Origin of the sequence: Flavobacterium sp. N2038, assembly GCF_025947185.1 — a bacterium.
Lineage (GTDB): Bacteria > Bacteroidota > Bacteroidia > Flavobacteriales > Flavobacteriaceae > Flavobacterium.
On record NZ_CP110001.1, the window covers coordinates 57,672 to 173,014 of the forward strand.

At 33.3% G+C, this 115,343-nt stretch carries 92 protein-coding genes, 1 pseudogene and 2 riboswitches (2 of these 95 cut by a window edge); of the genes and pseudogenes, 38 read left to right on the top strand and 55 right to left on the bottom strand.

Annotation, left to right across the window (positions count from 1 at the left end; genetic code table 11):
• The 20 genes from OLM51_RS00205 to OLM51_RS00300 form a co-directional block, all read right to left on the bottom strand.
• Positions 1-559: the 5' end (the start) of a PepSY-associated TM helix domain-containing protein gene (locus OLM51_RS00205; protein WP_264552425.1), read on the bottom strand. 608 nt of this gene lie to the left of the window's left edge; only the first 559 of its 1,167 coding nucleotides appear in the window; the start codon lies at positions 557-559; the stop codon falls past the left edge of the window.
• 108 nt (positions 560-667) lie between these two features.
• Positions 668-1,912, bottom strand: a complete 1,245-nt coding sequence (locus OLM51_RS00210) for a DUF4374 domain-containing protein (RefSeq protein WP_264552426.1) — start codon at positions 1,910-1,912, stop codon at positions 668-670.
• 35 nt (positions 1,913-1,947) lie between these two features.
• Positions 1,948-4,293 carry a TonB-dependent receptor gene (locus OLM51_RS00215; protein WP_264552427.1) on the bottom strand — a complete coding sequence of 782 codons (2,346 nt, stop codon included), beginning with the start codon at positions 4,291-4,293 and terminating at the stop codon, positions 1,948-1,950.
• Between the two features lie 291 nt (positions 4,294-4,584).
• Positions 4,585-5,994, bottom strand: a complete 1,410-nt coding sequence (locus tag OLM51_RS00220; RefSeq protein ID WP_264552428.1) for a pyridoxal phosphate-dependent decarboxylase family protein — start codon at positions 5,992-5,994, stop codon at positions 4,585-4,587.
• Positions 5,995-6,078: 84 nt separating this feature from the next.
• Positions 6,079-7,302 carry a dicarboxylate/amino acid:cation symporter gene (locus OLM51_RS00225; protein ID WP_264552429.1) on the bottom strand — a complete coding sequence of 408 codons (1,224 nt, stop codon included), beginning with the start codon at positions 7,300-7,302 and terminating at the stop codon, positions 6,079-6,081.
• A 150-nt stretch (positions 7,303-7,452) separates the two neighbouring features.
• On the bottom strand, positions 7,453-8,106 hold the full coding sequence (locus OLM51_RS00230) for a class I SAM-dependent methyltransferase (RefSeq protein WP_264552430.1): 654 nt from the start codon (positions 8,104-8,106) through the stop codon (positions 7,453-7,455).
• A gap of 151 nt (positions 8,107-8,257) precedes the next feature.
• On the bottom strand, positions 8,258-9,214 hold the full coding sequence (gene metF, locus OLM51_RS00235; RefSeq protein ID WP_264552431.1) for a methylenetetrahydrofolate reductase [NAD(P)H]: 957 nt from the start codon (positions 9,212-9,214) through the stop codon (positions 8,258-8,260).
• Positions 9,215-9,363: 149 nt separating this feature from the next.
• Positions 9,364-9,720 (bottom strand): four helix bundle protein, encoded by a 357-nt coding sequence (locus OLM51_RS00240; protein ID WP_264552432.1) that lies wholly within the window; start codon positions 9,718-9,720, stop codon positions 9,364-9,366.
• Between the two features lie 82 nt (positions 9,721-9,802).
• Positions 9,803-12,478, bottom strand: a complete 2,676-nt coding sequence (gene metH / locus OLM51_RS00245; protein ID WP_264552433.1) for a methionine synthase — start codon at positions 12,476-12,478, stop codon at positions 9,803-9,805.
• A gap of 349 nt (positions 12,479-12,827) precedes the next feature.
• Positions 12,828-15,269 carry a choice-of-anchor tandem repeat GloVer-containing protein gene (locus tag OLM51_RS00250; RefSeq protein WP_264552434.1) on the bottom strand — a complete coding sequence of 814 codons (2,442 nt, stop codon included), beginning with the start codon at positions 15,267-15,269 and terminating at the stop codon, positions 12,828-12,830.
• 105 nt (positions 15,270-15,374) lie between these two features.
• The gene (locus tag OLM51_RS00255; RefSeq protein ID WP_264552435.1) at positions 15,375-16,379 is read right to left on the bottom strand and encodes a homocysteine S-methyltransferase family protein; all 1,005 of its coding nucleotides are present in this window, start codon (positions 16,377-16,379) and stop codon (positions 15,375-15,377) included.
• Between the two features lie 355 nt (positions 16,380-16,734).
• Positions 16,735-16,851: riboswitch (SAM riboswitch) on the bottom strand.
• Positions 16,852-17,243: 392 nt separating this feature from the next.
• Entirely contained in the window at positions 17,244-17,471 is a 228-nt protein-coding gene (locus tag OLM51_RS00260) for a hypothetical protein (protein WP_264552436.1), read from the bottom strand.
• Between the two features lie 150 nt (positions 17,472-17,621).
• Entirely contained in the window at positions 17,622-18,674 is a 1,053-nt protein-coding gene (locus OLM51_RS00265; RefSeq protein WP_264552437.1) for an NAD(P)/FAD-dependent oxidoreductase, read from the bottom strand.
• 95 nt (positions 18,675-18,769) lie between these two features.
• Positions 18,770-19,351, bottom strand: a complete 582-nt coding sequence (locus OLM51_RS00270) for a bifunctional precorrin-2 dehydrogenase/sirohydrochlorin ferrochelatase (protein ID WP_264552438.1) — start codon at positions 19,349-19,351, stop codon at positions 18,770-18,772.
• 129 nt (positions 19,352-19,480) lie between these two features.
• Positions 19,481-20,254, bottom strand: coding sequence for a uroporphyrinogen-III C-methyltransferase (gene cobA / locus OLM51_RS00275; RefSeq protein ID WP_264552439.1), 774 nt, complete (start codon positions 20,252-20,254; stop codon positions 19,481-19,483).
• A complete protein-coding gene (locus OLM51_RS00280) occupies positions 20,247-22,337 on the bottom strand; it encodes a HEPN domain-containing protein (RefSeq protein WP_264552440.1) in 2,091 nt (696 codons plus the stop codon). Before OLM51_RS00280 ends, cobA begins: the two co-directional genes overlap by 8 nt.
• 81 nt (positions 22,338-22,418) lie before the next feature.
• Positions 22,419-23,663 (bottom strand): sulfate adenylyltransferase subunit 1, encoded by a 1,245-nt coding sequence (locus tag OLM51_RS00285; RefSeq protein WP_264552441.1) that lies wholly within the window; start codon positions 23,661-23,663, stop codon positions 22,419-22,421.
• Between the two features lie 145 nt (positions 23,664-23,808).
• Positions 23,809-24,708 (bottom strand): sulfate adenylyltransferase subunit CysD, encoded by a 900-nt coding sequence (gene cysD, locus OLM51_RS00290; RefSeq protein ID WP_035645595.1) that lies wholly within the window; start codon positions 24,706-24,708, stop codon positions 23,809-23,811.
• A gap of 251 nt (positions 24,709-24,959) precedes the next feature.
• Entirely contained in the window at positions 24,960-25,670 is a 711-nt protein-coding gene (locus OLM51_RS00295; protein ID WP_264552442.1) for a phosphoadenylyl-sulfate reductase, read from the bottom strand.
• 27 nt (positions 25,671-25,697) lie between these two features.
• A complete protein-coding gene (locus OLM51_RS00300; RefSeq protein WP_264552443.1) occupies positions 25,698-26,630 on the bottom strand; it encodes a sulfite exporter TauE/SafE family protein in 933 nt (310 codons plus the stop codon).
• Between the two features lie 278 nt (positions 26,631-26,908).
• On the opposite strand from OLM51_RS00300, the gene OLM51_RS00305 reads away from it, so the two are divergent.
• Positions 26,909-27,691, top strand: coding sequence for a sulfite exporter TauE/SafE family protein (locus tag OLM51_RS00305; protein ID WP_264552444.1), 783 nt, complete (start codon positions 26,909-26,911; stop codon positions 27,689-27,691).
• 69 nt (positions 27,692-27,760) lie between these two features.
• Here OLM51_RS00305 and OLM51_RS00310 read toward each other — a convergent pair whose 3' ends face one another.
• From OLM51_RS00310 to OLM51_RS00370, 13 genes are all read right to left on the bottom strand, one after another.
• Complete coding sequence (locus OLM51_RS00310; RefSeq protein ID WP_008466594.1) at positions 27,761-28,171, bottom strand: RrF2 family transcriptional regulator; 411 nt, start codon at positions 28,169-28,171, stop codon at positions 27,761-27,763.
• A gap of 145 nt (positions 28,172-28,316) precedes the next feature.
• Positions 28,317-28,820, bottom strand: coding sequence for an RDD family protein (locus tag OLM51_RS00315; protein ID WP_264552445.1), 504 nt, complete (start codon positions 28,818-28,820; stop codon positions 28,317-28,319).
• A 130-nt stretch (positions 28,821-28,950) separates the two neighbouring features.
• Complete coding sequence (locus OLM51_RS00320; protein WP_264552446.1) at positions 28,951-29,478, bottom strand: alpha/beta hydrolase; 528 nt, start codon at positions 29,476-29,478, stop codon at positions 28,951-28,953.
• A gap of 96 nt (positions 29,479-29,574) precedes the next feature.
• Positions 29,575-30,747 (bottom strand): trans-sulfuration enzyme family protein, encoded by a 1,173-nt coding sequence (locus OLM51_RS00325; RefSeq protein ID WP_264552447.1) that lies wholly within the window; start codon positions 30,745-30,747, stop codon positions 29,575-29,577.
• Between the two features lie 142 nt (positions 30,748-30,889).
• Positions 30,890-31,315: an OsmC family protein gene (locus OLM51_RS00330; protein ID WP_264552448.1), complete on the bottom strand. Its 426-nt coding sequence runs from the start codon at positions 31,313-31,315 to the stop codon at positions 30,890-30,892.
• 223 nt (positions 31,316-31,538) lie between these two features.
• Complete coding sequence (thrA, locus tag OLM51_RS00335) at positions 31,539-33,953, bottom strand: bifunctional aspartate kinase/homoserine dehydrogenase I (protein WP_264552449.1); 2,415 nt, start codon at positions 33,951-33,953, stop codon at positions 31,539-31,541.
• A gap of 1 nt (position 33,954) precedes the next feature.
• A complete protein-coding gene (locus tag OLM51_RS00340) occupies positions 33,955-34,938 on the bottom strand; it encodes an alpha/beta fold hydrolase (RefSeq protein ID WP_264552450.1) in 984 nt (327 codons plus the stop codon).
• A 79-nt stretch (positions 34,939-35,017) separates the two neighbouring features.
• Positions 35,018-35,126: riboswitch (SAM riboswitch) on the bottom strand.
• A gap of 187 nt (positions 35,127-35,313) precedes the next feature.
• Entirely contained in the window at positions 35,314-35,517 is a 204-nt protein-coding gene (locus OLM51_RS00345; RefSeq protein WP_264552451.1) for a hypothetical protein, read from the bottom strand.
• Between the two features lie 555 nt (positions 35,518-36,072).
• Positions 36,073-37,161, bottom strand: a complete 1,089-nt coding sequence (locus OLM51_RS00350) for an aspartate kinase (protein ID WP_264552452.1) — start codon at positions 37,159-37,161, stop codon at positions 36,073-36,075.
• Positions 37,162-37,414: 253 nt separating this feature from the next.
• Positions 37,415-38,719 carry an O-acetylhomoserine aminocarboxypropyltransferase/cysteine synthase family protein gene (locus tag OLM51_RS00355; protein ID WP_264552453.1) on the bottom strand — a complete coding sequence of 435 codons (1,305 nt, stop codon included), beginning with the start codon at positions 38,717-38,719 and terminating at the stop codon, positions 37,415-37,417.
• Positions 38,720-38,821: 102 nt separating this feature from the next.
• Positions 38,822-38,989 (bottom strand): hypothetical protein, encoded by a 168-nt coding sequence (locus OLM51_RS00360; protein ID WP_264552454.1) that lies wholly within the window; start codon positions 38,987-38,989, stop codon positions 38,822-38,824.
• A gap of 534 nt (positions 38,990-39,523) precedes the next feature.
• Positions 39,524-41,566 carry a TonB-dependent receptor plug domain-containing protein gene (locus tag OLM51_RS00365; protein WP_264552455.1) on the bottom strand — a complete coding sequence of 681 codons (2,043 nt, stop codon included), beginning with the start codon at positions 41,564-41,566 and terminating at the stop codon, positions 39,524-39,526.
• A 125-nt stretch (positions 41,567-41,691) separates the two neighbouring features.
• The gene (locus tag OLM51_RS00370; RefSeq protein ID WP_264552456.1) at positions 41,692-42,369 is read right to left on the bottom strand and encodes a TonB-dependent receptor plug domain-containing protein; all 678 of its coding nucleotides are present in this window, start codon (positions 42,367-42,369) and stop codon (positions 41,692-41,694) included.
• Positions 42,370-42,899: 530 nt separating this feature from the next.
• Between OLM51_RS00370 and metK the strand changes: the two genes are divergently transcribed.
• A complete protein-coding gene (metK, locus tag OLM51_RS00375) occupies positions 42,900-44,150 on the top strand; it encodes a methionine adenosyltransferase (RefSeq protein WP_264552457.1) in 1,251 nt (416 codons plus the stop codon).
• Positions 44,151-44,266: 116 nt separating this feature from the next.
• Here the strand turns inward: metK and OLM51_RS00380 are convergent, their stop codons facing one another.
• The 3 genes from OLM51_RS00380 to OLM51_RS00390 form a co-directional block, all read right to left on the bottom strand.
• Positions 44,267-46,501, bottom strand: a complete 2,235-nt coding sequence (locus OLM51_RS00380) for a CDC27 family protein (RefSeq protein ID WP_264552458.1) — start codon at positions 46,499-46,501, stop codon at positions 44,267-44,269.
• Between the two features lie 92 nt (positions 46,502-46,593).
• The gene (locus OLM51_RS00385) at positions 46,594-49,281 is read right to left on the bottom strand and encodes a carboxypeptidase-like regulatory domain-containing protein (protein ID WP_264552459.1); all 2,688 of its coding nucleotides are present in this window, start codon (positions 49,279-49,281) and stop codon (positions 46,594-46,596) included.
• A 76-nt stretch (positions 49,282-49,357) separates the two neighbouring features.
• On the bottom strand, positions 49,358-50,245 hold the full coding sequence (locus OLM51_RS00390) for a GLPGLI family protein (RefSeq protein WP_264552460.1): 888 nt from the start codon (positions 50,243-50,245) through the stop codon (positions 49,358-49,360).
• Between the two features lie 232 nt (positions 50,246-50,477).
• On the opposite strand from OLM51_RS00390, the gene OLM51_RS00395 reads away from it, so the two are divergent.
• Positions 50,478-51,293: a hypothetical protein gene (locus tag OLM51_RS00395; protein WP_264552461.1), complete on the top strand. Its 816-nt coding sequence runs from the start codon at positions 50,478-50,480 to the stop codon at positions 51,291-51,293.
• Positions 51,293-51,907: a deoxynucleoside kinase gene (locus OLM51_RS00400; protein WP_089052568.1), complete on the top strand. Its 615-nt coding sequence runs from the start codon at positions 51,293-51,295 to the stop codon at positions 51,905-51,907. Before OLM51_RS00395 ends, OLM51_RS00400 begins: the two co-directional genes overlap by 1 nt.
• A 112-nt stretch (positions 51,908-52,019) precedes the next feature.
• Here OLM51_RS00400 and OLM51_RS00405 read toward each other — a convergent pair whose 3' ends face one another.
• From OLM51_RS00405 to OLM51_RS00425, 5 genes are all read right to left on the bottom strand, one after another.
• Positions 52,020-54,572 carry a sodium-translocating pyrophosphatase gene (locus tag OLM51_RS00405; RefSeq protein WP_264552462.1) on the bottom strand — a complete coding sequence of 851 codons (2,553 nt, stop codon included), beginning with the start codon at positions 54,570-54,572 and terminating at the stop codon, positions 52,020-52,022.
• A 112-nt stretch (positions 54,573-54,684) separates the two neighbouring features.
• Positions 54,685-55,215, bottom strand: a complete 531-nt coding sequence (locus tag OLM51_RS00410; RefSeq protein ID WP_155101359.1) for an inorganic diphosphatase — start codon at positions 55,213-55,215, stop codon at positions 54,685-54,687.
• A 111-nt stretch (positions 55,216-55,326) separates the two neighbouring features.
• The gene (locus OLM51_RS00415; RefSeq protein ID WP_264552463.1) at positions 55,327-55,926 is read right to left on the bottom strand and encodes a DNA-3-methyladenine glycosylase family protein; all 600 of its coding nucleotides are present in this window, start codon (positions 55,924-55,926) and stop codon (positions 55,327-55,329) included.
• A gap of 221 nt (positions 55,927-56,147) precedes the next feature.
• Positions 56,148-58,652 (bottom strand): DUF5686 family protein, encoded by a 2,505-nt coding sequence (locus tag OLM51_RS00420; RefSeq protein ID WP_413614528.1) that lies wholly within the window; start codon positions 58,650-58,652, stop codon positions 56,148-56,150.
• A gap of 65 nt (positions 58,653-58,717) precedes the next feature.
• Positions 58,718-59,695: a pyruvate dehydrogenase complex E1 component subunit beta gene (locus tag OLM51_RS00425; protein ID WP_264552464.1), complete on the bottom strand. Its 978-nt coding sequence runs from the start codon at positions 59,693-59,695 to the stop codon at positions 58,718-58,720.
• A gap of 491 nt (positions 59,696-60,186) precedes the next feature.
• Here OLM51_RS00425 and OLM51_RS00430 point away from each other — a divergent pair, with 491 nt between their 5' ends.
• The 4 genes from OLM51_RS00430 (at position 60,187) to OLM51_RS00445 (ending at position 63,686) form a co-directional block, all read left to right on the top strand.
• Complete coding sequence (locus OLM51_RS00430) at positions 60,187-60,933, top strand: electron transfer flavoprotein subunit beta/FixA family protein (RefSeq protein ID WP_264552465.1); 747 nt, start codon at positions 60,187-60,189, stop codon at positions 60,931-60,933.
• 74 nt (positions 60,934-61,007) lie between these two features.
• The gene (locus OLM51_RS00435) at positions 61,008-61,976 is read left to right on the top strand and encodes an electron transfer flavoprotein subunit alpha/FixB family protein (RefSeq protein WP_264552466.1); all 969 of its coding nucleotides are present in this window, start codon (positions 61,008-61,010) and stop codon (positions 61,974-61,976) included.
• Between the two features lie 162 nt (positions 61,977-62,138).
• On the top strand, positions 62,139-62,762 hold the full coding sequence (locus tag OLM51_RS00440; RefSeq protein WP_264552467.1) for a bifunctional nuclease family protein: 624 nt from the start codon (positions 62,139-62,141) through the stop codon (positions 62,760-62,762).
• Positions 62,763-62,834: 72 nt separating this feature from the next.
• On the top strand, positions 62,835-63,686 hold the full coding sequence (locus OLM51_RS00445; RefSeq protein WP_264552468.1) for a thymidylate synthase: 852 nt from the start codon (positions 62,835-62,837) through the stop codon (positions 63,684-63,686).
• Positions 63,687-63,726: 40 nt separating this feature from the next.
• Here OLM51_RS00445 and OLM51_RS00450 read toward each other — a convergent pair whose 3' ends face one another.
• On the bottom strand, positions 63,727-64,023 hold the full coding sequence (locus OLM51_RS00450) for an isoamylase early set domain-containing protein (RefSeq protein ID WP_264552469.1): 297 nt from the start codon (positions 64,021-64,023) through the stop codon (positions 63,727-63,729).
• Between the two features lie 243 nt (positions 64,024-64,266).
• Between OLM51_RS00450 and OLM51_RS00455 the strand changes: the two genes are divergently transcribed.
• The 4 genes from OLM51_RS00455 to OLM51_RS00470 all read left to right on the top strand — a co-directional run bounded on the left by OLM51_RS00455 (position 64,267) and on the right by OLM51_RS00470 (position 67,160).
• Positions 64,267-64,605 carry a 2TM domain-containing protein gene (locus OLM51_RS00455; protein WP_264552470.1) on the top strand — a complete coding sequence of 113 codons (339 nt, stop codon included), beginning with the start codon at positions 64,267-64,269 and terminating at the stop codon, positions 64,603-64,605.
• 19 nt (positions 64,606-64,624) lie between these two features.
• Positions 64,625-65,107: a dihydrofolate reductase gene (locus OLM51_RS00460; protein ID WP_264552471.1), complete on the top strand. Its 483-nt coding sequence runs from the start codon at positions 64,625-64,627 to the stop codon at positions 65,105-65,107.
• 597 nt (positions 65,108-65,704) lie between these two features.
• Positions 65,705-66,436 (top strand): bifunctional demethylmenaquinone methyltransferase/2-methoxy-6-polyprenyl-1,4-benzoquinol methylase UbiE, encoded by a 732-nt coding sequence (gene ubiE / locus OLM51_RS00465; protein ID WP_264552472.1) that lies wholly within the window; start codon positions 65,705-65,707, stop codon positions 66,434-66,436.
• A gap of 1 nt (position 66,437) precedes the next feature.
• Positions 66,438-67,160 carry a porin family protein gene (locus tag OLM51_RS00470; RefSeq protein WP_264552473.1) on the top strand — a complete coding sequence of 241 codons (723 nt, stop codon included), beginning with the start codon at positions 66,438-66,440 and terminating at the stop codon, positions 67,158-67,160.
• 9 nt (positions 67,161-67,169) lie between these two features.
• On the opposite strand, the gene OLM51_RS00475 is transcribed toward OLM51_RS00470, so the two are convergent.
• The gene (locus tag OLM51_RS00475) at positions 67,170-67,898 is read right to left on the bottom strand and encodes a TrmH family RNA methyltransferase (RefSeq protein ID WP_264552474.1); all 729 of its coding nucleotides are present in this window, start codon (positions 67,896-67,898) and stop codon (positions 67,170-67,172) included.
• Positions 67,899-67,935: 37 nt separating this feature from the next.
• On the opposite strand from OLM51_RS00475, the gene OLM51_RS00480 reads away from it, so the two are divergent.
• The 5 genes from OLM51_RS00480 to OLM51_RS00500 all read left to right on the top strand — a co-directional run bounded on the left by OLM51_RS00480 (position 67,936) and on the right by OLM51_RS00500 (position 73,978).
• A complete protein-coding gene (locus tag OLM51_RS00480) occupies positions 67,936-70,509 on the top strand; it encodes an outer membrane protein assembly factor (RefSeq protein ID WP_264552475.1) in 2,574 nt (857 codons plus the stop codon).
• A gap of 60 nt (positions 70,510-70,569) precedes the next feature.
• Complete coding sequence (fbaA, locus tag OLM51_RS00485) at positions 70,570-71,637, top strand: class II fructose-bisphosphate aldolase (protein WP_264552476.1); 1,068 nt, start codon at positions 70,570-70,572, stop codon at positions 71,635-71,637.
• An 81-nt stretch (positions 71,638-71,718) separates the two neighbouring features.
• Complete coding sequence (accD, locus tag OLM51_RS00490; RefSeq protein ID WP_017498373.1) at positions 71,719-72,573, top strand: acetyl-CoA carboxylase, carboxyltransferase subunit beta; 855 nt, start codon at positions 71,719-71,721, stop codon at positions 72,571-72,573.
• A gap of 304 nt (positions 72,574-72,877) precedes the next feature.
• Entirely contained in the window at positions 72,878-73,276 is a 399-nt protein-coding gene (locus OLM51_RS00495; protein WP_264552477.1) for a helix-turn-helix domain-containing protein, read from the top strand.
• Positions 73,277-73,363: 87 nt separating this feature from the next.
• Positions 73,364-73,978 carry a hypothetical protein gene (locus OLM51_RS00500; protein WP_264552478.1) on the top strand — a complete coding sequence of 205 codons (615 nt, stop codon included), beginning with the start codon at positions 73,364-73,366 and terminating at the stop codon, positions 73,976-73,978.
• A 128-nt stretch (positions 73,979-74,106) separates the two neighbouring features.
• Here OLM51_RS00500 and OLM51_RS00505 read toward each other — a convergent pair whose 3' ends face one another.
• Together OLM51_RS00505 and OLM51_RS00510 are read right to left on the bottom strand one after the other, a co-directional pair.
• Positions 74,107-74,994, bottom strand: a complete 888-nt coding sequence (locus OLM51_RS00505) for a cupin-like domain-containing protein (RefSeq protein ID WP_264552479.1) — start codon at positions 74,992-74,994, stop codon at positions 74,107-74,109.
• An 83-nt stretch (positions 74,995-75,077) separates the two neighbouring features.
• Entirely contained in the window at positions 75,078-76,325 is a 1,248-nt protein-coding gene (locus OLM51_RS00510) for an ABC transporter permease (protein ID WP_264552480.1), read from the bottom strand.
• 165 nt (positions 76,326-76,490) lie between these two features.
• On the opposite strand from OLM51_RS00510, the gene purH reads away from it, so the two are divergent.
• The 6 genes from purH to rodA all read left to right on the top strand — a co-directional run bounded on the left by purH (position 76,491) and on the right by rodA (position 83,745).
• Complete coding sequence (gene purH, locus OLM51_RS00515; protein ID WP_264552481.1) at positions 76,491-78,017, top strand: bifunctional phosphoribosylaminoimidazolecarboxamide formyltransferase/IMP cyclohydrolase; 1,527 nt, start codon at positions 76,491-76,493, stop codon at positions 78,015-78,017.
• A 57-nt stretch (positions 78,018-78,074) separates the two neighbouring features.
• A complete protein-coding gene (locus tag OLM51_RS00520) occupies positions 78,075-79,103 on the top strand; it encodes a rod shape-determining protein (RefSeq protein ID WP_115888157.1) in 1,029 nt (342 codons plus the stop codon).
• A gap of 109 nt (positions 79,104-79,212) precedes the next feature.
• On the top strand, positions 79,213-80,037 hold the full coding sequence (gene mreC / locus OLM51_RS00525) for a rod shape-determining protein MreC (RefSeq protein ID WP_264552482.1): 825 nt from the start codon (positions 79,213-79,215) through the stop codon (positions 80,035-80,037).
• The gene (locus OLM51_RS00530; RefSeq protein ID WP_264552483.1) at positions 80,030-80,536 is read left to right on the top strand and encodes a rod shape-determining protein MreD; all 507 of its coding nucleotides are present in this window, start codon (positions 80,030-80,032) and stop codon (positions 80,534-80,536) included. The genes mreC and OLM51_RS00530 overlap by 8 nt, the downstream gene beginning before the upstream one ends.
• Positions 80,533-82,497 (top strand): penicillin-binding protein 2, encoded by a 1,965-nt coding sequence (gene mrdA, locus OLM51_RS00535; protein ID WP_264552484.1) that lies wholly within the window; start codon positions 80,533-80,535, stop codon positions 82,495-82,497. Before OLM51_RS00530 ends, mrdA begins: the two co-directional genes overlap by 4 nt.
• 12 nt (positions 82,498-82,509) lie before the next feature.
• A complete protein-coding gene (gene rodA, locus OLM51_RS00540) occupies positions 82,510-83,745 on the top strand; it encodes a rod shape-determining protein RodA (RefSeq protein WP_264552485.1) in 1,236 nt (411 codons plus the stop codon).
• Positions 83,746-84,072: 327 nt separating this feature from the next.
• Here rodA and OLM51_RS00545 read toward each other — a convergent pair whose 3' ends face one another.
• The 6 genes from OLM51_RS00545 to xrtF form a co-directional block, all read right to left on the bottom strand.
• Positions 84,073-84,753, bottom strand: a complete 681-nt coding sequence (locus OLM51_RS00545; RefSeq protein ID WP_264552486.1) for a DedA family protein — start codon at positions 84,751-84,753, stop codon at positions 84,073-84,075.
• 129 nt (positions 84,754-84,882) lie between these two features.
• Positions 84,883-85,227, bottom strand: a complete 345-nt coding sequence (locus OLM51_RS00550) for a heavy-metal-associated domain-containing protein (RefSeq protein WP_264552487.1) — start codon at positions 85,225-85,227, stop codon at positions 84,883-84,885.
• A 29-nt stretch (positions 85,228-85,256) separates the two neighbouring features.
• The gene (locus tag OLM51_RS00555) at positions 85,257-87,263 is read right to left on the bottom strand and encodes a TonB-dependent receptor plug domain-containing protein (protein WP_264552488.1); all 2,007 of its coding nucleotides are present in this window, start codon (positions 87,261-87,263) and stop codon (positions 85,257-85,259) included.
• Positions 87,264-87,371: 108 nt separating this feature from the next.
• On the bottom strand, positions 87,372-87,770 hold the full coding sequence (locus OLM51_RS00560) for an HYC_CC_PP family protein (protein WP_264552489.1): 399 nt from the start codon (positions 87,768-87,770) through the stop codon (positions 87,372-87,374).
• 45 nt (positions 87,771-87,815) lie between these two features.
• Positions 87,816-88,262 carry an exosortase F system-associated membrane protein gene (locus tag OLM51_RS00565; protein WP_264552490.1) on the bottom strand — a complete coding sequence of 149 codons (447 nt, stop codon included), beginning with the start codon at positions 88,260-88,262 and terminating at the stop codon, positions 87,816-87,818.
• On the bottom strand, positions 88,252-88,788 hold the full coding sequence (gene xrtF / locus OLM51_RS00570; RefSeq protein ID WP_264552491.1) for an exosortase family protein XrtF: 537 nt from the start codon (positions 88,786-88,788) through the stop codon (positions 88,252-88,254). Before xrtF ends, OLM51_RS00565 begins: the two co-directional genes overlap by 11 nt.
• Before the next feature lie 71 nt (positions 88,789-88,859).
• On the opposite strand from xrtF, the gene OLM51_RS00575 reads away from it, so the two are divergent.
• The 14 genes from OLM51_RS00575 (at position 88,860) to OLM51_RS00640 (ending at position 108,660) form a co-directional block, all read left to right on the top strand.
• A complete protein-coding gene (locus OLM51_RS00575; RefSeq protein ID WP_264552492.1) occupies positions 88,860-89,315 on the top strand; it encodes a GAF domain-containing protein in 456 nt (151 codons plus the stop codon).
• 31 nt (positions 89,316-89,346) lie between these two features.
• Entirely contained in the window at positions 89,347-90,042 is a 696-nt protein-coding gene (locus OLM51_RS00580) for a hypothetical protein (RefSeq protein ID WP_264552493.1), read from the top strand.
• Positions 90,043-90,172: 130 nt separating this feature from the next.
• Complete coding sequence (gene rpsO, locus OLM51_RS00585; RefSeq protein ID WP_264552494.1) at positions 90,173-90,439, top strand: 30S ribosomal protein S15; 267 nt, start codon at positions 90,173-90,175, stop codon at positions 90,437-90,439.
• A 166-nt stretch (positions 90,440-90,605) separates the two neighbouring features.
• Positions 90,606-92,741: a polyribonucleotide nucleotidyltransferase gene (locus tag OLM51_RS00590; protein WP_264552495.1), complete on the top strand. Its 2,136-nt coding sequence runs from the start codon at positions 90,606-90,608 to the stop codon at positions 92,739-92,741.
• Positions 92,742-93,001: 260 nt separating this feature from the next.
• Positions 93,002-93,805: a hypothetical protein gene (locus OLM51_RS00595; protein WP_264552496.1), complete on the top strand. Its 804-nt coding sequence runs from the start codon at positions 93,002-93,004 to the stop codon at positions 93,803-93,805.
• A 19-nt stretch (positions 93,806-93,824) separates the two neighbouring features.
• Positions 93,825-96,587 carry a TonB-dependent receptor gene (locus OLM51_RS00600; protein ID WP_264552497.1) on the top strand — a complete coding sequence of 921 codons (2,763 nt, stop codon included), beginning with the start codon at positions 93,825-93,827 and terminating at the stop codon, positions 96,585-96,587.
• An 18-nt stretch (positions 96,588-96,605) separates the two neighbouring features.
• A complete protein-coding gene (locus OLM51_RS00605; RefSeq protein ID WP_264552498.1) occupies positions 96,606-97,778 on the top strand; it encodes a DUF4249 domain-containing protein in 1,173 nt (390 codons plus the stop codon).
• Positions 97,779-97,849: 71 nt separating this feature from the next.
• On the top strand, positions 97,850-99,454 hold the full coding sequence (locus tag OLM51_RS00610) for a hypothetical protein (RefSeq protein WP_264552499.1): 1,605 nt from the start codon (positions 97,850-97,852) through the stop codon (positions 99,452-99,454).
• Between the two features lie 315 nt (positions 99,455-99,769).
• Complete coding sequence (locus OLM51_RS00615; protein ID WP_264552500.1) at positions 99,770-100,513, top strand: hypothetical protein; 744 nt, start codon at positions 99,770-99,772, stop codon at positions 100,511-100,513.
• The gene (locus OLM51_RS00620) at positions 100,514-103,300 is read left to right on the top strand and encodes a TonB-dependent receptor (RefSeq protein WP_264552501.1); all 2,787 of its coding nucleotides are present in this window, start codon (positions 100,514-100,516) and stop codon (positions 103,298-103,300) included. It abuts the gene before it with no gap.
• A 5-nt stretch (positions 103,301-103,305) separates the two neighbouring features.
• Positions 103,306-104,529: a DUF4249 domain-containing protein gene (locus OLM51_RS00625; protein WP_264552502.1), complete on the top strand. Its 1,224-nt coding sequence runs from the start codon at positions 103,306-103,308 to the stop codon at positions 104,527-104,529.
• Between the two features lie 13 nt (positions 104,530-104,542).
• The gene (locus tag OLM51_RS00630) at positions 104,543-105,775 is read left to right on the top strand and encodes a DUF4249 domain-containing protein (RefSeq protein ID WP_264552503.1); all 1,233 of its coding nucleotides are present in this window, start codon (positions 104,543-104,545) and stop codon (positions 105,773-105,775) included.
• 13 nt (positions 105,776-105,788) lie between these two features.
• On the top strand, positions 105,789-107,576 hold the full coding sequence (locus OLM51_RS00635; RefSeq protein WP_264552504.1) for a hypothetical protein: 1,788 nt from the start codon (positions 105,789-105,791) through the stop codon (positions 107,574-107,576).
• A 220-nt stretch (positions 107,577-107,796) separates the two neighbouring features.
• Entirely contained in the window at positions 107,797-108,660 is an 864-nt protein-coding gene (locus OLM51_RS00640; protein ID WP_007804760.1) for an RNA polymerase sigma factor RpoD/SigA, read from the top strand.
• Positions 108,661-108,903: 243 nt separating this feature from the next.
• Here the strand turns inward: OLM51_RS00640 and OLM51_RS00645 are convergent, their stop codons facing one another.
• Together OLM51_RS00645 and OLM51_RS00650 are read right to left on the bottom strand one after the other, a co-directional pair.
• Positions 108,904-111,057, bottom strand: coding sequence for a hypothetical protein (locus OLM51_RS00645; protein ID WP_264552505.1), 2,154 nt, complete (start codon positions 111,055-111,057; stop codon positions 108,904-108,906).
• A 6-nt stretch (positions 111,058-111,063) separates the two neighbouring features.
• Positions 111,064-112,986, bottom strand: a complete 1,923-nt coding sequence (locus OLM51_RS00650; protein WP_264552506.1) for a transglutaminase domain-containing protein — start codon at positions 112,984-112,986, stop codon at positions 111,064-111,066.
• Between the two features lie 249 nt (positions 112,987-113,235).
• Here OLM51_RS00650 and rpe point away from each other — a divergent pair, with 249 nt between their 5' ends.
• Complete coding sequence (gene rpe / locus OLM51_RS00655; protein ID WP_264552507.1) at positions 113,236-113,904, top strand: ribulose-phosphate 3-epimerase; 669 nt, start codon at positions 113,236-113,238, stop codon at positions 113,902-113,904.
• A 57-nt stretch (positions 113,905-113,961) separates the two neighbouring features.
• Here rpe and glsA read toward each other — a convergent pair.
• Both glsA and OLM51_RS00665 read right to left on the bottom strand, forming a co-directional pair.
• Positions 113,962-114,992, bottom strand: a pseudogene (glsA, locus tag OLM51_RS00660) (glutaminase A).
• Between the two features lie 211 nt (positions 114,993-115,203).
• On the bottom strand, positions 115,204-115,343 hold the final stretch of the coding sequence (locus OLM51_RS00665) for a DNA/RNA non-specific endonuclease (RefSeq protein WP_264552509.1). It continues 640 nt past the right edge of the window; 140 of the gene's 780 nt are visible here — the last part of the coding sequence; the start codon falls outside the window, past its right edge; its stop codon occupies positions 115,204-115,206.

Below are 115,343 nucleotides of genomic sequence, written 5' to 3' on the forward strand. Positions count from 1 at the left end.
TTTTAAAACTATTTTTAATAGTGGTTTTATTCCATTTTTTCGGAAACCAGAGAATCAGTCCGCTTATAAGCAAAAAGAAGAAAATAAAGGTTGCCCAGGCTGTTATTTGTGATCCAATATCCCGATCCAGCCAAAGATTACGATGTCCTTCATCGACAATATGAAAAAAATCTTCATGATCTACCATTCCGGTAATCTGACCGTTATACGGATTTACATAAATCAAAGAGTCTGATTCGATATCTACTTTTATTGATTTATCTAAACCATTATACCAAACGCCATGAATTTCTTTGTTCGGCAATGCTTTCTGAACAGCGGCATAAATTTGAGATGGTGGTAATAATTTCTCAGGACTTTGAACTTCAACATTGAGCCAGGGAGACGTTAAGGATTTTATTTCCTGCTCAAAAACCAGAATACAACCTGTAATGGCCATTATAAATACAATTATTCCTGAGGCAAGTCCGAGCCACAAATGCAGCCAGGCATTGATTTTACTAAAACGTGATTTTCCTTTATTTGGAGGTTTATTTGAGCGGCTTTTAAAAATATTCATTGAAAATGTAGTTTGAGAAAAAGATATTACGAAAGACAAAAAACCTAATACATAAAATGGCCTGAGCATTACATTAATAATACCTCAAGCCATTTCTTAGTAATTTATTTAGTACGTTAGTTTACCAATTGTTGGCAAATAAAGACCTTCTTTTATAAGAGCTCCTGCCTTTGCAACACCGGTAGCAATATCAATTTGATAAACGCGGGCTTCATTGCCGGTAACAAAACTTTTATATGCTTTTCCGTTTTCAACAAACAAACTTCCAACTCCAAAAAATTCATCTCCACCATGATCCGGTAAACCCGTTACGGCAAGAATAGTTTTAGCCGATAAGTCTAAGATAGCCGATTTGAAAATTGTTTTTGTATTTAAGAAACTGTAAACTGAATTTGCAGCATCAACATCATTAGGAATATAAGAGATAAAAACTTTTTCTCCTCCTAACGGATATGCCGCCAGAACTTTTCCTTTTAAAGTACTCGTCTCAATATCAAAAAAGTATCCGGGATCAAACTTAGCATCTCCTTTTTTGATACGCAAAACTCCGGAAGCAGCTGTTGTAACAGGATAACCTCCTGCACGAGCATTTGAAGAAAATGTGTAAATATCTCCTGACTCTGTCTGAACAATTCCTGTATTGGTGTAATAAATTCCAATTGCAGTTGTTCTGGTGTCTTTTATTGTAGTTACATATTCTAAAGAAGGGTATTTATAAACTCTCATAGTAGCATCAGACGATAATACTTTATTTGTTCCGTCGGTTACATCTTTAGTATAAACAGGAACAAAAAGTTTATCTCCTGATACTGCAGCTCCGGTTGGCCAGTATAGAATCTTTTTATTCTCCTGACTTACAGCAAAATCGTTAAACTTACGTCCTTCTATAGAAATGGTAGTCGGGTTATAAATCATAAGCTCATAATCAGAAGAACTTCCGTCCCAGGTAGCTCCAATGTTGATTAGTTTTTTATCATCAGTATATCCCACTGCGTACGAAGATTCAAAAGCTAGTTTACCTCCTTGCACTAGTTTCCCTGCACTGTTAAGGCTAAACGAAGCTGCTCCTTCGTCGTCTGTACTTAATGCAAAAAAAGTATTAGCAATAGGAAAACAACTTCCGCCCTGCTCGATTCCCACGCCTTTTGCACTAATTTCGCCGTTCATTAACTGATCTGTAGAATTAAAATCAAGAATATACTGTGTGTAATCGTCCAGCCAGTAAGAGGCAACATATTTAGTACCGTTTATAGCTGGTTCAGTCGAAGGTGAATCACTATCACTACTGCATGAAAAAATAGATAGTGACAGACAGGCTAATGCAAAGCATTTTGCGAATTTGTTTACAAACATGATTAAATTTATTAAGGGTTATTATTATTGTTTAATTATTGAAGAAAATATCTGAACTTAATCGAAAAGGCTCTTCCTGGTTTTTGTACTTTAAAATAGTCGTAGACCTTTACATCAGTGATATTTCTACATTCAAAAGCCAGATTATATTTTCCGTTTAAGAAAGAATAAGCAATCATTGCATTTTGAGTAAACTGTTCCGGAATTGCTTTTTTAGTTTCCAGATTTCCTAAAACCGGCCAGGTCAGGTAAAAAGCATCGATATAATTTGCACTTGCATTTACAGAAAGTCGGTCACCCTGATATTTGATATTTTTAAAATTAAAAGTCAGATCTGCATTACCAAAAAAGATTGGAACGTTTGGCAATTGTGCATCATACAAGGCATCGGGACTGGTTGTTCCTGTTTTAAATTTATTCTTGTTCAGGCTTTTTTGATAGGTTCCGTTTATTTCGAAAGTAAGCAACTCATCATATCCATATCTAAAAACACCGTCAACTCCTGTAATTTGTACATTTTGAAGATTTTCAAAAACAGTTTTGTCTCCTTCTTGTTTCTCTCTGATAAAATCTTTTGCTTCTCTGTAGATTAAACTGGTTTCGGCACTGAAATGATTCTTGTTTTGCTGCGTTAGAAATGCCAGTCCTAAATTGGCATTGTCGCTGCTTTCCGGCTTCAGACCAATATTGCTGTTTATTGTTAAACCATCTCCCAGCATTTCGGTCGCTGAAGGCAATCGATATGCATGTTCATAGGATCCTTTTATTTGAAGTTTATCTGATAAATGATACGCCGAAGTAGCTCCATATCCATAATTTGTTGACGATGCTGACTGGGTAATCGAGTTGGCAATCATTTTAGTAGACAAATCATACATTTTACCAAAAGCAGAAATGGCTAATCGGTTTTCCAGTCCGCTAAAGTTGTAACCGAAACCTAAAATATTTTTATCAATACTGGGTTTTCCAAGTTCAACAACCTTTAAATATTCGTCGGTTTCTTTACGTGTATATCCTAAATACGTGTAATTGAAAGCTATCGAATGTTGCTTACTTAACTCGTATTTTAAATTTGATGTTACCTGCGAATTGGCCTCGTCATACACATATATTGTTTTGTTGCCCAACTCTCCTTTGTCATTGGCTCCCGCAAATTGCCTGTACACATAATTTCCTGTCCAGTCATACACTCTCGAAGAGGTATCTACAGAACGATTGTTTACTAAAGCATAAGTAGTATTAACATTAAGTGATAAACCTTTAGTAAAAAGATTGTCTTTCTTGTATTTTAGGGAAGTAATAAAGCTTTCACTGTCTGTAAATGCCTGTCCAACGACTTTTTGCATGGTTCTCCCCTGCTGAATTTCTTTTTTATTTCCGGCAACAGCAAAACCTACAAGCAAATAATCTGCAAAACTTTTATTCTTAAATCCTGCTTCGGCCATTATGGTTCCCGATTTATAAGCATCGTGAAAATGCTTGTATTGCTGTTCCGGCAAAAACTTTGAAGTATTTTTATCTACAACGCTTACATCAACTTTGTAATCGTTATCAGAATAATTGGCAAAAGCATTAACATTGGCAATAAAACCATCTCTGCCTGAAAATCTTGTATTTACTGCTGCTCTGTGTGTATTAAATGAACCATAACTATATGAAGCATCAACATAACGATTCACATTTTTATTGGTTACAATATTAACCGCTCCTCCCAATGCATCTGCACCTAATTCGATTGGAACAACCCCTTTGTAAACATCAATTCGTTCGGCCATATTAACCGGAATATTATTTAGGGTAAGCGCAGAACCATAACTATCCATAGGAACTCCGTCCAGAAAAAATTTGACCTGATTTCCGGAAAATCCATTCAGTGAAAAATTAAAAGCAGATCCTAATCCTCCATATTCCCGAATACGAACCCCGGTTGTTTTATTTAAAACCTGATTTAAATCTGCAGAGGTATTATACGTTTTTTTAAGATCTACTGCTGTGATATTATAAGCCTGTTCACGTACTCTTTGCACTCTAGATTTACCAATCACGGCAACCTCATTTAAAGCCGCCATATCTTCCTCTAGTGTAATATCCTGTTTCGACAGAATTCCTTGCTTTAAAAAAATAGCTGCCTCTGTTGTTTTATAACCAATATGAGTAACAAGTAAAGTGTAATTACCTGCTTCGGCATTAATCCTGTACTCGCCTTTGCTATTGGTTAAAGTGGTGTAAACTGTTCCTTTTAAAGCTACCGAAACTCCTTCGGCAGGTTTGCCAGGACTGGTAAAAATGATTCCGTTTAAACTAGCTTTGCTTTTTTGTGAATACCCTTGAAGTGAAGTGAATAGAATTGTAATCAAGAGCAATAACTTACTTATTTGCATCAGATAAATTTTGATTTGAAAATTAAATTTCAACAAAATTAAGCCCTCAGAATAGTTTTTCCTAATTATTTTTAATTATTCTAAATAAGAATAGTAATTAACTTTTTAACCTAAATATCAATAAAAAATAGAATGGTTCTTAGACAAAAACCATCTTTATCTTAAGATTTGCTTAAGATAATTAAATGAAAAAGTTAAATTTTCAAGCCGATTTTTAACTCTAAAATCTGAAAATGGCATAAAAAAAGCCCATTTACAAAATAAATGGGCTTCTAAAAATTCTATACTTTTTTAGATCTCCAGATCTAAAAGTGTTTCTTTCATCTCTTCTATAATAATTTTAATATCATTCTCTGTAGTACGCCAATTTACAAAAGACGCTCTGATTCCTTTACGGTTCTGATAAACTGTTGGTGTCATAAATACTTTTCCCTTATCATTTAAACGTGCCAAAAACTCACTTACATTTTCCTGGTTCTGATTGCCTTTTAATGTAAAACAAACGTTATTAAGATGAATTGGGGCCATTAATTCAAAACCTTCTGCTTCAATTAAGGCATTTCCAAAATGAAGTGCCAATGCCGTACTGTTTTCAATAATATCTTTGTATCCTTCTTTTCCATATGCTTTTAAAGAAAACCAGGCTGGAAGTGCTCTTAATCGTCTGGAATTTTCAGGCAATACATTTAAGTAATTAAAATTCTCTAACGGATTTCCTAAATACGGTGCATTAGAATTCTGAAAAGTTTCAATCTGTAACATTACATGCTCTTTTTTAATGAGATAAAAAGCACTTTCATATGGTACATTTAGCCATTTATGGCAATCAATTGTAATACTGTCTGCTCCATCCCAACCCTCAACCAAATGTTTAAACTTATCTGAAACCGCTGCAAAACCACCAAATGCAGCATCAATGTGCCACCAGAATTTGTACTTTTCTCTTAGCTTACCAATAGCTTCAAAATCATCAAAGTCTGCTGTATTAACGGTTCCTGCACTCGAAATCAAAATAAAAGGTTGACCATTTAACTGTTTTATTTTTTCTTCTAAATCTACCAGATCAATTGCTTCACGATTATCTTCTATCGTTTTTACAACAGTATAGTTTTGGCTTCCGATACCTAACATAGATAAGCATTTTACAGAAGAGGAATGTGGTGTAGCTGTCAAAATATGAACTGGTATTGAAATTCCTTCCTTTGCAAAATCCTTTCCGGATTGTTTTCCAAACCATTGTCTTGCAACTCCCAAACAAGTGAAGTTTGACATTGTTGCTCCGGTTACAAAACCACCTAAAAAAGTTTCCGGTAATGCTAACAACTGCAACAATAAGCTAATTGTTTCAAATTCTATAAGTGCCGAAGCTCCACCTTGTGCTTTTATTGCCTGTGTATTTTGATCGTACACTGCCGCTAACCAATCACCTACAACAGATGCCGGCGTTGAACCTCCTGTAACAAACCCTAAATATCGTGGTCCGGGTGACGATACCATCAAAGGTGCTAATCTTTCATTAAATTCTTTCAGTGTTTCTAATGATCCTAAACCGAATTCATTCAGAATCTGATTGGGGTCAACAGATGCTTTACTCGAAGTGGGAATTGTATCCAGGTTATTTAAAAATTTAATTCCTTGCTGTTTTGCTTTTTCTAAGATATTTTCAAAATCGTTTAGATCTTGTTGCAGTATTGAATTCATAAGTTTGTTGTATTAGTTATGTTCACGCAGATTGCGTGGATAAAAGCAGATTTATAAAGATTTTATAATTTTAGTTAAAAAAAACTACCATTTGGTTTTTTCAGAAAACCTTGAAACAAGCATAGATGAAATCACATCTCCATTGGCATTTAACAAAGTAGCGATTGGATCAACCAAGGTGCCTAAAATCATGGCAACAGGTAAAGCCTGCTCCATTGGGAAACCATAAACAGTAATTGCCAGAACTTCACCAATATAACCTCCGTTTGGGATTCCGCCTTCTACAATGGAAACAATAATAGTAATTCCTAATGCCAGAAGTATGGTTGAAGGCTCTGTAAAATCTTTTCCAAACATGGCAAACAGAAAAGTGATTTTAAGAATCGATGACATACTCGAACCGTCTTTATGCAATGGTGCTCCGAGCGGAATAACCAGATTTCGAACGTGCGCCGGAATTCCCATTTTTTGTGCTGCATCCAGATTGGCCGGAATCGTTGCAATACTGCTGCAGGTTCCTATTGCGGTTAAAGAAGGTGTAATGTTATTACTCCAAAAAACTTTAAAAGCTCTTTTTCCGCCAGCAATAAGTGCATATAAACTGAAAAATGTAAAGAAGTAAAATACACAGGCAGCATAATAAACCGCCATAGGTTTTGCATAAATTCCAAACAATTGAGGTCCAAAAACACCAACCTGGTAGGCAAAATAAGCTCCTAAACCAATTGGCGCAAATTTCATTATGATGTTTAAAAGTTGTTTCATAACCTCGTTTCCTGAATCCAGAAAACTTTTGAAAGCATTTCCTTTTTCTCCAGATTGTAAAGTGGCAAAACCAATTAGAAATGAAAATATTATCAGCGCCAGCATGCTTTTTCGAGATAACAATTCGAAAAAATCATTTGCAGTAAGCAATTTTGCGATTTGATCTCCAGCAGATCCTGATTGAATTTCTTCAAACGGAACTTTGGTAATTGCTATATCCTGATGAATTGGAAAAAGATATACAGCACAAATCATGACAATGGCCGAAATAAGAAGTGTAGTCAGAAAAACCAATACCATCACAATGAATAGCTTTCCCAGTTTTTCTGTTCGTTCCAGATTAGCAATCGAAGAACCAATTGTAAAGAAAATCAACGGAATAATAGCGGTAAAAAGCAAATTCAGAAAAATATCTCCCAATGGTTTTATGACCAAAACTTTTTCTCCAAAAATTAACCCAAAAACACTTCCGACTACTATACCGCCAAGAAGTAAAAGTATACTGCTGTAACTTTGTAGAAAATTGATTTTTTTAACTTCCATGATTTTAATGAGGATTATAATTCAGAAAGATTAATAATAAAGAATGAAAGTACTAAAAAAAACTGCGAGAATTATTTTTTGCCACAGATTAAAAGATTTAAAAGGATTTTTTAATCTGCGTTAATCCTTATAATCTGTGGCAAAAAACTTTTATTTTTCCAGAACAATCGTTGTAAAAGCTCTATCAACCAATTCTCCTGTTTTGCTTTTTACTTTTTCGGTCTGACTTTCGGTGTGAACAATTTTAAAAGCTGTTTTCTCAATTAGTTTCTGCGCTTTTTCAGTACTGTAAAGCTCAAATTCAAATTGTGTAAACGGAAGTGTCTTCATAAAATCTTCTTCAGCAAATGTCAAACAGAATTTTCCATTTGGCTTTAAAACCCGATAAATTTCTGAAAGTAGTTCTTCAGGTTTCTGCCAGAAATAAAGCGTATTTACTGTAAATATTTTATCGAAAAATTCAGTCTCAAACGGAATTTTGTTTCCATCATAAAGCGAGAAGAAAGCTTGTTTTTGGGAAACAAAATTTCGGTTAATCTGGCGTGCTTCCTGAAACATTAGTTCAGACATTTCAAGTCCGTAATATTTTAGGTTTTCAGCCAGTTCGAAAAGAAATTCCAGATGTCCCCCGTTTCCGTGACCCAATTCCAAAATTTTATTTCCTTTGGATATATTTAGATTTTGGATGGAATGCCGAGTCATATTGATGTTTGTTTCGTGCATCATATTGGCCATTTCGATTCCTTTTTCTCCCGATGGATGTTTTAATTGAGAGGCAATGGCTTGTAATTCTTCTTGTTTCATAATCGTTAAAGTTAAATTCCAAATAATCCCGATAGCTATCGGGACCAAAATCCAAATTAAGCGCTTTCTTGTCATTCCGAGGAACGAGGAAGCACACAAGACTCGAATAACTTTGTCAAAATTTTAAACTTTGACAAAGTTCAGTGTATCATTAAAAAACCTGGCTGGCGATCTGACGAATATTCTCAGATTTACCCATCGAATAATAATGCAAAAACGGAACCCCGGCTGCTTTTAATTCTAATGATTGCTGAACAGCCCACTCAATTCCAACTTGTTTGATCTCAGCGTTATTTTTGCATTTGTCAACCGCATCAATTAAATCTTCCGGTAAATCGATTCTAAAAATCTGCGGTAAAATTTGTAAGTGTCTTTGAACAGCAATTGGCTTAATTCCTGGAATAATTGGAATTGTAATCCCCATTTCTCTTGCTTTTTCAACAAAGTTGAAATATTTAGCGTTATCAAAAAACATTTGCGTTACCACATAATCGGCTCCGGCATCTACTTTTTCTTTTAATCTCTTTAAATCCGATTGTAAAGATGGAGATTCTAAGTGTTTCTCCGGATAACCTGCAACACCAATACAAAAATTTGCTTTGTTGTCGATATCCATAACTTCATGCAGATATTTTCCGCAATTAAGATCGTTTATTTGTCGAACCAAATCAATGGCATAGTGATTTCCTCCAGCTTTTGGGGTAAAAGATTGCTCATCTTTCATGGCATCACCACGAAGTGCCATTACATTGTTGATTCCTAAATATTGACAATCAACCAACATATATTCCGTTTCCTCCTGTGTGAATCCGCCACAAAGCAAATGCGGAACAGTATCAACATTATATTTATGTTTTATAGAAGCGCAAATTCCAAGTGTTCCCGGACGCATACGAGTCAATTTTTTATCCAATAGCCCGTTACCACGATCAATATAAATGTATTCTTCACGAGAAGTCGTTACATCAATAAACGGCGGATTAAACTCCATCAACGGATCGATATTATCGTACAATTCCTGAATACTTTTCCCCTTTTGAGGCGGAATAATTTCAAATGAAAATAATGTTTTCCCTTTGGCGTTTTCTATATGTTCTGTTACTTTCATTTTTAAGTTATGAGTTATGAGTTATGAATTTTGAGTTTTAGTCTGTGTAAAAAATCTGAAATCAAAAAACGTAAATCAATCTTTATTTAGTTGTCGGTTGATGGTTGTTTGTTGTTGGTCATATAGCAACTGAAAAATAGTAACCTCAACTATATTATTTTTTTATAATAGTTAATAAATCCGTTTAACAACTTTTTACAAGTCTGAATCTGGCCAAGCGCAATGTTAAAATTATTTTCTTCAATATATTTTTGATCAAATGCTAAATAAAATTGGGTTTCCAATTCATATAACGATCCTCTTGAAATATGAAGAAAATGTATCGTTTCTTTTGATGTTTGTCTTCCACAACCTTCAGCTATATTTGAGGGTATCGAAATTGCTGCTCTTCTCATCTGATTAGTCAACCCGAACAATTCCTCTTTCGGAAACAATTTTGAAAAATCATACAATAGATTCACCAACTTCCTAGCCTCAAGCCACACTTCTAATTTACTGTATTCCATTTTAGTTGTTCGTTAATCGTTGTTGGTTGATGGCCCTTTGAGTTCAAATCTATCAACCAAAAACCATCAACCATCAACCAAATTAATCTGCTATATTAGGATTCAACCATTTCATTGCGTAATCAGTTGGAACATTGCGTCGTTTGGCGTAATCTACTACCTGATCTTCTTTTATTTTTCCTAGTCCGAAATACCTGCTTTTTGGGTTTCCGAAATAATATCCAGAAACTGATGAAGCCGGCCACATCGCCATACTTTCTGTCAAGGTAACTCCAATTTCTTCGGCTACATTTAAAAGCTTCCAAATCGTTGGTTTTTCCAAGTGATCTGGACAAGCAGGATAACCTGGCGCCGGACGAATTCCTTTATAATTTTCTTTAATCAATTCTTCGTTGGTTAACGATTCTTCTGAATCATAACCCCAGAAATCTTTACGAACTCTCTCGTGAAGATATTCGGCGAAAGCCTCAGCAAAACGATCGGCAAGTGCTTTCACCATAATCGAGTTGTAATCGTCTAAATTCTTTTCATATTCCGCTGCCCATTCATCTACACCAAAACCTGTGGTTACGCAAAAAGCGCCCATATAATCTTCTATTCCGCTTTCTTTTGGCAGAATAAAATCGGCTAAAGCGATATTTGGAGCGCCTTTCGTTTTTTGTGACTGCTGGCGAAGCGTTAAGAATTTCTCTAAAACTTTTCCTTTTTCATCACGCAATTCGATATCGTCATCATCAACCTGATTCGCAGGAAAAATTCCGTAAATACCTTTTGCTTTTAATTTTTTCTCTGCCAAAATCACTTTCAGCATCGCCTGAGCATCTGCAAAAACAGAAGTTGCTTGTTCGCCTACAACCTCATCCGTTAAAATCGCCGGATATTTTCCGTACAATTCCCAAGTTTGAAAAAATGGTGTCCAGTCAATATACGGAACCAAGACATCTAGTTCTATTTCTATGGTTTGTGCTCCAATTACTTTTGGTTTAGTTGGCTTATATTCAGACCAATCCAACGGTAATTTATTTTTACGGGCATCTTCAATCGTCAGGAAGTTTTTATCTCTCGAACGATTTAAAAATGTTTCTCTAAAAGAATCATATTCTGCACGAATATCTGCCGCATATATTTTTCGGTTATGATCTAACAGATTACCTGCAACGGTAACGGCTCTCGAAGCATCGTTTACGTGAATTACTGTTTCTCTGTATTGTGGTGCAATTTTCACGGCTGTATGCGCACGCGAAGTTGTTGCCCCACCAATCATAATCGGGATTTTAATTCCTTGTTTATCTAATTCTTTGGCTAAATACACCATTTCGTCAAGCGAAGGTGTGATTAGTCCGCTTAATCCAATAATGTCTACTTCATGTTCAATCGCTGCCGCAATGATTTTCTCTGGAGGCACCATAACACCAAGATCTACAATCTCGTAATTGTTACAAGCCAAAACTACCGAAACGATGTTTTTACCAATATCGTGAACATCACCTTTTACGGTTGCCATCAAGATTTTTCCGTTTCCTTGTTTGTCTCCTGCTTGCTTGCTTGCTTCAATAAAAGGCAATAAATAAGCCACCGCTTTTTTCATTACACGAGCCGATTTTACAACCTGAGGCAAGAACATTTTTCCACTTCCGAATAAATCTCCAACGACATTCATTCCCGTCATCAAATTGATTTCGATAACTTCAATTGGTTTTGTTGCGGCCAAACGTGCTTCTTCAACATCTTCTTCAATAAAAGCATCAATTCCTTTTACTAACGAATGCGTAATACGCTCTTGAACCGTTCCAAAACGCCATTCCTGAACCGCTTTTTCATCTGATTTTACTTCTCCTTTTACATTTTCAGCAAAATCCAAAAGTCGTTCTGTGGCGTCGTCACGTCTATCTAAAATTACGTCTTCAACGTGTTCTAATAAGTCTTTCGGAATATCATCGTAAATCGTAAGCATCTCGGGATTTACGATTCCCATCGTCATTCCGTTTTTAATTGCGTGGTATAAAAATACCGAGTGCATCGCTTCACGAACCGTGTCATTTCCTCTAAAAGAAAACGAAACGTTACTTACTCCGCCACTGATATGCGCGTGTGGAAGATTTTCACGAACCCATTTTGTTCCTCTAAAGAAGTCCAAAGCGTTTAAGCGATGCTCTTCCATTCCCGTTGCAACCGGGAAAATATTCAAATCGAAAATAATATCCTGCGGAGGAAAACCAACTTTGTTCACCAAAATATCATACGAACGCTGACAAATCTCCACTCGACGATCGTAATTATCGGCCTGACCTACTTCGTCAAAAGCCATGATAATTGCCGCCGCTCCGTAACGTTTGATTAGTCGCGCGTGGTGAATAAAAGCTTCTTCTCCTTCTTTTAACGAAATCGAGTTTACAACGCTTTTTCCTTGTACTACTTTAAGACCCGCTTCGATGATTTCCCATTTCGAACTGTCGATCATAATCGGCACTCTCGAAATGTCTGGTTCTGCCGCAATTAAATTCAAAAATTTAGTCATTGCAGTAACTCCGTCAAGCATTCCTTCATCCATATTAATATCGATGATCTGTGCTCCACCTTCTACTTGTTGTCTTGCAATATCAAGTGCCTCGTCATATTTCTCTTCCTTGATTAATCTTAGGAATTTTCTTGAACCTGTTACGTTTGTACGCTCACCAACATTCACGAAAACACTTTCCGGCGTGATAATCAACGGTTCTAATCCTGATAATACAAGGTCTCTTCTTTTTTCTGTCATTTCTTTTTAAGTTTCTACCCCGATAGCTATCGGGGCTAAGATGCTTAGATTCTAAGTTTTTTATTCTATTTTCTTTCCTGCGAGGTTTTTAAAACCTTGTAGGTATATTCATTTTCAATATTTTAATTTGGGCGTGTTTCGCCGCGGCGAACCGGGCTATCCGTTACAAGTCCTCGCACTTCCTTCGTCAGGCTGTGGGCTTTTCACTTCTATCCCTCACGCAAATTTGGTTTCATAAGACAATTTCTCTTTCCCCAGTTTCAATTTTATTTTTTGATGAAATAAATTCTCATCATACATATTTCGTTCCTTACGAACTTTCATTCTTTTATGGCTCTTTTATATAAATTTAATTCTTTACCCATAAAAGTGACGATGGATTCGTAGGATAGGTGTCTTCTTTAATAGGAAAATCAAAAAGCTTTTCAAATACATTTTCTTTAGGCTTGTATCTAAAAAAAACACCGCTTCCAAATTCTCCTCCAAAAGAGGTTACTCCATAAAAATCATTTGAATGATAAGACAATGGCCCCACTAATACGCTCCCTGTTGTTTTTACATTGAATGTCTCAGCCTTGACAAATCTATTCTTATCATTTTTCACATAAATAGCTGCCAAATCATATGGTTTACCTGAAGTTTCATTCTTTAATTCATTAAAATTAACTACATCAGGTACTCCAAAACAAATTACACCTTTCGCAATACCATCTTGCAGAACATTTTTACACAATAGATCAAAATGCATAGGGAAATTATAAAAAACTTTTTTTCCATATCCGTTGATATATCCCTCTGGTCCTTTTCTTTTATCATCAAAATAATTATTGCTTATAACTGAAGTAGAATCGATTTTTCCTTCAGAATTTGCATACAAGAGATTTCCTTTGTTATAAATTAAGTTTCCAGAAACCCCATGCCCAAAATATTCAAGAACTCTAATTTTTTTTGATTTCAAATTAAAATTAAAAATTCCCCCATTTTTTGGAGTATCATTTATATCAAATAAACCGTATAAATCTTCCCCTACAATTACTGGAGCTCCAATAGGTTTCTCAAATAGATATTTAGAATCTTCTTTTCTGCCGATAATTATAACGGCGTCTGCTTCTAATTTTTCTTTATTTAAATCTATATATTTAGGTTTTTCAGTTATTTTAACTACTACCTGATTATTATTTCTATTTTCTAATATTTTTGAGTCATCTTGAGACATTGATTTATCTGGTAATGCATCGTTTCCAAATTTTAATAGCACTACAATTTTATTGTTTTCTGGATTATAATAGAATACTTTAGGCAATGATTTTGGGTCTGAACTTCCTGCAAATCCATACATTTTTCCATCAAAATCTAAACTCAATCCATCAGAAGGATTTGAAATATGATAGTCATGTAAATCAATTACTTTTTCAAACTTATTATCTTTTACAGAAATCCTATAAATTGTTCCTGCATCACTTTTACCTCCTTCGTTAGTTATACCATAAACATAACCTTTCCAGTATAATAGATTTCCGATTGGCTTTCGTCCATCTGCACTATTTTGGAAATTTAGTAATTGTGTATAGCTCTGATCTTTTAAATTGATCGTAAATATGTTTCCGTAACGTGTAAATTGTCCTCCTTCAGTTGCTACACCAATAACCGACCATTGATCTTGAAAAATAAATCCGTTATTAAATTCATAGCCTTTCTGTGTATCAAAATGCATAAGCACCTTAAATTCTTTTTTTACATCACTATAACTAAATGCTGTCCCGCAATTATAAAGTCCCCCTTTTGATAAAAGACCTAAAACTTCTCCATTATCAGAAAGGCTTAAAACTCCTTTTGATTCCTTACCCGTTTCTTTTTCAGAAAGATTAAAAAGAACTTTGTAATTAGACTTTTTTAAATCGTATTCAAAAATAACTCCCGAATCATTCTTTCCTCCATAAGTTGTAACACCAATCAAAGTTGAATCGTTTAAAGAAATTATTTGCGATTGTACAAAACTTCCTTCCACTTTGTCAAAGGATAAGATAGGTGACAAAATATTTTTTTCTGGCTCAAACTCAAACAATTTCCCATCTTTATTTGAGAGTCCTTGAGAAGTTGATCCTATAATTTTTCCTGATTTAGTAATTGTCAATGGTGCTAAAGGATATGCTCCAATTTTTCCATCAAAATCAATACATTTTTTATAAATATTCTTTTCTAGATTGTATGAATACAAAGTACCTTTATCATATTCTCCTCCATTTTTTGTCAAACCATATAACGTATTATTTAATACCACTAATTGCGTTTTAGCCCCAATATTAGAATATTGATTTATTCCATCAAAATTATGCAATACCTTTAAGGTGTTCGTATACAAATCAAAACAGTAAATAATTCCTTTACGATTTGTTCCTCCTTCATAAGTCACTCCATACAACTTATTATCCAAAAGCAATAATCCTCCTTCAGGTAACCAGCCGTCATTATTACTAAAATTAAACAGTACTTTATAATTTTTAGACAACGGATCAAATTGAAAAATCAAACCGCCTCTATATAAACCACCAGAAGCAATTCCGTAATAGGTGTTTTCATTTTTTTTACATAAAACACCTCTTGGCCACTCGCCTACAACTGTTTCAAAAGAATGCTTTACTTTAAAGTTGTCTCCTTTTTCATTTATGCTATAAACAGATCCACTATAATATTCTCCACCAGTTTCTGATATGCCCCAAAAAGCATTATTTTGTGAATAGACATCGCATTGAAAAACGACAATAAAAACGATTAGAAATAATCGTTTCATTATCAATAACAATTTGTCATTATTTTTCAAAGTCTTCAAATTCATAAATGGGAACTACTAAATTTCTCCTGATTAGATATATTTATATATTATTGGTAATTAAAATTATTCAATAACCGGTGCCACTCTAGGCTTGTAATCCTTCGCAACCTCAGCCATTAATCGAATATGATCTGGAGTTGTTCCGCAACAACCGCCAATGATATTAATTAAATTATCATCTAAATATTCTTTTATGAAAGCCTGAGTTTGTTCTGGTGTTTCATCGTATTGTCCGAAAGCATTTGGCAATCCTGCATTTGGATGCGCCGAAACATTAAAACTTGTGTTATGTGCTAATGTTTTTAAATACGGTTTCAACAAATCGGCTCCAAGTGCGCAATTGAATCCTACACTTAATAACGGAATATGCGAAACTGAAATCAAAAACGCTTCAACTGTCTGCCCCGAAAGTGTTCTTCCTGAAGCATCTGTAATCGTTCCTGAAACCATGATTGGAATATCAAGGTTACGTTCTTCTTTCACTTCTTCGATCGCAAAAAGTGCAGCTTTTGCATTTAAAGTATCAAAAATCGTTTCTACCAAAAGTAAGTCGCAACCACCGTCCATCAATGCTTCTGCCTGTTGTTTATAGGCAATTCGTAAATCGTCAAAAGTTACCGCTCTGTAACCTGGATCGTTTACATCTGGTGACATACTTGCTGTACGGTTTGTCGGTCCAATTGAACCTGCTACGAAACGTGGTTTTTCGGGATTTTTTGCGGTAAATTCATCGGCTACTTGTCTTGCGATTTTTGCCGATTCGTAGTTTAACTCGTAAACCAAATCTTCCATGTGATAATCGGCCATACCGATTGTAGTTCCGGAGAAAGTATTCGTTTCTACGATGTCAGCACCAGCTTCATAATAAGCGGCATGAACATCGCGAATCGCTTGTGGTTGTGTTAGGGATAGTAAATCGTTGTTTCCTTTTAACGGATGCGGGAAATCTTTGAAACGCTCTCCTCTGAAATCTTCTTCGGAGAAATTATAGCGTTGCAACATTGTTCCCATTGCTCCGTCAAGGATTAGGATATTTTTTTTTATTGCTTCTTGAATTGTTATTGCCATGGCTTTTTTCTTTTAGCTTCTAAGACTATCCCGATAGCTATCGGGACTAAGATGCTAAGTTTTTTTATTATGATTGTGAAGGTTCTTTTAAACCCGACAGGTTTTTAAAACCTGTCGGGTTTGACCTTCGATATTTTTTTACATTAATTCCAAAAGTGCCCTATTGCTAGCTCATTAGCCCCGATTGAAGTGGAAATCCTTTTGATTTTTTTCTTTAAAAAAGCAAAAGATTGCAACGTAAAGCGGGAACTACTGACTGCAAAAATGCGCCAATGATTCGCTCCTGATACAGAATCTGTTTCAGTAAATATTGTATGTTGTCTGGAAAAGTTTTGAGAAATACGAGTATGTATTTGTGTTATCTATCTTTAATACTGGAAAATGTCGTATAAAGTAGAATTTAGCACCTTCTTTATGATAAAGGGTTGCTAAGGTTTCATCGGGTCTATCCCTCCGCCTTTCGTGATAACTGACAATAATTTTAAGAACAGTGCAAAGGTATGAAATAGGGTTTCGATTTGCAAATGTTTTTTTTTAAGATGCTGAGAGGCTAAGATGCTAAGGTTCTAAGTTTATAATCTTAGTGTTTAGGTTTTTGTTTAGTTCCTCTAAAATTGATAATTGTAATGATATTGGATTCTTTGTCAATGCTGTAAACCAAATAATTGTTTTTGTCTACAATTGCTTTATATAGTGACTTATTTTTTTCGGATTTTGGGAATTGATTGGGGTTAAGATTGATTTGATTTATTACTTGCTAGATTTTATTTTCTAGGTTTAAAATCTCTTTTGATGTCCATTTTGCTTCTAGATAATCAACAACTTTATTAAATCCTTTTACAGCTTGTTTGGTCCATATAAATTTTAATGCCATTTCGAAAATCTTTTCATAACATCTTCGTGGCTTACAACTTCTCCTTTTTCAGCTTGGTCGAGTCCAATCTGAATTTCAGCTTTCTCTGATTCTGATAAATCATCAAACCAATCATTTTGATTTGCTTTCAAAACCAATTCCAGTTTTTCCAAAACTCTCTCATCTTCCACCTTAACCAATTCTTGAATAAATTGATATTTTCTAGCCTCTAAATTCATGATAATCAAAATTTATAATTACAAAGATACGTTTTTTTTTTAGGTTCTGAGATGCTAAGGGACTAAGCATAAAAAAGCCCAAACTAAAAGTTTGAGCTTTGTATATAAAAACCTTAGCACCTAAGTCCCTTAGAACCTCAGCACCTTCGATTAAACTATCGCTTTCACGACTGCTTTCGGAGCTTCTTTACGAGTTCCGTCGAAACCGTCAACACCAGAAACTGTTGTATATTTCAATACGTATTTTTTACCTGGGTTGATGATTTGGTAAGCTGCTTGGCACATTAAAGTTGCTTCGTGGAATCCGCAAAGGATCAACTTTAATTTTCCTGGATAGGTATTAACGTCTCCAATGGCGAAGATTCCCGGAATGTTTGTTTGGTAATCTAAAGCATTGTTTACTTTGATGGCATTTTTCTCGATTTCTAATCCCCAGTCTCCAATTGGACCTAATTTTGGTGTTAATCCAAAAAGTGGGATGAAATAATCGGTTTCGATTTTACGGTGTGCACCGTTTTCTTCGATATCTAATGATTCAACGTGCTCAGCACCATTGATTCCGATAACTTCTGCCGGAGTGATTAATTTGATTTTTCCAGCTGTTTTTAATTCCTGTACTTTTTCTACAGAATCTAAAGCCCCTCTAAATTCGTTTCTTCTGTGAATTAAAGTTACTTCTGAAGCTACATTTGCCAAGAAAATACTCCAGTCTAATGCTGAATCTCCTCCTCCTGCAATAACAACTCTTTTGTCTCTGAATTTCTCAGGATTTTTGATGAAGTATTTTACTCCTTTATCTTCATAAAACTCGATATCTTCGATAAGTGGTTTACGAGGCTCAAAACTTCCTAAACCTCCAGCGATTGCAATAACCGGCGCATGAAATTTAGTTCCTTTATTTGATGTTACAATAAATGATCCGTCTTCTTGTTTCTCGATCGTTTCTGCACGCTCACCTAAAGTAAAACCTGGCTCAAATTGTTTGATTTGCTCTTGCAAACCATCAATTAAATCTCCGGCTAATACTTCTGGGAATCCAGGAATATCATAAATAGGTTTCTTTGGATATAACTCTGATAGCTGCCCTCCTGCTTGTGGCAAGGCGTCTAAAATGTGGCATTTTAATTTTAACAATCCTGCCTCAAATACGGCAAATAAACCTGTTGGTCCTGCTCCAATTATAAGTATATCTGTTTTAATCATTATGGTTGTTGTTTATAATCATTCTTAATAATACAAAGGAACGAATAATTTATTCTATTTTCAATGATTTTTATCATTCATTTCTTTGGAAATTTTTACTCTCTATTTTTTAGTGAAGCGGTAATTTCATTCATCCTTTTCACTTTTTCTTCAAAATTACCTTTTAGGCTTTTTCGGTATTCATTTAGATTTTCAACCATTTGATTGATATCTTCCGGGATTACTTCCTCAAAAAATTCCCGAAGTCTTTTTGCCGTTGTTGGTGACTTTCCGTTAGTCGAAATGGCTATTTTCACATTTCCTTTTGTTACGATTCCGCCCAAATAATAATCACATAAATCTGGTGTATCAGCGATGTTACAAATCAAATAACGCTTTCTTGCTAAATCGTATACTCTTTTATTTACTTCCAGATTATCCGTACAAGCGATAACCATATGGCGCTTTTTGAGCATTTTCTTTTTAAACTTCGATTTTGTCAATGTTATCGAAGGATGATTTTCTGCTAAAACCTGAATTTCTAAATGAAAATTAGGTGCAACAACCTCAACATTTGCATTCGGACTTGACTTTAGCAAGAAAGAAAGCTTTTCCAGTCCTACATTACCTCCGCCTACAATCAATACATTTAAATTGTGAAGCTTTAGAAATATTGGATATAATTCGTTTTGTTCCATTTTAATTTAATTTCATCTAAACAAAATTAGATGATTTTATTGAACATTAGGAAAATCTAATATTGCAATGTTTATCGTTTTCCCCGGATTAAAATCCGGCGCTACAATATGAATCGTTCTTTCGGAACTTTATCTTGCGATTTCTTTTGATAGAAATTCTTCATAAAATCCTTTTAATTTATTGCTTTCTCTTACAACTTCTCCAAGAACAATAATGGCTGGCGAACCTAGTTCTTTTTCTTTTACAATATTTAGAATCGAATCTACAGTTCCTACACCTACTTTTTCTTCTGCTGTTGTTCCGTTTTGGATGATTGCAACGGGCAAATTCCCTTTATCTTCTTTTTGAAACAAATCGATAATTTGAGGCAATTTGTGCATTCCCATCAAAATCACAACTGTTGCTGATGATTGCGCCGCTAAAGCCACGTCTGAAGATAATTTTCTATCAGATGTTGTTCCGGTAATCGCCCAAAAGCTTTCTGAAACGCCTCGTTTTGTAATCGAAATTCCCTGACTTGCAGGAACTGCAACTACAGATGAAATTCCAGGAACTACAATAGTTTCTATTCCAAAACTTTCTGCAAATTCTACTTCTTCGCTTCCTCTTCCAAAAATAAACGGATCTCCGCCTTTTAATCGAACCACATTTCCGTAAGTCAAAGCATTATCCACAATCAATTGATTGATTTGATCCTGCGTGTAAGCATGATTTCCGATTCTTTTTCCAACAAAAATTCGAATCGCATTTTTAGGCGCATAATCCAGAATTTCTTCATTGGCCAAAGCGTCGTACAAAACCACATTAGCTTCAGCCAATGCTTTTACAGCTTTTAGCGTAAGTAAATCGGGATCGCCCGGACCTGCACCGACTAAAGTTATTTTGGGTTTTATATTAAGCATTTTCTAATTCCTGAGCTCTGAAAGTTTCAATTTTGTCAAAGAAAACTACTGCCTGAGCAATGTAATCTTTAGCGAAAGCTTCTGATGGTTCATTTTTATTGATTTGGTAAACCAAGTCTTTAAAAGTTGAGTTTAATTCGATTTTATTATTTTCAATAAAAACAGTATCAAACAAGTCTACAATTCCTGCGTGGTGATTTGTTTTTTGGTTTTCTGACAACAATAAAGCTTTTGCTCCATTTACAAATCCTGCGTAAGCATGATAGATTGCATCTGACCATTTTTTCTCGTCGAAAGATTCCTGAGCTAAAAACAATTTCTCTTTAGCTTCAAACAATAATGTTGCTACTAAATCGATCACAACTCCGGCACATTCTCCAACTCCAACTGCTTTTACGTAATTGTCTGCGTTACCCCAATCCACAAAATCTGCTTCTGTTAAATTGGTTACATCTGCGAAAGGTTTTAAAATTTCGTAGAAATATTTTTCTCCTTTTGTATCATAATAATCAAGGAATTTTTGTCCGCTTCCGTTAGCATCAAAATCATTTAAAATGGTACGCAATGCATCAGGACCTCTACGACTAGGCACTTTAATTACTTTATCAGCAAAACGTCCCGCTCCATTTCCTAATCTTCCTCCGCCAAGCAAAACCTGTAAAGCCGGAGCTACTAGTTTTCCTGAGTTGATAGACATTCCTTGGAATCCAATTGCAGACATATTATGTTGTCCGCAAGCATTCATACAGCCTGAAATTTTGATTTCGATTTCGCGGTTGTTTAAATACTGAGGATATTCAGCCGTTAAAACTCTTTCTAATTCTTCTGCAATACCGGTACTACTTGCAATCCCCAAGTTGCAAGTATCTGTACCCGGACATGCCGTAATGTCTCCAACTGAATTATATCCTAGCTGAACAAAATCCAACTTGGCTAATTCTTGGTAAAAGAATGGTAAATTGGCTTCTTTTACGTGACGTATTACAATATTTTGACGCAATGAAAAACGTAATTCATTTGCTGCGTAATTTTTAATTAAAGCGGCTAATAATCTGGCTTTATCAGTATAAAAATCTCCTAATAAAACCTTGATTCCAATGGCATAATAACCGTCTTGTTTCTGCTTGATAACATTCGAATTTTTCCAAGCTTCATAAGCTGCAGTATCTTCGATTGTAACTTGCGGAACTTCTAATAATGGTTCTGGGATTGGTCCATCAAAAGCAGTTGTATCAATTTCATATGTTTCAAAAGCGATGGCTTTTTTCTCTTGTTCAACCAAATCAAGGAAAACATCTCTTCCCATTTCTTTGATTAAGAATTTCATACGCGCTTTCATTCTTTTTGCACGTTCACCGTATCTATCAAAAATACGGATGATTCCTTCTGCTGTTGGAATGATTTCGTTAACTGGAACAAACTCTGAAAGTAATTCGGCATGTGCTGGCTGAGATCCTAAACCTCCTCCAAACATGATTTTGAAACCTTTTTGTCCGTCTTTAATTTTCGGAATAAATCCTAAATCGTGCAAGTAACTCAAAGCGGTATCTTCGTCTGAAGAAGAGAACGAAATTTTGAATTTACGTCCCATTTCCTGACAAATTGGGTTTCTCAATAAATATTGAAAAAGTCCGTGTGCATAAGGCGAAACATCAAATGGTTCGTTTACGTCAACTCCAGCCAATTCACTTCCTGTAATGTTTCTTACTGTGTTTCCACAAGCTTCACGAAGCGTAATATCGTCTTTAGCCAAATCTGCCCAAAGTTCTGGTGTTCTGTCTAAACTCACATAGTGAATCTGGATATCCTGACGTGTTGTAATGTGCAAACGCCCTGTAGAATATTCATCAGAAACTTGTGTAATACGTACTAATTGCTCGCTGGTCACTTTTCCATAAGGCAGTTTGATACGAATCATTTGAACACCTTCTTGGCGCTGACCGTAGATTCCACGCGCTAAACGAAGGCTACGAAAACGCTCATCATCAATTTTTCCTCCACGGAATAAATGAATCTTTTTTTCTAATTCGATAATTTCCTTCTGAACTACCGGATTTTCTATTTCTGTTCTAAAACTTTCCATTTCTCTTTAGTTGTTGGTTGTCAGTTGTTGGTTGTTGGTTTGCTGGCAGATAACTATCAACCAAAAACCATCAACTATCAACTAGCGAATGAATCCTACTCCTGCTGTTGTGTTTGTTGCTGTATCAATTAAGATGAAAGCTCCGTTTGATTTGTTTTCGTTGTATGAATCAAAATATAACGGTTTGCTTAATTTGATCGTTACTTCTCCAATTTCGTTGATGGCTAATTGTGAAGCTTCTGTCGTTCCTGAGTAATCTGTAGCAATTGTATTTTTGATGCTTTCTACTTTTGCTAAAACTCTGTTTGTATTATGCTGTACTAAATATTTAGTTCCTGGAACCAGTTTTTTACTGTCCATCCAACAAACTGTTGTGGTAATATCTTTTTCAATTTTTGGAAGTTCATCTGATTTTACAATCATGTCACCTCTCGTTACATTGATATCATTTTCTAATTCGATTGTAATTGAAGAACCTGCAACGGCTTCATCAAATGTTTTATCGAAAAAGTGAATTTTAGAAACTTTTGACTCTGTTAAAGAAGGAAGAACCGTTACAGCATCTCCAACTTTGATTGAGTTTCCGTATAATTTTCCTGCGTAACCTCTAAAATCGTGGTATTCTTCTGTTTTTGGACGAATAACTGTCTGAACCGGAAAACGTGCTTTTCCTGCTTCAAAAACATCATGAGCATGCAATCCTTCTAAATGTTCCAATACCGTTTGTCCGTCATACCAAGGCATATTCTCTGATTTATCAACCACGTTTCCGCCGTTGATTGCACTTAACGGAATGTAACTTACGTTTTGCTCTTTGAATGTGCTTTTTGCATTTAATGCCTGGAAATCTGCTTTGATTTTATTGAAAACTTCTTCAGAATAATCAACTAAATCCATTTTGTTAATCGCAACAATTACCTCTTTTACTCGCAATAAATTATTGATGAAAAAGTGACGGTAAGTCTGCTCGATAACGCCTTTTCTCGCATCAATTAAAATAATAGAAACCTGAGAAGTTGAAGCTCCTGTAACCATGTTTCTTGTATATTCTACGTGACCCGGAGTATCGGCGATAATGTAACTTTTCTTTGCAGTCGAAAAATAAATATGCGCAACATCAATCGTGATTCCTTGTTCTCTCTCTGCCACTAATCCGTCAGTTGCCAAAGAAAAATCAAGATAATCATAACCTTTTTGTTTACTGCTTTTTTCGATTGCTTCTATTTTATCAGTCGTCAATGATTTTGTATCATACAATAATCTCCCGATCAAAGTACTTTTCCCGTCATCTACACTCCCTGCTGTTGCTATTTTTAAAACTTCCATTCTTTTTATGTTGTTGGTTGTTGGTTTATGGTTGTTGGTTTTTCTAAAACATCAACTAAAACCATCAAAATATTTAATCTACTTTTTTATGTTGTTGTAATTATTGAAGTTTTAAGCTATCAACTAAAAACTATCAACCAACAACTTAAAAGTATCCTTGTTGTTTTCTCTTTTCCATTGCGGCTTCAGAACGTTTATCATCAATTCTGGCTCCTCTTTCTGAAATCGTTGATTCTCTAATTTCACCTACAACTTCTTCTATTGTTGCTGCGTAAGATTCAACTGCTGCTGTACAACTCATATCTCCAACGGTTCTGAAGCGAACAATTCTTTCTTCGATTTGTTCGTCTTCTTCTTGGTACACAAAAGGAGAATGCGACCAGATTAAACCGTCTCTCAAAAAAACTTTTCTTTTATGTGAAAAATAGATTGATGGAATTTCGATGTGTTCTTTTTCGATATAACTCCAAACATCTAATTCTGTCCAGTTTGAAATTGGGAAAACACGAACGTTTTGTCCATTTTCTATTTTTCCATTTAAAATATCAAACAACTCAGGTCTTTGATTTTTCTCGTCCCATTGTCCGAAATCATCACGAACTGAGAAAATACGTTCTTTAGCTCTTGCTTTTTCTTCATCACGACGTGCACCACCAATACAAGCATCAAACTTAAATTCTTCAATTGCATCTAAAAGTGTTGTTGTCTGCAGGCTGTTTCTACTAGAATATTTCCCTGTTTCTTCTACTACTTTTCCTTCATCAATAGCATCCTGTACATTACGAACAATTAACTCTAACCCTAACTCTTCTACCAGTTTATCTCTGAATGCTATTGTTTCAGGGAAATTGTGTCCCGTATCAACGTGCAATAGAGGAAACGGAATTTTTGCAGGGAAAAATGCTTTTTGTGCTAAACGCACTAATGTAATAGAATCTTTTCCTCCTGAGAAAAGTAAAACCGGTTTGTCAAACTGTGAAATTACTTCTCTGAAAATGTATATCGCTTCACTCTCTAAAGCGTTTGTTTTTAATACTGAACTCATTGTTTTTTTGTTTGATATTTTTGTTGTGGAATTTTTTGTTTCAGGTTTAAAGTTTCAAGTTTTTCACCTAACCTAAAATCTCCACTCTTTATTCTATTCTTTTTATTCTCCATTGGGTTGAAACCCAACATTGCAATATAAATCTTCCGTCTCCATCGGGTTGAAACCCGACGCTACAATATAAATTGTCCCTCCGGGACTTAAAATCTATACTCTTTATTCTATTCTCTATATTCTTGCCTCTTGCTTCTTTATTCCTTCTTAGCACTATGCAAACCACACTCCTTATGGCTTGATTCCCACCACCATCTTCCGGCTCTGATATCTTCGCCAGGGAAAATCGCTCTCGTACAAGGCGCACATCCAATACTTACGAAACCTTGTTTGTGCAATGCATTTTGCGGAACATTGTTTTCAGATAAATACGTTTCAACTTCTTCTAAAGTCCATTTTAGTAACGGATTAAATTTTATGATTTCGAAGTTTCCGTCGTATTCAAACAAATGTAAATCTTGTCTGTTTTCTGATTGTTCTGCTCTTAATCCCGTAATCCAAACTGAATTTCCTGCCAAAGCTTTCCTTAACGGAACCACTTTTCGAATAAAACAGCATTCTTTTCTATTTTCAACTGAATCGTAAAAGCTGTTTGGTCCTTTTGCTTTTAGTAAATTCTCTACAGCTGCTGCTTCAGGAAAATAAACTTCAATAGGTCTTTTATACTTTTTTAATGTTTTGTGAAAAACGTCGTAAGTTTCCTGAAATAATCTTCCAGTATCTAAAGTAAAAATGGTAATGTCAGTATTGCTTTTTGCTATAAAATCTGTAATTACCTGATCTTCCTGACCGAAAGAAGTAGAAAAAATCACTTTTCCCGGAAATTCTTTTGCTAAAAAAACTAAGGTTTCGTCAAGCGAAAAGTCATTAGTTTTCTCTAATAGTTCTTGTACAATAATCGCACTCATAATCTTTCTTCTTTTCTAAAATTATTTTTAAAATAATTTAGATAATGTTTTTAAACTCAATAATATAATTAGAATACCAACCGCAATCATCATTGGTTTTCTTTTGATTTTATTTACTAAATATGCTGCTAATGGTGCTGAAATCACTCCTCCTAAAATCAGTCCGATAATCACTTGCCAGCCATGAATTCCGCCAAAAAGCATAAATGTTATACCACTCGCAAATGAAATTGCAAACTCAGCTGCATTTACTGAACCAATAGTATATCTTGGATTTCTCCCTCTTCCTAATAATGTTGAAGTTACGATTGGCCCCCAGCCTCCGCCTCCAACTGAATCCATAAAACCTCCAAAAAGAGCCAAAGCGCCTAATTTTTTGGTTTTCTTTTTTACAATACTTTTTTTCAGCGCTTTTTTGATAATGATAACTGCTAAAATAATCATGTAAACTGCAATAAATGGCTTGATAACATCTCCATTTATAACATCTGATAATAAATAAGCCCCTATAATAGAACCTAAAACACCCGGAATCAATAAATGTTTTACCAGTTTTTTATTGATATTTCCAAATCGGTGATGTGATAGTGCCGACGCCCCCGTTGTAAACATTTCAGATACGTGAACCGCAGTACTACTTACAACCGGCGGAACTCCATAAGCCAATAAAAATGAGGTTGAAGTAGCTCCGTAACCCATTCCTAATGTCCCGTCAACTAATTGAGCAAAAACTCCAATGGCAAAAAAGATTAAAAACTCCTGATTAAATCCCGCTATAAAGCTTTCTATAGAAAACTCTGTATAATGATTGTAAATCAATGTTGATAATAAACCTACTAATAAAACAACAGGAATTACAACCCAAAGTTTTTCTTTTATTGACGTGTCTGACTTAAAGCCTGCACTATTTATTTTCAGTTCTTTCTCCATACCAGCGATTGAATTTGTTTTCAAACCCATTACCCTATCGGGTTAATAGATTACTTTGCAAAAATACTACTTATTTGTAATAATCAAAACAATATTTCGATTTTTTTAAAGCACTAATTACTCCCATATTACATTCTAAAAGAGATATTTAAAACCTGGAGGAATTAATTTCACAAATAATACAGTTTTACCGGATATTTAAACAATATAAATTCTTAAAATGCTTGCGTATTAAATAGAAATTTTAATCTCTACAACATCTATAGGATAATTATAAAAATGTCGTATTTTAGCGCCAAACTTTTTTTATGGATTTTCAGATTGGTCTTGTCATTGCGGGTTTAGTCGTTGGATTTATTGTTGGATTAACTGGTGTTGGAGGTGGTTCTTTAATGACTCCCATTTTATTATACTTTGGCATTCCACCAACTAAAGCCGTTGGAACCGATTTACTTTATGCGGCTTTTACAAAAGCCGGAGGCGTATTCGTTCACAACAAAAAGGGCAATATCAACTGGAAAATTACTGGTTGGCTTACTTTAGGCAGTGTTCCTGCAGCACTAGCTACTTTGTGGATACTAAACAGTATTAAAACCGATATTGAAACTATCAATCGCGTAATTAAGTATAGTTTAGGTTGGGCGTTATTATTTACTTCAATTGCTATTATATTCAAAAAGAAGCTCTTAAATTTCTCTCAAAAACATGCGGGAGACAAATTCCACAGTGAAAGTACCACTCAAAACATGCTGACGATTGGAATTGGAATTCTATTGGGCGCAACTGTAACCTTAACTTCTATTGGAGCCGGAGCATTGGGAACTGTAACCTTATTTTTCCTTTATCCGCTTTTACCTACACCTCGTTTGGTAGGAACAGAAATCGCTCATGCAGTACCTTTAACACTTGTTGCAGGCCTTGGTCATGCTTCTATGGGAAATTTAGATTTAGCTTTATTAGGGCAGTTATTACTAGGATCACTTCCCGGAATATATTTAGGAAGTAGTTTAAGCGGAAAAGTTCCTGATTCATTTCTTAGAAATTCGATCGCTGTAATGCTTTTTATGGCCGGATATAAACTTATCTTTTGAGAATATTACAATAAAAAATGACCATTTCAGAAATGTGAAATGGTCATTTTTTATTTTTAAAGTAAATCATTAAAATGCAATATCTGCCAACGAATTACTTTCTAATATTTTAAGTGTATTATCTCTAACTTCTGTCATTAAACGTCTTGCCGCACAGGTTGATTCATCATCACAGTCATCACATCTTTCGTAGAAATTATGACTTGCACAAGGAAGTAAAGCAATTGGCCCTTCAAGAATACGATAGACTTTTGCCATACTGATATCCTTAGGATCTTTGATCAGATAATACCCTCCGCCTTTGCCTTTTTTGGCACCAAGAAAACCAGAATTCCTAAGAAGCAACAGAATACTTTCTAAAAACTTAATCGAAATGTGTTCGCTCTTTGCAATTTCAGCTATTTGTACAGGTTCGTTATTTTCACGTCTGGCTAGGTAAGTTAGAGCTTTAATTCCGTATTTTGTTTTCTTTGAAAGCATTTTTATATTTTAGATTGTCGACTGCAACTTCTTTGCTGCGCGCATTAAAAAACAGTCTCCTTATTTTTCTGCAACAAAAATAAACTTTTTAAATGAGATAATAACAGATTGGAAGTTTATATTCTACTAATTTAGTATAGTTTAACTAATTTCCCTCCTTTATTCCTATCAAATTGAATTCATGAAAAGTTTTCACTTCTTCTGCCAAAGCTTTTTTATTTACTACATAGGTATCAGAAATAGAATCATGCCATCCTCTTGAACCTCCCAAATAAGTTAAAGCATCAAACGGAATACAACGGCATAGACTTCTTTTAATTATAGTTCCAAAATCCGGTTTTTCTCCATTTTCATCTACAACAGCACTTCCGGTCACAAATTTCCCGAGTGTTCTTCCAAAAAACCCTTCCATTAAAATGTAATAAATTAAAGTTAGGATAATCGCGATAACATTCCATCCAAAATCTCCTAAGCCATCAATCCATATTGATAAAAAATTCATATCAAATAATGCCGTAAGGATTCCGACACAAACTCCAAACCCGATTAGGAGAACCATAATAGCTATCAGATCAATAATATAATTTAGAAAACGTGCCCCAACAGACACCATTAATTTGTCATCTAAGACATAAGTAGAATTGCTCATTTGTGGTTAAATTTATTTGTTTTGATTAGTAAATTTTGTCTTTATTAACAGCAAAAATATATTTTTTACTGAAATAACCACTAAAAGAATTGGCAATTTTTAACACTAATTCATTTACAGCAAAAAAAAGTTACTTTATGAATGTCAGCATAATGTCATCACAAATTAATTGAGCATTATTATTTTCCAAATACAATTGATGTTTTTGGTTATCGAAACTTTTATAGGAAACATTTAAATTCAAAAACCATTCGGGATTGGGTTTATTTAAATCTTTCTCCCCAAAATATAATTTGACACTACATTCTGGCAATTCATTTTCATATCTTAATCTGGTTGATGAAACTGCAAACAAGCAATCTGTTTTTAAACCTTTTAAAGCTGCTTTCCATGCAATTGTTCCGCCAATACTAAATCCCAGAATTGTTACCCTTTTTGTTTCTAATCGAAGTAAACGCTCTACCGCTCTATCCATACCTCCATTTAAAAATTGATTATGAATATCGGTCTCATCATGTGAAGAATTTATATTAGCTAATTTTAAAACATCATAATATTGAACATCAAATTTGGAATTTAATATCTCAACATAACATTTAATCCATTCGGGATTACCTCCAAATAAGTCCGACAATAACAGTAATCTTGGTTTTACCATATTCTACAAAAAACTAAAATGTATTAAAAAAGCTATATTAAAAATACAAAAAAGGGCTATTAAAAAAATAGCCCTTAAATTTATTATATTTTATGTTTAATCAAGCGCCTGCTTCAAATCTGCAATAACATCTTCAACAGTTTCTAAACCAACAGAAACACGAACTAAACCTTGTGTGATTCCAACCGCTAATTGATCTTCCTCAGATAATTTACTGTGCGTTGTTGATGCCGGATGTGTAACAATCGATCTTGTATCTCCAATATTTGCTGATAACGAACAAAGTTTTATCGCGTTTAAGAATTTTCGTCCTGCTTCGATTCCACCTTTAATTTCAAATGCGATGATGTTTCCACCCGCTTTCATTTGTTTTTTTGCAATCTCATATTGTGGATGCGATTTCAGAAACGGATATTTTACACTGTTTACATTTGGATGGCTTTCTAAAAACTCAGCCACTTTTAAGGCATTTTCACAATGTCTGTCCACACGAACTGCCAATGTTTCTAAACTTTTAGATAAAACCCAGGCATTAAACGGTGATAAAGCCGGACCAGTATTTCTTGAAAACAGATAAATCTGTCTGATTAAATCAGCGTTTCCAACTGTAATTCCACCTAAAACTCGTCCTTGTCCGTCGATTAATTTAGTTGCAGAATGTATTACCAAATGTGCGCCAAATTTAATTGGCTGCTGTAAATATGGCGTCGCAAAACAGTTGTCGATTATTAAAATCAGATTGTGTTTTTTGGCAATATTACCCAACAATTCCAAATCGATTACATCAACTCCTGGATTTGTCGGAGACTCAGCGTATAATATTTTGGTGTTTGGCTTGATAAAACTTTCAATAGTTTCTGGCTTATTAATCTCAAAATAAGAAGTTTCGATGTTCCATTTTGGAAAATAAGTCATAAACAAAGCATGAGTAGAACCAAAAACACTACTAGCAGAAACAATATGGTCTCCAGAATTTAATAACGCAGCAAACGTAGAATATACTGCAGCCATTCCTGTTGCAAAAGCATATCCAGATTCAGCACCCTCCATTTTGCAAATTTTCTCTACAAATTCAGTTGTGTTTGGATTGCTGAAACGGCTGTAAATATTCCTTTCTTTTTCTTCTGTAAAAGAAGCTCTCATATCTTCGGCATCTTCAAATACAAAGCTTGACGATAAGTATAATGGCACCGAATGCTCTAAATACTGAGATCTTTCTAATTGTGTTCTGATGGCTTGTGTTTCAAAACCAAATTCTTCTGTACTCATTGTGTTGTTTTGTTTTTTTTGTTTGCTTCGCCAATTCGGCTAAAGCCTCGTGTCAGGTTTCAAGTTTCAAGTTGTTACCGAACTTAAAATTCAAACCATTTAGAGAAATTATCTAATTCTCAAATTGACTAATTTTCTAATTCTATAATTGTTCGTTGTTCAGGACAACCTTGTATTTAATAGTTGCTGTTGGTTCGATTGTCTTAGAAACTGAGCAGTATTTCTCGAAAGAAAGCTGTGCTGCTTTTTTAGCTTTTTCAGGATTGATATCCCCTTCTAAATGAAAAATGACATTAATTTCTTTAAAAGGTTTTGCTTCTCCAACCTGCACACGCTCTCCTTCGACCTCAGCATTAAAAGAAGTGATTTCCTGACGCTGCTTTTTTAAAATCGAAATCATATCAATAGCACTGCATCCCGCAACTCCCATCAATACTAATTCCATTGGACTTGCACCTAAATCGCTTCCGCCAAATTCGGCTCTGCTGTCCACATCAACTACATGACCACGTTCATTTTTGAGTTTAAAATGAAACGCGTCGTTTACTCTGTTTAAGGTTACTTTCATTGTGTTGTTATTTTTTTGTTTTGTTTTTCCTGTGTGGTTTTCACAATCTTGTCATTTCGACTGAAAGGAGAAATCACACTCGGGATTCGACAAAGATTGGCGATTTTGATTACGGAGTTTCGTGTGAGATTTGCTTCGCCTATTCGCTATCGCTCGAGTCTCGTTCCTCGAAATAACAAACTAGACTCAATCTAAAATCTGCAATCTATAATCTAAAATCAAATTATCCTTTATCAGACAATCTCAAAATATCTCCAAAAACTCCTCTCGCTGTTACCGCAGAACCTGCACCGGCTCCCTGAATAACGATTGGACGATCTCCGTATGATTCGGTGTAAATTTCAAAGAAAGAATCAGAACCTTTTAATCCGCCTAAAGCCGTATCTGATGGTACTGAAACTAATTTTACTTCCAGGTTTCCTTTGTCATTTTGTAAATCACCAGACAATTCACCAATGTATCTTAATACATGATTTGGCTGTTGATCTGCTTTTATTTTAGCATAAATTGGGTCAAACTCTTTTAATTTTGTTAAGAAATCAGCAGCGCTTCCTTCACGTAAATGTTCTGGAATTAAGTTTTGAATTGAGATTTCTTCAAACTCATTTTGCAAATCTAATTCTCTTGCCAAAATCAATAATTTTCTTCCTACATCATTTCCGCATAAATCCTCACGAGGATCTGGTTCTGTATATCCGTTATCGATCGCTTCCTGCAGAATTTCGCTAAACGGAGCGTCTTTTGCAGAGAAATTATTGAATAAGTAACTCAATGTTCCAGAGAAAACTCCTTTAATCTTAGTGATGTTTTCACCTGAAAGATGCAGTAACTTTATCGTATCAATTAATGGCAACCCTGCACCAACATTGGTTTCGTACAAATAATTTTTCTGGTTTTCTGCTAAAGCTTTTCTCAATTCTTTATAAAAACCATACGTCAATGTATTGGCTACTTTATTTGAAGAAATTAAGTCGAAACTGCTTTCTACAAGCGGAATATAGTTTTCTACGAAAGTTGCACTTGCTGTATTATCAATCGCAATTAAGTTTTCTAAATGATATTCATTTGCATAAGCAATAATATCTTGTATTGTGTAAGCTTCACCCTTTGCTGCAATATCATTTTTCCAGCTTGAAGTTACGCCATTTTTATTTAAAAGCAATTTTTTAGAATTTGCAATTGCAAATACATTCAGCTTAACATCTTTACGCTTTTCGATCGCTGCAGCCGATTCTAAAATCTGATTGATTAAAGTTCCGCCAACTAATCCGTGACCAAAAATAGCGATGTTGATTTTTTTAGAAACTCCAAAAATCTCCCCGTGAATTACATTAAGTGCTTTGTTTAATTCTTCTTTTTTGACAACCAAACTCACGTTTTTACCTGTGACAGTGTTGTTGAATAAAATTGGAACTATTTTATTTTTGATTAATGCTGTGTATGGTTTGTGAAAAGTGCTCAAGTCCTGCCCGATAATTGAAATTACCGAAACATTATCTGTTACTGTAATCTGGTTTACATCTTTAGAATAAAAGTCGTTTTCAAACTCTTTTTCTAACTCAACCATTGCAAGTGTAGCTTTATCTTTTGCCACAACCAATCCGATTCCTCTTTCTGAAGAACCTTGTGAAATGATACTTACACTGATATTGTGATCACCCATCACCTTAAAGATTCGGGCATCAACTCCAGATTTCCCTAATAATCCACGACCTTCCAAATTCACCAATGATACATTTTCTAAAACAGAAAGTGTTTTGATTCCTTCTTTTTGAGAATTTGAAGTAATTAATGTCCCGTGATTTTCGTGATTAAACGTATTTAAAATACGAAGCGGAATATTTTTTTCTAATAATGGAATAATGGTTTTGGCATGCAAAATTGTTGCTCCAAAATTTGCTAATTCATTTGCTTCATTAAACGACAAAAATTCGATCTTTTTAGCGTCGGCAACCAAATCTGGATTTGCTGTGTAAATTCCGTCTACGTGTGTAAAGTTTTGCAACTCTTCGGCATCTAGATAATTTGCAATCAACGAAGCCGTATAGTTACTTCCGTTTCTTCCCAAAGTTGTAGTGTCGTTGTTATTGTTTGAACCAATGAAACCTGTAACGATATTTACCGTTTCTCCGTTATGAAGTTTAAAATAATTGATTACGTTTTTCTTAGAAAGCTGCTCTAAAGGCTGAGCATCTCCAAATTTCGAATCGGTTTTAAGTAATTCCCGTGTATCAACAAAGTTTGCAGGAATCCCTTTTTCAACCAAGATCGCAGTCAATAATTTAGCCGAAAGTAATTCACCTTTAGACAAAATCTGATCTTTAATTTTATTGCTGTAATCTCCAATCAGACTCACACCTTCAAAAAGTTTATCCAGAATATTAAATTCTTCAGACAGATCAACCTGAGTAAAATCAGAAATCTGATATGCTTTGAAGCTTTCTAATAATGGTTTATAATTTCCGTTTTTAGCTGCAATTCTCAAGATATCTTCCAATTCGTCTGTAGCATTTCCGCGTGCAGAAACTACTACGGCTATTTGCTCACCTTGATTTATTTTATCTGAAATGATTGAAACTACTTTATTTAACCCTTCTCCGTTTGATAACGATTTACCTCCAAATTTTAATACTTTCATTTTATTTTGCTATTGTTTCTGCCTTAAAAATATCGGCAAGTAAATGATCTAATTGTTTGTACTCGATTAAAAAAGCATCATGCCCGTGAACAGAATCAATCTCGCTGTACGTAACATTTTCTTTAAACTTTTTTAATTCATTATAAGTTTCCAGATTTTCCTTTGGTGTAAAAAACAAATCTGAGTTTATGGCAACGATATGAATCGATGCATTTGATTTAGACAGTAAGGTTTCAAAATCATCACTATTTCTGGTAATATCGATGGTTTTCAGCAATTGATTCATCAATTTATAAGATGACAATTGATACCGTTTCTGCAATTTCCTGCCGTGGTGTGCCAACCAGCTTTCTATATTAAAGATTGAAAGATCAGAATGAACGGTTCTCTTAAATTTTTCTTTGAATGATTCCGGAGAACGATAACACAACATGGCATGAATTCTGGCGTCTTCAACCGGTTTTGAAGAATTGTTCAGGATTTGCTCCTGCAGGTAACAATTGGCAATCATCCAGTCGGTCGATTTCCAGTCGGTTGCAATCGGAATTAAGTGTTCTGTAATGTTTGGCTCTAATGCAAGGATTTCCCATGCAATTCCGCCTCCAACAGAGCCTCCAATTATGGCAAACACCTGCTCAATTTTTAAAGCCTTTAAACCTTTAATAAAAATGCTCGCAATATCTCTTGTTGTAAAGTCCAGATAATTTTCGATTTCAAACGAATCGTTTCCGTTTCCGGGAACATTAAATGCCAAAACGGTATATTTAGTAGTGTCGATCGTTTTTTCATCGCCAATTAAATCATTCCACCAGCCATTTTCTCCGGTAACTTGCGCATTTCCTGTTAAGGCATGATTTACCAAAACGATTGGAGCGGTATGCAAAGGCAAGCCGGAAAGTGTAAAACTTAACGGTAATGATGAATATATCGCACCACTTTCTGTGATGAAATCCTGAATTATAATGGGACTTGGTATATTTTCCAATTTCAAATCTTTTTATTATTGATTTGTATGTGGAAATATTAGAAAGAAAGTCTAGAAGTTGAAACTAGAAAAATTCTTGTTGTTATCTTTCCACGTTTGGGCGTGGTAGAATGCAGCACCTTCTTCGACTTAACGAAGGGTTGCTAAGGATTCATCGGGTCTAATCCCTCGTCCTTTCTTTATAACATTTCAATACGTTTTTGAACTTAAAGGTACAAATTAACTACTAATTTCTTAAACAAACAAATTTTATTGAAACGATTCCTCGATTTCTTAAACATTATTCAATCAAAAACTATTATACGCAAAAATTTACCGAACAATTTGCCCAGTAAAATTATGCAGGTTTCACCCTATTTTATGATACTTTTTAATTTAAATAAAAAGTGTTTCATTCTCTTTTGAATACATCAAAAACAATAAAGAATCAGCTTCTTTTTTCACCTCTTTTTTGTCTGTCTCAGTTATTCCGAATCTAGGATGAACTAATTCATTGGTTGGCGGTGGCGGATTGTTTCTTTTAGCTCTCAAGCTTTTCAATGTCAAAAATGTTTTTGATAAGTAGTTTAATGTGCTCATGATATTTAAGTTTAAGTTAGTTTGCGTTTTATAATCTTTACTTTTTCTTTAATTCTTTGTTATGCCAGATAAATGGAATAAAAAAACCCTTTTGGGTTTTTAATACCAAAAGGGTTTAAGTTTTTTACAACTTATATATACTTTTAGTATCAACAGACGCATACACAAATACGTGCGACGTTAAACATCTTGTTCATCTGTAGGGATTTATTCATCTGTGATTTATTTGCTATTTTAAAAAAATCTTGCATTTATTTTTTCTATTAGTTGGCTTTTTGATTTGATTAAGATCTAAAAGCAATCATTTTATTTAACAATTAAGCGACTGTTTTTAACAGATCTTACTTGCCTTACAAATTTGCGATTTTTTTTTTTATTTACCAAGTTATAAAAGCTTAATTATTCGAAAAAAACGTTAAAAAACATCTTTTTATCGTTAAAAAACATCTTACAAAATTAACATTTAACAATAAAGAAGTTTTATCTTACAAAAAATTAACTAACTTTTCTGTCTCAATCTGTCAAAGAACTATTATTCTATTATTTTAAAACCACTTAAAGCCAAACTGCTTCCTTATTTTTTATTTTCTCTGCTACTTTTAAAATATCAGTGATTATACCTCTGGAAATTGCCTGTTTGCATGGTGAAGCGCTTTTAATTACTATTGGAACCTCAGCATAAGATTGCGTGTAAATTTCGAAAATAGAATCTGAACCTTTTAACTGACCTATCGCAGATGTAACAGGTTCTGATACTAATTTTACTTCGAGTTTATTTTTAGCTACATCAAATTCTCCTATATATCGCAGCACATGATCGTCTGATTGCGCAATTTTTTCAATTTTAAACGATTTGTCAATGGCATCTTTATTAAGGATTCCGTTTTTCTCTAAATGCTCTTCCTTAATAATAGAATTGATTTTTATATCTGAAAGGTCAAAATCCTTCCCAATTTCTCTTGTCAAAATCAGTAGTTTTCTTGCAGTATCATTTCCAGATAAATCTTCTTTAAAGGTCGAACGCATTAATCCTAATAAGCTGGCATCTTTTAATATGGACGAAAAAGAATTATCCTCGTTGGAAAAACGATTAAAAACATAACTCAGATGATCCGAGAAAACGCCTCTGATCTTGGTGATTTTTTCGCCCGAATAATACAAATCTCTTAAAGTTTGTAAAACCGGAAAACCTGTATCTACCGAAGTTTCATACAAAAACTCTTTGTCGTATTTTTTTAGATTTTCTCTTAATTGTTTATACAAATCAATTGGCAATGTATTGGCTTTTTTATTTACCGCTACAATATTGAATCCGTTTTCTATTAAGGTATTATAATGGCCAATCAGTTCATCGCTGGCTGTGGCATCTACTGCAATAAGATTTTCAAATTCATTCTCTTTTGCAAACCCAACAATATCTTCGACCTTAAAAGGAACAGCTAATTCTCTGAAATTAGTTTCCCAGGCATATCCAACACCTTCTTTCTCGAAAAAAGCAACTGTAGAATTGGTAATAATTGGAAAGTGGAAATCGATATTTTTACTCTGAAGAAAAAACTCCTGACTTTCAATAATTTGATTAATTAATGTACTTCCGATATTCCCAATCCCGAAAAGGATAATATTTATTTTAAGCTTTGACATAATTTTAATTTTTTTAAAACATATCTAATTTTATTGAACCATATAAGTGATGTAAGTTCATTTAATATCAATGTTTATAATTTTAGACGCACTGTGTTTTCGAATTAGACGCACTTCAGTGCGCCTCTACTAAGATGAACTTATATTACTTATATGGTAAATTGTTATATGGTGAAAAATCTTTTCATAAAAAATCACCTCTAGCAGAACTCACACTGCTAAAGGCAATTTTTCAAACAAAAAACAAAAAAACCTAATTTTTATTGATGCTATATTGTGACTGCGTGATGTTTTCAAAAACAGTTTGCAGATCAGCAATTAAGTCATCGATGTCCTCAATCCCAACAGAAAGGCGAATCAAATCTTTTGAAACTCCGGTTTCCAGTTGCTCTTCATCAGACAATTGTTGGTGGGTTGTGCTCGCCGGGTGAATAATGAGTGATTTTGTATCACCAATATTGGCTAAGAGTGAGAAAAGTTTTGTTTCGTCTACCACTTTTTTGGCTGCATCAAACCCGCCTTTTAGTCCAAAAGTGATAACGCCACTTTGACCTTCCGGTAAATATTGTTTGGCTAAATCATTGTATTTACTTGATTTTAAACCCGGATAATTTACCCATACCACCTCTTCTCGTTTCTCTAACCATTCAGCCAGAGCCAAAGCATTTTCGCTGTGTTTTTTAATTCGAATGGGAAGTGTTTCTAATCCCTGAATAATCTGAAAGGCATTAAACGGACTCAAAGCAGCACCAAAATCACGCAGACCTTCAATTCGGGCTTTTGCAATAAAGGCCGCATTTCCTAAAGCTTCATGATATACTAATCCGTGGTATCCTGCTGATGGTTCCGTAAACTCAGGAAATTTTCCGTTAGACCAGTCAAAATTTCCGGCATCGATAATAACACCTCCTAATGAAGTTCCGTTTCCGGAGATATATTTAGTTAAGGAATGAATTACAATATCGGCGCCATATTTAATTGGGTTTAATAAATAAGGTGTCGCAACTGTATTATCTACAATAAATGGCACTTTGAATGCTTTGGCTTCTGCCGAAATTCCTTTCAGGTCCAAAACATCTAATTTTGGATTCCCCAATGATTCAACAAAAAATGCTCTTGTGTTTTCTTTAGCCGCCTTAGTAAAATTTTCCGGTTTTGAAGGATCTACAAAAGTGGTCGTAATTCCTAATCTTGGCAAAGTCACTTTTAAAAGGTTATATGTTCCTCCATACAAACTATTAGAAGCTACTATATGATCGCCTGCTTTTAGCAAAGTCAATAATGTTGTAGAAATTGCAGAAGCTCCAGAGGCTGTAACCACTGCTCCTATTCCGCCTTCAAGTGCTGCGAGTCGTTGTTCTAAAATATCGTTTGTTGGATTGTTTAATCTGGTGTAAATAAATCCAGCTTCGGCAAGACCAAATAAATTGGCAGCGTGATCAGAATTATTAAAGACATAAGATGATGTCTGATAAATTGGCACTGCTCTTGTTCCTGCATTTTTGGTAACGTCGTGTCCTGCGTGTAGTGCGTTTGTTGCAAATTTTTGTGTACTCATGATTTCTTAGTTTTTAGATATTGTTAATACTATATATTGTTATTGTAATTGTAATTGATATTGTTATTGTTATTGATTTTTGAAATTGTCACAGAGATCGATTTAAACAAAAAGATCTTCTTCTTCATGATCGTACATTTGAAAAAGAAGTGAACTTGATTCATTTGAATAAATTTCTCCTTTTAAAAGATTCGTTTTTTGTGTATAATTTTCGTCTGTTTCTATGTTTTCAGGAAAAACACTTTCTTCGATTTTATATATTGATTTCATGGTTTTAATTTTAAATAAATGAATAAAAAAAGCCCTTTCGGATGGCAACCAAAAGGGCTTATAGTTTAACTATAACAAAGATTTTATCTTTCACTTTTGGCAACAGCAGGTCGGGACACACATTGGCATCATTCTACAACACATCATATTTCTTCCTGCTATTGTTTTCATTTTAATTAAAATTTAATCTCATTTTTAAATTCGACTAATTCGATAGAGTAAATGTAGTAAGTATTTATTTAACTGCCAAACAAAATTTTAATATTTAACAATAAAATTTTTATAGGTCTGTAAAATAAGATCTTCCTCTTTAAAAAATAGCCCAAAGATTATACGGATTAAACAGATTATTACGGGTTTTCTCTTTTATTTAATTTAATACTGAACCTGTGTATTATAAAAAACCATTTACATGGGTTGAAAAATTTTAGGCACTCCCGATAGCTATCGGGAGCGGCCTGTTTTTTCAATTACATTGATTCAAAAATCAGCATTAATCTGTTTAATCCGTATAATCTTTGAGCTACTTATTATTTAGAACTTAAAGCTCAAACGAGCAAAACCAAATCTTCCGTTCAATCCAAATTGAGATACTGCTCTCGAATATGCAAACTGGTTTGCATTACTCAAGTCTGTACTTGGTGCCGGAGATAATGTTGGCGTTGTATTGGTAAATGCCGGAGTTGCAGGATTGTTTCTGTCCGGATAAACATCACCTATATTATTAAACCCGATTGTAGCTCTAAAATGTTCGTTGATTTGATATCCTAAAGATAAATCTGTTACTAATTTTGCGCTGTATTCCGGATGTTCGTACACAGATGAAAATCCGTCCAGGTTTACATCTGTTGCTCCGGGATCTGTCACTTTACCAAAATAACTGTTTCTCAAATAAATATCCAGTTTCTTGATGCTAAAAGTGGTCATTAAATTTGCTTTTAATTTCGGAATTGCTTCTTCTAAATACACTCTGCTTGACTCTGGGAAAAACGAATATTTATATGGCTCTCCACCTGCGTCAATAATAGATTGCGGAACATTTAAATCTCCCACTCTTTTAGTTTCGTTATAACTTAAAGCAAAATCATTTCTGATTATAAAATCGGGAATAACATCATATTTTTGAGAAATTACCAAATCAATCCCTTTTGTTTCAGAGTTGATTCCGTTGGTCCAGAAAGATGCTCTTTCGACTCCTTTTGTATCAAATGCCTGTTGAAATAAAGTTAATGCTTCAGCTTGTTCAGGAGTTGTAGCTGCAGCAATCTGTGCATCTGTTGGTCTTGAATACTGACCTGTTAAAACGATTCTGTCGTCGATTCTTGTAAAATAAGCATCTGTTGCAATTGTTATGTTTGCCTCCGGAATTTTAAATGTAAATCCTGTACTGATACTTTTTGATTTTTCTGGTTTCAAGTTTTCTACTCCAATACTTTTTGCTGCTTCAGAATCATTTGTAAAATAACCTACCTGATATGGCGCACCGTTTATGAATTGTGTCGAGCTTGATTCAAAATATTTTTGCTGTAATGAAGGCGCCCTAAAACCTGTTTGTCCTGAAATTCTCCAGTTAATATTGTCGTTTAATTTTAAAAGAGAAGCTAATTTAAAGATTACTGTACTTCCAAAATCAGAATAGTTTTCATAACGTAATGCTCCGTTTACAAGCCATTTTTCGGTTGCATTTAATTCCAGATCAACATAAGCCGCACCACTTTTTCTATCTTTCTCTTTAGCATCTGAAGGCTGAAATCCTGAAAATCCCTGCGCTCCTGCTCCACGTTTGTTTCCAAAAAAGTCAGTAACGATTAAAGGAGAATTACTTGGCAAAATTCCCGAAACAAAATCTCCGTTTACATCATACAATCCGTAAGAGGCTTCTTCTCCAGCTTTAATCTGGTAATTTTCATATCTGAATTCACCTCCAAAAGCAACATTCAGACCAGCAAGAACATCATATTTTTTACTAAAATCTAAATTGGTTGTACTTTGTAGAAATGAAACTTTTCCGGCATCAAAACTAAAAGGAGAGTTGGTTCCTAAAGTTGCATTAATAGTATTGTTTACATCATACTTAAAAGAATTTGTCCCGAGGTTTGTACTCAAATCGGTATCAAATCCAAACAATTCTGTATTAACACCTACGGCAGCAGAAGCATCTAAGATGTCTGATTCAATTTCTGGTAAAAATCCGTTTTCATAAACCTGAGTAAAAGTTCCTGAACCATTTGGCAGCCTGTTAAAAGCATATGATTTACCATTTCTATAAGATACTCCACCAAAAGAATATAAAGATGTTGTTTCTGTTAATGGATATTTTGCATTATAATAGGCTTGTCCTGAGGCTAGTTCTGACTGTCCTACACTCATATTATAATCACTTCTTTCCTGCCCTCTGTAAGCAAGTTCATTATTAGTTACATCAAAATTCAATGCGGTTTGCATTTGTGTAAGTGTTGTAGCTCCGGCGATAGCGGTTTGTTGTGCCGCAGTAAAATAACTTACCTGAGGCGCATATTGCTTTAATGAAGTTAGAATTTGTGCCGAATTTGGTGTTGTATTAATATTACTAAACAAGGAGTTTATTTCAACACCATTTTGTGCAGCTCTGTTCTCGACAGCATTATAGGCATTAAAAATCGCATTGCTTCTAATTCCTGCTCTGCTGGTGGTTTGTCTTGTTACAGCACTACCGGTAACATTTAGGAAACTTCCCGTTTGCCTAATGAAGTTCCGTAATTTAAATCGACTTGTACGGTTTGTCCGTCTGCTCCACCTTCAAAATTATTTGATCCTGAAGATAAATTAGCTCCATATTGGATTCCTCCCGAAATAAAATTAGCATTCTTTTTAAGCACGATATTGATTACTCCCGCAATAGCATCAGAACCGTATTGTGCAGCGGCACCATCTCTTAAAACCTCAATTCTTTCGATGGCAAAAGACGGAATAGCATTTAAATCTGTACCTACAGATCCTCTTCCCGGTGATCCGTTTATATTTACCAAAGAGCTTGTATGTCTTCGTTTACCATTTACCAAAATTAAAACCTGATCGGGTCCCAAACCTCTTAATTGCGCTGGATCGACGTGGTCTGTTGCATCTGCTGTTGATGTTGCATTACTGGTAAACGACGGTGCAACGTAGTTTAAAATTTGTGTTACGCTCGTTTGCGGCGCACCTTTTGTTATTTCGGTTACGTTAAAAACATCAACCGGAACCGGTACATCTGTCTTAACTCTATTTTTACTTCTGGATCCTACAATAGTAACTTCAGATAATTCATTGTTTTTCAAAGTATCCTGCTCTTTTTTATTTTCCTGAGCTTTAATCCCCGAAAATGTCAAAAGACCTAAAATTATTAGTACATTTTTCTTCATTTCTTTAACTGATTAATTAGTGTTTTTGGCTTTAAAAAAAATTATGGTATTCCTGTTTTTGAACAAAAAAAAACCTCTGCAATCTGCAGAGGTTCTATATGAATTTTTGAAAAAAAATTACAATAGTGTCTCTGCGGAGAACTCCGGCATCTTACAAGACATCATATTGCAAATTGTTGTTTTCATTTTTTTTCTATTTTGATGAGGCAAATTTGCGAACTATTTTTCAATCAGCCAAACAAAAACCAAAATAATTTCTATTACCCTATCAATTTAGTATGTTTATGTTAAATTTCTGCCTATAAAAATAAAAAAAGTTGAACTTTAATTTGCAAATCAAAATGGTTTTATACCTTTGCACCCGAATACAGAGGAAAAATTTGAACTGATTGCAACCTCTTCATAATGAAATGATTCGTTGTGAATGCTGAAAGATTCATTTCAGTAGTAAAAAATGCTAAAGCAGAAACTCTTCTTTAGCCCTTTTTAGCAATTATTTTCCTCGCTTAATTTTAAATTTAATCATTATTATGGCTTATTTATTTACGTCAGAATCTGTTAGTGAAGGGCATCCAGACAAAGTTGCAGATCAAATTTCGGATGCATTAATTGATAACTTTCTGGCATTTGATGCTGACTCAAAAGTAGCTTGTGAAACTCTTGTTACAACTGGTCAGGTAATTTTAGCAGGTGAAGTAAAATCAAATACTTATCTTGATGTACAACAAATTGCTCGCGAAGTAATCCGTAAAATTGGATATACTAAAAGTGAGTATATGTTTGAAGCGAATTCTTGTGGAATTTTATCTGCTATTCACGAGCAGTCTGCAGACATTAATCAAGGTGTTGACAGAGCTAAGCCAGAAGAACAAGGTGCTGGTGACCAGGGAATGATGTTTGGTTACGCTACAAACGAAACTGAAAACTACATGCCATTGGCATTAGATTTATCTCATAAATTATTACAAGAGTTAGCTATTTTAAGACGTGAAAACAAAGAAATCACGTATTTGCGTCCAGATGCTAAATCTCAGGTTACTTTAGAATACAGCGATGATAACAAACCAACTCGTATTGATGCGATTGTTATCTCTACTCAACATGATGATTTTGATGAAGAAGCTACAATGTTGGCTAAAATCAAAAAAGATATTATCGAAATTCTTATTCCAAGAATTATCGCTAAAAATCCAACACACGCACATTTATTCAACGATAAAATCAACTACCATATTAACCCAACAGGAAAATTCGTTATTGGAGGACCTCACGGAGATACTGGTTTAACAGGAAGAAAAATCATCGTTGATACTTATGGTGGAAAAGGTGCTCACGGTGGTGGTGCATTCTCTGGAAAAGATCCAAGTAAAGTAGACAGAAGTGCTGCTTATGCTACACGTCATATCGCTAAAAACTTAGTAGCTGCCGGTGTTGCTGACGAAATCTTAGTTCAGGTTTCTTACGCAATTGGAGTTGCTGAGCCAATGGGAATTTTCATTGAACCTTACGGAACTTCTAAAGTAAACTTAACAAACGGTGAAATCGCTAAAAAAGTAGAAGCTATCTTTGATATGCGTCCTTACTTTATCGAGCAACGTCTAAAATTAAGAAATCCTATTTATAGCGAAACTGCTGCTTACGGACACATGGGACGTAAACCAGAAACTGTAACCAAAACTTTCTCTGCTCCGGGTGGAAACGAAAAAACAGTTACTGTTGAATTGTTTACATGGGAAAAACTTGATTTTGTTGACCAGGTAAAAGCTGCTTTTGGATTATAAAATTTAGATCTGTAGACTAACTTAGATCGTTAGACATCTTCGCATTAGCTGAACATAAAAAAGCCGATTTCTAAAATATTAGAAATCGGCTTTTATTTTAGGCTGAAAATCCTTTATTAATAAGTTCCGTTTTGCATTTTAGCCAGAACTTCTTTAATTTCATTTACTGTTTCCTCATCAACATTGCTGTCTAAATATTTTACTGCCAAAGTTTGTATTGCAATCGCTTTTTCTTTCTGACCGTCTTTATAATATAGTTGTGCCAATGTATCTAAATAATAAGGATTGTTTTTGGTTACCACTAAGCTGTATTCAGACCATTTAATAGCATCTTTAATAAAGTTTGCATTTTCAGGTTTTAAAACAACAGTCCATGCTGCCGAATTACACAAATTAGAGTGATATTCTTTAAATGAATTCCATCCGTTATAAGAATAATCAGAATTTGAATCTAAAGCAGAAAACATGGTGTCTAACTTTTCGATTGGACTTACAGAAGCTAAGTTTGCATCAAAGTATATATTGAATTCTTTTAAGAAATCTGCGAATGCTCCTTCTTTATTCTCTGCTCCTTCTAAATAAGAAAAATAATTTCGGTAGGATTCAAAATTACCTTTTCCGGCATCAATTATCTTTTTGTAAACTGAATTTACTTTGTCCTTATTAATATCTCCCGAAATATCATCCTGAGTTACATAAAGATTTTGCTGCATAGCATTAGATACTTCAGATATCACATTTCCTACACTATGTACTTCTCCTTCTTTACCGTTGAATGCAGCACGATTGTTTTCAATTTCTTCTGAATGTTTCAGTAAATAGTCAATCGCAAGAAAATCAGTATCGTTTAAAATTTTGTCTGTATTAAATATTTGCTTTGTAAATCCTTGATTTTGGATTTCTTTCAAAATGGTTTCCACCAGATACATATTTGGTTTTGTATCTTTTTGGTGTGCTTCGATTAACTTTTTCCAGGTTTGCGCCACTTCTTTTTTATCTAAACCTAGTTTAGTTACAACAAATTCCGTTGTATTTGGATCGCTCACAGTATAATCCGGATCATAATCATAATTAGTCTCTAGAACGGAAGCCTTATTAAAAGCTGCAATTAAATCTGCATCTGTTGCTTTTTTATTTTTTAAGGTTTTATCGATTGAAATAAAAGCATCTGTTCTTAAAAGTTTACGGTAAAAATCTCCATAATAACTAAACTCGTACTGTTTATCTTCTATACTTGATTTTGAAACTGCCAATACATCTCCGTTTCCGTTTACAACAAAAGTGCTTGGATCATCCTTAATTTTATTGTTTTTTAGCCATTTTTTATCATCAGCATCCGTCAGGTAAAAATTAAAAACATCATAAAGCGGATTGTATGCATCATACATATTGTATCCTATTTGTGTTTCCTGATCTTTTACGAAAGTATCAAATCCTGCTTTATTTTTACTGTCAACAGCAACTACTAAAAACTTTGTCTTTGCTGTTTTTGTTGCTTCGAGTGCATTTTTCAGGCTCTTTTCGATCTTTAGTTTAAAGTCATATTTAGTATAACTTGAATCAACCGTATAGTCTGCTACTGCAGCGGCACTATCAACTGCAACAGCAGCTGCTCCAAAATCTTCATTTAACAAAGGTGCTTTTCCGGGATAAGTCCAGTTTGAAATGGTCTTATTTTCAAGAGGAAGAACTTTTGAAGCGCTATCCGGCTGAGCATCTTTTTCATTTACAAAAACTAAAGGATTTTTTCCTGAATGTTCAGAAATTTCCAACTTGTTAGTCTTTCTGTCAAAAAAACCGGCAATATTTAAATCTCCCAGAACTTCCATTTCATAACTAATTGTTACCTGAGCAACATCTTTTGGAAGTGCATATTTACATACATTACTCTGTCCTGTATAATCTTCATATACCAAATACAAAAAGTCTGCTTTTTCGATATCAAATTCTAAATCAGTATTTACCCAATTTGGATCTACTTTGCCTCTTATATCAGATACATTCTGATATTGAACTTCTTCTGTTCCTTTTTGTGTACCAACATAAAAGGTATAATAGGAAGGATCTAAGAATTTAATTTTTATGTTTTTTGCTTTTTTATCTGTTGTAAAAGAAAGATTAAAATTATTCTCTGATTTTATTTTCTTAGTAAACAAAAGTGAATCTCCTTTTATCTCATATTCACCAGAATAAAAAACCAATTCATACTTATTATTTTCTGATAAGTTTAGTTTGATTTTTTGACCTTTATTGGTAGATAAGTAAGTTCCCTTTTCTATTCCTTTTGTCTGAGCAAAAGAAGAAAACGTTAAACAGAAAAGCACAGAGAAACTCCAGATAATATTGCGCATAATTAAGTTTTTGGTTGTTAATATTCCAGCGCAAAGATATTCGATTCTTATCGAAAAAACGTATCAAAAACCCGAAAATTGTACTTAAAATACTATAAATTGTATTTCATAGAAAAGATGATATATCGAGGCTGTACGGTATACTGAGACACTCTTGTAGAGAACTGTGAAAAGCTATCGTCGTTGAGATAAGTAGTGTTTAATAAATTGGTTGCTGATACTTTATACTCCCATTTACTGTTTTTCTTTTGATAAATTAAACTGGCGCTCAAAAAATCATATTCATTATCAACCGATTTATTTCCGTTGTAATAATGATAAAATTCGTATTCTGAAACAAAAGAAAAACTGTCCAGAAAGTAATAATCTAATCTCGCAAAAGGTTTATCTGTGTAATAGGTTGAACCACTATATTTATTAATCAAAGCATTGTAACCCAATTCTAAATTGGGGAAGTTTTTATAATTTGTTGCTGCTTTGACGGTATAACTTTGGCTAAAACTTTCAGTCGTTGCTAAAACATTATTCTGAATATTATTAAATTTTGACCAGTTGAAAGTGGCATTTACAGATGCTTTATAATTCTTAAGAAATGAACGTCCATAATTTCCCATTCCGGTAAAAGTTTCATCTGCTAAATTTGAATTATAAGGCATTGAGGATTGATTAATTCCGTCAAAATTGGCTTTTGTTTTAATAGCATCAACTTTTTTGGTGTAAGTTGCGTTGGCAAAAATGTTCTCAAAATTGAACATATTGTATTTAAAATAACGAAGTGAATGCACTTGCGAAGTTGCATTTTCGAGGAAACGATTTCCTCTGAACAAACTACTGTAATCTGACAATACATAACCCGCCGCAAGCTGATTTATATCGGTAAAATCATTTGATAAGGAGAAATTATACGTCAATGTCTCTGATTTTTTAATTTGATATAAGGCAAAGAAATCCGGTAGTACTTTTGTAAAATTTTGAGAATAATTGGTTCCCAGCTGCGTATTTGTCATTGTGTACGAATGCAGACTTATTCCCGGTGTCAAAGTAAATTTTCCTGTCAGGATTTTGTAATGAAACCCAAGAAAAGCATCATTAAAATTATAATTTACCTGATTATTATTTTCCGGAGTATTTAAATCATTTCTATCTCCATTATCCAACATTTGAAAAATATGCGAATTAAAATCCTGATACGAATAGGTATTCCCTAAAGTAATATTGATATTACTTTTTGGCGTTACCATATAATAGTAATCCAGTTTAGCATCTAATTTATTGGTTTTCACAAATCGATCCTGATTCAGATCATTGCGATTCTGTCCTGAAATGTAACCTGATAAATCAAATGGCTGGGTTCTTAAATTAGCATTATAAAACGGATTTTCTTCCTGATACAAATGCTGCATTTCAAAAGCAAAAATATTTTTATCACTTTGCGTATAATACAAACTCAAATTTTGATTTATAGAAGTTGGATCTTGTTTTTTAGTCGTAAAAATAGTCTCGACTGAAGAAACATTATTTACGACTGATTCTCTCAATAAATCTCCGTTCTCATCCTGTTTTGACAATTTGGTCAGGATATCATAATCGAACTGAAATTTGTCGTTTGGTTTATAGGTCGAGCTTAATTTAAAAAGTCCCAGATTATTTTTCTGATGCGTTAACTCATCTCGTTTTTGCTGATCTCCGGAATCTAAAATCGTCGTTTGTGACTTAGTTTCCAAATCTGTTTTTGAAGCAGAGAGAATTCCAAAACCACTAATATTCCATGTTTTTGTAACCGAATAAGCAAAGTTTGTTGCGCCAAATTTTGTCTCGATTTCTTTAGCGCGATTGTTTCTTAAAATTGAGATTCCCAGATCATTTGATGAAACATTAAAATTGCTTCCGCCTTTTTTCATCATGTTTTTAAATCCCCCTGTGAACTTAAAATAATCCTGAGCTGTTAAAGGCAGTTCGCCAATATTATTAAAATTGGTAATCAGATTTATACTGTACTTTGGACTGTAATAAAATAATTTCGGATTAATAATATAACGGCTGTCAAGTTCTCCAACACCAATTCCTGCTGTAATATCTCCAAACCAAAAGTTCTTTTTACCCTCCTTCAGCTTAATATTCATGGCAACATTATCCTGATCGTTTTCAAGACCTTTTAATGCACTGACTTCATTATAGTTTCTAAGAACCTGAACTTTATCAATCGCATCGGCTGGAATATTTTTAACGCCAAGTTTAGTGTCTCCGTCAAAAAAATCTTTTCCCTCCACCATTAATTTACTCACTTTTTTGCCTTCAACTTCAATTTCTCCATCTGCATTTACCTCAACTCCGGGCAGCTTTTTCAAGACATCTTCGAGTTTCTTTTCAGTTCCGGATTTAAAAGAATCTGCATTATAAACAATGGTATCACCTTTTATAGAAACGGGCATTTCGCGAACAATTTCAACACCTTCAAGTTCTATTCCGCTACCATCCATGACAATATTCTGAGCTATATTTTCAGATTTAGTCAAAAGCGTAATTTCTTTCGATTTCATTCCCAGATAACTTACTTTTATCGAATACGAAGTGTTTGGCTTTAGCGTTAACTGAAACTTTCCTTTATCATTGGTAATTCCGTACGAATCCATTGCTTTGGTTCCATTATTTACAGCCATAATATTGGCCATTTCTAACGGATTCTTTTGCTCGTCCTGAATAAATCCATCAAAACGGATACTTTGAGAAAAGCATATAGAAGTAAAAAGAAAGGCAAATACAATAAGTGTCTTATTCATTATCAGAATATTGGAAGTTTGGACCCGAGCGATAGCGAACAGGCGAAGCAATTTGAGATTTAGATTTTTATAAATTTTATCTTCCCATTGGCGGTGGCCCTCCAACACGACCACGATTCATCTCTCTAAATTCTTCCATCTTTTTTATAACGGTATCATCATAATCTTTCTGAGAGATTACTTTTCCTTTTTTAGAGGGTTTTATTTCTGCTTTATCTTTAGCATTCAAAACGATTTTCGAACATAAAATGGTTGTTTTCCCGTCATTGATTTCTAAAATCAATCCAGGTAAACCCCAATAATTTTCCGGCCCCTGATTTACAGGGATTTCCGGTGAGTACCATGCTGTTACCGTAATTTCTTTTGGCATCTCAAAATTATCCTCAAAATTGGTTTTGGTCTCTCCGGAAGTCTTTTTTACTTCCACTTTTTTATCGTCATTATTCTTAGGTCTGAAATTTCTAAAATCGGTCTTGCTGGCTTCTTTTACTGCTGTTGCCTTATAACAATTGTAACCCCCAATTTGTTTGGTTTCAGATTCTAATTTCCAGTTTAATTTTGGCAGAGAATCAACAACCAGAAATTCTTTACCCATAAATTCTTTATCAACCGTGTACGTTTTGCTTTTTACATCTTTGTAAAATGTTCCGCCTCCACCCATAAAAGAATTCATCATAATACGCATTCCGCCTCCTTGTTGTCCCGGAGTTTCGAGCTTTTCTTCCTCTTTATAAATTGATGCTGATTTGTCAAAGTTTAGAATGAATGTTTTTTCTAACATTTTTTTCATGCGCTCTTCCATGTTCTTTTGCATTTCGGGTGTGATATCGCGATTTCCTGGTCGCATTCCATCAAACTTTGGCGCCTGAGTTTTAGACTCATAAACGGCCATTCCCTGAAAATCTTTTTGAGCCTGAACCTGAAAGAAAGCAAGAAGTAAAATTATATAGGATAGTTTTTTCATTTTATCTGGTTTGTTTTAATGAAAAGTTTAGAAAAACTTATTCTTCAAAATTATTATTAATTTTAAGATCCTGAAAGTTAAATATATCAATCCCAAAATGACATCGACAAAATGCTGTCTTTGTAAGACTATTGGAACTTGTAAAGGTTTAAAACTAAAAAAGCTAAATCTCTAATTTTAAGTCAGTCTTTAAACTGGATTTTGTAATTTGGCCTTTCGAAATAATAACCCAATGAGAAAAAAAGTGCGCCAAATTTTATTACTGCTATATATTGCATGCTCTTTTTCAAATTTTTACGGGCAAAGCCAAAAAATAAATCCTACTCTGATTTCAAAACTTAAAACGGATGTGGATGAATTTGTGGGCTATGATTCTTTTGGCTATAAATATCAGATACTGAACAACGTTTTTAGTAAAATAAAAGGAAGTGAGATTTTCGAATACAAAAACGTTTCTTTAGGAAACATTACTAAAGTTGATATTCAAAACCCTCTTAAAATTGTTTTATTTTATGAAGATTTTAATAGCGTTGTTTTGCTGGATAATCAACTGAATAAAATGACCGAAATTAACTTTTCGCAAAATACAATTCCAATTGTTGTAAGCGCTATTGGCATGTCGACACAAAATCAGCTTTGGATTTACAACACACTGAATCAGCAAATTGGGCTTTTTGATTATTTAAAAAATGAATACAAAACTGTCTCTGTTCCGTTAACCGAAAGCTTTAAATATTACCAAACCGACTTTAATACTTTTTATTGGATTGATAAAAACAACCATTGGTTCTCATGCGATATTTTCGGAAAAATCTCTAATCTTGGGAATGTATCCGATTTTGATAAAATCGAAATAATTGATTCTCAAAAGTATCTTTTTAGCAAAGCTAATTTGTTGTATATAAGTAACATTAGTAAATCGAATATGAGGACAATTTCAGAAATTGAAATTTTAGAAAAATCGTTTGACAAATTTTATTACAAAGACCAAATTTTATCTATTTTTACGGATAAAGAAATTGTAAATTATAAAATCGTAACACCGTAATGCACATAGCGATAGCAGGAAATATAGGCGCAGGAAAAACAACTTTAACTAAATTATTAGCTAAACATTTTAAATGGGAACCTCATTACGAAGATGTTGTTGACAATCCGTACTTAGATGATTTTTACCACCAAATGGAACGTTGGTCGTTTAATTTACAAATTTATTTCCTTAACAGCCGTTTTCGTCAAGTGCAGCAAATTCGCGAAAGCGGAAAAAAAATCATTCAGGACAGAACGATTTATGAGGATGCTTATATTTTTGCTCCCAATTTGTACTCAATGGGATTGATGACAAGCCGTGATTTCGAGAATTATACTTCTTTGTTTGAATTGATGGAATCTCTTGTAAAAGCTCCGGATTTATTGATTTATTTAAGAAGTTCTATCCCGAATTTAGTGGGACAAATTCACAAACGCGGACGCGAATATGAAAATTCAATTTCTATCGATTATTTAAGCCGTCTGAACGAAAGATATGAAGCCTGGATTCAGACTTACACAAAAGGAAAGCTATTAATTATTGACGTTGACAATATTAACTTTGTTGATAATCCGGAAGATTTAGGAAACATCATTAATAGAATTGATGCTGAATTAAACGGATTGTTTTAAACACGAATTACACAGATTTAAATGAAATAAAAAAATGCCTCTAAATAATTTTAGAGGCATTTTCTTTTGATTATCACAACAGATTTCTTAAACCTGTCAGGATAATGATTATTTATTTTACAGCATCAATTTTTGCCTGAACTTCTTCTTCTGTACCTTCATAAACTTCTGTAGTCGTTTTACCATTTTCAGTTTTAGTTACAGTTCCTTTAGTTTTTCCGTCTATGTTTGTAATTTCAACACGAACAGATTTTTTCTCATATTTACTGGTATCAAAACAATCTGTTTTTTGATGCACATATTTTCCGTTTTCATCATAATGTGCCAGACATTTTGCAGTTTCTTCTGCAGAACATCCTTTTTCTTTGCACATTTTAATACATTCTTCTTTTGTCATTCCAGATATGTCACCACATTTAGAAACTCCACTTGCATGCATCTCCATTTTAGCACAACAAGAACCTTTTTCTGTCATACCAGAAGACGAATGTCCGTCACCTAAAATTGGTGCAACAACTAATCCAATCAAACAAGTCAATTTGATCAAAATATTCATAGAAGGTCCTGAGGTATCTTTAAACGGATCCCCAACTGTATCACCGGTTACTGCAGCTTTATGTGCATCTGAACCTTTATAAGTCATTTCACCGTTGATCATAACTCCGGCTTCAAAAGATTTCTTAGCGTTGTCCCAGGCTCCGCCGGCATTGTTTTGAAAAACAGCCCAAAGTACGCCCGAAACCGTAACACCTGCCATGTATCCGCCCAACATTTCAGCAATCAACTGATTGTTATCTGAGTAAACTAATTTTCCTAAAAGTACAATTGCAATTGGAAAACCAATAGTTAATATTCCTGGAAGCATCATTTCGCGTAACGCAGCTTTTGTCGAAATTTCAACACATTTTCCGTATTCCGGTTTTCCGGTTCCTTCCATAATTCCCGGAATTTCCTTGAATTGGCGACGAACTTCATACACCATATCCATTGCTGCTTTCCCAACAGAATTCATCGCTAAGGCTGAAAAAACCACCGGAATCATTCCACCAACAAACAACATGGCCAAAACTGGCGCTTTGAAAATATTAATTCCGTCAATTCCTGTAAAAGTTACATAAGCCGCAAACAATGCCAAAGAAGTTAAAGCTGCTGATGCAATTGCAAATCCTTTTCCTGTTGCTGCTGTAGTATTTCCAACAGAGTCTAAAATATCTGTTCTTGTACGAACTTCTTTTGGCAATTCGCTCATTTCAGCGATTCCTCCTGCATTATCAGAAATTGGTCCGAAAGCATCAATTGCTAATTGCATTGCAGTTGTAGCCATCATTGCCGAAGCTGCCAGCGCCACTCCATAAAATCCAGCTAGAGCATAAGAAATCCAAATGGCGCCCGCAAACAATAATACGGTTGGGAAAGTAGAAATCATTCCAGTTGCTAAACCTGCAATAACGTTTGTTCCCGCTCCTGTTGACGATTTTTGAACAATTGCCATAACTGGTTTTGTTCCTAATCCCGTATAATATTCTGTTACTGATGAAATAGCTCCACCAACAACCAATCCAACTAAAGTAGCATAGAAAACACGCATAGAAGAAATTTGCTGTGATCCTTCTCCAAAAAATTCCATTGTCATTACTTCAGGCAACATGTGCTGTACCAAGAAATAACAAGCAATTGCAGTTAAACCAATAGAAACCCAGTTCCCTATATTTAATGCTTTTTGAACCTGAGCTTCTTTAGCATTATCATCTGAAATTTTCACCAACATTGTTCCAATAATCGAAAATAAAATTCCGAAACCGGCAATTGACATCGGAAGTAAAATTGGTCCAATTCCGCCAAAAGCATCATTAATGCTTCCTCCCATATCTTTTATAACATAGTTTCCAAGAACCATTGCAGCCAAAACGGTGGCCACATAAGATCCGAATAAATCAGCTCCCATACCGGCAACATCTCCCACATTATCCCCTACGTTATCTGCAATTGTCGCAGGATTACGCGGATCATCTTCCGGAATTCCAGCTTCAACTTTACCAACTAAATCGGCTCCAACATCAGCTGCTTTAGTGTAAATTCCACCTCCAACTCTTGCAAATAATGCAATTGATTCTGCACCTAATGAAAACCCTGCTAAAGTCTCTAAAACAACCGTCATTGTTTCGGTATCTTTCCAGACACCGCCAGATAATAAATGAAAGAATATTATAAAAAAAGCCGTTAGGCCTAAAACTGCCAATCCTGCAACACCAAGTCCCATTACAGTTCCTCCGCCAAAAGAAACTTTCAAGGCCTGCGGCAAACTTGTACGAGCTGCCTGTGTTGTTCTAACGTTTGTTTTGGTTGCGATTTTCATACCTATGTTTCCTGCATAAGCTGAAAATAATGCGCCAAATATGAATGCAATTACTATAAATAAATGTGTTTTTACTCCTGGAATAAAAGTAATCCCTGCCAAAGCTAAACTTGCAATAATTACAAAGATGGTTAATAGTTTATATTCTGCTTTTAGAAAGGCTAAGGCTCCTTCGTAAATGTAATCTGAAATCTCTTTCATCTTACCATCTCCAGCATCTTGTTTTAAAACCCAAGTCCTTTTTATTCCCATGAAAAGTAATCCTAAAATTGCCATGACAATTGGCAAGTAAATCATAAATGCATTCATAATATATTAATGGTTTTGGTTAATAGTCAATAAACTAACTAAAACGAATTTAAACAAAAAAGCAATACTCCTAACGGAGTATTGCTTTTTTTATAAATTATGAAGGCTAAAATTATTTAATGCTAAATAATCCTTCTGGTTTGTTTTCGATATCATCAAAACGTTTTGTGCACTCAGCAATAATTGCATAAGCTTCGTTAACGTCTCCCCATCCTTCTACATCAACTTTTTTGTTTTCAAGATCTTTATAAACCTGGAAGAAATGCTCGATTTCTTTTACTAAGTGTGGGTTCATATCTGAAAGATCATTTAATGAATTCCAGATTGGATCTGAAACTGGTACACAAATAATTTTTTCGTCTGGTCCTTTATCGTCTGCCATGTGGAAAACACCAATTGGCTTAACTTCCATTACACAACCAGGAAAAGTTGGTTCGTTTACTAAAACCAATACATCAAGAGGATCACCGTCTAAAGCTAAAGTTTCAGGAATAAATCCGTAATCTGCAGGGTACATCATTGAAGAGAATAACATTCTGTCGAAACGCATTCTTTTGATTTCAAAATCGTACTCATATTTATTTCTGCTTCCTCTTGGTATTTCGATTAATACATCGAAAGTCGTTAGTTTGTCTGCGGTCATTTTCGTTTTTTATTATATCTATAATTTCGGTTGCAAAAGTAACCAAACATTCTATTTTTACAATAAAAAAACAGGTTAAATTATCTCTATTATCTATTAAAAAACAAGCATTTAATACGTAATTGTCCGATTTCGCTTTTTTAGGTAATAATGCCAAAGCAAATATGTAGCATAAGAGCGATACGGACTCCATTGTTCTGCATGAATTTCCATTTCCTGCTTGTCATGAATATTCAATAATTCCTTGATTGTATTTATAACCGCAATATCACCCAGCGGAATTAAATCCGGCTCCTGAAGGCAAAACATTAAATATATATCTATAGTCCAGTTCCCTATTCCTTTTAGTCTGATAAGTTCTTCACGAACTTGTTTTGCAGATTTCTCAGCCAAACTTTCAATATCTAATTCTTTGCTTAAAACAGCCTCTGCCAGTATTTTAATATATTTTGTTTTCTGACGGCTTACGCCCAAATTTCGAAACTCTTCATCAGAAAGCAAAACCATATTTTCCGGATTACACGTTGTGTAAGATTTAATTTTCAAAAATGTGGCTTTAGCCGAATCTATAGACACCTGCTGTTCGAGTATCAATAATACCAAAGTTTCAAAACCCTGAGGACGTTTTGGAATTAGAGGTAATCCGTATTTTTCGATTATTTCCTGAAATATCGGGTTTTTATTCGTTAGAAAATCGATGGCTTCCTGCATTACTTTGGTTTTTAAGTCTATTCCAAAATTAGATAAAAAAAGAATCTCGCAAAGTCACAGAGGCGCAAAGTTTTTTCTCTCGCAGATTTTGCAGATAAAGCTGATTAATTACGATTTTAAATAAATCTGCTTTATCTGCAAAATCTGCGTGAAACAAAAAAAGCCGCAAAGATTTTAAACCTTTGCGACTTTGTAGCTTTGTATCTTTGCAACTAAGAATATTAAAAATAGAACCCGAAAGATCCTTTTACTGCAAATTTATTAGCATCCGGAGCGTTTAAGTAACTTCCTCTCCAGGAGAAATCAATCCTAAATACTTTGAATATATTTCCTATTCCGGCATTATATTCCCAGTATACATTTTCTGGCGCATTATACGGTTGTCCTGAAGCATTGATTGCACGGTTTGCATCAGAAATTGTTCCGTGAACGGCTTTAATACCAACAAATTCTCTCCAGTTGAGCTTTCTCATAAAAGGAACTCTGGCAAATAATCTTCCTCCAAAATCATGATTCCACTGCAAAGTGGTATACTGATCGGTTATAAATTCGTAGAAATTCAGGTTACTAAACGTGTTTTCAATTGTAAAGTAGGTTTGGTTTCCAGGAATTACACTCATTAAACCTAACGGAATTGTTCCAAATGTTTTTCCTGTTTCCAGGATAATATTTGATCTTCCTAATGGTCCAATTATAATAGGTTGTTTGTAGTATATCTGAATTTTTTCGTAAGCAAAATCGCTATTTAAAACTCCTTTTAAACCATAGCTGAAATTTATGAAGAAATGACTAAAAGGACTGTCAACAATATCACGTTCTACACCAAAACCAATAGTTTTGCGATTTGGCATATATTCAAACTGAATGTTTGCTTCAGATTGAGTTACCATACTTTCTACAACTCCGGCTGGATTAGCAGCACTTGGCAACGTTGTATAATAATCCAGACTAAATGTTGGCGACGCAGATTCGAGCGTTCGATATGAAAGACCTGTCTGAATAATAAAATTCTTTTTGGCCTCTATTTCAAATGATATATTACTCAGATTGATATTGGTTAATTTTCCGTTACTGCCTGTTGTAAATAAAGCCGAAGACGCAAAACTTCGTCCCAAAATATCATTGGTTGTAGTTAAACTGGCACCTATTTGTTCTATATCACGCCTGTTTCCTCCGGAAATAATGATTCGGTTTTTCTTATCGATCATCCATTTTCCCGAAACTCCGTATTTAAATTTGTTATCGTCAAAACCATAAGCGGTATAAGCTTGTATACGCCAAGGATCATTTGGTCCAAAATATGTTCTTCCTCCGGCACGAATTCTCAAACCTTCGACTTCATTATAACCAAAGGTTGAAAAAATAGGTCCAAAATCAAAGTTCTTAAACTCGACATAACCACTTCCTAAAATAGAGACGAGACTATACAATTGCTTAAATCGTTTAACAGTCTGCAAGGTGTCGAGCATTTTATAAATACCCTGTTCATCTTTATTTAATTTCTCGAAACGATTTTCTTCCCAGAATTCAGGAGGCCTGTCATATACGGCATTATCTATAAAATTGACTTCCTCTTTATAGAACTTCTCGGGCTTTTGAATATTGAATTTATGGTTGCGATATAAAGTGGTTCGTTTTCCATAAACTCCTTTTGATTTTTCTTTTTTATTCAAAGCAAAATCAGACATCATATAATCACGTGTCAGAAGAAAAACAGAATCGTTTTCGACTTCAAATTCCTGCTCGATATAAATATCTTTTACCCAGTTAATATTGGCGCTTTTGGTTACACCCATATTAATTTTCTTGATCGCAAAAGTGGTATCGTTAACCCAAAAATCTCCTTTAAACGTTAATTCGTTTTTACGTCTGGGATAAAAAACAATATTATAACACCATTTTTTGTCAATGTAGGCACTATCTTTCAGGACATAATTATACACATCGATTCCCGTTTTTGAAAGCGGACTTGTAAAACTCTTATCAAAAAATTTAAGGTGATTGTCGTAAATATTATAATCTGAATAAAGATCTTTTACGAAAGATAAAATCTGTTGATTTCCATTGAAACCGGACATTTTATTTCCATTCAGATTTTCTTTTACTTTCTTTAATTTATTATCACCATAAACATCGTAAACAGATTCATTAATAAAAATCGGAAGATATGTTTTTCCGGTAACCTCAGAAGTATCAACGTGATTAAAGACAAACTCCATTCCTTTGAACAGCTTGTTTTTCATAAAAGCACTATCAATCGTGTTCATATCAAACTCGACTTTTTCGTACTTCTCCATCTGATATTGATTGAATTGGTAAAGTCCGTTTTTACGCTTTCTTTCCCAAATTTTTCTCAAAATATCTAATGCGGGATTATTCTTTTTAGATGTTTTTCCGGTATAAATTACAACTTCGTTTAACACTTGTTCTTCAAATAAAACAATTTTAAAATTGTAATTAACTGCTTTTTCCAGAGGAACTTCTTTATCTGTAAACCCTGCTGATGTAACTAATAATGCTGTATAGGTATTAGGCGATTCAAGATAAAAACGTCCGTCTTCATTAGAAACGATTCCGGTATTTGAACCTTTGAAAACAATATTTGCAAAAGGTACTGGCTGATTAGATTTGTCCAAAACAATTCCACTCACTTTTGTTTGTGCAGTTCCAAGATTCACAAAGGCGAATACAAAAAATAGGCTGAGTAAAATTATTCTTTTTATCATTTGGCAAAAAAAAACTTCATCAATTAATTATGACTGATGAAGTTTTATAAGTATTGTTGATTTTTTTATTTGTACATTACTTTCTTTACTGCTTTTACTACATCAGCTGCATTTGGCAACCAGTCTTTTAGTAAAACAGGAGAGTAAGGTGCAGGAGTATCAGCAGTTGTAATGCGCTGAATTGGCGCATCAAGAAAATCGAAAGCCTGTTCCTGAACGATATAAGTGATTTCAGAAGAAATACTGGCAAATGGCCAAGCTTCCTCAAGAATTACTAGACGGTTTGTTTTCTTAACAGAAGTAAGAATAGCATCTTTATCCATAGGACGAACTGTTCTTAAATCGATAATCTCGCAAGAGATACCTTCTTTAGCTAATTCATCAGCAGCGATAAAAGCTTCTTTGATGATTTTTCCAAAAGAAACAATTGTTACATCTTTTCCTTCACGCTTAACATCTGCAACTCCTAATGGAATTGTATATTCTCCGTCTGGCACTTCTCCTTTATCACCATACATTTGCTCAGATTCCATAAAAATTACAGGATCGTTATCGCGAATTGCAGATTTTAAAAGCCCTTTTGCATCATAAGGAGTTGAAGGTACAACAACTTTAAGTCCCGGAGTATTAGCAAACCAGTTTTCTAAAGCCTGAGAGTGAGTAGCTCCTAATTGACCTGCAGAAGCAGTTGGTCCGCGGAAAACGATAGGCACATTAAATTGTCCCCCTGTCATTTGACGCATTTTAGCAGCATTATTTATAATTTGATCAATACCAACTAAACAGAAGTTAAAAGTCATGTACTCTACAATTGGTCGGTTACCATTCATAGCTGAACCTACCGCAATTCCTGTAAAACCAAGCTCAGCAATTGGAGTATCGATTACTCTTTTTTCGCCAAACTCAGCAAGCATTCCTTTTGAAGCTTTGTATGCTCCGTTGTATTCCGCAACTTCTTCGCCCATTAAATATATGGATTCATCGTGACGCATTTCTTCGCTCATCGCTTCGCAAATGGCCTCTCTAAATTGTATTGTTCTCATATTTATATTGTATGTTGAATTTTCTGAAGAGCAAAAATAAATATTTTAAATCACTTAAAAGCATAAATTGAATTTAAAATCTTACTTCCCTATCCTTCAATTCTGCTTTTTCTGATGTAACTTTTAATGTAACTTTTACGAAATCGATATAATTGTTCTTATTTCTTCCTAAAAAGCATTTTTCAGACAAACTCAGCTTTTTTTGTTTGATTCTGATTCTTCAAATTCTTTTGGTATAACTCAACAATTCATAAAATATTATAATCCTTACAAATTTTAACACCTACCCCTTACCAGGGCATTACGAAATTACTAACAATCAGATAAAATGAATGCATTTTTGCTTTTTTACCAAGATAAATCACCCTGTAAATTTCACAATCTTCGAAAACGTAATAGTTTTAAAAAAATATTATGCACGCATAGTATATTATTTCGATTTTAATTTCTAAATTTGTCAAAGCATATTATAAATTATAAAATATATACTTATGAAAATATTAGTTTGCATCAGCCATGTGCCTGATACTACTTCAAAAATCAACTTCTCCAATGGTGATTCAGAATTTGATACCAATGGTGTACAATATGTAATTAATCCTAATGACGAGTTTGGTTTAACACGTGCAATCTGGTTTCAGGAACAACAAGGTGCAACGGTAACTGTTGTTAATGTTGGAGGACCGGATACTGAACCAACTTTGCGTAAAGCACTGGCAATTGGAGCAAACGAAGCTATTCGTGTAAACGCTAATCCAACTGATGGATTTTTTGTTGCAAAACAACTTGCCGAAGTAATTAAAAATGGAGGTTACGATCTTGTAATTGCAGGAAAAGAATCTTTAGATTATAATGGTGGAATGGTTCCTGGAATGATTGCAGGAATTTTAGGTTCTAACTTTTTAAACTCTTGTACAAGTTTAACTGTTGATGGAAACAACGTAAAAGCGGTTCGTGAAATTGATGGTGGAAAAGAAACTGTAAGCACTACTCTTCCTTTGATTATTGGTGGTCAAAAAGGTCTTGTAGAAGAAAAAGATTTACGCATCCCAAACATGAGAGGGATTATGACTGCCAGAACAAAAGCCTTAACTATTCTTGAGCCAGTTGACGCTCCAGTAAATACAAAAGCAGTAAAATTTGAAAAACCAGCTCCAAAATCAGCAGTGAAATTAGTTTCTGCAGATAATTTAGATGAGTTAATCAATTTATTACACAACGAAGCAAAAGTAATCTAGTAATCAGTTTTCAGTCGCAGTTTTCAGCTCACAAACCTGAAACCTGAAACTTTAAACTTTTAAACAAAAACATTATGTCTATATTAATATATGCAGAATCTGCAGAAGGAAAATTTAAAAAAGTTGCTTTCGAATTAGCTTCTTACGCTAAAAAAGTAGCAGAAACTTTAGGAACTACAGTTACAGCTTTAACTGTAAACATTAGCGACGTTAGCGAATTGGCAAAATACGGAGTTGATAAAGTACTAAAAGTAAACAACGATAAACTAGCTGGTTTTACTGCAAAAGCTTATGCTGATGTAATTAAACAAGCTGCTCAAAAAGAAGGAACAAAATTGGTTTTACTTTCTTCTACAACAGATAGTATTTACCTTTCATCATTGGTTGCAGTAGCTTTAGAAGCTGGTTTTGCATCAAATGTTGTGGGATTACCTTTAAGCACTTCTCCTTTTCAGGTAAAAAGAAATGCTTTCTCAAACAAAGCGTTCAATATTACAGAAATCAGTACAGATGTAAAAGTTCTTGGACTTGCTAAAAACTCTTACGGAATTTTTGAAAGTGCAGGATCTGCGACTGAAGAAGATTTTAACCCTACAATTGGTGATAATGACTTTGGTGTAAAAGTAGAATCTGTTGAAAAAGTAACCGGAAAAGTTTCTATTGCAGATGCAGATATCGTAGTTTCTGGCGGACGTGGATTAAAAGGCCCTGAAAACTGGGGATTAGTTGAAAATCTTGCTGCTGTTTTAGGCGCTGCAACGGCTTGTTCTAAACCAGTTTCTGATTTAGGATGGAGACCTCACAGTGAGCACGTTGGACAAACAGGAAAGCCGGTTGCAACAAACTTATATATTGCAATAGGTATTTCAGGAGCGATTCAGCATATTGCCGGAATCAACTCATCTAAAGTAAAAGTGGTTATCAATAACGATCCGGAAGCTCCTTTCTTTAAAGTTGCAGACTACGGTATTGTTGGTGATGCATTCGAAATTGTACCTCAATTAACAGAGAAATTAAAAGCATTCAAAGCGCAACATTCTTAATCTAAGAATTCTCTATAATATAGCTGCCTAAAAACAAGATAATCGTATCTTTGTTTTAGGTAGCTTTTTTGTTCCATATTTTTTGATTAAAATTGCACCATTATTTTCCAATCAAAAAAAGTATTAAAATGAGGCATTAAATGCCCTTTTTTACCCATATATATGAGTCTAGTAAAATTATCTATAAAAGGAATTTCATACAGTCAAACTCAAAATGGCGCTTATGCCTTAATTTTGAATGAAGTTGATGGCGAAAGAAAGCTGCCAATTGTAATTGGCGCTTTTGAAGCTCAATCTATTGCCATTGCCTTAGAAAAAGAAATTAAACCACCTCGCCCATTAACACACGATTTATTCAAAAACTTTGCAGAAAGATTTGATATTGTGGTAAAACAAGTGATTATCCATAAACTTGTTGACGGTGTCTTCTACTCTAGTCTGATTTGCGAGAGAGACAAAATTGAAGAAATTATTGATGCCCGAACTTCTGATGCAATTGCTTTAGCGTTGCGTTTCAATGCTCCAATTTTTACTTATAAAAACATTTTAGATAAAGCTGGTATTTATTTAAAATCGAATACAGCAGATGCAGATCAGGGTTCTCAGGAAATAGATGATGTACTTTCTAATCCTGAAACTTTTGGACACGAAGAAGAAAGCAACCAATCTGGAGATGTATATGCAAAACATAGCCTACAAGAACTTAACGAACTTTTAGATCAGGCAGTTTCTCAGGAAGACTATGAAAAAGCAGCAAAAATTAGAGACGAAATCTCTCGAAGATAAATATGTTTAATCGTTAAACCGTTTATTCGTTAAGTCGATTAAACGATTAAACAATTAACCGAATAAACAATCATGAAGCAATACTTAGATTTAGTAAAACACGTTTTAGAAAACGGCAATCAAAAAGGAGACAGAACCGGAACCGGAACTAAAAGCGTTTTTGGTTACCAGATGCGTTTTGATTTAAGTGAGGGTTTCCCAATGGTTACAACTAAAAAACTTCATTTAAAATCTATCATTTACGAATTGCTTTGGTTTTTAAAAGGCGATACAAATATCAAATACCTTCAGGAAAACGGAGTTAAAATCTGGGATGACTGGGCTGATTCTAATGGTGATTTAGGACCTGTTTACGGACATCAATGGAGAAACTGGAACAGTGAAGAAATCGATCAGATTTCTGAATTAATTACAGAATTAAAAACGAATCCAAACAGCCGCAGGATGCTGGTTTCTGCCTGGAATCCTTCGGTTTTACCAGACACAAAAAAATCATTTGAAGAAAATGTAGCAAACAACAAGGCCGCTTTGCCTCCTTGTCATGCTTTTTTTCAGTTTTATGTTTCGAGTCCCGATCTTGAAAAAGGGGAGACAAAAGGCAAACTTTCCTGTCAGTTATATCAAAGAAGTGCTGATATATTTTTGGGAGTTCCCTTTAATATTGCTTCTTACGCGTTATTGACTATGATGATTGCCCAGGTATGTGATCTTGAAGCTGGTGATTTTATTCACACCTTTGGAGACGCACATATCTACAATAATCATTTTGATCAATTAGAATTGCAACTTTCAAGAGAGCCAAAACCACTACCAAAAATGATTTTAAATCCAGAGATTAAAAACATCTTTGATTTTGATTTTAATGACTTCACACTTGTAGATTACGAACCACACCCTGGCATAAAAGGAAGTGTTGCTGTATAAATAAAATTCAAAAAGAATCCGCTATTTGAGCGGATTCTTTTTATACAACTAATACGCCATTTTCGCTTCCGGCAAAATCATTCCATTTATAAGAATCTGCTTCCGGATCGTTGATATAGATCCCATCAATTACATACTTAAACTCGTAAATTGCATCTTTTACTAAGTCGTAAGTTGCTTTAAAAGTTCCGTTTTTTAATTTACTCAGCGCCCCTTCTTCTGCATTCCAATTATTAAAATCCCCTACCACAGCTGCTGAATTTGCGTCTTTGGCTTCTACAGAAAATGTAACTTTACATACTGGCTTTGTTTTGATAAATTGCTTCTTTAAAGACATAACTATTTAGTTTTTAGATTTATACATCTAAATTACATAAAAGCCCCTGAACTTTCAATAGACCAATGTTCGATTTGTGACTATAGCAAAAACACAATATATTTTTTACAGTACCCATAAATTAATCTGTTAAAAATTCTGAAATTCAGATTCTTAACTACCGTTAATCCAAATATTCTATTGACAGAATACCGTGATTTCAAAATAAATTCTAACTTTATAACCTCATTCATTTATTATCTTATGGAAAAAGAAGTACACGAGCAATATGAATATGCAAGAAGAAGACTCAGACAAAAGAAAATCTTATATTTTCATTTTGTACTTTTTCTAATAGGCAGTCTGTTTTTATTTGTTGCCAACAGATTTTTTGGCTTTGGAGCCAATACAAACCAAAACTGGTGTATCTGGGGAATTACGATATGGCTTTTTCTGTTTATTCTACACTTTATAAAAGTATATATTACAGACCGATTCATGAATAAAAAATGGGAAAGAGAGCAAATTGACAGACTTGTTGCTTTACAGCAAAAAAGAATTAGTCAATTAGAATCAAGAGTAAATGAGGATACTGAAAAATAAAATTTAGTTTTAGAATGCCATGATTATAATGATAGCGGCTGTTGCCGAAAATAATGCCCTTGGAAAAAACAATGAATTAGTTTGGCACTTGCCAAATGATTTTAAGAGATTCAAATCACTTACAACGAATCACCACATCATAATGGGAAGAAAAACTTTTGAAAGTTTCCCAAAACCGCTCCCAAACAGAGTTCACATTGTGATAACGCGCCAAAACGATTATAATCCTGAAGGATGTATTGTAGTTGACAGTATTGAAAAGGCGATCGCTATGTGCCCGGAAGATGAAGATTCATATATTATTGGAGGAGGTGAAATCTATACTCTTGGATTACCTTACAGCGACATTATAGAAATAACTAAAGTGCATCACACGTTTGATGCTGATACTTTTTTCCCAAAAATTAATGATAACGAATGGCTTCTGGTAGAATCTGAAGAAAATTTCAAAGATGAAAAACATCTTTATGATTACACTTACGAAACCTACATTAGAAAATAAAAAAAAACATCCTCTTTTGAAGGATGTTTTTTAAAAAAGATTGATTTTTTTGATTGAACTTACTCAGGAAATAATTTTGATAAAAAAAATCACAAATGTTAAAAACATTTGAAAACTGAATAACATTTAAAATTGAGAATTAATCTCAAAAAGGGCCTTTAATAACAAATACCACTAAGATATTAAAGGCAAGAAAATTAAAATTTCCAAAAACAAATTTAATCCTAAGAACGTACTTTTGCACTTTAAAAAAATAGTATTGTAATTTAAGTAACAACACTTCCAAAACTACTTACAAGAACAAATGAATTACCAGCGCAAAAAAAAGCATTCATTTGATTTAAGTTCTTTCTGTTTAATCAATCATTAAAATTTTCATCATTTTATCTTTAGCAAATGTGGGCATAAATTCAGCATCCCACAATACCCACTTTTAGTGATTTTTTACAAATACCAACATTTAGCTAGGCCTGATAAGCACTAAAAATCAAAAGACAAACCCGGCTTAAATCTCTTCTTTTTAAACATTTAGTTTACAATTTAAAAAAGCCAATTACAGTTAAGTCAGATTGTATTATATTTGCGTAAATAAAAAAAATGTCTGAAAAAATAACTCCATATAAAGACTCTTCTTTAGGTAAAAAAGAGCAGGTTGCCCAAATGTTTGACAACATCTCCGGGAACTACGATAATTTAAACCGTGTTATATCATTTGGTATCGATGTCAAATGGCGCAAAAAAGTATTAAAAATAGTATCTGATACTAAACCAAAAATTATTCTTGACATTGCAACTGGAACTGGTGATCTTGCTATTTTAATGGCGCAGACTAAAGCTGAAAAAATTATCGGTTTAGATATTTCTGCCGGAATGCTTGAAGTTGGAAAAAAGAAAGTTGAAGAAAAAAAGTTATCCAATATTATTGATTTAGTTTTAGGCGATTCCGAAAACATTCCTTTTGAAGACAATTATTTTGATGCGATAACTGTGGGATTTGGAGTTCGAAATTTTGAAAACTTAGAAAAAGGTTTTGCCGAAATATTGAGAGTTTTAAAACCAAATGGTGTTTTTGTTATCCTGGAAACTTCGGTTCCTGATAAAACTCCTTATAAACAAGGTTACAACTTTTACAGTAAAAACATCCTTCCAATTATCGGAAAACTATTTTCAAAAGACAACTCAGCTTACGGATATTTATCAGAATCAGCAGCAGCTTTTCCTTATGGTGAAGCGTTGAACAATATTTTGAGAAAAATTGGGTTTATAGATGTTGTGGCTATGCCTCAAACCTTTGGAGTTGCAACCATTTATTCTGCTTCTAAAAAATAGTATGAGAAAAACAGTAATCGTAATTTTATTAGTCTTATCGACAAAAGGATATTCGCAATTTGCTAAAAGCATGTTTAGCAAAGATCCCATTATTAATTTAGAGAACTGGCAAAAACAACGCCTGTACTTTGGTTATTACTTAGGCTTTAATAGTTTTGACTTTAAATTCGATTACAAAAATCCTGTTCAGGAAGATATTCAGGTAAAAAAAACTACCGGCTTTAATGTTGGTGTTGTTGCCGATCTAAGATTGCAGGAATATATCAATTTACGTTTTGAACCGGGTTTATACTATACAAAACGTGATTTATATTTTCCTGGAGTTGGCAATTTAGAGAAAGATTATTTAAGAGAAGTAAACAGTACATACATCCATTTTCCTTTATTACTGAAATTTTCAGCTTTACGTACGGGAAATATTCGTCCTTATTTAGTGGGCGGAATGTCTACTACTTTAAACTTATCAAGTAACTCAAAATCTCAGGATGATAACTGGCAGCAAAAATTCAGAGTTAAACCATGGACAGCTGCTTATGAACTTGGTTTTGGAATAGATATTTTTACCGAATATTTTATTTTCTCGCCTTCTGTAAGAGGTATGTTTGGCATTACCGATGAGTTAATTCGCGACAATGTGACTGCTGAACATCCTGTAAGTCCATACACAGATAATATAGACTCCATGAAATCCAGAGCTATTTTAATAAATTTCACTTTTCATTAAAACAATTGCTTAACTATTTCGTTTAAACTCACTAAGAATAATTGCTGTTGCGGTGGCTACATTTAAACTTTCGGTTTTTTGAAGTTCCCCAAATCTTGGAATTGTAAGTCGGCTGGTTACCATTTTTTCAATTTCTGCAGAAATACCATTTGCTTCATTACCCATAATAATGATACCATCTTGTGGCAAATCTGTCTGATAAATGTTATCTCCGTCCATAAAAGTTCCAAAGACAGGTAGTTTCGCTTGACTGATAAAGGTTTTCAGATCAACATAATTTACATTTACTCTGGCAATAGACCCCATTGTAGCCTGAACCACTTTTGGGTTATAAATATCTACTGTTTCTTTAGAGCAAATAATTTGTTTAATTCCAAACCAGTCACAAAGACGCAAAATTGTTCCTAAATTTCCGGGATCACGTATATCATCTAAGGCAACAATTAAGCCGGAATCGATTATTTTGTTTTCGGCAGGAATTTTGAAGACTGCCAAGCAGGAATTTGGAGTCGACAAAGCACTTATTTTTTTAAGTTCCTGGTCATTAATAAGTGTTCGTTTTGAAGACTGAACAGTTTCAAAATCATTTTGTGTGGTGTATAAATGCTCTAATTCAAAATTGGATTGCAACAATTCTTGAATTACTTTTACTCCTTCAGCAAAGAATAATTGATTTGCAAAACGTTGCTTTTTTTGATGTAAACCTGAGATAAGTTTTATTTGGTTTTTACTAACCATAAAATAATGTACTTTTGAATTAAATATTTAAAATCACTTGAAAAAGAATTCCACAAAAATAATAGCATTTATCCTAATAGCAATATTTATTTCTGCTTGTAATGCCATAAAAAGAGTTCCCGATGGAAAAAATCTTCTTGTAAAAAATAATATTCTGGTTAATGGAAAGTCGTCAAACGACGAAACTGCAGCTAACCAAATGTACCAAAAACCAAATGGAAAGTTATTAGGCTTCAAATTACGTTTAAATTTATACAATTTAGCCAATTTACATCCTGATTCTACCTACAAAGCAAGATTTGACAATCATCCGGGCAGATATGAACAATGGTCAAAAGTATTATCTGCAAAACAAGTAGATCGTCTTGGACAATCTTTTTTATATAAAGGTATTCACGAATTCTTAAAAAACACCGGAGAACCACCAGTAGTTATTGACACTGCAAAAACCAAGAAAACCTTACTGCGTTTAAAATACTATTATTTAAATAATGGCTACTTTAAGGTAAAAACAGATTACGATATTGATAGTATTGGACTTAAAAAAGCCAAAATAAACTATAACATTACCACAGGTCCGGCTTACAAACTAGATTCTATCAGAACTACGATTTTAACTCCGGCTCTGGATTCATTATACAAAGTAAGCAGAGAACCTTCTGTTTTAAAATCTGGAAATCAATATAAAACCACTGATTTTGAAGAAGAAAAAAACCGAATTACAACTTATTTCAGAAATAGTGGTGCTTATTATTTTCAACCTACATATGTAACTTTTGATATTGATACTATTGGTAAAAAAGACAAAGCCGATGTAAACCTTATCATTAGCAATAATAGTATACAGGAGAAAGATTCAAGCCGTACCGAACCTTTTAAATTGTATAAAATTAGTGATGTAAACATTTATACCGATTATTCTGCAGCCAATGCCAAGACAAAAATTACAGATAGTACGACCTACAACAACTTTAATTTATACAGTTACAAAAAATTAAAGTACAAACCACGTGCTATTACTGACGCTATTTTTATTACAAAAGGAAGTACATTTTCAGACACAAGAACAACCCTTACTTCCCGATATTTAAATAATTTAAAAATATTCAATTACCCTTCTATTCAATATGAAGTTGACAAAAGAGACTCAACAGCACAATCGTTAATTGCAAAGGTTTATTTAACACCAAGAAAAAAATACAGTTTTGGCGCAACCTTAGATCTTACACACTCTAATATTCAGGATTTTGGTATTGGAGCCAGTCTTTCTGAAACGATTCGAAATGTTTTTAATCGTGCCGAAACTTTAGAAATTTCGACCCGTATGAATATTGGTTCTTCGCAGGACATGGCAAATCCGAATAATAATTTCTTTAATGTCTCTGAATACGGAGTAGATTTAAAACTGAATTTCCCAAGGATTCTTTTGCCTTTTGGAACAGAAAAGATTATTCCGAAAAGAATGATCCCGTCAACATCCATTTCAAGCGGTTTTTCTAAACAAAGAAATATTGGTTTAGATAAAGAAAACTTTACGGGAGGAATTGCATACAACTGGTCTCCAAAACGTCATAATACAGCAAAATTAGAATTACTTAATGCACAATATGTACGTAATTTAAATCCTGATAATTATTTCAACGTTTACACTTCTTCTTATGACGAATTGAATGGCATTGGTAGAGACTATAACGAAAATCCTCTCAACTGGGGAGATACACCTGAAGAACAAATCCATAAAAACCTAACTATTCCTGATGGAACAACAGGTTTTACAAATGATGTTTTTAACAATAAAACAACTTTAAGACCTGGAGATCCTCTGTACAAAGATGTAGAAAGCATTGAAGAAAGAAGAGTACGTTTGACCGAAAATGACTTTATATTAGCGACAAGTTATACTTTTACCAAGACTACTAAAAAAGATCTTGCAGATAACAATTTCTATCAGTTCAAAACCAAAATAGAATCAGCAGGAACTTTATTATCAGCCGTTTCAAATATTGCTAAACTGCAAAAAAACGACAAAGGCAACTACGAAATATTCAATCTGGAATATTCAGAATATATTAAAACAGAGTTTGATTATATCAAACACTGGGATTTTGGAAAAGAAAAAGTATTGGCAGTTCGAAGCTTTTTTGGAATCGCGATTCCATTTGGAAACTCAGATTATATCCCATTTTCGCGAAGTTATTATTCGGGAGGTTCAAATGACAACCGTGCATGGCAACCTTACTCTTTGGGTCCGGGAAGTACCGATGCAATGGATGATTTTAATGAGGCCAATATGAAGATTGCACTTAGTGCCGAATTTCGATTTAAAATTCTGGGAGATGTTAAAGGAGCCCTCTTTGCAGATGCCGGAAATATCTGGAATGTGCTCGATAATGTCATCGATGAGAAGGCAAGATTTAACAACGTAAACGATTTAGCTGAAATTGCTTTAGGTTCAGGATTTGGTTTACGCTACGATTTAAGCTTCTTTGTTGTTCGATTAGATTTAGGCTTCAAGACCTATAATCCGGCGCATGAGAAGGGAGATCGCTGGTTCAAGGAATACAATTTTGGTCACTCGGTTTTAAATTTTGGAATAAATTATCCTTTCTAATGCTAATTAATTCTTATTTTTGCAACCTAAAAACTAAAAACAACTATAAAAAAAATTACAATGGCACACAATATTAAACCAGGAGTAGCTACAGGAGATCAGGTTCAGGAGATTTTTAATTATGCGAAAGAAAAAGGATTTGCTTTACCTGCAGTAAACGTTACTGGATCTAGTACAATCAATGGAGTTCTTGAAACTGCTGCTAAACTAAATGCACCAGTTATCATTCAGTTCTCAAACGGAGGAGCTCAATTTAATGCCGGAAAAGGATTATCTAACGCAGGTGAAAAATCAGCAATCGCTGGAGGAATCGCCGGAGCAAAACATATTCACACTTTAGCAGAAGCTTATGGTGCAACTGTAATTTTACACACTGACCACTGTGCAAAAAAACTTTTACCTTGGATTGATGGTTTATTAGATGCTTCTGAAAAACATTTTGCAGAAACAGGAAAACCATTATTCAGTTCTCATATGATCGATTTGTCTGAAGAGCCAATCGAAGAAAATATTGAAATCTGTAAAGAATACCTGGCTAGAATGAGCAAAATGGGTATGACATTAGAAATTGAACTTGGTATTACAGGTGGTGAAGAAGATGGTGTTGACAACTCTGATGTTGACAGCTCAAAATTATATACTCAACCAGAAGAAGTAGCTTATGCTTACGAAGAATTATCTAAAGTAAGCCCTAAATTTACAATTGCTGCTGCTTTTGGAAACGTTCACGGTGTTTACAAACCAGGAAACGTAAAATTAACTCCAAAAATCTTAAAAAATTCTCAGGATTTCGTACAAAACAAATTCAACACTGGACACAACCCGGTAGATTTCGTTTTCCACGGAGGTTCAGGTTCTACACTTGAAGAAATTAGAGAAGCTATTGGATACGGAGTTATCAAAATGAACATTGATACAGATTTACAATTTGCATATACTGAAGGAATTCGTGACTATATGGTAAACAACATTGAGTATTTAAAAACTCAAATTGGTAACCCAGAAGGTGCTGATGTTCCTAACAAAAAATATTATGACCCAAGAAAATGGGTTCGTGAGAGCGAAGTAACATTCAATGCAAGACTTGAACAAGCTTTTGCAGATTTAAATAATGTGAATACACTATAATAAAAAGTTTCAGGTTTAAAGTTTCAAGTTTCAGGTTTCGCAACTTGAAACCTGAAACCTAAAACAAAAAAAACATTCAATATGGCTTGGTTTAAAAGACAAGAAAAAGGGATTACGACCGCGACAGAAGATAAGATGGACGTTCCGAAAGGATTGTGGTACAAATCTCCTACTGGAAAAATTATTGATGCAGACGAATTAGCGAGAAACTTATTCGTAAGCCCTGAAGATGATTTTCACGTTCGAATTGGAAGCGCAACCTATTTTGAAATTTTATTCGACAACAACGAATTTGTTGAGTTAGATAAAAACATGACATCAAAAGATCCTCTGCACTTTGTGGATACAAAAAAATATGCGGAAAGATTGAAAGATGTAATGGAAAAAACTCATCTTAAAGACGCTGTACGTACGGGAGTAGGAAAATCTAAAGGAAAAGAGCTTGTAATTTGCTGTATGGATTTTGCCTTTATCGGTGGATCTATGGGAGCAGTTGTAGGGGAAAAAATCGCAAGAGGAATTGATCATGCGATCAAAAACAAACTTCCTTTTGTAATGATTTCTAAATCTGGTGGAGCTCGTATGATGGAAGCTGCTTATTCTTTAATGCAATTAGCAAAAACTTCTGTAAAACTAGCTCAGCTAGCCGAAGCTAAATTACCTTATATCTCTCTTTGTACAGATCCAACAACGGGTGGAACAACTGCATCTTACGCAATGTTAGGAGACATCAACATCTCTGAGCCGGGCGCTTTGATTGGTTTTGCTGGTCCTCGTGTTGTTCGTGACACTACAGGAAAAGACTTACCAGAAGGTTTCCAAACTGCTGAGTTCTTATTAGAGCACGGTTTCTTAGACTTTATCACGCCTAGAAAAGAATTGAAAGATAAGATCAACTTATATATCGATTTGATTCAGAATAATGATATTAGATAGTTTCAAAACTATACAAAATAGAAAATCCCAAGAAATTGCTTCTTGGGATTTTTTGTTTTAAACCATATAAGTTTTATAAGAACATTTAAGGTTTCCTGCAAGGTTTTGAAAACCTTGTAGGTAGACAAAAACTACACCGTTTCACTTAAAAAAAATACAATACGATTTAAGCAACACATACTTGTCTGAAAAATTGTATTTTTGTTTTTGCATAAATGATAATCGCTTTATTGTATCATACCAATACAAACCTGTTTTTTACAGAAATCTATTTTTTCTAAAGTAATATAAATATCTTTGAATTATGAGCACAGCAGCAAAACCAAGACACATAGGACGACAAATAAGCCGTATTCGCGAACTTAAAGATATGAAGCAAGAAGCTCTCGCTCAAGCTTTAGGAACATCTCAGCAAACCATATCTGCAATAGAAAATAGCGAAACCATAGACGATGCTAAACTTGCAGAAGTAGCAAAAGCGCTTGGAGTAAGTGTTGAAGCAATTAAAAACTTTACTGAAGAAAATATGATAAATTATTTTAATAATTTTTATGACAACAGCTGTAATGGAGCAAATGGAATGTTTCATGCGAATTATTGCACATTCAATCCATTAGACAAAGTGCTTGAACTTTATGAACGTATGCTTCAGGCAGAAAAAGAAAAAGTTGAGTACTTAGAAAAATTATTAAAAGAGAAATAATCTTTCTAAAACATACGCATTCAATATAAAATCTCAAGGAATTTCTCTTGAGATTTTTTTATATCCTTATTTTAAATCTGATTTTTTATGGCAAGAATTTTTATTGGTTTTATGATTTGTTTTCTCTTTTTGAATTGTAGTAAAAAAGAAAATAATACAAGCATCAAAAACAAGCCTTATATTATCTCTCAAAATAATAAAAAAATAATTAATGGCAAAGATAGTATTCCCCTTCCCCCTCCTATTCCTGGCTGGCTATATTATGGAACAAATTCGTTTATAATAGATACTGATTCGAAAATATACTATTTTCAAAGAGACGAAATTAATCATATTTGCGGAAATTGGAAAAAAAGTGATACAATTCCAAACTTTATTGGTTTACAACCAAAAGATTTGATCGAAATACCCACTAACAATATATCCGATTTTATAAAAGCAAATTATAAACAAAAATTCAAAAACATCACTTACATATGTTCTAAAACTGATACTTTACAATCAGAATCTTTTTTTGTTTTAGAAAAGGCATTAAAGTCACAAGAAAAATACGGAGATTATTACAATATAAGGAGAACAACACAAGAAGAAGATACTGTCTTGAAATACAAGAAAAACAATGAATTTTATAACTCAGAAGATATTAATTGGGATAAAAATAGAATTACATTTCCTTTCATAAAACCCAAATTAAATCATTAAAATATAGATCGTTCCTACGGAACTTCTGAATGCGGGATTTCATTTTTCAACGGAATAAATTCCGTTGCTATCAAATATTTCATTCCTACGGAATTTTCAATACTGCTCCGTCGAGTAAAATCCGCAAATTACCCCGCTTTTTTCAAATCTTTTTTCAATTCTTTTTCAGCAATTTTAAAAGCCAGTTTCTCGCGCCAGACAGCATAACGTTCTCTAAAGACTACTTTAATTGCACTATCTACTGCGCCATGTCTAAATAAACTCCAAACGCTCGCCATTTTGCGGCCAATAGAACTATCCCAAGCGCGAAGTGTTAGAGAGAAAGAACCATCTATATAACGCATCCAGTGCCACATACCTGTTGGCATGAATAATGTATCTCCGTGTTCCAGAAAAACTTCATAACCTTCGACACCTTTTAGAGCGGGAAATTTTTCAAAATCGGGATTCGCAACATCATAATCTTCTAAAGCGTAGGTAGTATTAGGAAGACAATAGAGTCGTTTTTTCCATTTGTTATCAAACAATATAATATGTTTTCTACCACCAAAATGAGTATGAAAAAGATGAGGTAAATCGATATCATAATGCAGAAAAGTAATTGCTTTTGAACCTCCAAAAAACATGGCTGGCATACTTTCTATAAAACCTCCCATTAGTTCCTTAGGAACTTTTACGTCATCAATTAACTCGGGCCTGTGTTTGAAAAGATTGAAGAAAAAAATACGCAGTTGTGTTGGCTCTCTTTTTATTAAATCAAGATATTCGCCAAACTTCATACTGGCAATAGAAGCATTAATTACTTTTGTTGGATCTGCTTTTGAGTTATCGACCAATTTAACTTCAATATCTCCCGCAATGTGCTTAAAATAATCTGTAGACCACTTTTCTCTTGCAGGCCAATCTTTTGTAAGCCCCTTAATAATTAAGGGCTTCCTCTTATCTAAATAGTTTTTTTTAAAATCTTCTCTAGAAATAGACTCAACAGTATCAACAGGTTTTAGAATAAAGCTCATTTATATATTGATTTAAATTGTCTGCATATCAAAAATATCTAATTATTTCAAAATTTACAATTAAATAACACAAAAACAACATATTACATCCCTGTTCTAATAGCCTCAACAGGATCTAAATTTGCAGCTGAAATTGCAGGCAGAATTCCCGAAATTAACCCAATAAGCGCTGCCAGTGTTGTACCTAGCATTATATTTCCAAAACTTAAAACAAATTCAAAATCAAGTGCTTTAGTTAAAATAAGTGCAATTCCCCAAACCATTAGCAACCCTATAATCCCACCAATAACTGAAAGAATTATTGCTTCAAATAAAAATTGAAAAAGAATAAATCTGTTTTTTGCTCCCAGTGATTTTTGTATTCCTATTAAATTGGTTCTTTCTTTTACTGAAACGAACATAATATTGGCGATTCCAAAACCTCCAACCAAAAGAGAAAACCCACTTATAATCCAGCCTACAACATTCATCTGACCTAGAATTCCATCAATAAAATCAGTAAATCCGGAAAGAACATTAACAAAAAAGTTATCCATTTCCCCTGCTTTCATTCCTCGAATTGCACGTAATTTTTGCGCTATTTCAGCTTTGTACGCATCCATATCTATCCCTTTTACCGGTTTTAAAACAATAACCGGCGTCATCGAATCGCTGTCACCATACATACGTCTCAGGAAATTGGCCGGTAAATAAACAGAAGTATCATTGCTATCGCCAAAAAATCCGGCTCCTTGTTTTTCCATTACACCAATCACCGTAAAACGCTGCCCGTATAAACGAATACTTTTACCAATTGGATCACTGGTTCCAAAAAGACCTTCGGCAATATCGTAACCCAAAACAATTACCGCAGTGCCGGAATTAGATTCAGATTCATTGTAAAATCTTCCTTTATCAAAACTCAATCCGTCAATATCGACCATTTCACTCGATGAAGGAATAATATTCACGTCGCTAACGGTTTTCGAATCGTATTTTAAACTTTCATGATTAACAAACAGCTGATAAGCAACCTGCTCTGTATTATTAAGCGAGTTTTTCAAGCCAATGTATTCATCATACTTTACATTTGGAAACTGCTCTCTCTTCCATTGTGGAATTTCGGATGGTCCAAAGCAATATTTCATTAAATAAATCGTATTTTTATCTAAACTGCTCAAATCTTTAGATATTTTCCTGTCTAAAGAATCTACCGCAGCCAATACAGCAATGATTGAAAAAATACCAATTGTAACACCCAGCAGCGATAATAAAGTTCGTAATTTATTATTTCGTAAAGCGTTTATGGCAAAGCTGAGACTTTCTTTTAATAATCTTAGATAAAGAAGCATATAGTAGTATTTTTCAATCAAGTAAAATTCAATAATTTAAAAACAAAAACCTAATAAAAGTTAACTTACTCATCAGTAGATTTTTTTACTATAATGTTACATTAATTTCTTTAAAATAATATTTAAAAAAACTACTTTTGCAGTCTCAAAAATCATAACTACACGATGAGCACAACTAAAAAAATACAATCAGCATTAATATCTGTTTTTTCTAAAGACGGATTAGAGCCAATTGTTAGAAAATTACACGAACAAAACGTAACACTTTACTCAACCGGAGGAACTGAAGACTTCATTAAAAACCTTGGAATCCCTGTAGTTCCTGTTGAAGACATTACTTCTTTTCCTGAAATTCTTGGAGGAAGAGTAAAAACTTTACACCCAAAGATTTTTGGCGGAATTTTAAATCGTCAGGATAATGAAAGTGATGTTCAGCAAATGAAAGAATTTGACATTCCTCAAATTGATTTGGTAATTGTTGACTTATACCCTTTTGAAAAAACTGTAGCTTCTGGTGCAAGCGAGCAAGATATTATAGAAAAAATTGATATCGGCGGAATTTCATTAATCCGTGCTGGTGCAAAAAACTTCAAAGACACTGTAATTGTAGCTTCGGTTAACGAATATAGCTTGCTTTTGGATTTGATTACAGAACAAAACGGATCTACAACTCTTGAAAACAGAAGATTGCTGGCTACAAAAGCATTTCATGTTTCTTCTCACTATGACGGAGCTATTTTCAATTATTTTAATACCGACGAAACGATCTACAAAGAAAGCATTGCAGATGGTCAAGTTTTAAGATATGGTGAAAATCCACATCAAAAAGGATTCTTTTTTGGAGATTTTGATGCAATGTTCAAAAAAGTTCACGGAAAAGAGTTATCTTACAACAACTTATTGGATGTTGATGCTGCAGTTAATTTAATTGCTGAATTTAAAACAGACGGACCAACATTTGCTATTTTAAAACATAATAATGCATGTGGTTTAGCTTCCAGAAAAACAATTAGCGAAGCGTATTTGGCAGCTTTGGCCTGCGATCCGACTTCAGCTTTTGGCGGAGTTTTGATTGCAAATACCAAAATTGATTTGGCAACTGCACAGGAAATCAACAAATTATTCTGCGAAGTTGTTATTGCTCCAGCTTATGATGATGAGGCAATTGTAGTATTACAAGAAAAGAAAAACAGAATTATTTTAGTTCAAAATGAAGTTGAATTACCAGCTCGTCAGGTAAGAACTTGTCTTAATGGTTTGTTAATTCAGGACAGAAATAATATTACGGATAATAAAGAGCATCTAAAAACCGTTACAATTACAGAACCTACTGCTCAGGAGATCGAAGATTTGATCTTTGCTTCAAAAATTTGCAAGAATACAAAATCAAACACAATTGTATTTGCAAAAAACGGAACATTAATTTCATCAGGAACAGGTCAGACATCAAGAGTCGATGCTTTAATGCAGGCTGTTGACAAAGCCAAAGCTTTTGGATTTGATTTAACAGGCGCTTCGATGGCGAGTGATGCATTTTTTCCATTTCCGGATTGTGTAGAATTAGCTAAAAAAGCGGGAATTACAGCAGTAATTCAGCCAGGAGGTTCAATAAAAGACGAATTAAGTATAAATTATTGCAATGAAAACAATCTTGCAATGGTATTTACAGGAACTCGTCATTTTAAACATTAATTTGTTTAACTTTGTTCGATAAATAATTTATAACATTTTAAACCCCAAAAAAAACTTATGGGATTTTTTGATTTCATGACTGAGGATATTGCAATAGACCTTGGTACCGCAAACACTTTAATCATTCATAATGATAAAGTTGTTATTGACAGCCCCTCTATCGTAGCACGCGACAGAGTATCAGGCAAAATCATCGCTGTTGGTAAAGAAGCCAACATGATGCAAGGTAAAACGCATGAAAATATCAAGACCATAAGGCCTTTGAAAGATGGTGTAATTGCCGATTTTGATGCTTCGGAAAAAATGATCAATATGTTCATTAAAAGTATTCCGGCATTAAAAAAGAGAATGTTTACTCCAGCATTGAGAATGGTAGTTTGTATTCCTTCTGGAATTACTGAGGTTGAAATGCGTGCAGTAAAAGAATCTTGTGAAAGAGTAAACGGAAAAGAAGTTTACCTGATTCATGAACCAATGGCCGCAGCAATCGGTATTGGAATCGACATCATGCAACCAAAAGGAAACATGATTGTTGATATTGGAGGTGGTACAACCGAAATCGCTGTTATTGCATTAGGTGGTATTGTATGTGATAAATCTGTAAAAATTGCAGGTGACGTTTTTACAAATGATATCGTTTATTACATGCGTACACAACATAACCTTTTTGTTGGAGAAAGTACTGCTGAGAAAATCAAAATTCAAATTGGTGCAGCTATTGAAGACTTAGATGGTCCACCAGAAGAAATGTCTGTACAGGGTAGAGATTTACTTACCGGAAAACCAAAACAAGTTGATGTTTCTTATCGTGAAATTGCAAAAGCTTTAGACAAATCTATTCAGCGTATTGAAGATGCAGTAATGGAAACTTTATCTCAGACTCCTCCAGAATTAGCTGCCGATATTTATAATACTGGTATTTATTTAGCCGGTGGTGGATCGATGTTAAGAGGTCTTGACAAACGTATTTCTCAAAAGACTGACTTACCGGTTTATATTGCAGAAGATCCATTAAGAGCAGTTGTTCGCGGTACAGGAATGGCACTTAAAAACATTGCAAAATTTAAAAGCATCTTAATTAAATAAGATTCAAAATAATAAATCTATATATTTTATTAGAGTTAAATTCAATCATTTAACTCTAATAAAATCTGAAATCATAAGCATATCCTGAAACAAAATAACCAAACAAGAAATGCAGCAAATTTTTAATTTCATTATAAGAAACAGTAATCGATTGCTGTTTTTGCTGCTTTTAGGTATATCGTTGGCGCTAACAATCCAATCGCATTCTTTCCATAGAAGCAAAGTAATCAGTTCTGCTAATTTTCTGAGCGGTGGTGTTTATGAAAAAATTAATCATTTAAATGAATATTTGAATTTAAGAACCGAAAATGACGAACTTGTACTTGAAAATGCAAGATTAAAAAGTCTTTTATTCAATAAAGAAGATACCACAAAAATACCTTTGGCAGATAGTATAAAAGGTGTAAAACCTGCTGATATTATTGTTTCAAAAGTAATTCACAACTCTTATAATACTCACGAAAACTATATTACTCTAAATTCTGGAGCCAATGATGGCGTAAAACAAGATATGGGGGTAATTAATAGTCTTGGAATTATTGGAGTAATAGATAACACATCACCAAGATACTCAACTGTGGTAAGTATTTTAAATATGAAATCACAGATTAATGCCAAAATCAAAAAATCAAATCATTTTGGTTCTTTGACCTGGAACGGAAAAAGTACTGGTTATGTTCAACTGGAGGATGTTCCGAGATTGGCTTCAATTAAAAAGGGTGACACAATCGTAACTGGTGGTCAATCTGTAATTTTTCCTGAAGGAATCAACATTGGTACTGTAGACAAAATTTACATTAAAGATAAAACGAGTTTTTACGTCATAAATGTTAAACTATTTAATGACATGACAAATCTTGGACATGTTTACATTATAAAAAGTAAAGACAGAGAAGAACTTATTAATTTAGAAAAAAAGGAAAAAGATGAATAGCGCGTTGTTAGTCAATGTTTTTCGATTTATTATGTTGCTGGCAATTCAGATTGTTATTTTCAACAATATGAATTTTTTAGGATACATAAGTCCTTTTCCATATATTCTGTATATAATTTTATATCCTGTAAACAGTAACAGATCTGGCTTGATCATTTCAAGCTTTTTACTTGGAATAATGATGGATATGTTTTGTAATTCAGGTGGAATTCATGCAACAGCCTGTGTAATTCTTGCCTATTACAGACCCTATATATTTAAATTTTCATTTGGTTTAAGTTATGAATACCAAACCATAAAATTAAATGAATCTTTAACGCCCGAACGTTTTTCATTTATTTTGGTTTCTGTTTTACTACATCATATAGTACTATTTATACTCGAAGCGTTTCAGTTTAAATTCATCTGGGACATTTTACTTCGAACGTTGTTCAGTTCGATATTTACAATAATCATATCAATAATAATAATTTACCTTATTAAGCCTAATAAACGATGAGAAAAATATTGCTACCCGCTTTAATTATCATTGCAGGATCTTTGCTGGTGATCAGGGTGTTTTATTTGCAAATTATTGATGATTCTTTTAAATTAAAATCTGAAAATAATGCAATTAAGAAGCAGTATGATTACCCTGAAAGAGGATACATTTATGACAGAAATGGCAAACTTTTAGTTGCCAACCAGGCTTCTTATGACATCATGGTTATCCCACGAGATATTAAAGAAGACCTAAATGTAGATGAATTTTGTACTTTATTAAATATCACTAAAGAAGATTACGAGAAAAGAATTGCCAAAGCAAAGGTTTACAGCCCGAGACTTCCTTCGGTATTTTTAGCACAATTAAACAAAAGCGAATTTGCAGCTTTTCAGGAAAAAATCAGAAAATTTGAAGGTTTCTATTTCCAAAAACGCTCACTTCGTGATTACGAGGTAGATTATGGTGCTAATATTTTTGGGTTCATCACGCAAGTTTCGGAAGGACTAATTGCTAAAAATCCTTACTATAACAGTGGAGATTTAATTGGAAAACAAGGTGTTGAACAAAGTTACGAGGAAGTCTTACGCGGAATAAAAGGTGTAAAATACATTCAGAAAGACAAATACAATAGAGAAATAGGCTCCTATAAAAATGGAAAATACGACACTATTGCCGTAGCAGGGGAAGATATTAATATAACTATTGATGCTGAACTTCAGAAATATGGTGAAGAATTAATGATCAACAAAAGAGGTGGAATTGTTGCTATTGAACCTAAAAGCGGTGAAATTTTAGCACTTGTTACTGCTCCATCTTACGATCCTGGAATTTTAGTTGGAAGACAAAGATCTAAGAATTATACTCTTTTATATCACGACTCTATTGCAAACCCTTTATTTGACAGAGGCCTTTTAGCACAATATCCGCCAGGATCTCCATTTAAAATTTTAACTGGACTTGTTGCACTTCAGGAAGGTGTTATCAATGAGCAAACTACTTTTATGTGTCATCATGGATTTAGTTATGGCCGAGGTCGTTTTATGAAATGCCACGGCTTTGGCCCACATCAATTACATAACGGAATTTACAATTCTTGTAATACCTATTTTGCTCAGGCTTACATGTTAACTATAAACAAATATCCTAATCCAGGTAAAGCAGTAGATGTTTGGAGCGATCACGTTAAAAGTTTTGGGTTAGGCCAGTTTATGGGTTATGATTTACCAACTGGTAAAAGAGGAAATATACCAACTTCTAAAACATACAAGAAAATCTATCCTAACGGAGGCTGGAGAAGTACAACAATTGTATCAAACGCTATTGGTCAGGGAGAAGTTTTAATGACACCTATTCAACTTGCCAATATGATGGCGACAGTTGCAAATCAGGGTTACTACTACACTCCTCATATCATTAAAAAAATTGAAGGAAAAAAGATAGATCCTAAATTTACAACAAGACACGAAACTACAATTGACAAAAAATATTTCCCGCCAGTTATAAGTGGTTTATTTGACGTTTATAACAAAGGTACTGCTTATGCTCTTAGAGTTGAAGGTATTGATATTTGCGGAAAAACGGGTACAGCTGAGAATTATGCCAAAATAAACGGTAAAAGAGAAAAGCTTAAAGATCACTCTATATTTGTGGCTTTTGCACCAAAAGATAATCCAAAAATTGCCATCGCGGTTATGATTGAAAACGGAGGTTTTGGCGCAACAGTTGCGGGTCCTATTGCCAGTTTGATGATTGAAAAATATTTAAGAAAGAAAATCACAAGAAACGATCTGGAAATTCGCGTTCTTAATAAAAGTTTAGCAAGCGAATATGCAAAACTAGGCGGAATGAACGCAGCCAGCGCAATTGAATCGACACCAAAAGACTCTGTTTTAAAAGCAAAAATTGTTGTACCTAAACCAGCAGCTCCAAAAAGTGAAATTAAAAAAACATCAATAGACACCACTAAAAAGAACTAAAGATTATTTCAAATGAAAAATCAAAGTGTAAAAAATAACATTGACTGGATAAGTGTTTTTATCTACATCACGTTAGTAATATTGGGGTGGTTAAATATCTATTCTTCATCATTATTATCAACAGAAGGAACATATCAAAAACAATTAATTTTTATTGGTTGTACTATTCCTTTGATATTTGTTGTACTTTTTGTTGATGGAAAATTTTATGAAAAGTATGCCAGTATAATTTTTGGTGTATCATTACTCTCTCTTGCCGGCCTTTTCCTTTTTGGAAAAACGATTGCCGGGCAAAGATGCTGGTATGCCATTGGAAGTTTTACTTTACAACCTTCAGAGTTTGCAAAAGCAGCTACTTCACTAGCTCTGGCAAAATATTTAAGTGATTCACAAATCAATCTAAAAGAGGTAAACAGGCAAATTCAGGCTCTGGCAATTGTATTTCTACCCGTTATACTTATTCTGCCACAGCCGGATCCCGGAAGTGCATTAATCTATAGTATCTTTATTATTGTACTATATAGAGAAGGATTACCATCATGGTATGTTCTTACAGGTTTTATTACTATTCTTTTATTTGTACTTACACTGGTTTTAGAACCATACGTGGTAATACTTTTAGCTGCGCTAGTATTGGCAGTTATACATTTTAAAGGTCGGGTTGTAGACAGAAATTTGCTAATGAGCGGTATTCTTTTGGCCTTAGCCTCAGCTTTTGTTTTTTCTGTAGATTATGTATTTGATCACGTTTTTAAGCAACACCATAGAGATCGATTCAATATTTTACTTGGAAAAACAGTAGACATGAAAGGTATTGGATACAACACCAACCAATCTGAAATTGCGATTGGATCAGGAGGCTGGCTTGGAAAAGGTTTTTTACAAGGAACTCAGACTAAAGGAGGCTTTGTACCGGAACAACATACAGATTACATTTTTACAACGGTTGGAGAAGAATGGGGCTTTGTTGGATCATTAGTCGTAATTGCTCTTTTTGTTGGTTTATTTTTGAGAGTTATTTATTTAGCAGAAAGACAGAAAACCAAATTTAGCAGAGTTTATGGCTATTGTGTTGCCGGAATTCTTTTCATTCACTTTTTTGTAAATATTGCTATGGTTATTGGAATTTTCCCTACAATTGGGGTTCCTCTGCCCTTTTTCTCCTACGGAGGTTCCGGATTATGGGGATTCACTATTCTACTCTTTATTTTCTTAAAAATGGATGCTAATAAGGTTAATGAGTGGTAGGTTTAAATACTCCATATTTTAAATCACTTTACCTGTTCACTATTTCTTAATCCAAATTCCAATTATAGAAGTTTCGCTTTTGCATTGGATAAAAACATAAAAATCATTCTGTAAACATAGCCCTTGGCTTCAACCATGGGAAACGAATGAAATAGAATGCAAATTATATAAACATACAATTATATATTCTGCCCTATGGTTGAAATCGCAGACTATTTAAATGCGGTATAATTCAATTTCTATTTGAATAAAATCATCTAAAATAACAGAAAATAAAAAAGTCCGAAGTATAATACTTCGGACTTTTTTATTTCTCAAACTTTATGTCTAAACATGTTCACTTGGTCTCTTTTTTAAAAGCTTTAAAAGAACAGGAAATGTAGAAATAATAACTATAATAATAATGATATATTCAATATGCTCTTTTAAGTCTATTCCTTGTTTCAAGAACACACCGTAAAGATAATGTCCCGCAAAAATCAATAAAAACGACCATAAAAAAGAACTTAATACATTGTAGAACATAAACTTCTTTTTATCCATCGAAACTATACCCGCAATGATTGGTGCAAAAGTTCTGAAGATTGGAAGAAAACGCGCATATATGATTGCTTTTCCGCCATATTTTTCAAAGAAGTCTTTTGATTGTAAAAGGTATTTTTTCTTAAACCAGAACGTATCTTCTTTCTTAAATAAGTAATAACCACTTTTTGCTCCAAACCAATAACCGGTCATATTACCAAAAACTCCCATAATAGCTACAGCCAGTGAAAGTAAAAAGACATTAATAAAATCACCTGGAATATAAACCACATTCTGGATTAAATCACGACTGTAAATACCCGCCAAAAAAAGTAAACTATCTCCCGGCAGAAAAAAGCCTGCAAAAAGTCCTGTTTCAGCAAAAACTATAAACAGAACAATAAACAACCCAATTTCAAAACCTCCGATACTTAAAGTTATATAAAATTCAGGGTTTATTAACTGGGTCCAATCAAAATTATTCATAAAAAGAATTTGGTTATACTTATAAATGGGTGAAATTAACAATAATTTGCTTTAACCACAATTAAATGCTTTATTTTAAAGATAAATTAACTATTAAAAAAGCCCAAGTATAAACTTGGGCTTTTAAAACTATTCGTGTCTTTCGTATTTACAACAAGAATGAAGATTATCGTAATCAGCATCCGTTGCTTTAACCTCTTTGGTATCATGACCTGCTTTTGCAATGGCCTTGTTTAAATCTTGTGTTGAAGACTTTTCTTCATTTAAAATTACACTCAATTGGTGTGAACTTATGTCCCAGGTTGCCGTTTTCACACCCGGAACTCCAAACGCGGCTTTTTCAATACGTTTTTTGCATTGTTCACAATTACCATTTACCTCTGTTGTGTATTTTAAATTCTTGTTCTTTTTATCCTGAGCTTGTGTAGTGATCCCAAAAAACGCTAGCAATACAATTAAAATTATGTTTTTCATTTTGTCTAATATTAAAGTTTTAAATTAATCTATTTTATTTTAAATCGCAATCCTGCATAATACATTTGTCCAAAGATTGGCGCATATGCTATCGAAGCATCAAAATTGGATCCAAATGGGTCGTCTGCTCCTAAAATTGCTTTTTGTTGTTTGTAATTCCCAATATTTTCTCCACCTACATAAACCTCAAAAACGGGAGAAAAAACCCTTGTTACCTGAGCATTCATAACTGCATAAGATGGTGAGAAATCCGGGAATTGATCTTCGACCGGATTAGAAGCTGTATATGGCAGCTGTTGTTTTCCTGACCAATTGAAGGTATAATCAAACTTCCATTGTTTTCCATTGTTTGAAGGTGTTTCATATTCCAGATTTCCTAAAAAACGATGTTTTGCCTGAAGTGGACGTTGAAAAGTTCCTCTTAGATAATCCGTTTGAATGTCGTAATATTTATAAGCTGTCCTTAAATTAAGATTATGGATCAGTTCATAATTAAATTCTAACTGCAGGCTATTTGCAAAAGAACTTCCTTTTAAATTATAAAATAAAACGTCCTGAGGACTTTGCATCAAATCAACAACGGCCTGATTTTGAAAATCAGTTCTGTATAAGTCAAAACCTGCTTCGGCATTTTTATTAAAAAGCTTAAATTTCTGCGAAAAGCTTACACCATAATTCCATGCAATTTCAGGATTTAATCCATAAATCTTTCCATTAGTATCTAAAATTGAAAATGTTCTGGAACTTGCAAAAAGCTGTTGATTTTCGGCAAAAATATTTGCCGAACGTTTCCCTCTTCCAGCAGAAAAACGAACTACTCCATTTTTCCATGGATTATATCTCAGGTGTAAGCGTGGTGTCACAAAAAATCCTAATCGATTATGGTTGTCAACTCTTCCTCCCAAAATCAAACTAAAATTATCTGTATTGTCATAGGTATATTCAAAAAATGCTCCAACAGAATTATCAACTCTGCTATAATCATTTACATTCACAAATTCCTGATACTGATCGTAAGTAAAATTCAATCCGGTTGTGAATTTGTGCATCGTGTTACTGATAATCGAATTGAAAATTAAATTCGAATAAAAACTATTTTGTTTAATATCATATTGATTTAGACCATAATATGAATCTTGTTTATGACTATTAAAAGCATTTTGAAAACCAATACTTTGATAAGGCATATCTGGAAAAACATATCCGATTTTGGTCGACACATCAAAACGTTCTGTATTGATTTCTGAACCCCAGTGATTTGTAGTTCCACGATCGCGATCTTTGTCAAAATCAACTTCTCCGGTTTGCTTTTTATCATTCATGTATCTGAAATTGATAAAACTTACCAATCCGCTCTCAGCATCATAATATTGATAGCGATTTAAAACATTGATTTGTTTCCCTAACGGATTATCCAGAAAACCATCATTGTTCATATCGTTTTTTGCGACACGGGTATTACCGTGAACAAACAAACTTGTTGCCCATTTATCTGATAGTTTTTTATTAAACTGAGTATTCAATTCAAAACGGGCATCTGTAGAACCGTAAGCATTCAGAAAAAACGGGACATCATTTAATGGCTTTAAAAGCTCTGTGTTTATTTGTCCCGAAATACTTTCATATCCATTGATAACACTTCCGGCACCTTTTGTAATCTGAACACTTTCTATCCAGGTTCCCGGAGTAAAAGACAATCCATAGGCCTGAGAAGCGCCACGAACAGATGGAATATTTTCTTCGGTAATCATTAGATACGGACTAGTTAAACCTAACATTTTAATTTGTTTGGTTCCGGTTAAGGCATCCGAAAAATTGACATCGATAGAAGGATTGGTCTCAAAACTCTCAGCCAGATTACAGCAAGCAGCTTTTAAAAGTTCTTTACTGGTGATAACTGATGTATTAGCGGTAAGGGTGTATGATTTTTTAATTCCCTTTTGCTTTTTGGTGATTTTTACTTCTTCCAAATCTTCTTGCGAAAAAACAGACACAGAAAGTAAAATCATGCCCAAAAGCATAATATTTTTGTGCATAAAAAAATGATTTTAATGTTAATTAGAAAACTGCTTTTTTATAATTTCTTTAATAGAAAAATACAAGCAGAAAAGGCAAGCCAAAGTGGCTTGATTCTAACATTAAAATCAGGAGTAAAAAATATATTGATTGTACAATTTAAATAAGGGGGGCGCATTGGCATCAGAATAATAGGCTATTATCTGATTTGTTTTGAAATTTGGAACTGCCAAAAATGCAATTGGCTTGAATTCCTGAATTACTGCAGGAAAATCAAGTTGAAAAAAGAAGATCTTAAAAGTAGCATGATCTGATTTTTTTTCAATATGCACCACTTTGTCTTTACAACAAGATGATTTTTTTTCAGAAGCTCCGCAACATTTCTTTTCAGGTGTTCCCGAAACTGTAGTATTTAAAGAAACAGAAGCAATTTCACCTCCGCAATAATGCACATCAAAAGCAAATCCAATGTTGGAAACCAACAATAGAAGAGCTAAAAATAAACCTGTGCACTTTTTTAAATTCATATTGCAAAATTATCTAAAAAGACTTAAAAAAATTCTAATGAAATGTTATTTTTTGAAATTTTCCTGCTGGTAATAAAATGCAGGAATAAATAACAAGACAAATATTGGTTGAATTATAAATCGTCTTACATAAAACAAAAGCCAATTTCCGTCGGGAAAACATTCCAGGATTAAAACAAATACTCCAATTAGAAATACTAAAAAAAACAGGTATAAAAAAGTACTGAATTTTAACATCTCAATATCTCTGAACAAATTATAAATTAGAGCTAAAGATAAAATTGAATTTAGGAAATAACGCAATAACAGCCCGCAAACAAGCTTTAAAACATCAACTTCAGGATAAGGAACATTTTTAAATTCAGCTTCAAAATAGACTAAAAAAGGATCATAAAAAAGACTATTCTCAAAAGCCCTGATTAAGCCAAAACATAATACAATAAGAATCGAAATTCCAATTTTATTTCGATGCCTGATTAATTTACTTAGCATATTTTGAAAATTTACTTACCCATATAACCCAAAGTGCAAAAACGACCCCATAAATAATCAGAGGAAAAAGAACTCCATGTATAAAATGAAGATGCTGTGGATAATTAAAAAGCAATACGGTCAAAAGAGCAATTCGGATAACATTTAAAACATAAATAAGCAGTATCCCAAATAAAATAAAAAGTAAAGTCGATTTAAATTTCCCTGAAAAGGCAATTACAAAAGATACAAATAAAATTATAACGCTTACTGCATTACAACCTTCAATTATCCTGATAATGTATTTATTATTATAACAAACGTCTAAACAAGATTCATGTATACTTTGTACAATTTTTATGTCTGAGTTAAAAAAAAGCATTAAGCTTTGTACATGACTGCCAACTACCTTTGTAATTCCGTCAACCTCTTTTAAAGCGAAACTATTTAAATATACCTTATAAAGTAAAGTAAGTACAATATACACCGAGAAAAAAGTGCCTATAAAAATTAAGAAAGGTTTAAATTGTGCTAAATATTTTTTCAATGGATTTTTTTTTCAAATTTATGTATTTTTTGAGAGTAGCTTTAAATACTTTTGTATAAAATTATTACATCATGACTTTTCAGGAATTACAACCAAAAGTAAGCGCTATTGTAGCTGAAAACAGTACAAACAGAGACGAAAAATTATTAGCAATCTGTCAATTGCTAAATGAAAACATAGAATATTATAACTGGGTTGGTTTTTATTTTGCCAATCACGAGAACAAAACATTGCACCTTGGTCCTTATATTGGAGCAGAAACAGATCATACCGTTATTCCGTTTGGAAAAGGAATTTGTGGTCAGGTAGCCGAAAGTAATGCCAATTTTGTAGTGCCGGATGTAGCTGCACAAGACAATTATATTGCCTGCAGTTTTACTGTTAAGTCAGAGATTGTTGTACCTTTATTTGTAAACGAAGTAAATATTGGTCAGATTGATATTGACAGCCATGTTATTGATCCTTTTACAGAAGCTGACGAGAGATTTTTAGAATTTGTAAATCAAGAAGTTGCAAAATTATTCTAGAAGAGCTATTTTTAGGTAAAAATAGAACTGAATGAAAAGCAATATCTTCCTTTTTCTGCTTCTGATAATTTCAGTTAATCTGTGTGCACAAATTAACATGGTCTCAAAGAAAATCTTTTTAGACTCGTTAAATCATGAATGCACACCCGAAAAATATACTTATACAAGAGTGATCACCAACTATTCTCAAAAAAGTGTCCGCTACGTTGTAACTGATTTTTATAAGAACGGAAGAAAAAAAATGACCGGAGCCACTTTAGATAAAGATCTTCTAAAAAAGGATGGAGAATTTATTTGTTATTACAAAAACGGAGCAAAAGAATCTGTCGTAAATTATTCTCAGGATCATAAAGAAGGCAAGGAAATTAATTGGTATGAAACCCAAAATAAAAAATCTGAAAAGCAGAATATCTGGAATCCTAAAACGAAGACTGTTCAAACTTTAATTCTTAACTTTTGGAATACAGAAAATGAACAGAAGGTAATTGATGGAAATGGAGAATATGCAAGTACAGATAATTTTGTTACTGAAAATGGGATTTTAAAAAATGGTTTAAAACAAGGTGTCTGGCAAGGAAATGATGCTGTGCGTAAAATTACATTTACTGAAAACTACGACAAAGGAATCTTAATCTCGGGAGTAGGTGTAACCGAAAACAATACAAACTATTCTTATTCTTCATTAAATGAAAGAATAGCGCCTAAAAAAACACCATCAAATCGTTAAAAACGAATTTCTTAGGCCTTATTTTTAGATTCTTTTGTTTTTTTTTGATTTTTCTGTTTTTTTAATCTAATTTTGCACCCGTCTTACAAAAGTTGTATGACATACATAAAAATCATTAAATAATATTGGAATGTATTTAACTAAAGAAAAGAAAGAAGAGATTTTCGCACAACACGGTGGTGCAACAAACACTGGAAACGCAGAAGGTCAAATTGCATTGTTCACTTACAGAATTTCTCACTTAACTGAACACTTGAAAAAAAATCGTCACGATTACAACACTGAGCGTTCTCTTGTACTATTAGTAGGTAAAAGAAGAGCTTTGTTGGATTACTTGAAAAAGAAAGAAATCAACAGATATCGTGAGATTATCAAAGTATTGAATATCAGAAAATAATCAATATAGAAAAGAGGTGCGAAAGTGCCTCTTTTTGTTTTTACATTACAAGCATTTATAAGAAAAAAAGTTTGGTTTTTCATTGGGTTTTAGATAACAACAACTACACACAACAACAACTACAACACAACTAAAACCCATTGTATAATCAATAAGGAAAAAATTTATGATTCCACAATTATTTGTAGAAAAGATCGATTTAGGTGATGGCAGAAGCATCACAATCGAGACAGGACGTTTAGCTAAACAAGCTGATGGTTCTGTAGTAGTAAGAATGGGCGACACTATGATCCTTGCAACAGCAGTTTCAGCTCGCACATCAAACCCAGGCGTTGATTTTTTACCATTAACGGTAGATTACCGCGAAAAATTCGCAGCAGCAGGTCGTTTCCCTGGAGGTTTCTTCAAGAGAGAAGCACGTCCAAGCGACAGCGAAGTATTAACAATGAGATTAGTAGACCGTGTATTGCGTCCGCTTTTCCCAGATGATTACCATGCTGAAACACAAGTTATGATTCAGTTAATGTCTCATGACGAAGAAGTTATGCCAGATGCTTTAGCTGGTTTAGCTGCTTCTGCAGCATTAGCAGTTTCAGATATTCCATTCTATAACTTAATTTCTGAAGTACGTGTTGCACGTATCGACGGAAAATTAGTAATCAACCCAAGCAGAGAAGATTTAGAAAAATCAGACATTGATATGATGATTGGAGCTTCTATGGATTCTGTTGCCATGGTTGAAGGTGAGATGAAAGAAATTTCAGAAGCTGAAATGATCGAAGCTATTAAGTTTGCTCACGAAGCTATCAAAGTTCAAATTCAGGCACAATTACGTTTACAAGCTGCTTTTGGTAAAAAAGAAATTCGTACTTACGAAGGTGAGAAAGAAAACGAAGAAATTTACAAAAAAGTAAAAGCTGCAGCATACGATAAAATCTATGCTATTGCAAAAGTTGGTTCAGCTAAACACGAAAGAGGTGCTGCATTTGCTGAAGTAAAAGAAGAAGTTAAAGCTTTATTTACTGAAGAAGAATTAGCTGCTGACGGTGATTTAGTTTCAAAATATTTCTACAAAACAAACAAAGAAGCTGTTCGTAATGTAGTATTAGAATTAGGTGTACGTTTAGATGGTAGAAAAACTACAGATATCAGACCAATCTGGTGTGAGACTGATTATTTACCAAGAGTTCACGGTTCTTCTTTATTTACTCGTGGAGAAACTCAGGCTTTGGCAACTGTAACTTTAGGAACTTCCAGAGAAGCTAACCAGATCGATTCTCCATCTGAGCAAGGTGAAGAGAAATTCTACTTACACTATAACTTCCCTCCTTTCTCTACTGGTGAAGCAAAACCACTAAGAGGAACTTCAAGAAGAGAAGTTGGTCACGGTAACTTAGCTCAAAGAGCTTTAAAAAATATGATTCCTGCTGATTGTCCTTATACAATTCGTGTTGTTTCTGAGGTTTTAGAATCTAACGGTTCTTCTTCTATGGCAACAGTTTGTGCCGGAACAATGGCTTTGATGGATGCTGGGGTTCAAATGGTAAAACCAGTTTCTGGGATTGCTATGGGATTGATTACTGACGGAGAGAAATTTGCTGTATTGTCTGATATTTTAGGTGACGAAGATCACTTAGGAGATATGGACTTTAAAGTAACCGGAACTGCTGACGGTATTACAGCTTGTCAAATGGACATCAAAATTGATGGTTTACGTTATGACATTATGGAGCAAGCTTTAGCTCAAGCTCGTGATGGACGTTTACACATTTTAGGAAAATTAACTGAAACTATCGCTGCACCAAGAGCTGACGTAAAAGCTCATGCACCAAAAATCATTACCAGAACTATTCCTGGAAACTTTATTGGAGCATTAATTGGACCTGGTGGAAAAGTAATTCAGGAATTACAAAAAGCTACCGGAACAACTATTGTAATCAACGAAGTTGATGAGCAAGGTGTTATCGAAATCTTGGGTACAGATCCTGCTGGAATTGAAGCGGTATTAGCAAAAATTGCTTCTATTACTTTCAAACCACAAATGGGAGAAGCTTACGAAGTAAAAGTGATCAAAATGCTTGATTTTGGAGCTGTAGTAGAATATACTGCTGCACCAGGAAACGAAGTATTGCTTCACGTATCTGAATTAGCTTGGGAGCGTACTGAAAATGTAGCTGATGTAGTTAAAATGGGAGATGTTTTCCAAGTGAAATACTTAGGAGTTGACCCAAAAACTAAAAAAGAAAAAGTGTCTAAAAAAGCACTTGTTCCAAGACCTCCACGTGAGGAGAAAAAAGAGTAATCAGATCTTAGTTTACTAAAGGTTTATTCATAGATAAATCCCGTTTCATTTAACCGAAACGGGATTTTTTGTTTTTACATCTACTTTTCAACCTAAAACTACACGGTTAAAACACTAGACTACAACGTTTTCAGAAAACACATTATAGGTTAAATAATGTTGTTGGTTTAAAAATCAATGTTGTTGGTTTAATTTATTTTTTTTTAAAACTTCATTAACATAGTTTTATATAGAAAACAGCTACACAAAACCACATATTGATGAGAAAGGATATTGCACAGTCAAGAATTAAAACAATATTATTTATTACTGTCTCTTTTAAATTCAAACTGTATTGCAAAAACCTACCATTAAAAATCACAAATTACTCAACAGTAATTTTCATCCTGCTATTCCTTTCAATCAACAGTTTTTCTCAAACTAATGAAAAAAAAGAAGTCTCTAATTATCTGGACAAAACAATTGGCGAAGAAATTTTAAACATCAATAATGGCAAAATTCATATTGATCCATATAATCTTAAAAACGATCACAACTATTATTTAAATAAAAACTTCGTAAAAGGATCTGTTTTTTATGATAATCAATTATATGAAAACATTCTCATAAAGTATGACATATATAAAGACCAACTTGTAAAATCATTCAAGAACAATAATACATTCGGTATAACGCTTATAAATGAAAAAACAGATTATTTTTTGATCGAAAATAAAAGATTTGTCAATATTGACAATAAGTATAAGTATCCAAAAGTCATCACCGGTTTTTTTGAAGAAAAATATTTAGGTAAAAATATCTCCCTGTACATTAAACCCTTTAAAACAGCAAAAGAAATTATTATTGAAAATAATTTATATACAGAATTCAAAGAATATAACAACTACCAACTTCTTTATAATTCAAAATTTACATCTGTAAACACACAGAAAGAAATCCTCACGATATTTCCTCAACTAAAAAAAGAAATAAAAGATTATTACAAAAAAAATAAAATCCCAGAAGAGGCAAGCCCATACCAGTTCAAAGCAGATTTAATAAAATTTATTGATAACAATTTATAAGCTCTATTCCAAAATCTAAATGAAAAAACACTTTATCTTCTGTTTATTTTTGTTATTGCCAATCTTTCTTTTTTCTCAGGAAAAAAATATTTCTATAGAATATTCAAATGTAACACGAAAAAAAGCTATCGAAATACTAGAAAAAAACACTTCTTTTCACTTCTATTTTAAAGACCAATGGTTATCAGACAGTGAGCTTATTTCAGGCGAATTTAAGAATACCTCTATTTCAGTAATTTTAGATGCTATTTTGAATAACACGACCATAAATTACATTATTGACAACAACAATATTATTCTAAGCAATGGTCTTTTAATCTCAAATATTATAACTGAAAAATATTTTGAACCGACCGATGATAAAAGTGTTAACAAGGCCACTAATTTGCCAATTATTCCAATTTATAATAAACAGTATCTAAATGATTCTAAAAAAGACTCAGACTCTATTATTTCTCTTGGAAAACAGTCTTTGATAAACGCATCTCAAACCTATACTTTATCAGGCTACATTAAAGACAGGATTACAGGAAAACCAGAATACAACATCACAATTAAAGTAAAAGACAAAGACATAAGTACAGTAAGTGATGTAAATGGTTATTACAGTTTTAGAGTTCCTGCAGGTATCAATATAATTGAGGCACAATCCATCAGTCATCAGTCAAAGGCTAAAAAAATTGTACTTTACAACAATGGGAAAGCTGATTTTAATTTGGATGAAAATGTAAATGCACTTAAAGAAGTTGTCATCGAAAATAAAAAAACAAGAAATGTAACCTCAGCAGTTGCAGGTCTTACCAGTATTGATATCGAAAACATCAAAAATGTGCCTTTAATTTTGGGCGAAAGAGACATTTTTAAAGTTGCTACAACACTTCCGGGGATAAAAACTGCAGGAGAAGGTTCTGCGGGCTTTAATGTACGAGGAGGAAAAGATGATCAAAACTTATTTTTATTAGACAACGCTTCTTTATACAACCCATCTCACTTTTTAGGCTTCTTTTCTTCTGTCAATCCTTTTACAACAAAAAAAGCCGACATATACAAAGGAAGTATTCCTGCTGAGTTTGGAGGAAGACTTTCTTCTGTTTTTGATATTAAATCAAAAAATGGAAATACCGAAAAAGTTTCTGGTGAAGCCGGAATTGGGCCTGTAATGAGCAATGTTACTCTTGAAATTCCGATCGTAAAAGGAAAATCAAGCTTATTATTTGGTGGCAGAGCAAGTTATTCTGACTGGATTCTGAGAACTATTAAAGATCCTGAACTAGATAATAGTCAAGCCTCTTTTTATGATGTGATTTTAAAATACAATCATCAAATCAGTAAAAAAGATAATCTCGAAACCTCTCTGTATTATAGTCATGATAAATACAGCATTAACTCAGATTCCATCTACAAATACAACAACTTATTAGCAACCGTAAAATGGGATCATGATTTTAATGCAAAAAATAAATCTTCCCTAATTGTTACCAATAGTCAGTATAATTTTAACATCGATTACGATTCTCAGCCTGAAAAATCATTTGATTACGGCTATAAAATCAATGAAACTCAGTTTGTTTTTAAAATGAGATACAATCTCAATGAAAAACATTCCTTTAATTATGGCGTTAGCAGCAAAATGTATAATGTTAAACCTGGCTTCCTCAAATCAACAGGTGACAACTCTCTGATTAAAGATATTACACTTGAAAAGGAAAAAGCTTTAGAATCGGCTTTATTCTTTACCGAAAATTATAAGGTCAGTGATAAACTTTTAATTGATCTAGGTTTGCGTTATTCTTTTTATTCTGCACTTGGCCCTTCTACGCAAAACATCTATCAGGATGACCGCCCAAAATCTGACAAAACTGTTATTGATACCAAGATCTACAATAATAATGAGTCTATAAAAACGTATGGAGGTTTTGAGCCCAGAATTTCAGCGCGATATTTTATACTTCCGGATTTATCTGTAAAAGCAAGTTTTGACAGAACCTATCAATACATGCATTTACTATCAACTAATACCACACAATCTCCTATGGATGTATGGAAACTTTCTGATTTAAATACTGAGCCACAATCTTCCAATCAGTTTTCGTTAGGGTTTTTCAAAAATATAATTCAAAAATCATTAGAACTAAGTATAGAAGGTTATTATAAACGCTCAAAAAACATTCTGGATTATAAAGTTGGTGCCGAATTATTTTTGAACGAAAACATCGAAACGGAACTTCTTCAGGGAGAAGGAAAAGCCTATGGAGTTGAATTTTTGATCAAAAAAGAAAAAGGAAATTTTAATGGCTGGTTAAGCTATACTTATTCCAGAGCCTTAATAAAACTTGACAGTAGATTTGATGCTGAAAAAATAAACAACGGAGATTATTTCCCTACAAATTATGACAAACCGCATGATTTTAGCGCTATTTTAAACTACAAATTCACAAAGAGATACAGTTTGTCAACCAATTTTGTTTACCAAACCGGCAGACCTGTCACTTTTCCGATTGGGTCGTATGATTTTGCAGGAGAGGATTTTACTTTATATAGTAATCGCAACCAATATAGAATTCCGGATTATTACAGATTGGATATTGGTCTCAATTTTGAAGGAAATCACAAAATAAAAAAACTCGCACATAGTTTCTGGAATCTTTCAGTCTACAATGTTCTGGGAAGAAACAACCCGTATAATGTTTATTTTGTTACTGAAGATAGAAAAATCAAGGCATACAAAACATCTATTTTTTCTGTTCCAATTCCGACAATAACCTATAACATTAAATTTTAATTCATCTATCACATCAATATGAATGTATCAATAATCAAAAAAATGACGTTGGCTCTTTTTGTTTGTGTTATTTTATCGGGCTGCACAGAACAATACGTTTTTCAAAACCAGGATTTTGAAGACGCAATGATTGTCGAAGCCACATTAACAAATGAATTAAAACATCATGAAATAAACATTTCAAGAACCAGACTTCTTAACGATACTATAAAAATTGCCGAGTCTGGAGCTAACGTTACTGTTGTTGACAGCGACAGTAATGAATTTCATTTTGATGAAAAAGACGGAAAATATATTTCTTCAAATGAATTTAAAATAGAACCAAATAAGAACTACCAATTAAAAATAACAACCAAATCCGGAAAATCATATATTTCTTCACCAGAAACTTTAACTACACCAAACACTATTGATTTAGAAGCTAAAGTGGCTGAAAAAGATGGCATACAAGGTGTTCAGATTAATGTTAAAAGTTTTGATCCTGCAAATACATCTAAATATTATCGTTATGAATATGACGAGACTTATAAAGTACAAACTGTTTACAATACAACAGAACGTGTAGAATTAGTACCTTATCAAAATACGTTTAAAATGATTATAGTCCCGGCCGAACCAAATACTCATATTTGCTACAGCACAAAACATTCGACTGGCATTATACAAACAAATACAAAAGATTTAACCGAAGACCGCGTAAACTTTCCTGTTCGCTTTATTGACAAATCAAATTATATAATCGCTTATCGTTACAGTATTTTGGTTTCTCAGTACACGCAAAATCAATCTGCTTACGATTACTATAATACATCCAAAAAAATGATAGATTCAGGAGAATTGTTATCTCCAAACCAGCCCGGATACATTATCGGAAATATCAAATCAACTTCAGATTCATCAGAAAAAGTGGTCGGTTTCTTTGAGGTTGCCTCGGTTTCAAAAAAAAGAATCTTTTTCAATTTTAACGACATTTTTCCATCAGATGATCCAACGCTATTCTTTAGAAAATGCGAGCCAGAAGAAATCCAGTTTAGTGTAATACCCATGGACAATTATAAAGTACTCACCACTCATGTTTATATAGGAGGAGGTCCGGGAATGTCTCCAACATCATACTGGATGGTTGAAAAAGAATGCGGAGATTGTACATCATTTTCTTCTAACGTAATACCTTCATTTTGGGAAAATTAAACATACAATTAGCTTTTTTACTGTTATTAGTAAATTTCACTTTTAAAAGTAGTGCTCAAAATAATACTGCTTTGGGTGCGGAATCAATATTAGTTAAAACTAATACTTCGGTAATCTTAACCGGCGAAACATTATATTACCAATTGTACTGTTTAAATAAAACGAATGTATTTTCTGATATCAGTGAAATTGCATATTTAGAAGTAATTAACGATCAGAAAGAAAGTGTATTTAAAAATAAAATTAGTCTGAAAAACGGAATTGGATCAGGCGATTATTTTATTCCAACAGTATTAAAAACGGGAAACTATAAGCTTATTGCCTATACAAACTGGATGTTAAACAATAGTCAGAATAACTTTTTTGAAAAAGACTTTACCATCATAAATCCATTTCAGGAACATATAAACATGACTATTGATAGTACATCTGTAAAAACTGGCGTTTATAAAAATGGAACCCAAAATACATCTGAAAACATTCTTTTAAGTCTTGACAAAGAAAAATATTCTAAAAGAGAAAAAGCCACTCTTGTAATACCAAAAGCATTAGATAAAGGAAACTATTTTTTAAATATCAAAAAAATAGATCTTATCCCTACATACCCAAGTAACGAAACTATTAATACTTATGTAAATCTAAAACAAGAAATAAAGGTACTTCCAGAAACAAGAGGCGAAATTATAACCGGATATATAACTCCAAAATCTGGAGCTTCTAATTTAGACTCTAAAATAGTTACACTATCTATTCCTGGAAAAAATTTCATCTTCAAAACAACCCAAACAGATAGCAACGGAAAATTCATTTTTTTAATTGATAAACAAACCAGTACATCAGATTGTTATGTACAATTATCAGAACCTGACAAAGAAAACTATACTATTGCAATAGATAAAACGCCAGGTCCGGATTTATCGAATTTGATTTTCTCCAATAAAACCTCTATTTCCAGCAAAAATTTGAAAGCAATTCAAGAGCGCTCATTGGCAACTCAGGTAGAGAACGTTTATTTTTCACAAAAAAAAGACAGTCTTATCGAAGCTATCCATACAGATTTCTTTTTTCAGCCTACCGAAAAAAAATATAATCTCGATGATTTCGAAAGATTTAGAACGTTTAAAGAAACAATAATAGAAATTGTTACTGAACTTAATTTTAAAGATTACAATCAGCTTCCGGCACTATACTTAAGCGATTCCAGATACAATATTATACAATCTCCTGAACCTTGTCTGATTTTGGTTGACGGACTACAAATTCAGGATATAAATGCACTATTAAATTATAATGCCTATCAAATTCAAAATATTAGCGTTGTTAACAGACCCTACTGTTATGGCCCTAAAATATTCAACGGAATTGTCAGTATTATTACAAAAAACAACGATTTTGCAACTATTTATACTGATAAAAGCATTTTAAAAACGACAATCTTAAGGCCTGAACCTGCAAAAGTTTATTTTGAACCACAATATGAAACATCAAATGCGCTTAGCCGAATTCCTGATTACAGACATCAATTACTTTGGAAACCAAATATAGCTTTTAAAAATAGCGAAATGGCTATCTCTTTTTATACCTCTGATATTTCCGGAGATTATGAAATCATCCTGGAAGGAATTACCGAAACCGGAAATTATGTTCATTTTTATAAAACATTCAAAACTGAATAAATAAATCAAATCTCCTAAAACGGAATCTTTGACCTAATAAAGATTTACTAGCTAAAAGCCCCGGTTCAAATAAATGAATTGGGGTTTTTAGCTTTATTTTAATGCTCCATAAATTTCATATAACAATATAATCTAAGAACAAAATTTACTCTGAGTACATTAAAAAGCTCGTTCCTGATTGCGAAGTTTGTCGTATTTTTTTTCATAAAAAAGCGATATTTTGTTATATTTTAACAATTGTTCATGCTTTTTGTAAGATTATTTTAATAAATTTGAAAAACCACCAAAAAACGAACCTTAAAACCACTAAATCCTTTGAAAAATTATCAAAAGAAGGCTTTATATTTATTAATATTTAGTACCATCTCAAACGTTTCGTATTTATATTCCCAATCTTCTGACAAATCCTCAATTTACGAATTCTTCGACAACAATGTTGGCAGGGATAACTTAAACATAAACAATGGGGTTCTGCATAGTGAACCTTTTAGACCAATTGCCGATAAACACAGGTACTACATCAACGAGTTTAATTCCGGGAGTTTAGGTTTTGAAGATGAAATTTACGACAACGTTCTGCTTAAATATGATATTCATCAGGATCAGTTAATCTTCAAACAAAACGATCAAACAGATAATCTTGCCATTAATCTGATAAAAGACAAGGTCAATTTCTTTAGTATTAAAAACAAAAAGTTTGTCAATTTAAAATCTGAGACATTAAAATTCCCCGGTATCGTAAATGGAATTTATGAGGAAAGTTATGTTGGAGATCTGGTATCGCTATATATAAAACATCATAAAGAAAAGATCAAGGTTTTTCAATCAGATGGTGTCTACTACAATTTCATCTACAAAAACGATTATATCATCAAGTACAACAATTATTTTTATAAGGTTGAATCTGAAAAAGAGGTAAAAAAGATATTTCCTTCTGTCAAAAAAGAAATTAATAATTATTATAAAATTGACAAAAAGTTAGAGCGTTCAGACAAAACTCAATTCATGGAAAATCTGACAAAGCAAATCAATAGTTTTTTAAAAAAAAGTTCGACATAAATGAAAAAAATTACTCTTCTACTCTTTTTTTTACTCGCCTTTCAACAAATTATCTATAGTCAGGTTATAAGTGATAAAGTTTCTGTCGATTTAAAAAATGCGAATCTAAAAACGGCAATCCAAAACATTGAGCAAACATCTCATTTTAAATTTTATTTTGATGAAAGATGGCTGGATTCAGATAGTACCGTTATTTCAAAACAATTTAAAGAAGTTCGTATTTCGGAAGTTCTTGAGGACATCTTTCAAAACACCAGCATCAATTTCTTTATTTCTGAAAATAAAATTATACTTAGCAATAACAGTGTAATATACAATCAGCTTCCTGATGATTACTTTGGAATTCCCTTGGAGAAAGATGAAAATGGAGAGCCTTTAACTCCTATTTTTTATCAACAGTTTGATTCTATAAAAAGAACAAATACCCGAAATCCCAACAAAAATCTTCGGGACATTATTCTTATTGGAAAAGAAGGAAAAAATCAAAAAAAGAAGACCTATACCCTTTCCGGATATATAAAAGGAGGAAAAAACAAAACCGGAATCGCTAATATATTAGTGAAGATTCCTGAAACCGAATTTACCGCAGTTACAGATAAAGAAGGACATTACAAATTACAAGTCCCAGCCGGAATAAGTACAGTTGAAACCGAAAGTTTTGCTTATGATAAAGTATCTAAGAAAATCATGGTGTACAATGATGGGACTTTAAATTTTAATGTTACTGATAATATAAATCAGCTTAATGAAGTTTTAATAAAAACAAATAAAAGCAAAACAGCAAAATCAGCAATTACGGGAGTTACAACCATAGATTCAGAAGGTATTAAAAATGTACCACTGGTTTTAGGAGAACGTGACATTTTGAAAGTAGCACTAACTTTACCCGGTATTAAAACCGCAGGAGAAGGTTCTGCTGGTTATAACGTTCGAGGCGGTAAAGAAGATCAAAATTTATTTTTATTAGATCAGGCTGTTTTATACAATCCATCTCACTTTTTTGGCTTTTTTACAGCCTTAAACCCTTACACAACAAAAAAAGTAGATATTTACAAAGGAAGTATTCCTGCTGAATTTGGAGGCAGATTATCTTCTGTTTTTGATATCACTTCAAAAACAGGAAACTATAACAAATTTGAAGGTGAAGGAGGTATTGGTCCGGCAACAAGTAATCTTATGCTGTCTACTCCGGTTGTAAAAGGAAAATCAAGTCTTGTTGTTGGAGGAAGAGCAAGTTATTCTGACTGGATATTAAAAACCCTCGACGACGAGGATCTAAAAAATAGTCAGGCTTCTTTTTATGATGTAATTTTAAAATACAATCATAAAATTAACAACAATAACGATATTGAGTCTACTTTATATTATAGTCATGATAAATTTAGTGTTTCGTCTGATTCTTTGTACAAGTACAGCAATCGTTTAGCGACACTAAAATGGAATCACACTTTCAATGAAAAAAACAAAGGTTCTCTGATACTAACCAATAGTGAGTATAAATTTAATATTGATTATGAGACGACAGGTATAAATTCATTTGATTTTGGATATAAAATCAATGACACACAGGCTGCCCTTAAAATGTCTTATTTGTACAGTGATAAGCACAAAATATCATATGGAATTTCAAGTAAATTGTATGGAATAAATCCCGGGTATTTAAAACCTACAAATCCTGATTCGTCATTAATTCCGGTTGATATTGAAAAAGAACGAGGTCTGGAATCTGCCGTGTATATTGGCGATAATTTTAAAATTACTGATAAATTCTTATTGGATTTTGGTTTGCGTTATTCCAGATTTTCTGCTTTAGGACCATCTACACAGCGAGTTTATCAGGAGAATCTCCCAATTAGCGATGCAACTGTGGTAGAGACTAAAACTTATAAAAACAATGAAGTAATTAAAAGTTATGGCGGTTTTGAACCTAGAATTGCTGCGCGTTACTTTATAACGGATGATTTTTCTGTAAGAGCCAGTTATGACAAAACCTATCAATACATTCATTTATTATCAAATAACACCACACAATCACCAACAGATATCTGGAAGCTTTCAGATTTAAATGTAAAACCAGAAGATGCTCAACAGGTTTCACTTGGTTTTTATAAGAATTTAAAGAATGACGAATTAGAATTAAGTCTGGAAGGCTATTATAAAAAATCAAATAATATTTTAGATTATAAGGTGGGTGCCAGTTTACTATTAAATGAAAATATTGAAACCGAACTTTTACAAGGTCAGGGAAAAGCATATGGAGTTGAAGTCCTTCTGAAAAAATCCGAAGGTCGTCTTAACGGATGGTTAGGCTATACATACTCAAGATCTTTAATTAAACTGAACAGCCAGTTTAATGAAGAAAAAGTAAATGACGGTAAATATTTTGCATCAAATTTTGACAAACCACATGACTTTAGTGCAGTTTTAAACTACAGAATTACAAAACGTTATAGTTTTTCAAGTAATTTTATATATCAAACCGGCCGCCCGATTACGTACCCAATTGGGACGTATGATTATGGAAATGCGCAATACACTGTTTATAGTGACCGAAACAAATTCAGAATTCCTGATTATTTCAGGTTAGATCTTGGTTTTAATATTGAAGGAAATCATAAGATAAAAAAATTAGCACATAGCTTTTGGAATATCTCAGTTTATAATGTTTTAGGAAGAAACAATCCTTATTCTGTATTTTTCGTAACAGATCAGGGCCAGATTAAAGCCTATAAAACATCCATTTTTTCGATTCCAATTCCTAGTATCACATATAACTTCAAGTTTTAAAAATCATGAAATTTTTTAAAAAAATATACCTTTTTCTTGTTCTTGCATTCGCTGTAAGCGGATGTACTGAACAGTATGTTTTTCAAAATACAGATTTTGAAAGTGCTCTTGTTGTTGAAGGTACAATTACAAATGAATTTAAAAATCAAACCATAAGAGTTTCTCAAGTATACCAATTGGAAGAAACAGGACCACGATTTGAAAAGGGTGCAAATGTTTATATCACAGATGACAAAGGAAATGAATATCAATTTGAAGAAAAAGATACCGTTTATGCTTCTATTTCAGCGTTTAAAGCAGAACCCGGCAGAAAATATCAGTTAAAAATTAAAACAAAAGAGGGCAAAAATTATACTTCTGATGAACAAACCTTAACTACAGAAACTAAAATAGAAAACATGACCGCTACAGTCGAAACTGTTCAGGGACAAAGAGGAGTTCAAATAAATGTAAACAGTTACGACCCGACAAATACTTCAAAATATTACAGATATGAGTACACTGAAACCTATAAAATAATTGCGCCTAAATGGGATTCCAGAAAAACTATCTTGCAAATGATTCCGGCTATTCCGCCAGATCCTGAAAATGATTTTCCTGGCAGTCCTGCCGGAGAAGCTATTTTAGTAGTTCCAAGAACAAGAGAAACCGAAACCTGCTTTTCAACCAAAAAATCAGATCAGGTTCTTTTAACCAACACAAGTGGTAATAGTGATGATCGTGTTCATTATCCTGTTCGTTTTATCAGCGATCAGAATTATATCATATCGCATCGCTATACTATTTTTGTAAAGCAGTATATTCAGAATTTATCTGCTTATACTTTCTATAAAACATTAAGAGATTTATCCACTTCCGGAAGTGTATTGTCTCCTAAACAGCCTGGATTTTTTTATGGAAATATAAAATCTGTCGAAAATCCTTCTGAAAAAGTTATTGGTTTCTTTGAGGTCTCTGCGGTTTCTTCAGAAAGAATTTACTTTAACTATAAAGACTTGTTTCCAAATGAGCCTCTTCCTCCATATTATGAAACCGATTGTGCACAAAGGGAGTTTTTAGATTGCGAAGGAGACCCGCCTTGTAGCGGAATCCCGTTGCGTTCTTCTATACGTTCTAATTCTTTGGTACACTATGCATCGGGCGCCAGTACTTATTTTATGGTAAAACCCGCTTGTGGAGACTGTACTTCATTTTCATCTAATATCGTTCCTCCATTTTGGGTAGATTAATTCTTAAAAACTTATGAAATATTTTATACTTAAAATATCTATTTTTCTTCTCTTAGTTACGGCTCTTACAGGCTGTACAGAACAATACGCTTTTAAAAGTAATAATTTTGAAAGTGCTCTTGTTGTTGAAGGTACTATTACAAATGAAATAAAAAATCAAACTATAAGAATTTCTCAGGTCTATCAATTGGATGAAACAGGTCCAAAATTTGAAACAGGAGCCAATGTCTTTGTTACAGACGATCAGGGAAATGAATATCAATTTGAACAAAAAGACACTGTGTATGCTTCTCTCGTACAATTTAAAGCTGAGCCGGGTAGAAAGTATCAGTTAAAAATTAAAACAAAAGAGGGCAAAAATTACACCTCTGACCAGCAAACTTTAACTACCGAAACCAAGATTGACAACGTTACAGCAACTGTTGAAACTGTTCACGGAGAAAGAGGTGTTCAGATCAATGTAAATAGTTATGACCCTACTAACACATCAAAATATTACAGATATGAATATGCTGAAACCTACAAAATAATAGCGCCAAGATGGTACTTTTTTAAAGCTGATGTTGTGTTCACCCCGGCAATACCTCCAGATCCTATGAATGATTTCCCAGGACAGCCTGCATCAGAGGGAATTGCAGTAACGCCCAGAACTGGCGAAAGTAAAACCTGTTACTCTACAAAAAAATCTGAGGATATTCTTTTAAACAATACTAGCACCCTTAGTGAAGATCGCGTACATTATCCGGTACGATTTATTAGCGATCAGAATTATATCATAACTCATCGTTATAGTATTTTCGTAAAGCAATATGTTCAGAATTTAGCAGCTTATACTTTTTATAAAACATTACGGGATTTATCATCTTCGGGTAGTGTCCTTTCTCCTAAACAACCAGGATTCTTTTATGGAAATATACAATGCGTTGAAAATCCTTCTGAAAAAGTCATTGGCTTTTTTGAAGTTTCTTCTGTTTCTTCAGAACGAATTTATTTCAATTATTCTGATTTGTTTCCAAATGAGCCGCCTCCTCCTTACTACGAAAGTGATTGTGAACCAGAACAATTTTACAATTGTGACCTTCCGGAACCTCCATGCCGGGGAGCAGCTTTACGCTCAATGATTCGTACAAGATCACGATTGCTTTTTTCATGGAACAATATGACCATTTATGATATGGTAAAACCAGCCTGTGGGGATTGCACCACTTTTTCATCTAATATCGTTCCTCCATTTTGGGTAGACTAATTTTTAAGAATTTATGAAACAACTTTCAACATACAGACAAACCTTAATTCTGGACTTAATGAAACGCTCTATAATTTTAATTGCAATTTTATTAAGCGCTTTTAGTTTTGCCCAGTCTCGTGTTAATGATAATTTAAAAACATCAACACAGGAAACTATTTTTCTTCACGCTAATACCTCGACTTTTCTTACAGGCGAAACATTATTTTATAAATTATATTGCTTAAATCCTCTTAACAACAAACCAAGTCAAATAAGCAAAATTGCGTATATTGAACTTGTTGATAATGAAAAAAAGTCTTTTCAAAAAAACAAAGTCTATCTTGAAAAAGGAATTGGAGCTGGCGACTATTTTATACCTACAACTTTAAAGACCGGTAATTACAAATTAATTGCCTACACCAAATGGATGCTCAACAATCCAAAATCACAAACTTTTGAAATCGATATTTTTATAATAAATCCTTTTCAAACGCAGGAGCCAAATGAAAATGTAACTTTTGACAGCACTCTAAAAAATAACATTTCATCATCTCAGGCGTATACTACTAATTCTTATGCCGATAATGAAAAAAGAATTGACTTTGAGTTTGACAAGGAAAGTTATTACACGAGAGAAAAAGCGACTTTAAAAATAAAATCATTAACTGAAACGATCGAAAAAGGTAATTACTCTGTTTCCATTAGAAAAACAGATCAAATTCCAACACTAAAACAAACCACGCCACAAGAATTTATCGCAAGAACCTCTGGTAGTTATGAAAACAATACCATTACTTCTTATGCTTATATTCCAGAATTAAGAGCTGAATTGATTACGGGTTCAATTGTATCAAAGAGTAATAATTCTGTAAGCAATAAATCGATCTCGCTTTCATTACCCGGAAAAGAATATGTATTAAAAATAGTTAAAACAAATTCGGATGGTAAGTTCGCATTTTTGCTGGATCATTTTCCAAATTTCTCAAGTGCAATTATGCAAATTCTTGACCCAAATCCTGCAGATTACAGTATTGTTTTAGATCCGCTTCCAACCTTTGACACCTCAAAATTAAAATTTTCATCAAAGCTAAATTTAACAGAGAATCTCAAAAGCGATATTGAAGATCGTTCAACAGCAAGCCAGATACAAAATGCTTATTATCAGACTAAAAAAGACAGCTTAGTTCAGGAAGCTGTCATTAGTCCTTTTTTCAACACGATAGAAAAAACATATATACTGGATGACTATACCCGTTTCCCAACTTTAAAAGAAAATGTAGTTGAAGTAATAATCGAGTTATACTACAGAAAAAACAATGGTAAATACCAATTGAGGGTTAGAAATGATCACAAAGACTTAGAATCTTATGGGCCTCCTTTAGTAATTGTTGACGGTCTTCAAATTCAGGATCCAAGTGACCTTTTCGAATATAATATGGGGAATGTTGACAAAGTCAGTCTTATTACAGAGCCTTATGTTTATGGGCCAGATTTGTACGGTGGTCTTATTAGTTTTGAAACCAAAAACAGCGATTTTGCCACTAACTACGTTAAAAAGTATTTAAAAACAACTGACATTCAAAGGCCTAATCCTGAAAAAGTTTATTACAATCCTGATTATAGTTCTGGAAACACCTTAAAAAGAATTCCGGATTACAGATATCAATTACTTTGGAAACCTAATTTAAAATTAGATCAAAAAGAAGATAATATTTCTTTTTACACTTCTGATTTAAAAGGAAATTTTGAGGTGGTTTTAGAAGGTTTTACAGAAGAAGGAAAACCGGTCTATGTTTCAAAAAACATTACCGTAAAATAGATGTTTCTGTAGTGCATAAATTTATTTTTTTACAATAGTTAAATTAAATCGGAAAGTATTTTACTCTTCCGATTTTTTTTATCTCTCTAATAATCAATACAAAATATCTTTTATAAATATAAAAAACATAAAAAATTAAATTATTTTTATTTAATTGTAACTTTTTTGATACTTCATACGTATAACCATTTGTACACTTAAAAATTGAGGAGACAAAAACATGAGACAACTTAAAATCACCAAGCAGGTAACTAATCGTGAAACTGCATCGTTAGATAAATATCTACAAGAAATCGGAAAAGTTGACCTAATTACCGCTGATGAAGAGGTAGAATTAGCACAAAGAATAAAAGCAGGTGATCAAAGAGCATTAGAAAAATTAACAAAAGCCAACCTACGTTTCGTTGTATCGGTTGCTAAACAATATCAAAATCAAGGATTAACTCTTCCTGACTTAATTAACGAAGGAAACTTAGGTTTAATTAAAGCTGCACAACGTTTTGATGAAACTCGTGGTTTCAAATTTATCTCTTACGCAGTTTGGTGGATTCGTCAATCGATCCTTCAGGCATTAGCAGAACAATCCCGTATCGTTCGTTTACCTTTAAACAAAATTGGTTCTATCAATAAAATCAACAAAATGTATGCTTTATTAGAGCAATCTAACGAGCGTCCACCTTCTGCTGAAGAAATTGCAAAAGAACTAGACATGACTGTAAATGACGTAAAAGAGTCTATGAAAAACTCTGGTCGTCACTTATCAATGGATGCACCTCTTGTTGAGGGAGAAGATTCTAACCTTTATGACGTTTTACGTTCCGGAGAATCTCCAAACCCAGACAGAGAATTAATTCACGAATCTTTACGTACTGAAATCGAGCGTTCGTTAGAGACATTAACTCCAAGAGAGGCAGATGTTGTTCGTTTGTATTTTGGTCTTGGCGATCAACACCCAATGACATTAGAAGAAATTGGAGAGACTTTCGACTTAACTCGTGAGCGTGTACGTCAGATTAAAGAAAAAGCAATCCGTAGATTGAAACATACTTCAAGAAGTAAAATCCTTAAAACTTATTTAGGTTAATATTAAAATATAAATTCCAATATATTTAAAATTCCAAATACCAATATAAAAGTTGGAATTTGGAATTTTATTCGAAAATTATAATATTTGGAATTTTAAAGCAAACAACAGTTTGATTGACTGTTCGTTTTTTGATTGATGATTGAAACTCCGGCTGATTACCGGAGTTTTTTATTTAAAGATATTTCTGTAAATACTCAAAACATCAAAAACCAAATACTTTTAAGGCTAAGAAGTTAAAGCCTACTGTTTTTTAAGCATGACTTTTTCCTGAGTAAATTGATATGCCGCTTCTAAGAATGCTATAATTTTACTCCAATTTGCATTAGGCTCGTAGTAGTTATTGTATTTTTTTGTGGCCTTAATTATCAGTTTATTATCTTCTAAAGAAGCCACACTAATAAATTCCCCCGTTGAATTTTGAACATTTTTATTTAATTTTTCGATTCCTGAAATTTTATATCCCGCAGGAATTTCAAAAACAATTTCATTTTCAAAAGCTCTCGGAAATGGCATGTATACATTGTTTTTTCGACCTGCTTCTTTTTTGTCAATTTCAACCTGATTGGTCAGCATTTTTCCAATTTCAACAATATAATTTTCGCCCGCTTTTTTTATAAAATTGTTCTTTATTTCAAATTCTTCCTCATACGAAACTGGTGAATTATCGCCATATCTACCCGTATTTGTAATTTTAATAATTGGGTTTTCAATCTCAAAATCAAATTCTCCCGAAAGAGATTTTTTCTCATCTTCTTTCTGTATATCTCTTAATTTGTTTTTCAGAGCATCAAACTCCTTGGTATATTGTTCGCGCTTGCTTTTACTCCCTACTTTATCAATAACTCTTTCTGTTCCATATTTTTGATAATCTTCATCTACATAATCATAAAACTTCAATTTCTCTCTTTGTTCATCACTCTTGAAATGCCCATAAAACGATGATGATCTTTTAACATTCAGGTTAGACAAATCAGAGCCCATTGATACATTCGTAACTACTTTTGCAACATTATCTTTAACTGTAGTTGACGGTAAATTCACTTCCTCTACATTTGCAATATTCCTATTATTAACGTAGTCCATTATATACCCTTTTGTATTTTCCAGATTATAATTAATTGTTCCAGGTATGGTATAAGGATCACAATATTCAAGATATAAAGGATTTGGTGTATTGATCCGCAATAACGGAGTCAGGTTTTTTTGAATTAATAAATCATCCAGAGAACCATTGTTCCTGGCCGTGGCCAGTATAATGTTGTAATCGACTTTAAACTCTTTCATATACGCCATGAAATAGTAAATAAACGACATTTCGTTAGCAAAGAAATTAGGATTTTTATACATCGCGTACGAATTAAAAATATCCGCCTCTTTAATTACTGCCGATTCAATATACTGTGTAAAATACTGATGTCTGGCAAATAAGTAAACTGCTTTTATTTTTTCTTCTTCATTTTCAAAGGTTTTTCCTTTCAAGAACTTTAGCGTTTCATCTAAATCAAAAACAGCATGAAATTTCTTTTCATAAGCATCGAAGATATCATCTTTATTAACTGTTTTTCTAAAAGTATTACGATCTTTTGGCAGAAAAACATCTGCATAAGCAGGTGTAGCATTACCAGATTTTCTTGAGAAAAACACCTGAAATTTATAACATGGCAGTTCTACTAAAGGATAAAACCATCTTGGAAATTCATTTTTATCAATATCATGAGCCGATAATTCGTATGATTTAGTATGCTTTTTTCCAGAACTAACTTCTTTTAATTCGGGAGCTCCATTGTATGTATTAAAACTCACGTAAAAATCCTCTTCTACCAAGAATTTCATTTTTCTATTCATAATAGGATAAACATCTCCTAATGTATTCTCAACTGGATCAAAACTTTGAATTTCACTAGCAAAAGGCTCATAAGAATAGTAATAATAATCTATAACATCTCCTATTTCCAGACTATTTATGGCTATTTTTTTCTGATCATCAACCTTCTTTGCGTCTTTATTGACATCAACTTCAATCTCATCTCCGTTTGGTTTAACAATTTTAATTCCTAAAAATGTTGTTCCTTCTTTATAACTGTATCCTTTTGTAGTTCTAAACTTGTCTTTGAATGAGAATTCAGAAAATTCTTTGACAGAAGTTTCGTCCTGAAGTTTTATTCTTTGTCTAAAAGCGCTTGTATACACTACTTTTACGCCAGAATTATGGTAATCATAATATTCATATTTATAAATAATAACGGCTGATTCATTTTTCCATTTATCTGGTGTTTTGGTCACCGTTTTAAAAGTATCTGATTTCCCCCAAAAGAAATCTTTTACTTCGGTTTTATCCTGTGAATAAGATGAGAAACAAATTGTAATAAAGAAAATAAGTAGTATTCTATTCATGCTGTTTTATGATTTGGTAAAAATTATTTGTTGGTTATAAATTGTTTTAAGATTTTTATTGAAGTCATTCCATTTTGCCATATCGGCCGTTTTCAGCACAGCATTTTTAAACACAAATTGTTTCTTGTAAACAATGTCTTTGCCAACCTGTTTAAAAGAAATCAGAATACTGAAATCTTCTTCATTTACGTTTAGATTTTCAGGTAGTTTACTCAGTTTATATCCAGCAGGAATCTCCAGAACGACATTAGATTCGTAATTTGTTTTATAATTGAGTTCGTAATTTGTTTTTCTGTCTTTAAATTCAAAATTTTTATATTCATCCATGTAAGCTAAGTCTACAAAAATATCATTATCAAATTTTGAAACTTTATTTTGAACATCTAAATCATAATTCAAAGAAAGTTTCAAATCTCTGTTTTTTAAATCTGAAGTTTTAATATTGCTGGCCGTAATATTTTTATCATTTCCGGAAAGGTATTTTTCTAGAGTCTCACCTTTTTTATTATTTTCAAAAGAATTAAAAATATTTAAAAATTCCGTTTTACTTTCACCTGAATAGGTTTTAGAACAGCTACCGCTCAATTTATCATTATCAACGATTAATCTGGCATTATAAATTTCTTTATTTAATTCGCTTCCCGAAACCGGAACTTTCTTAATAATAAATTTATCTCCATCTTCAATCAATACTTCCTTATTTTGAATTCTTTCTGCATCTTCTCCAAAAGAATTATACTTCTCTGTACCGTCTATAAAATAGGTTTTACCTTTATAAAACAACGTACAAATCATATGATTATCAACCGCAAGAGAAGGTGTTGTATAATCATACAAAATATGTTTAGTACCAATCCAGGTAAGTCTGGCGTCAAATCCTGCTAATTTTAGCATTTGTTTACTAAGGTTTGCCATTCCTTTGCAATCACCATATCTTTTTTCAAAAACATTTTGTGCTTCGTCTGGTTTAAAACCGGCAATTCCGTCTTCAAACGCTATGTATCTGATATTATCCTGTACCCAGTAATATATATTCTTGATTTTTTCTTCATCCGTTTTTGCTGAAGCTGTCAATTCTGTAACTTTAGCAGCCAGCAGGCTCGTATCATCTTTCATAGAATCTACTAATGATTTATACCATTTATATAAATCTGCCGTCGAATTAAAAAGCATTGTCTCCTTATCTTTATACTTAAATGATTTTGCAATAACCAGAACATGCGGATAGATATAACTTCTTCCCGGCGTTCTTTTTTCTTTATAAAAAGCATCAACATTTTCCAAAATATAGGTGTAAATTGTAGCACCATTTCTATCGTCACGTTTTTCCGTTTTAGAAACAGCTTTCCCTTCAAAATTAAATTCCTTTAATTCTAAACTTAACCAATCCGGAACTGTAACTGTAATCTCTTTTTTGATAACCGGATACTCATCATTAAAATACAAAGAGGTAAAATATTTAATATCACTATATTTTTTCTCAAGCTCATAAATATAGGAATAACCCTGAACCGGAAAATCTACATTCATATACTTTACACGGGCATCATTGTAAAACAAATCATTGTCCTTGTAAAACTGATCTTTTATCTCAAAACCGGTATTTTTTTGATTTCTATATTTCAGAATAAAACTTTCAATCGATGATTCATTATCATAAAACTCATATTTATTAATATCAGCTCTATGATTAATATTCATTAAGACTTCTCTGGTAGAATTTTTAACCACAACTTTAGCATCGCTCTTGTTAAGTTCAAAGGTTATATTTTCTTTACTTTCTAAAATGACAACATCATCTTTAGCATATTTTTCTCTAAGTGATTTTGCTAATTGAATGTCTTCTGGTGTAGGGTCTAATGCTTTTTGTCCATAGAGCATGTTTGCAGATAAAAAAAAAGTAATAATTGAAAGTAAAGGTATTTTCATTAGTAGGATTATTTGTCGCAATTTACAAAAAAACCCATACGAATCACTTATTTCTTATCTTTTGATTTACTAAATTCCTTCTTGTTTTTTATAATTAAAATAAGGGCAAATTTTTATTACATTACAAATAAATTTGGCAAAACGCAGCGTATATAAACTTATGAAAACTTTACAAAAATCTTTGCTCCCGATAGCTATCGCGATTGCGCTTAAAAATTTATCTTTGCAAAAACAACACACAACTACATAATGAAAAATACACTTATTGCTCCTTCTGTTCTTGCAGCTGATTTTGCTAATTTACAGCGTGATATCGAAATGATTAACAACAGCCAGGCTGACTGGTTTCACATTGATATTATGGACGGAGTTTTTGTTCCGAATATCTCTTTCGGAATGCCGGTTTTAGAAGCCATTTCAAAACATGCAAAAAAATATATTGATGTGCATCTAATGATCATTGATCCGGATCGATATATCAAAACTTTTGCAGACTTAGGAGCCAATGGTCTTACCGTACACTACGAAGCCTGCACACACTTACACAGAACTTTACAAGCTATTAAAGCTGAAGGAATGAAAGCTGGAGTTGCCATTAACCCACACACTAATATCGACTTATTAGAAGACGTTATAAATGATATTGACTTAGTTTGTATTATGAGTGTTAATCCAGGTTTTGGGGGCCAGTCGTTTATTGAAAACACTTATGCTAAAGTTGCTAAACTAAAGGCTTTGATTACACGCAAAAATGCTTCAACATTAATTGAAATTGACGGTGGTGTAACCAGTAAAAATGCAAAACAGTTAGTAGAAGCCGGAGCAGATGTTTTGGTTGCCGGGAGTTTTGTTTTTAAAGCCGAAAACCCTACACAAACTGTAGCAGAATTAAAAACTCTGACTACTTTTTCTAAATAAAAAGGAAAGCCCAAATAATTTTGGGCTTTCTTCTAATATCACATTTAAACCTGAACCTTACTTAGGTTCAATCCAATATGGGTTCACTTTAAGCTGTTCCACAATATACTGAATCACTTTTTGTGCTTTCAAACTGTTGCCAAATTTATCTAAGGGAGGTGAAATAACAGCTATTCCAAATTTACCCGGCACACTGTCAACATTCCTCCTCCAACACCACTCTTTGCCGGAAGACCAGAATTAAACAACCAAATACCCGAATTATCATAAAGACCGGCAGTTGCCATTACTGGCAAAGTATACATAATCGTTGTCTGACTCACAACTTTATTCTTTGTAACAGGATTCACACCCCCATTTGCAAGTGTAGCCGCCATGGTAGCAAGATCTTTTACATTTACATTCAATGCGCATTGTTTGGTATAAATATCAGTAGATTGTACTGGATCAAAATACATTCTGTCGTATGCCAACAACAAATGCGCTATAGCCTGATTACGTAAATTATCACTAGCCTCACTTACATATACCGGGCGGTTTATAGAAAGTTGTCTTCCTGCAAAATCACTTTGGATTTTCATAATTTCTTTCCATTTTGCTATTGAATCATTCCCTTTCACAAGGCTTGTTGCAGCAATCGCACCGGGATTTACAAGTGGATTAATTTTATCTCCTTTATGCATTTCTACGGCTACAATAGAATTAAATGGCAATCCGGTCGCATCTACACCTATTTTTTCTTGCAAAACCTGAGGGCCATAATCTTCAATTACCTTTGCCATTGTAAATACTTTTGATATACTTTGTATAGAAACCATAGAATTTATATCACCTTTAGTATATACAGTTCCATCTGTAGTGACTATCGCAATACCAAAAATATTGGGATCTACATTCGCAAGTTCTTTAATATAGTCAGCATTTTTACCTTCATTTAAATCTTTAAATTTATTGTAGGCATCGTTTAAAACTTTTTCTATATTTTGCTTCGTTAACGTTTTTTGGCTATAGCCCTGGTTTATAGTGAAAATAATCATCAAAACAGCAAAAATATTTTGTTGTTTTATTCTAAAAAAAATGTAATCCATGATAGTTTTTATTTAATGTTTGCCTCTTAAATAGGGCAAACAAAATTACCCATAATTTTTTCGTAGTGGAACATTTTCTTCAATATATACAAAACAAATATTATCAGCGATTTATCCCCTTTTAAAACAAAAAAAGAAGAAATCATACTTAAAAGACAACTGAACATATTCCTGTTTTCTACTCTTTTTATAGTGGATTGAATAATTACAATTAAAAGCTCTTACTAGTTTTTAAGTTTTTTAGATTCGGAAAGAAATCAATTCCGGTCATTTTCTCTAACGTTTCGATAGGAACTACAAAATCATAAATAGGCTTATCACTGTCTTCATTTGGAACCAGAAAAGCAATTG

Excerpts from the sequence above, each read along its gene's own strand:
- OLM51_RS00450 (WP_264552469.1), bottom strand. The coding sequence starts at position 64,023 with ATGTCTTTAAAGAAGCAATTTATCAAAACAAAGCCAGTATGTAAAGTT.
- OLM51_RS00415 (WP_264552463.1), bottom strand. The coding sequence starts at position 55,926 with ATGCAGGAAGCCATCGATTTTCTAACGAATAAAAACCCGATATTTCAG.
- OLM51_RS00645 (WP_264552505.1), bottom strand. The coding sequence starts at position 111,057 with ATGAATAGAATACTACTTATTTTCTTTATTACAATTTGTTTCTCATCT.
- OLM51_RS00305 (WP_264552444.1), top strand. The coding sequence starts at position 26,909 with ATGGATTTTCAGATTGGTCTTGTCATTGCGGGTTTAGTCGTTGGATTT.
- OLM51_RS00425 (WP_264552464.1), bottom strand. The coding sequence starts at position 59,695 with ATGAGAACAATACAATTTAGAGAGGCCATTTGCGAAGCGATGAGCGAA.
- OLM51_RS00240 (WP_264552432.1), bottom strand. The coding sequence starts at position 9,720 with ATGGAATACAGTAAATTAGAAGTGTGGCTTGAGGCTAGGAAGTTGGTG.
- OLM51_RS00380 (WP_264552458.1), bottom strand. The coding sequence starts at position 46,501 with ATGCGCAATATTATCTGGAGTTTCTCTGTGCTTTTCTGTTTAACGTTT.
- OLM51_RS00500 (WP_264552478.1), top strand. The coding sequence starts at position 73,364 with ATGGCAAGAATTTTTATTGGTTTTATGATTTGTTTTCTCTTTTTGAAT.
- OLM51_RS00385 (WP_264552459.1), bottom strand. The coding sequence starts at position 49,281 with ATGAATAAGACACTTATTGTATTTGCCTTTCTTTTTACTTCTATATGC.
- OLM51_RS00520 (WP_115888157.1), top strand. The coding sequence starts at position 78,075 with ATGGGATTTTTTGATTTCATGACTGAGGATATTGCAATAGACCTTGGT.
- OLM51_RS00470 (WP_264552473.1), top strand. The coding sequence starts at position 66,438 with ATGAGAAAAACAGTAATCGTAATTTTATTAGTCTTATCGACAAAAGGA.
- OLM51_RS00445 (WP_264552468.1), top strand. The coding sequence starts at position 62,835 with ATGAAGCAATACTTAGATTTAGTAAAACACGTTTTAGAAAACGGCAAT.
- OLM51_RS00455 (WP_264552470.1), top strand. The coding sequence starts at position 64,267 with ATGGAAAAAGAAGTACACGAGCAATATGAATATGCAAGAAGAAGACTC.
- OLM51_RS00460 (WP_264552471.1), top strand. The coding sequence starts at position 64,625 with ATGATTATAATGATAGCGGCTGTTGCCGAAAATAATGCCCTTGGAAAA.
- metK (WP_264552457.1), top strand. The coding sequence starts at position 42,900 with ATGGCTTATTTATTTACGTCAGAATCTGTTAGTGAAGGGCATCCAGAC.
- OLM51_RS00475 (WP_264552474.1), bottom strand. The coding sequence starts at position 67,898 with ATGGTTAGTAAAAACCAAATAAAACTTATCTCAGGTTTACATCAAAAA.
- accD (WP_017498373.1), top strand. The coding sequence starts at position 71,719 with ATGGCTTGGTTTAAAAGACAAGAAAAAGGGATTACGACCGCGACAGAA.
- OLM51_RS00295 (WP_264552442.1), bottom strand. The coding sequence starts at position 25,670 with ATGAGTGCGATTATTGTACAAGAACTATTAGAGAAAACTAATGACTTT.
- OLM51_RS00270 (WP_264552438.1), bottom strand. The coding sequence starts at position 19,351 with ATGGAACAAAACGAATTATATCCAATATTTCTAAAGCTTCACAATTTA.
- OLM51_RS00635 (WP_264552504.1), top strand. The coding sequence starts at position 105,789 with ATGAAACAACTTTCAACATACAGACAAACCTTAATTCTGGACTTAATG.
- OLM51_RS00510 (WP_264552480.1), bottom strand. The coding sequence starts at position 76,325 with ATGCTTCTTTATCTAAGATTATTAAAAGAAAGTCTCAGCTTTGCCATA.
- cysD (WP_035645595.1), bottom strand. The coding sequence starts at position 24,708 with ATGAGTTCAGTATTAAAAACAAACGCTTTAGAGAGTGAAGCGATATAC.
- rpsO (WP_264552494.1), top strand. The coding sequence starts at position 90,173 with ATGTATTTAACTAAAGAAAAGAAAGAAGAGATTTTCGCACAACACGGT.
- OLM51_RS00625 (WP_264552502.1), top strand. The coding sequence starts at position 103,306 with ATGAAATTTTTTAAAAAAATATACCTTTTTCTTGTTCTTGCATTCGCT.
- OLM51_RS00285 (WP_264552441.1), bottom strand. The coding sequence starts at position 23,663 with ATGGAAGTTTTAAAAATAGCAACAGCAGGGAGTGTAGATGACGGGAAA.
- OLM51_RS00440 (WP_264552467.1), top strand. The coding sequence starts at position 62,139 with ATGAGTCTAGTAAAATTATCTATAAAAGGAATTTCATACAGTCAAACT.
- OLM51_RS00300 (WP_264552443.1), bottom strand. The coding sequence starts at position 26,630 with ATGGGTTTGAAAACAAATTCAATCGCTGGTATGGAGAAAGAACTGAAA.
- OLM51_RS00590 (WP_264552495.1), top strand. The coding sequence starts at position 90,606 with ATGATTCCACAATTATTTGTAGAAAAGATCGATTTAGGTGATGGCAGA.
- OLM51_RS00215 (WP_264552427.1), bottom strand. The coding sequence starts at position 4,293 with ATGCAAATAAGTAAGTTATTGCTCTTGATTACAATTCTATTCACTTCA.
- OLM51_RS00230 (WP_264552430.1), bottom strand. The coding sequence starts at position 8,106 with ATGAAACAAGAAGAATTACAAGCCATTGCCTCTCAATTAAAACATCCA.
- OLM51_RS00630 (WP_264552503.1), top strand. The coding sequence starts at position 104,543 with ATGAAATATTTTATACTTAAAATATCTATTTTTCTTCTCTTAGTTACG.
- OLM51_RS00395 (WP_264552461.1), top strand. The coding sequence starts at position 50,478 with ATGAGAAAAAAAGTGCGCCAAATTTTATTACTGCTATATATTGCATGC.
- OLM51_RS00420 (WP_413614528.1), bottom strand. The coding sequence starts at position 58,652 with ATGATAAAAAGAATAATTTTACTCAGCCTATTTTTTGTATTCGCCTTT.
- ubiE (WP_264552472.1), top strand. The coding sequence starts at position 65,705 with ATGTCTGAAAAAATAACTCCATATAAAGACTCTTCTTTAGGTAAAAAA.
- OLM51_RS00640 (WP_007804760.1), top strand. The coding sequence starts at position 107,797 with ATGAGACAACTTAAAATCACCAAGCAGGTAACTAATCGTGAAACTGCA.
- OLM51_RS00355 (WP_264552453.1), bottom strand. The coding sequence starts at position 38,719 with ATGAGTACACAAAAATTTGCAACAAACGCACTACACGCAGGACACGAC.
- OLM51_RS00360 (WP_264552454.1), bottom strand. The coding sequence starts at position 38,989 with ATGAAATCAATATATAAAATCGAAGAAAGTGTTTTTCCTGAAAACATA.
- OLM51_RS00315 (WP_264552445.1), bottom strand. The coding sequence starts at position 28,820 with ATGAGCAATTCTACTTATGTCTTAGATGACAAATTAATGGTGTCTGTT.
- OLM51_RS00320 (WP_264552446.1), bottom strand. The coding sequence starts at position 29,478 with ATGGTAAAACCAAGATTACTGTTATTGTCGGACTTATTTGGAGGTAAT.
- OLM51_RS00225 (WP_264552429.1), bottom strand. The coding sequence starts at position 7,302 with ATGGAAGTTAAAAAAATCAATTTTCTACAAAGTTACAGCAGTATACTT.
- OLM51_RS00565 (WP_264552490.1), bottom strand. The coding sequence starts at position 88,262 with ATGCTAAGTAAATTAATCAGGCATCGAAATAAAATTGGAATTTCGATT.
- OLM51_RS00220 (WP_264552428.1), bottom strand. The coding sequence starts at position 5,994 with ATGAATTCAATACTGCAACAAGATCTAAACGATTTTGAAAATATCTTA.
- OLM51_RS00410 (WP_155101359.1), bottom strand. The coding sequence starts at position 55,215 with ATGACCGCAGACAAACTAACGACTTTCGATGTATTAATCGAAATACCA.
- OLM51_RS00650 (WP_264552506.1), bottom strand. The coding sequence starts at position 112,986 with ATGAAAATACCTTTACTTTCAATTATTACTTTTTTTTTATCTGCAAAC.
- cobA (WP_264552439.1), bottom strand. The coding sequence starts at position 20,254 with ATGCTTAATATAAAACCCAAAATAACTTTAGTCGGTGCAGGTCCGGGC.
- OLM51_RS00370 (WP_264552456.1), bottom strand. The coding sequence starts at position 42,369 with ATGAAGAAAAATGTACTAATAATTTTAGGTCTTTTGACATTTTCGGGG.
- OLM51_RS00250 (WP_264552434.1), bottom strand. The coding sequence starts at position 15,269 with ATGAAACGATTATTTCTAATCGTTTTTATTGTCGTTTTTCAATGCGAT.
- OLM51_RS00580 (WP_264552493.1), top strand. The coding sequence starts at position 89,347 with ATGAAAAGCAATATCTTCCTTTTTCTGCTTCTGATAATTTCAGTTAAT.
- OLM51_RS00310 (WP_008466594.1), bottom strand. The coding sequence starts at position 28,171 with ATGCTTTCAAAGAAAACAAAATACGGAATTAAAGCTCTAACTTACCTA.
- OLM51_RS00505 (WP_264552479.1), bottom strand. The coding sequence starts at position 74,994 with ATGAGCTTTATTCTAAAACCTGTTGATACTGTTGAGTCTATTTCTAGA.
- OLM51_RS00605 (WP_264552498.1), top strand. The coding sequence starts at position 96,606 with ATGAATGTATCAATAATCAAAAAAATGACGTTGGCTCTTTTTGTTTGT.
- OLM51_RS00560 (WP_264552489.1), bottom strand. The coding sequence starts at position 87,770 with ATGAATTTAAAAAAGTGCACAGGTTTATTTTTAGCTCTTCTATTGTTG.
- OLM51_RS00345 (WP_264552451.1), bottom strand. The coding sequence starts at position 35,517 with ATGAGCACATTAAACTACTTATCAAAAACATTTTTGACATTGAAAAGC.
- metF (WP_264552431.1), bottom strand. The coding sequence starts at position 9,214 with ATGAAAGTAACAGAACATATAGAAAACGCCAAAGGGAAAACATTATTT.
- metH (WP_264552433.1), bottom strand. The coding sequence starts at position 12,478 with ATGACAGAAAAAAGAAGAGACCTTGTATTATCAGGATTAGAACCGTTG.
- OLM51_RS00350 (WP_264552452.1), bottom strand. The coding sequence starts at position 37,161 with ATGTCAAAGCTTAAAATAAATATTATCCTTTTCGGGATTGGGAATATC.
- OLM51_RS00550 (WP_264552487.1), bottom strand. The coding sequence starts at position 85,227 with ATGAAAAACATAATTTTAATTGTATTGCTAGCGTTTTTTGGGATCACT.
- OLM51_RS00555 (WP_264552488.1), bottom strand. The coding sequence starts at position 87,263 with ATGCACAAAAATATTATGCTTTTGGGCATGATTTTACTTTCTGTGTCT.
- OLM51_RS00600 (WP_264552497.1), top strand. The coding sequence starts at position 93,825 with ATGAAAAAACACTTTATCTTCTGTTTATTTTTGTTATTGCCAATCTTT.
- OLM51_RS00405 (WP_264552462.1), bottom strand. The coding sequence starts at position 54,572 with ATGAATGCATTTATGATTTACTTGCCAATTGTCATGGCAATTTTAGGA.
- OLM51_RS00210 (WP_264552426.1), bottom strand. The coding sequence starts at position 1,912 with ATGTTTGTAAACAAATTCGCAAAATGCTTTGCATTAGCCTGTCTGTCA.
- OLM51_RS00495 (WP_264552477.1), top strand. The coding sequence starts at position 72,878 with ATGAGCACAGCAGCAAAACCAAGACACATAGGACGACAAATAAGCCGT.
- rodA (WP_264552485.1), top strand. The coding sequence starts at position 82,510 with ATGAAAAATCAAAGTGTAAAAAATAACATTGACTGGATAAGTGTTTTT.
- OLM51_RS00330 (WP_264552448.1), bottom strand. The coding sequence starts at position 31,315 with ATGAAAGTAACCTTAAACAGAGTAAACGACGCGTTTCATTTTAAACTC.
- mrdA (WP_264552484.1), top strand. The coding sequence starts at position 80,533 with ATGAGAAAAATATTGCTACCCGCTTTAATTATCATTGCAGGATCTTTG.
- purH (WP_264552481.1), top strand. The coding sequence starts at position 76,491 with ATGAGCACAACTAAAAAAATACAATCAGCATTAATATCTGTTTTTTCT.
- OLM51_RS00260 (WP_264552436.1), bottom strand. The coding sequence starts at position 17,471 with ATGAATTTAGAGGCTAGAAAATATCAATTTATTCAAGAATTGGTTAAG.
- OLM51_RS00545 (WP_264552486.1), bottom strand. The coding sequence starts at position 84,753 with ATGAATAATTTTGATTGGACCCAGTTAATAAACCCTGAATTTTATATA.
- OLM51_RS00265 (WP_264552437.1), bottom strand. The coding sequence starts at position 18,674 with ATGATTAAAACAGATATACTTATAATTGGAGCAGGACCAACAGGTTTA.
- thrA (WP_264552449.1), bottom strand. The coding sequence starts at position 33,953 with ATGAAAGTATTAAAATTTGGAGGTAAATCGTTATCAAACGGAGAAGGG.
- OLM51_RS00575 (WP_264552492.1), top strand. The coding sequence starts at position 88,860 with ATGACTTTTCAGGAATTACAACCAAAAGTAAGCGCTATTGTAGCTGAA.
- fbaA (WP_264552476.1), top strand. The coding sequence starts at position 70,570 with ATGGCACACAATATTAAACCAGGAGTAGCTACAGGAGATCAGGTTCAG.
- OLM51_RS00390 (WP_264552460.1), bottom strand. The coding sequence starts at position 50,245 with ATGAAAAAACTATCCTATATAATTTTACTTCTTGCTTTCTTTCAGGTT.
- OLM51_RS00595 (WP_264552496.1), top strand. The coding sequence starts at position 93,002 with ATGAGAAAGGATATTGCACAGTCAAGAATTAAAACAATATTATTTATT.
- OLM51_RS00430 (WP_264552465.1), top strand. The coding sequence starts at position 60,187 with ATGAAAATATTAGTTTGCATCAGCCATGTGCCTGATACTACTTCAAAA.
- OLM51_RS00530 (WP_264552483.1), top strand. The coding sequence starts at position 80,030 with ATGAATAGCGCGTTGTTAGTCAATGTTTTTCGATTTATTATGTTGCTG.
- mreC (WP_264552482.1), top strand. The coding sequence starts at position 79,213 with ATGCAGCAAATTTTTAATTTCATTATAAGAAACAGTAATCGATTGCTG.
- rpe (WP_264552507.1), top strand. The coding sequence starts at position 113,236 with ATGAAAAATACACTTATTGCTCCTTCTGTTCTTGCAGCTGATTTTGCT.
- OLM51_RS00280 (WP_264552440.1), bottom strand. The coding sequence starts at position 22,337 with ATGGAAAGTTTTAGAACAGAAATAGAAAATCCGGTAGTTCAGAAGGAA.
- OLM51_RS00435 (WP_264552466.1), top strand. The coding sequence starts at position 61,008 with ATGTCTATATTAATATATGCAGAATCTGCAGAAGGAAAATTTAAAAAA.
- OLM51_RS00255 (WP_264552435.1), bottom strand. The coding sequence starts at position 16,379 with ATGGCAATAACAATTCAAGAAGCAATAAAAAAAAATATCCTAATCCTT.
- OLM51_RS00400 (WP_089052568.1), top strand. The coding sequence starts at position 51,293 with ATGCACATAGCGATAGCAGGAAATATAGGCGCAGGAAAAACAACTTTA.
- OLM51_RS00620 (WP_264552501.1), top strand. The coding sequence starts at position 100,514 with ATGAAAAAAATTACTCTTCTACTCTTTTTTTTACTCGCCTTTCAACAA.
- OLM51_RS00325 (WP_264552447.1), bottom strand. The coding sequence starts at position 30,747 with ATGAGTACAGAAGAATTTGGTTTTGAAACACAAGCCATCAGAACACAA.